Genomic DNA, 115,343 nt, shown 5'->3' on the forward strand with positions numbered 1-115,343 from the left:
GGAAGGGCTGGCTATACAGGTATGGTGGGGCACGTGGCGGGCGGCGGGCAGGGTAATAGTGCGAAGCGGGTTCTGTGGTATCTGCAAAGAGTGTTTTGGAGGTGAGGGAGGAGCTGGCATTATAGACATGGAAGGGGAGGTGACGGGGCGGCTGGGGTAATAGTGAGAAGCGGGTTCTGTGGTATCTGCAAAGAGTGTTGGAGATGAGGGAGGAGTTGGCATTATAGGCATGGAAGGGCAAGGTGGCGGGCGGTTGGGGTAACTGTAGGAAGTGAATTCTGTGGTATCTGCAAAGAGTGTTGGAGGTGAGGGAGGAGCTGGCATTATAGGCATAGAAGGGCAGGTGGCGGGCGGCGGAGTAACTGTGGGAAGTGAATTCTGTGGTATCTGCAAAGAGTGTTGGAGGTGAGGGAGGAGCTGGCATTATAGACACGGTAGGGGAGGTGACGGGGCGGCTGGGGTAATAGTGAGAAGCGGGTTCTGTGGTATCTGCAAAGAGTGGCTGGGTTCTGGAGAATTAGTGAGGGCTAGTACGAGTGGTGGGAGAACAGTAGGCGGCAGTGAGATGTTGAGCTCTGAGCACAGGGCTAATTGAGCACTTCATATCCGTCTGGCCAACAAAGGCTGAAGGGAACGCGCTCACACGCATCCTTCCAAAAAAATACAGCAAACTCCAATCCTCCGATCGAAATTTGCTGTATATAACACAGAAAGCCTACGCGATAATATCGCGGCCGTGCACCCACACGCGCTCCAGCTCCAGCGTTTCGGAGCTGACGAGCAGCAGGTCAGCGCGCTTGCCCTGCGCGATCGAGCCGTGCGTCGCATCCAGGCGCAGCAGCCGCGCCGGGTTACCGCTCGCATAGCGGCTCGCTTCTTGAACGCTGACCCCGACCTCGCGCACCATAAACCGGAGCGCCTCAATCATGGTCAGCGTGCTGCCCGCGAGGGCGCCGCCCTCCGTCAGCCGGGCAACGCCGGCCTTGACGGTAACGGCTTGCCCGCCGAGCTCGTACTGGCCGTCGCCGAGCCCTGCCGCCGACATCGCGTCCGTGATAAGCAGCAGGCCGTGCGGCTGCTTCACCATCGTCAGCAGGCGAATCGCTGCCGGGTGCACATGGTGCCCATCGGCGATCACTTCGCCGCTGATGCGCGCGTCGGTGAGCACGGCACCGACGGTTCCCGGTTCGCGATGATGGAGCCCCTTCATCGCGTTGAAGGTGTGCACCGCATGCGAGAGACCGGCACCCACCGCCGACTGAATGTCGGCGTACGTCGCGTCGGTGTGCCCGCATGCGGCGACAATGCCATGATCGCGCAGCCAGGCGATCATGGCATGCCCACCCTCGCGTTCCGGTGCGAGGGTGACTTGACGCATGAGCTGCGGATAGCGCTCATGCCACTCCTCTAGCCATGCAAGCTGCGGCGCCAGCATGAGATTAGGGTCTTGCGCGCCCGCCCACTTGGGCGAGATGAAAGGGCCTTCGAGGTGCACGCCGAGAAGCTGCGCATAGGGCATGTCCCCCGCCATGTAGCGCTGCACCTCACCTAGCACACGGTCGATGTCCTCCCGTCTGGCGGTCATCGTGGTGGCGAGCATGGCGGTTGTCCCATGCTTGGCGTGAAACCGCGTAATCGTATCCAGCGTCTGCGAATTCGACTCCATGAAATCAGCGCCGTAGCCGCCATGGACATGCACATCGATGAAGCCCGGCAGCAGCCAGTTGCCGCCGGCATCGATCACTTCCACGCCTGCTGCTTCCTTAGTGTCAGCTTCACCGACGAATTCAATGATGCCGTCGGTGATGCGAATGGCGCCTTGTTCAATGACGCTGTCTTCAGTGACGATTCTTGCGTTCTTGATCAGGAAGGAGCTCATTCAAATAACCTCCCTGCTTCTGCGTCCAGCAAGACAACGAGATGAGGATGCGTTTGCAGCAAAGTGGCCGGGATTTCTGTTGTAATCGGACCGGTTAGGGCGCGGTGTACGATCTCGGCTTTGTCGGCGCCGCGCACGATGAGCAGAATCGTTTTGGCTTTCAAAATCGTGCCAACCCCCATGGTCAAAGCATGTGTCGGCACTTCGTCGATGGAAGAGAAGAAGCGGGCGTTAGCTTCCCGGGTTTCCGGTTTCAACTCCACGGGATGCGTGCTGCTGATCAACGAATCGTCAGGTTCATTAAAGCCGATGTGCCCATTGTGGCCGAGCCCGAGAATTTGCAAATCGATCTGTTTGGCCGCTTCCAGCTCCTGGTCGTAACGCTGACATTCGGCATCCGGATCGGCGGCGTAGCCGTTCGGAATATGCGCTTGCGAGGCGGGCAAATCGATATGATCGAACAAATGCTGCTTCATATAGGTGTGATAGCTTTCGGGATGGTCTGCAGGCAAACCGACATATTCATCCAGATTGAAGGTCGTCACCGCTTTGAAGCTGACGCGCCCTTTTTCATAAGCTTTCACCAGCTCTTCATAAATACCGACCGGCGTTCCGCCTGTGGCAAGACCCAACACGGCCTTGGGCTGCATTTGCACTAAAGAGGTAATGATGCCGGCACCGGCTTCATTCAACTCTTGCTGGTTTTGAAAAATATGAATGTTCATCAGTCCATCTCCTTAAATGAAGGGATAAATTAAGAAAGGTTCCTTTTTTTGAGTTAACCACGCTTTATTTTGAACAAAAAGTTCATTTTTTCATAAAAATATTTTCATTTCAATCATAACGTAATTGGTTCTCTTCATCAACTGGCATTTTGCCAAATAAGGATATTGACTTACATGGGTATGTTTGCCATTCTAGTTTAAGATCCATACATAATGAGGGAGCTGGATATGTCGATGAAAATGCCGCAACCTGAAGCAATGCTTTTTGATTTGGACGGGACTTTGTTCAAGACCGAGACCTTGCTGCTGCCTGCTTATCATGCCACGTTTGACAAGCTGCGGGAAATGGGGCTCTATACAGGGGAAACACCGCCGGAGGAGCGTATTTTAGGCGCGCTGGGCATGCTGCTGGAGCATATTTGGGAACGGGTGATGCCGGAAGCCACGCTGGAAGCGAGACGTCAAGCGGACCTATTGCTTCTGCAATATCAGATGGTGGGGCTTCAGCAAGGACAAGGTGTCTTGTATGAAGGCGTTGCTGAAACCTTGCAGGCGCTTCATGCGAAGGGGATTCGCTTGTTTGTTGCCAGTAACGGCTTAGAAGATTATGTAAAACATGTCGTGCAGGCTAAGGGGCTTGGCGAATTATTTGAAGGATTGTACAGCGCAGGCCAGTATCGCACAAGATCGAAAGTCGATTTGGTAAGGCTGCTGCTGGATACGCATCACGTCCGTTCGGCGTGGATGGTCGGCGACCGCTCTTCGGATGTGGAGGCGGGGCTTGCGAACGGGCTGACCGTGGCCGCTTGTGATTATGCCGGATTCCGTGAGCAAGGGGAGCTGGAAGGTGCACATATACGGATCAGGCATTTTGCCGATCTGCTCGACCATTTGTAAATTCCGCACATCTGTCGCAACGTTCCGCTTCTGGGCATACACTATAGCACATTGAGCGATAAGGAAGCTGATAAAGGATGCCTTCATTTGTAGGAGTTTTCAACATTAACAGGAACGAGGGAAGCCTGATCAACGGTGACACAGCCGTCATCGCTCCGAACTCCGCAGCCAAGACATATTCGGGCGGAGGCGGCGGGATCACTGGAGATTTTGTCATATCGACAACGTTCTTCAGCGCTACGGTCACCTTTGACCCAGACGGAGTTGATGCGGGAGCGAACAAGGTGGCAACAGGAACTTAAAAATAAAGCAGCAAAAGATGAGATCGGTTCAAGCTCTCCAGAGAGCTGGGAACCGGTCTTTTTTTGGGTTGGCCACTATTGACGGAGAGTGTGTTCTTTCTTTATCATAAACATATGAGCACTTGTTCATATGTTGATTTGGATAGGGATAAACCGTTTAACAAATTTCCATGCTAAGTGTCAGGGGAAGCGTAAGGAGGAAAAAGCATGCATCAACATTCACATGATCATTCCCAATGCCATGGGGATCATCATCATCACGATCATGGCCATCATCATCATCACCATGGTCATGACGGAAGCAAGAAAGGTCTTACGATCGCGCTGCTGATCACGGCATCGATTATGGGGTTAGAATTTGTCGGCGGGCTGCTGACGAACAGTCTTGCTTTGCTATCCGACTCCGGGCACATGCTGAGTGATACCGCGTCGCTTGGTTTAAGCTTATTTGCCATGTGGTTTGCCGCCAAGCCGACTTCACCCAACAAATCTTACGGCTACCACCGCTTCGAAATTCTCGCTGCTCTATTTAATGCAGTCACGCTGTTTGTGATCTCAGGGCTGATCATTTGGGAGGCGATCGGGCGTTTTTTTGCGCCACAGCCCGTTGCCAGCGGTTCCATGATGCTGATAGCGTGCATCGGGCTGATTGCGAATTTATTAAGCGCCTGGTCGTTAATGCGCAAAGGGGATGTGCACGGCAACTTGAACTTGCGCAGCGCCTATTTGCATATTTTAGGGGACGCGCTGGGGTCAGTCGGGGCTATTGTGGCTGGGGGCGTTATGCTCTTGTTCGGCTGGTATAAGGCGGATCCAATTATTAGCGTCATTGTAGCGCTTCTGATTGTGAAAGGGGCTTGGGCGGTTCTCAAGCAAACTGTTCATATCCTTATGGAAGGCACGCCTCATTCAATCCCGCACCGCGATGTGTTAATTTCGCTGGAGCATATTGAAGGGGTTGTGAATGTGCATGATCTGCACATTTGGACGATTACTTCGGGCATCCATTCCTTAAGCTGCCATTTGCTGATCGAGGATGACCGGAACAGCCAGCACATTTTGCAGCAGGCGATTCACGAGTTGGAACAAAAATTCCAGATTACGCATGCGACCATACAAATTGAAAATTCGATGATCCGCCATCCGGAATTGAAAGTATAGGAGGGGTTGGCTTTGGATAAGACGATACTTGATACGTGCGAGGATTCGTGCGTAGGCACTGCGCTAATGGAGCCGCTGCAAAGCCGGCAGATCGATGATGAACAAGCATCGGCGATGGCCGATGTCTTCAAGGCACTCGGTGATCCGACCCGGGTGAAAATCATTCATACACTGCTGCAGCAAGAGCTCTGCGTTCACGATTTGTCTGCTGTACTGGATATGGGACAGTCAGCGGTCTCTCATCAATTGCGCTATTTGCGCAATTTACATATTGTGAAGCGGCGCAAAGCGGGGAAAACAGTCTTTTACTCGCTGGATGACAGCCACATTGAACAAATTTTCGTGCAAACGTTGCAGCATCTTCAGCATATGTAACACGGAACGGCATGCCCATGGCATGGTTCCGTTCATCTATTTGAAAGAGCTCAGCTGGTCGTATCTTCAACCCCGCTGTTGTCTTGATCTGCTTTCGGTGCGTCTTCTTTGCGCTGCTTCAGCATCCACAGCGCATATTCCAGTGGCCGTGTAACCGCCTTCCGGTAAGTCGCTTTTTGGCCGATGCGCTGGAACACTTCGCGGGATGGCTTCGGGTTGACCTCCAGCAGCCAGATCCTGCCTTTGGGGTCTACGGCAATGTCCATGCCCAGCTCAACCAGTTTGCCGAACCTCGTTTCCAAGAAATTGGCAAGCTTGAAAGCGAAGCTGTTCATTTCTTTCTTGATCGTCTCGATCTTCTCCGCCGAGGAGAAGCGGTGCGACAGCATTGTGTCCAGCGAGACAGCCGATCCGCCACCATGCAGGTTGGAGGTGATGCTGCGGTGAGGTCCGATCCGGCCTGCGCAGCCTGTCACTTCCCATTGACCGCTGCCGTTTTTCTGGATCAGCAGGCGGTAATCGTGCACGCGTCCGTCCTTGAGCGTCAAATCAATGCCTTGCTGCACCACATAGTCAGGGGAGAGTTTCATCGTATGCAGTTTCACGATCAGCTGCTTTTCCGTTGCGCGGTAAGGTGCGATAATCGTGCGCTGCAGGTTTCGGCCTTGCAACAGAAACAGTTCGCTGCCGATCTGCTCAATCCGCAGAATCCCCCGGCCTCCGGTGCCGTTCTTCGGTTTTACATAGATGAGCTTATACTTTTTGAGCACCTTCAAAAGCTCTTGCGTTGAACTATAGCGGACGGTATAGGGAATATAGGGGCGTATCGTTTCATTTTCCGATAGGATTTGATGCATATTCCATTTATTTGCAAGCGGCCTGCTTAGGAAAATCAGGTTATCGTGCTTTTTGCGAAATGCTTGCAGGATGCGGTAGTTCTCGACTGCCTTATAGCGGCAGCGATCATAAATGACCGGCGGGAGCGTGGTTTGCCTGCGGGTCCATTTTTTTATTTGCGGATCATACGTTAATGTTCGAACGGTCGTATCGCTGGTTATATCCTGCGGTGTGAAGACTTCGACCTGAACGCCAAGTTTGTTGCCTTCAAGACTCAGCTTTCGGAAAAAAGCAAGCTCCTCCAGCCGAGACTTGCTTAGATAAATCGCAAGCACGCCTAGTCGTTGTGGAGCCAAGCTTCGTCACCTTCTTCTCCCGTGATGGATTAAATATTGGCTGTATCCGATAATGCGTTCCAACGATTTCTTGCGAATCTTCGGCTCATCGAACTTCATCGGCTTGGAGTTGGCTTCGAAGAACCAAATGTTGCCTGTCGTATCGACGCCAAGGTCCATCGACATTTCTCCGAGCTGGTGACCGGATTGTTGTTCGATCTGGCTAGCCAGGGTGATGGCGGCCTTTCTCGCCTTGCTGATAATATTTTTGGCCCTCTTATTGCCAAAGGAATGAGTGAGCAGCTTACGCGGTTCCCCAATTGAGCCGCCGCGCGGCACGTGGGTCGTAATGCTGGATTTGCCGGCCAGCCTGGCTCCGATGCCCGATACGCTCCATGTGCCCTTGCTCGTCTTCTGAATCAGCGCGCGCAGATCAAAGGCCCGATGGTCGAAGCGGGCGAGCTCGATGCCTTGCTGGGCGATGTACTCGTTCTTGCCGCGATGAAGAACGAATTCATTCCAGAGCCCGTCGATGGTGGGGTGATGTGTCAAAATCATTTGTTTATTCGCTTGCCGGCTCAACTTGTAATCCGTAGATTTGACGTTCGAAGTCAAGCGCTCGATGCGCATGATCCCTTTGCCTGCTTTGCCTCTGACAGGCTTCAGATATAAAAAGGAATGCTTTTTCAGCATTTGGGTCAAATCCTGGGCAGATTTCAGCTGCCGCGTTTCCGGAATGTAAGGCTTGCTTTCTTTGGAATTGTTCAGCCATTCGAAGAGCGTCCATTTATTGAAAAACGACGGATTGAAGAGCTGGACTGCGCCGCTGCGATTGCAAGCCTGAAGTGTTTGCTGGATTTCCGGCCTCATCTCCATCTTGCGGTAGGGGATGCGGTTATAAATAACCTGAGGAGAGGGAACGAGTTCCCTGCTCCACTTTTTTTTGTCAAAATCATAGCGATATCCTTGCACATGTGCGCTGGAAAGGCTGAAATCATTGGTCGTAACGACGTAAACATCGACCCCTAAGCGGTTTCCCGTCTTAATCAAGTCGAGGAAGTTGTTTAAATTGCCGCGGAATACACGTTTACTGTCTTTGACTGTTAATATGGCAAGGGCAGGGTTATATCCTCTCTCGTGAAGGGTGAAGCCCATCAGTTATCCCTCCTAGAGCGGAAACGGCTCAAATACAGGCAATGCTCGTAGATGTTGGTGAGCGAAGCGATATCCCCGTCTTTCAGGGAAGGATGCTTGAAAATCGAGCGGCCCGGCTTCGCGTTCGCCTCGAACATCCATATTTTTTCGTTCTGGTCGATTCCGATATCGAAACCAAGTTCACCGAGCAGATGGTTGTAGTTGTTCTCGATGCCTTCCGCCAGCTTGACGGCGGTTTCTTTGGCGCTGGTGAGCACTTGATCGGCGCGGCTGCCATAAATTTGGCGCAGCACCTGCTCCGGTGTCATCAGCTGGCCGCCGGTTCGAATATGCGTGGTTACACTGCCTTTGCCGGCTTTTTTGGCGCCGATGGCAGCAACCACCCAGTTGTTATTTCCGTTCTTGGTCATATGGAAGCGGAAATCGATCGGACAGCTGTCAATCTCAATTAAGCGGATCCCCTGCTGAGCGACGTAGTTCGATAATCTGCCGCGGCCTGTGCCGAGCATGCGCATCAGCCCTTCGAACTTGGCATAGCGGATGAGCACGTTTTTGCCGGATTTGCGGTAGCGGACGAAATATCCTTTCTTCGGGTTGTACGTGACACGGTAAATGCCGATACCCAAGCTGCCGGCTGTCGGTTTTAAGTAAATGAACTTGTGCTTATCGAGCATTTCCTTGATCTGTTCAGCAGACGGGTTGATGCGCGATTCCGGAACAAAGCGGAACGCATCGTCACCGTCAAGCATTTTGTACACATCCCATTTATCAAAAAAGCTCCAGTTAAACAGCGGGACGCCGCGGCGCACAAAACGCTCTTTAAAGCCTTCAATTCCGGCTGTTTTCTCCGCTTTGCGGCTGGATAGTCGGTTGTAGACGACATCCGGCAGAGGGAACGTCTTGCGGGCCCAGCCGCCGCCGCTTTTGGGAACGATGCCGTTGACGGTTTCTTGCGCCCAGTTCACATCTCTAGGGCTAAAGGCAAATTGAAACGATTTGCCGGAGCCAGTCGTCAAAATCTGCCGGATAAATCCCGTTTTAGAGCCGAATGGTGAGGTGCTGCTGGCCGTGATATTCGTTAATACGCCGATCAACGGGCCTAGTCGGAGCTCCTTGCTGCTGTTGCTCGCTGCCAGAACATTGCCGACTCTTGGAATGCGCAGCGTGCTCAGGAGCGAAAGCGGAATGTACAGATGCTGGCCGCTCTTTTTGATCAGACGTAGCGGAAGAGTGGCTGATTTGCTGCCGACCTTTACGGTAATCGATTTGGTTCCGGTTAACCGCAAAGCTTTGACGAGTTCACTTGTTAAGTAGACCGATTTATCTGTTCTTTGTACGGCGTGGAGCATGCACGTTGTCAAACTCATTAGGTTACCCTCCTAAACTTGTTACCCTATGGGAAGCCCGCGCCAAAGCAGGCAGACTTGAATCTGCCTGGTTCGGGCAGCTATGAGCCCAGTTTTTTGTGTAATAAAAATCCGGCATAACGGATCGGATTGGCGATGGCTTGCTGACGCGCCTCTTCATTGCGCATGCGTGCAAATATCGTTCGCCCCGGTTTGGAATTTACTTCCAGAATCCATATGGAGCCTTGGATATCAATCCCGATATCGATGCCCAGCTCCGCCAACCGTCCGTGGTACTTCTCCAGCAGCGGCGGGATCCGGCTTGAGAGCTCAGTGAGAGCAGCGATCAGTTCTGCAGCTTTCGCCGCGCCAAACTGCCGCTCCAGGAAGGAGGAGACTTCTTCCGCACTGCCGCCGCCATGCAAATTGGAGGTGACACTGCCAGGCATGCCGGTGCGGACAGCCATGCCAGTCGTTGCCCATAGTCCGCGTTCGTTCTTTTGCACGAGGGAGCGAACATCGTACACCGTCCCTTCCCGGGACAGCAGAGATAGGTACTGCTGCATTAAATAAGGTCTGCTGCCGATGAAGCTGCGAAGCCATTGCCAGCAGGCTTCGAATTGCTTGAACTGGCAGTGGACCGGCAAGTTTCGGGCGCTGCGGCCGTGCACTGTGAACAGCTCCCCTTGATCCGGGGAGACCTCTCTGTGCAGATGCAGAGCGCCTTTGCCTTGACTGCCGCCTTGCGGCTTGAGAAAGACGTCCTGGTGCTGGTTCAGCCAGCTCCGTAAGTCGTGCTCGCTGTTTAGCATCCTGGTTTCCGGCAAATAGGGGCTTAAGGCGCCATCCCGCTGCAGCATCCGATGCACTTCCAGCTTGCTGCCCAGTCCGTAGCCGAGAAAACGAATGTCAGGCCGCTCCCGCAGTCTGCTGACATGCTCACGATACATGCGGTAACTCACCTTGCTGCTGAAAAAAGAGCGGTCATAAATAAGCTGCGGCAGCGGATAGATGCGTGTGACCCATTCTTGGCGCTTGGGAATATACGTATGCCCTGTTACCGTATGTTGCTGCCAATCAATTCGATTGGGCGAGAACACGAACACATCGAGATTCTCTTGCTGACCCAGAATAATTAGGCGTTCATAAAACGATGCATTCGCAAACGGAAGCTTGCCATGCAATTCTGTCACCATGATGCCAAGTAACGGCCATGCCCTGTTCCGCTGCATAAGCTCACCTCAAAACTTCGCTAAATATCTGGCATACTGGACGATTTGTTTCACGGAAGGTCTTATTTTACGCTCATTGTTCAGCGGTGTATTGTCATCTTTGGAAGGTTTGGAATTGACTTCCAGAAGCCAAACCTTCCCAGTATTGTCTACGGCCAGGTCGATTCCCAGCTCGCCGAAATGATTGTCGATTTGCGTTTCAATGCCTTTGGCGATATCCAGTGCTGACTTGCGCAGCCGTGCTAAGGTTGAGGCGCGTGACTGTGCCCCTAGCGTCGATTTGCCAAGAGCCTCTTTGACAGGAGCAAGCGTCCCGCCGCGGGCCAGATTCGAGACAAAATGCTGCGATCCCGCGATACGACCCACTATCGAAGTGATATCCCACTGGCCTTGCGCCCCTTTCTGCACAAGCGCCCGGAAATCAATCGGACGACCCCCGGTTGTGATCAGGTCGAGCCCTTGCTGGATCTGGTAGCGCTGGGACTTCAGCTTGCCGGATAACGCCTGAAAAACGGCTGTAAGTGAAGGGAAGACCTGCCTGCGGGCGCCGCTGAGATTCGCAAAATGACAAGTAAACGTGTTATCAGGTTCCTTGCGGATCCGAATGATGCCTTTGCCAAGGCTTCCGGTAATCGGTTTAAGGAAAAGTACGGAGTGGCGGCTGGACATCGATTTTAACATTTGGTAATTTTTTAACAGATAGGACTCAGGCAAGTAACTGTGTAGACTACTGTCTTTACGCAAAGCTTCGAATACTTCCGTTTTGTTCAAATATTTTTCATTGAAAACTTCAGCCCCGTATTTGCTCTTCGCATCTTTCATGAATTGTTGAACATTCGTCATGTTTTCGTATTTGCGGGAAGTCAGCCGGTTGTAGATGACGTTGGGAATCGGGAACGTTTTTTTGCTCCAAGAACCATTGGAATAGGAATAGGCGGATACAGATTGTGCAGAACCATGCATTTCACCAGGCGGGAAAAAACAGACCATTGCGCCAAACATGGCGCAGGCATCGCTCAATTCCTTGGCGAAGGCGGTAATGGCGCCAAATGGCCGATCCGAAGAGCCGGCGTATACGCGACTGATCATGACGCCAATCAGCGGGCCGATCGACAGCGTGCCTGTTCCCGACTTATAATGGATACAAAGCTGAGCTCCTTGATGGAGGCCGAGTTTGGATGCAAGTGTAGCGTTTAGGCGCAAACTGTTCTTAATGGAAGCGGGAACAACTCTGACTTCCTGTTTGGCAGAACCAAACCGCAGAGTAATAGTATGATTGACTGGGACTTTCCACTTTTTAACAATGGCTTCACTTAGAACAACGGTCCGTTCATCCAAATAGATGCTGGTGCCTTGAATGGATATCCCGATTTTCGTCCTGGTCAATAGCGAACACTCCTTCCAGCATCAAAAATGGCATTGCCGTTTAAGCAAAGTAAACTACTCCATCATATGAGGACATATATCTAGTGGTGCTTAGGAAACTGGCTGAAAGCACCATGGGAAAAGCCCAACGCGTCAACTGAAGCCAATCCAACAACTTAACGGAGGGATAAGACATGAACGTACATGATAAAGCGTATGATCTGGCTAGAGCAATTAAGGAAAGCAGCGAGTACCAAGAGATGCAGCAGCTTCGGATGCAGATCGACAAGGAGCCGGCCGCGAAAAGCATGATGGACGATTTCAACACCCACCAGGCAGCGTTCCAGCAAAAGATGGCAGCAGGTGAAATGCCGCCACAAGTAGATATGGATCGGATGCAGAGCATGTACGAGGCCATGGCGCAAAATCCGAGCATCAAGAAGCTGTTTGATGCGGAGCGCCGGCTGTCGATTGTGCTGGAAGATGTGCAGCGCATCATCGCTGAGCCGATTGAGAGCATGCTGAAATAGCGATTAGAGGACTTTCTGAGATCGTTTAAATCGATCGCGGGAAGCCCTCTTTTTTTATGGCGTGCAAGGTTTCAGCAGACTTTCAGGTTTTATTAAGGAGAAACTCATAATTTCGGGAAGTGTTCCGCGTATAATGAGAGAATCAAAGCTTGAGTGGACCGAGCGGTTATTGAAAGGGGGCCAAACGGTGAAAAGGTCGAAATGGTTGAAATGGCAAATTGGTGCGGTGGTCATCGCGATAGTGTTCTATTTATTTCAAGAAGTGAAAGCAAGCCCTGAATTTTTAGCTGCAGCAGCGGCGGCCACGAAGCAAAAAGCTCCTGTTGTTGAGCAGCAAAAGCCGGAGCCAGCTTTCGGGAACGGCTCGGCTCCCGGGAATGAGACAAGATCCAAGTCCCGCCGGGAAGGAAGGCGTGGAGGCGTAGCTCAGGGGAATGGTGGAAACCGGGCAGGGAATGGCTCCGACAACCTGAATCAGGGGCGCAGCTCGACGAACGCTCAGGTACAGCCTCATACCAGATCACAAGCATCCTAGAACAGTGTATCAGCGCAGATGGGGAGAGGATTACGATGCTGCATGAAAAAGTTTTTCGCTCGATGAACACACAAATTCATATCTTGCTGGAGGAGTCAGGTTATACCCCAGAGATTGATGCATATATCGAAACATGTTTTCAAGAGACGGAACAGCGGTTTAGCCGTTTTCGACCGGCGAGCGAGCTATCGCAATTAAACCAGTTGGCCGGCGAACGCTGCCTGATCTCTTTGCCAATGCTGCAAGTGCTGGAACAGTCACGATACTATATGGAGCAAACGGAGGGCGTATTTAATATATTTATGCTCGATGCACTGCAGAGAGCGGGCTATGCCGAGTCCTTTGAAAAGATTCGCGGCAAAGCTCAAACGCTGCCTCCTCGTGAGCTGCCTCCATGCGCGCTCCGCTCCAAGCTCGACATCGATGCGGCGATGAGGTCTGTTCAGCTCCCGTCTCAGCATCACATGGATTTGGGAGGTATTGTCAAAAGCTGGGCCGTCGAGCAGCTGGCGCTTAGTTTGCAGCGCGAGTGGGGACAGGAGCGAGGCGTGATCAGCGCTGGCGGCGATGTCAAAGTATGGGGCGGAGCCGGCGTCAACGATCCGTGGATCGTTGCGATCGATAACCCGCATGCAGCGGATGCGGATGATCTTTTGCTGGAGCTGTCCTCGGGAGCAGTAGCGACTTCCAGTACGCTTCGCAGAAGCTGGCAGACTAGCGAGGGCATCATGCATCATTTGATGGATCCGGCGACGATGCTGCCGAGCCAAAGCTCGGTCGTGCAATGTTCCGTAATCGGCAGCGATTTGACCGCTTGTGAAGTTTGGGCGAAGGTGCTGTGCATCCTGGGCTTGGAAGCAGGCATCACCCGGCTAGGGCAGCATGCGGAAGGCTTGGAGGCCGTGCTCTTCACGGCGGATGGCGGCGTTCATCATGTCAAGCCGGGTTTTCGTTATATTCAAAAACAATGGATAGGCCTGCATGCTGACGTTCAGCATTTGGTTTGAGTGTTTGGGTAGTTTTCTGTCGAAATGGAGTTGAAGCGATGGTTCATTTCCTAATTAGCCTGCCGAGCTGGACTTTAATTCGCTGGTTCGGCTTAGCGGCTTATATAAGCTTGTTTATAGGGATGGCGCTCGGCATCTTATATAGCTTTCCGCAGTTGAAAGGCACTGCGAAGTTAAGAACGATGCAAATTCACACGTTGGCCAATCATTTGGGCACAGGCTTAGCGCTTCTTCATGCGCTGCTTTTGGTCATTGATGCCTATATGCCGTTTGACTGGCATGAGCTGCTCATCCCTTTTACGGCCGGGCATTCTCCGGGATTAAATGCAATCGGTACGATCGCCATGTACGGACTGCTGCTGCTGGTGTTCACGACGGATATCAGACATAAGCTGAAAAGGAAATTGTGGCTGGCGTTTCACTTTTTAGCGTACCCGATTTTTGCCCTTGCACTGGTTCACGGCCTGCTCTTAGGGTCCGACAGCGCACAGCAGATGATTAAAATGATGTATGCCGCAACCGCCGCGGTGCTTATTCTGCTTACGGCTTTACGCGCAGGGATAAGGCCAGCACAAAAGTCGAGTGGCAAAATGGCAAAGATGAAACAGGGTTAGTATTGCGATTCCTGTCGAAACTGTCTATATTGGGAGATAGTGATAACGAAAAGAGGACATGACCCGACATGGCAAAAGCAAAAATTACAGAGCTGGATATCGTGAGGGCGCTGGCCATCATGGCCGTCGTCATGATTCATGTGACAAGCGACAGCACGGTCGACCCGGCGCTGCTCGGCAGCAGTACGCAGCTGATTAGTTTATTTTTGAACAAAATCAGTTACTTCGCAGTGCCATTATTCATTTTTATCAGCGGTATCGTCCTGTTTTATGTGTACTTTGATAAATGGAACGCCAAGCAGGCTGGAACCTTCTATTTAAAGCGCGTGCGGCAGGTGCTTGTTCCTTATATCCTCTGGTCGTTCTTCTATTATGTCTATACGCCGTGGCTCTGGACGCCCGGGCATCCGCTGAAGATCGACTTTAGTGTCTTTCTGGAGCAGCTCAAATGGGCGGATTCAGGGTATCATCTCTATTTTATGATTATTATCGTCCAGTTTTACTTGCTCTTTCCTTTGCTGGTCTGGGCTGCCCGGAAGATGCCGTGGTTTGAAAAGACGATGGTGTTCTGGGGGCTGCTGATTCAAGCTGGCGTCTATGTATATACACATTGGTACGGTACTATCGAGCATAAGCCAGAGCTGTGCATCACATACTTCGGGTATTTTCTTATCGGCGGTTGGATCGGCATCCACTATACCGGATTCCGGGCATGGCTGGCGCGTCATAAGGGCTGGGTCGTTCCTGCCGCGATTGTGTCTGGTTTCGCTTATGCGCTGTTATTTATCGGCGCGCAAAAAGGTGTCCACATCGAAAATACATGGTTTGAGGTGCTATGGCTGCTTTACAGCATTGGCATCGGCTGCAGTTTCATTTGGCTGGCACAGTTGATGCAAAAGCACGCGGCGCCACTAGGCAGATTTTTCACATCGCTGGGCTCTGTGTCCTTTGGTGTGTACCTGATGCATCCAGCGCTGCTGTCCTTGTGGAAGTACTACGTGCACATGCCGGGCTCCATATTGATGTTCAATTTATATAACTTGATTATATTTGTACTGATCATCGCGATTCCTTGGGTGCTGACGCTGCTTTATCGGCAAGCGAGGAAACTGATCTGATACGAGAGTGCTGCGGACTGGGGACAGTTGCGGCGCTTTTTTTCTATGAAAAAAGGTCTTTAGCGAAGCAAGCTGCAGCTTGGAAAACGGAAAATCTTGACTACTGCCGCTTACCACTTCATCTGTCCGCATTTATTGCCTAACCGAGCGATTAAGCTAACTTGAGCAGATGAATGACTTGATTACACACACGCGCTCCGCCCGATTTTCCGACTTATTGGCCGGCCCCCTCTTGATGCTCCAGTAGTCCGCCTTTTCCCACTTACTGACATGAAATTGCCATTCGCAGGAAAAAAGCCGCTGTAACTGGGCAAGACCTGACTACTGCAGCTATACATCGGTACTGACCGCAATTAGTTAGGCTTAATCGGATAAATCCTCGCAACCACTTAACGCAACCAGGAGACGATATGGAAGTCAGCTTCCGCCATTGCATAGCAGCGCGGAGGGGCGGGCGAATCGTGAGCATAAGCGGCACCATCGGTTACTCTAAAGTCTCTGATACGCTGACATACAAGTGGTTCTCTTATCATATGGAAATTGTTGGTCTGTTGTAGTATACTATAAATAAAATGAAACTTAGTTTCATACAACGAAACCAATCAAAAGAGGTGTTCGGGTATGGCAATGAATTTTCACGATGCTCGGAATCGCATGTCCTATACGACCAGGTGTGTAGATGAAAGCTGGTTAACTTGCATTCAGAAGCATGTACACCTGACCGGCAAGCATGCTGCAGATGTTGGCTGCGGAGGCGGGATCTATGCGAAGGGACTGATTGAGGCGGGGGCTGCGCATGTGACAGCCGTCGATTTTTCGGAAGAGATGTTGCAAGGTGCAGCACGGAATTGTCAGGGAATCAGCGCAATCAATTTTGTTCACGGAAATGCTTACGCAACAGGGCTACCGTCAGGGCAGTTCGATGTTTTGTTGGAACGGGCCTTGATTCATCATTTGGACAGGTTGGAGGAAGCCTTTCAAGAGGCTAGCCGAATCCTGACATCCAAAGGCATCTTTATTATTCAAGACCGCACGCCAGAGGACTGTTTGCTGCCAGGGGATGCATCTCACATTCGCGGTTATCTGTTTGAAAAGTATCCTGACTTGGCCAAAGTAGAAACGGGCCGCAGGCACGAAGCCGGAAAGGTGCGCGCAGCGCTAGAAGCTAATGATTTTAAGATCTTAGGCGAGGTGAAGCTCTGGGAAACGCGAGAAATATACCCGAATACCGAAGCGTTATCCCAGGATCTGCTCAAGCGCACGGGCCGCTCGATTTTGCATCAGCTGCAGGATCATGAACTTCAGGAATTAGTCGACTATATTCAGAGCAAGCTTAACCTACAAGCGCCAATTATTGAAAAAGATCGCTGGACCATTTGGTTCTGTGAAAACAATGGATGAGAGGATTTCGTACAATGAATGATATGATTGAGCTTTTACAAAGCCACCGCTCCATTCGCAAATTTAATAGCACTCCTGTAACGCCTGAGCAGCTGGATGCTATTTTGGGCTCGGCGCAAATGGCCTCGACTTCGAGCAACATGCAGGCGTACAGCGTCATCAGCGTTACGGATACGACGCTGAGGCAACAACTGGCGGTGCTTGCCGGCAACCAGGCGTATGTCAGCGAGTGTCCGCTGTTCCTCGTCTGGTGCGCCGATCTGCACCGCTTCGCGCAAGCGGTCCGCCAGCATGCGGACACGCCTGTCACGGGCAACGCGGAAAATTTCCTCGTTGCCACGGTCGACGCTGCATTAGCTGCGCAGAATGCAGCCGTTGCCGCCGAGTCGCTAGGCCTCGGCGTCGTCTATATCGGCGGGATTCGCAACAATCCCGCCGAGGTTTCCCAGCTGCTGGGCTTGCCGCAGCTGGTGTACCCGGTATTCGGCATGTGCATCGGCATGCCGGATCAGGAGCCGCTGCACCGCCCGCGGCTCCCGCGTAAAGCCGTATACCATGAGAACCGGTATACGGAAGCCCGTGACGCGATCGAAAGCTATGACGAAACCGTTCGCGATTACATGAAAGAGCGTACCGGCAGCAAAGTCGATACGACTTGGACCAAGGAGATGGCCGCGAAGGCCACGCGTCCCCGCCAGCACATGAAAGCTTTCCTGCGCGGGCAGGGCTTTGAGATTGAATAATTATTTTTTAGCCGCACCGGTAGATCAGCAGTGCACATAAATCGGGAACTTGTCTCATACAATGGAATGAGCAAGAAGCGGGTTATGAACTTGTTGAAGCGAAAGGAGTGCGGCTACGTTGAAAGGTTTTCGAAATGTAGTGTTCATGAGCATGGCGTTGGGCATGTTATTTTATTCCGTACCACAGCTGGAATTCCGTGAAGGTTGGTCACTGGAGATGATCTTCAGCATCGTCTGGATCGGGATGGCGCTGTTGGTAGTTGCTGCGCATCTGCATCATATTCTCGGCGTGGATGAAGAGAAACGCAAAGAGCTGAACAGAATCAATCGGATGAAAAAGTGGCAAATGGAGCAAACACTCCAAGGCCGTCGCAAAATGCTCTATTTCCGCAAGTAGAAATAGTAGACGAAAGCCCTGCACACGTAGTTATTACTACGGTGCGGGGCTTTATTTTGTCCTGTTTTTGGCGGGGTTGTCAGCCTTGCTACTCCCCTTCATCTGTGATAACATTTATAAAAAGAGAACAAATGTTTGCTGTCGGTGATTTGAGTAATTCCACTTCTGCCTTTTTTCTGCTAAGTGTTACAATCTAGATGTGAGGTGAAGATGATGGAGCTATTATTGAATCGAGTCCTTACCGAAGTGTTAGCCATTAAACAAGACACGTCAGAAATGAAGATTGATATTTTTGATTTGAAGCAAGATGTATCCGGGTTGAAGCAGGATGTGTCGGTGGTGAAAGAAGATGTATTCGTCTTGAAGCAGGATGTGTCGGAGCTGAAAGAGGATGTATCCGACTTGAAGCAGGACGTGTCGGAGCTGAAAGAGGATGTATCCGGCTTGAAGCAGGATGTAACGGTTCTGAAAGAGGATGTATCCGACTTGAAGCAGGACGTGTCGGAGCTGAAAGAGGATGTATCCGGCTTGAAGCAGGATGTGTCGGAGCTGAAAGAGGATGTATCCGGCTTGAAGCGGGATGTGTCGGAGCTGAAAGGGGATGTATCCAGCTTAAAGCAGGATGTGTCAGTGCTGAAAGAAGATGTATCAGGCTTGAAGCAGGATGTGTCGGTGCTGAAAGAAGATGTATCAGGCTTGAAGCAGGATGTGTCGGTGCTGAAAGAAGATGTATCAGGCTTGAAGCAGGATGTATCGGTGCTGAAAGAAGATGTATCAGGCTTGAAGCAGGATGTGTCGGTGCTGAAAGAAGATGTATCAGGCTTGAAGCAGGATGTATCGGTGCTGAGGGAAGACGTTTCTGATTTAACACAGGATGTGATCGTTTTGGCAAAGAAAGCAGACGATATTTATGCATCTGTCATCCGCCTGGAAGAAGGACAGCCTAAAGATATTCATGCAATGTTGGAAAATATACACGGCAAGCTCGTCTACAAAGATTCTGAAATAGCCGTATTAAATAAGCGGGTTTTTCATCTGGAAGTTGAACTTGAACGTTAAATAAAAGGATTCCAATCCCTTTGGATTGGATCCTTCTTTATCTATAGCTTTCACGTTGTCGTGCGTCCGAGAAATGATTATACTTATAGTACAGACTAGTACAGGATTACCAAATGGGGTGTAACAGTTGGACTCACAAGCCTTGGATGCACTGACAAAGCATGAGCAAATTTTAAGATACATTGAGAGTTTGAAGTTGGGCAGCCGTATTTCGGTACGTAAGATTGCCAAAAACATGGAAGTCAGCGAAGGGACGGCATATCGGGCAATTAAAGAAGCGGAAAATCAAGGCCTAGTCAGCACTAAGGAACGAATCGGGACGGTGCGCGTCGAGAAGAAGCTGCGGCAAAATATCGACAAGCTGACGTTTGCTGAAGTTGTCAACATGGTTGACGGCCAGGTGCTTGGCGGTTCGAAAGGGCTCCATAAGACGCTGCACAAATTCGTCATTGGGGCGATGGAGCAGGACGCGATGATGCGCTATGTTGAAGCGGGCAGCCTTCTGATTGTGGGGAACCGCAACGGTGCCCATTTCCTTGCTTTGGAACAAGGAGCAGGCGTGCTTATTACAGGGGGATTTGATACGAGCGCGGAAGTTAAGGCTTTGGCAGATCAGTTAGATCTCCCTATTATTTCCAGTAGCTATGATACTTTTACCGTTGCATCCATGATTAATAGAGCGATTTACGATCGGTTGATCAAGAAGAAAATCATGCTGGTTGAGGATATTTTGGCTTCGGGCGCCTCGCTTTTCGCACTTAAATCCAACAGTACGCTGAGAGACTGGCAGAGGCTGTCGGAGGATACCGGGCACAACCGCTTCCCTGTCGTTGACGAGTGGAACCGGATTATTGGTGTCGTCACTTCCAAAGATATGGTCGGCGCACATTCATTGCAAACCGTTGATAAGCTTATGACGCGCAACCCGCTGACCGTAACACCGCAAACCTCGGTCGCTTCAGCGGCGCATATGATGGTCTGGGAGGGCATTGAGCTGCTGCCGGTTGTTGACGCGAACCGCAAGATGCTAGGGGTGCTCAACCGCAGCGACGTCTTGAAAGCGATGCAGTATATTCAGAAGCAGCCGCAGAATGGTGAAACGTTCGAGGATCTGATCTGGTCAGTGCTTGAGGAAGCGCGGGACGAGAATGGGGCGCTTTATTTTCAAGGCGTTATTACCCCGCAGATGACTAACCATTTGGGCACGGTGTCTGAAGGTGTGCTGACCACACTGATGACTAAGGCGGCCTATCGGGTCGTACAGGAGCACAGAAAGGGTGGCGACCTTGTAATGGATAACATGTCGACATACTTTGTGAAACCGTTGCAGATTGATTCGAAAATAGAAATACGGCCCACCATCATTGAGGTGAGCCGTAAATTTGGCAAAATCGACATCGAAATTTTTCATGCCGGCGCTCTAGTTTCCAAAGCTATGCTGACCGCGCAGGTCATTTAACGCATCATACGGTCGAAGTGGCCGTGATTGCGGATGCCGGCGAACAGATTGAACAGGCCGAGCAGTACACAGACCGTGCCGAATATTCGGCGGAAGCTGGACTCGCTGAAGAAGAAAATTTGCGTAACGGCGATAAGCACAAGCATAAGGCCCATACAAATGTTCATACGAGCCGCAAAGAGGCCGCGCTTGGCCGGATCTGCTTCCCTGCGGGAGCGGAAGCTGTAGAAGAGAGAGAAGCCTAGAGCTATACAAATAAGCGTAAATAGAGTGATTTGAATGCCTAGCATACGTGAAACCGTCCTTTAACTATATTTCTCTCTACTTTAGCTATTTTAACGGTAGATTGCAATCCAGCATGTCTTGCACCTAATAAAAAAAAGCACATCTTCCTTCGTCCACGGGTTATGTGCGCTTTTCTTCAGCGGTAATCCAAATGGAGAGCTCTGTCTGAATCAAGACGATGGATTTTACTTCCACAATATATTTTTTATCGTGCAGTGTGTAGGTGCGCTGCGTAATAAGCCGTTCATAGAGAGGATGGGCATCACGGACATAAGCGGCTTTCTGGCCAATGACCAGCTTCAGCTCGCTTTTGACGTCGCCTTCGATTTCTTTTTGTATATCCTCGCTGATCACGTCTTCTTGATTCTTTGGAACCAAATAAACATTCACGACATTAATTAAGGCTTGTTTATTACGCGTTTTATTCAAATTATCAATATCTTCGCGAAGATCGCGATTTTCTTCCAAATATTTATGCATTTGCACATAGAGCTGGTTATAGGTGTGCTGGTGAATGCTCATGTACACGGCGCTGCCGATGATGGCCCCCGAGAGAAATAGACCGAAGCCCGCCAAAAAGCGTTGGTACCGGTCAAATGGAGGGACTCTCACGGTTGGTTGCCTCCCTTGCAGATCATTTGAATGAGCGAGGTGCCCATCTGCGCCCCGACGAAGGCAAATACGATCAGCACGATCTGCTTGAGCGCCGGATTCAAATGGCCTTCCGCCACATGGCTCTCAATATAGCGGATGGGATCGATTGTGCCGCCGACAGCGGCCACCATAGCCCAGATTTTAATGTTCTCTGCAATGGTCAACATTTTTTCCGTGGGGGACTGGAGGGTGAGCACAGCGGCGACACCGCTTAGCATACTCCCTCCAAAAACGACTCCAAATGCGATGCAAAAATGAATGATGATATTCGCCCAAAAGACCATTATGATTCGCTTCCCTTCCCAACTAAGTTCATAAGGACAACTCTTACTTTCAAGTGTATGGGACTGGCTGGTCTCAATATGATAAAATAGATCCAAAAAAATGTGAGACAGGAGGAAATGTTGATGAGTGCTTTCGTACATCTGCATGTGCATAGTGAATACAGCTTATTGGACGGAGCTGCGCGTATAGAGGAGCTGGTGTCGCAGGCTGCTGATCTCGGCATGACCTCCCTGGCTCTAACGGATCATGGCGTCATGTATGGCGCAATTGCTTTTTATAAAGCATGTAAACAACGGGGGATCAAGCCGATTATCGGATGTGAGGTCTATATCACGTCAGGCTCGATTCGGACCAAAGGGTCGAGACAGGAACAACCGATTTATCATCTTATTCTCCTTGCCAAAAATCATCAAGGCTATCAAAACCTGATGAAGCTTTGCTCTATCGGGCATTTGGAAGGTTTTCATTATAGACCGCGGATTGACATCGAGCATTTGGCCAAGCATTCGGAAGGCTTGATTTGTCTTAGTTCCTGTTTAGGAAGCGAGATTTCCCAGCATTTGCTGCATGATCGGAACGAAGAAGCGAAAGCGGCTGCTTTAAGGTATCGCGAAATTTTCGGCGATGATTTTTTCCTGGAAATTCAAGACCATGGCATGATCGAGCAGAAAAAAGTGATGCAAGCGATGATCGTTCTCAGCAAGGAGACCGGCATTCCGCTTATAGCGACGAATGATGTTCACTATGTGCGCGAGCCTGACCATGTTGTGCAGGATATATTGATCTGCATCGGCACTGGCAAGACGGTAGAGGACAAAGACCGTTTGCGCATGGGAACGAGTCAAATGTATCTCAAAAACGATGAAGAGATGAAACGCTTATTTGCCCATGTGCCTGAAGCTTTGGCAAATACGCTTGAAGTCGCGCAGCGCTGCGAGTTGGAGCTGGAATTCGGGAAATCGATTTTACCAAAATTTCGTCCGATTCCTGAGGGCTTGACTGCAGGGCAATATTTACAGGAGCTTTGCCACCAAGGTTTGGAGCGCAGATACGGGCATGAGTCTGATTGGTTATCGCCGGAAGCTCCACTGAAACAGCAAGCGCAGGCGCGCTTGACTTATGAACTCGGCGTCATCGAGAGCATGGGTTTCTCGGATTATTTTTTAATTGTGTGGGATTTCATCCGGTTTGCTCATGAGCAAGCGATTATGACCGGTCCGGGACGGGGGTCTTCCGCAGGCAGTCTCGTCGCTTATGCGCTGGGGATTACGAACGTGGATCCTTTGCAGTATAAGCTGTTGTTCGAACGTTTCCTTAACCCGGAACGGATCACGATGCCGGATATCGATATTGACTTTAGCGACGAACGGCGCGATGAAGTTATCGATTATGTCGTCGCCAAGTATGGCGGGGAACATGTGGCGCAAATCATTACCTTCGGGACGATGGCAGCCAAAGCGGCAGTAAGAGACGTAGGCCGAGTCCTCAATATGCCTTACGGCGAAGTCGACCGTGCAGCTAAAATGATTCCGAACCAGCTTGGTATGACCCTGTCGGAAGCGCTGAAGACGAGCTCCGAGCTCAAGTCGCTGGTTGAGAAACAGCCGAAAACGGCAGAGCTGCTGAACATGGCCATGCGCGTGGAGGGCATGCCGCGTCATGCTTCGACTCACGCAGCCGGCGTCGTCATCTCGCGGGAACCGTTAACCCGGTATGTACCCCTGCAGGAAGGGACTGCGCAAACAGCGTTAACCCAGTATACCATGGAGCATTTGGAAGCGATCGGTCTATTGAAGATGGACTTTCTCGGACTTCGAACACTTTCGATCATTGAGCGAACGCTGAATTGGATTCAGGAGATGGAAGGCTTAAGTCTCGACCTGAACAAGCTGGATATGAACGCGGACGCTGTCACGTACGACATGCTAAGCAAAGGTGATGCAGCCGGTGTATTCCAATTGGAGGGCAACGGCGTCCGCAAAGTGTTGAAAGATTTGAAGCCTTCGGTTTTTGAAGATATTATTTCCGTCTTGGCACTTTATCGTCCGGGTCCTATGGAATTTATTCCCAAATATATTGCGGGCAAGCACGGCACCATGGATGTGGTGTATCCGCATCCGTCGCTGGAGCCGATTCTACGCGACACATACGGAATCATCGTGTACCAAGAGCAAATTATGCAAATCGCCTCCTCGATGGCCGGGTTTAGTTTAGGTGAAGCAGATTTGCTGAGGCGAGCGGTCTCGAAGAAGAAGAGGGAAGTGCTGGATGAAGAGCGCGCGCATTTTGTGAAGGGCAGCTTGAAAATGGGCTATGAGGAAAGCGACGCCAACCATGTGTACGATATGATCGTGCGCTTCGCTGACTACGGATTTCCGCGTGCCCATGCGACTGCATATGGTGTGCTTGCTTTCCAAACCGCCTACTTAAAAGCACATTTCCCCGTGTATTTCATGGCTTCGATGCTGACAGCCGTCATGGGCAATCACCGTAAGGTGGCTGAATACGTTGATGAATGCCGCCGGATGCACATTGCTGTGCTGCCGCCGGACGTGAACGGTAGCGGAACGGTATTTACGCCGGATCGCGAGGGCACGATTCGCTTTGGCCTTGCTGCGATCAAAAATGTGGGTACACATGCGATTGACGCCATCCTTAGCGAACGGAAGCAAGGCCCTTTCGAAAGCTTGCTGGATTTCTGCAGACGGGTAGATCTGCGCGTCTGCAACAAGCGGGTGATCGAATCGCTCATTCAAGGCGGCGCCTTCGATCGTCTCGGGGGGCATCGTGCGCAGCTGATCAGCGTCCTTGATGAGACGATCACATCCGCTACGAAGTGGCGCAAAGAACGCGACGATCTGCAGCTTCATTTGTTCGGCTTCGTCGAGGAGCCGAACTGGGACGTGGAGATGCCGGAGATTCCGCAGCTGCCGGCAAGCAGACAGCTGGAATGCGAGAAAGAGCTGCTTGGTATGTATATCTCCGGTCATCCGCTGGACGCTTATGCGGATGTATTCGCTGAGCTGGAGGCTGACAAGCTGCATGAGCTGTACGAGCTCCCGGACAACAGCGAAGTGATCGTCGGCGGCATGGTTGTATCGAGCAAGACGATCGTCACGAAAAAAGGGCAGCCGATGGCGTTTATGGAGCTGGAGGATCGCATCGATAAAGTTGAGGTCGTCTTATTCCCCGAGACCTGGAAGCAAGCAGCTCCGCTCGTGCAAAAAGGGAGGCTCGTCCTCGTGCGGGCGAAGCTGCAGCTGCAGGACGAAGACCCGCCCAAGCTGCTCGCGGAGCAGCTTGTCGCGCTGGACGACCCAGCGGCCGTCCAGCGTCTGCGCCGGCAGCCCGCTCGCGCGGCTGCCCCAGCCCCACGCGCAGCAGCAGCTCAGCCCTCTGCTGCTGCGCATAAGCGCGCGGCCGGCTCCGCCGCCGGCCAGCCTGCGCCACGGCGCGCCGTTGTTGACTCCGTCAACAACGGGCTCGCGCCGGCAGCTGCTGCCCGGCCGCCAGCGGCAGGCAGCCCACAAACAGCCGCTGCAGAGCCGAAGGCACAGCGGGTGTTTGTGAAGATTACGGCTGACTGCGAGCAGCCGGATAAGCTCAACCAGCTTAAAGCGCTGCTTAAGCTGTACACGGGGCCGCTTGCGGTTGCGCTTTTCTACGAAAGCAGCAACAAGCTGCTGGCCCTCAGTGATCAATACAGGGTCGATCCTTCCAAGGAGCTGTTCCGCATGATCGAGACGATTATGGGCAAGGACTCCGTGCGAATGAAATAAACGGCAATGCCTCCGCATATAAATAGGAACCCGGTGATTCCGATGGTTCGGGCCTCTCCTTGAGTTGGGAACAGGCTCCGGACCATCTTTCAGCTTCGGGTACCTATGAAGAGGAGGTAGTATGATGACTGAACAACACATGGTGCAATTGCTGCAAAGGCGCGGTGTCACGATTGGAGCTATTGCGGAAATCGTCTTCAAGCTTCAGCGGCCTTATAATGATAAGCTTACGATGGAGGAATGCGAGGATAGCGTCCGGGCGGTCTTAGCCAAGCGTGAGGTTCAATATACGTTATATACGGGGATTGCCTTAGATGAACTTGCTGAGAAGAAGCTGCTGCCGCAACCGTTGCAAACGATTCTTGAAGCGGATGAACCGCTTTACGGTGTCGATGAAACGTTGGCACTCGGGATCGTTCACGTTTACGGGATGATTGGATTGACCAGTTTCGGCTTTTTGGATAAGGAAAAAACTGGAATTATCCGCACCTTGAATGACAACAAGGCAGCGGTGCATGTGTTTTTGGACGATCTGGTCTGTGGCTTGGCGGCCGCGGCTTCCGCGAGAATTGCGCATCAGAATGAGAACGCGCCGGATTACAGCGATAATTCCCCGCTGGACTAGCCGAATGTTTGTATTGGAGAGAGCTCTGTTGCGGGAAAAATACAAATTATGATATCATTATTCCATTGTGTGTGCCTATGCCTATAGAGGGATTTATGCAGTCAACGTTGCTAACTCGCACTCATTCAAGTAGTTGCACTTCTTTAGGAGGTTTTTTTACATGTGGACGGTGATCTATATTGCCCCTACCGCGAAGATTGCTGATCGTATTAAACAGAGGCTGACGGAGGAAGGATTTCTTGTGCAAGTCCGTGGAATCAGCCTGTCCAAAAACCAGTTTGAAATTCTCGTCCCTGCTGGGGAAGTTGAAGAAGTGCAGGAAGTGCTAAATACTATTTTACATAGATAGTGGATATTGAAGTAGTAACGCGGCTTGTCAGCTACACGATAAAAGCCAAGTAGAGGTGGAAATGTGTTAAAGGATCTATTTCAAAAACGAAAATATGCGACAATACCATCCGAGCGCACAAAAAGAGAAATTCCCGAAGGTTTAATGAATAAGTGTCCGAAATGCGGTACGATTCAAACAAGCAAAGAGCTTGAGAAAAACTTGAAAGTTTGTACAGCCTGCGGCTACCATTATCGATTAAACGCGATGGAACGCATCCAGATGACACTCGACGAGGGTCGCATTTTCGAATACGACACCGATATGATCTCAGAGGATCCTTTACAGTTTCCTGATTATATAGAGAAGTTGGAAAAAGCGAAGAGCTCGACATCGCTAAGGGATGCCATCGTTACCGGTGAAGGTACGATCGGTGGGTATCCTGTGGTGATTGCGGCGATGAGCTTTGATTTCATGGGTGGATCGCTCGGATCCGTTGTAGGCGAAAGAATTACAAGAGCTGTGGAAACGGCGATTCAGAAGAAGTATCCGATTATTATTTATTCCACTTCAGGTGGAGCCCGTATGCAGGAAAGCATTTTAAGTTTGATGCAAATGGCAAAAACCAGCGCCGCATTATCCAAGCTTAGCGATGCCGGCGGTTTATTTATTTCGGTTATTACGGATCCGACATTCGGCGGCGTTTCAGCCAGCTTTGCTATGCTCGGAGATATTATTATTGCAGAGCCAGCGGCGCCATTCGGCTTTACTGGACGCCGTGTTATTGAGCAGACGATCAAGCAGAAGCTCCCAGACAATTTCCAGACGTCTGAATTCAACCTGGAGCATGGTCAGCTCGATAAAGTCGTGAGCCGTAAAGATATGAGGCCTACGTTAATCAAGCTGTTAGACATGCACGGAGTGAAGGGAGATGCGACCTATGGCGGGTGAAATGCCATTTGAACAGCCATTGGCAGAGTTGAAAAGCAAGATTGTGGAGCTGCGTAAATTCAGCGCAGAGAAGCATATCGACTTTTCGGATGAAATTCGCCGGTTGGAGGAACGTTACGCTGAGCTGGAGGAAGAGCTTTACGCCAATATGTCTTCGGCAGAGAAGATGCAGCTGGCGCGCCATCCGCAAAGGCCGACGACGCTGGATTATATTCAGTCTATTTTTACTGATTTTATAGAGTTTCATGGTGACCGGCTTTACGGCGACGATCTTGCGATTGTCGGTGGTATCGCCAAATTGAATGGCGTTCCGGTTACGGTTGTCGGTCATCAAAAAGGGAAAGATACCAAGGACAACATTGCCCGCAATTTCGGATGTCCGCATCCGGAAGGGTTCCGCAAAGCGCTGCGCCTTATGCGTCAAGCTGATAAGTTCAGACGACCGATCGTTACTTTCATCGATACGAAAGGTGCTTTCCCAGGTAATGCCGCTGAAGAGCGTGGGCAAGGGGAAGCGATTGCCAGAAACTTGCTGGAAATGGCCTCTTTTCGCGTGCCGATCATCTGCGTAGTTATCGGTGAAGGCGGCAGCGGTGGCGCCCTTGCGCTAGGTGTGGGCAATAAAGTGTTAATGTTGGAAAATGCCATCTATTCGGTTATTAGTCCGGAGGGGGCTGCTTCCATCTTATATAAAGATGCTTCCAAAGCGTTACATGCGGCAGAAGCGATGAAAATTACCGCGAACCACATCATGGAGCTCGGCGTGATCGACGGTATCGTTCCTGAACCGAAAGGTGGAGCGCACCGCGACCCGCTGATGCAAGCGGATTTCATTAAAGAGGCAGTATGGGGACAACTGCAGCCATTACTGAGCATGTCCGAACAGGAGCTGCTCGAGGACCGATACCGTAGATTTAGAGACATCGGTAGGTTCACATTTATCCAGGAGGGAAACCATGCGTAAAACCAAGATTGTCTGTACCATTGGACCTGCAAGCGAATCCAAAGAAAACCTGAAAAAACTTCTGGAAGCGGGAATGAACGTTGCCCGTCTCAACTTCTCCCACGGGGATTTTGAGGAGCACGGCGCTCGTATCCGCAATCTTCGCGCAGCATGCCAAGAAACAGGCAAAACCGCAGCGATTTTGCTAGACACCAAAGGACCGGAGATTCGTACCGGCAAATTAAAAGAAGAGCCGATTGAGCTTGTTCAGGACAAGCACATCATCTTGACAACAGAGGAGATTCTCGGCGACGCAAATCGCATCTCCGTTACTTATGAGGAACTGCCGCGCGATGTGGAAATCGGATCTACGATTCTGATCGACGATGGCTTGATCGGTTTGACAGTTGTTGATATTCGCGGCACAGAAATTGAATGCCGAATCGTCAATGGCGGAACGATTAAAAGTAAAAAAGGTGTCAACGTCCCTGGTGTGAAAATCAGCCTTCCAGGTATTACAGAGAAGGATGCGAACGATATCATTTTCGGTATCGAGCAAGGCGTTGACTTTATCGCGGCTTCCTTCGTCCGTAAAGCAAGCGACGTTATGGAAATTCGCGAGCTGCTCGAAAGACATAACGCGACACACATCCAAATCATCAGTAAAATCGAGAATCAGGAAGGCGTCGAGAACTTGGACGAAATTCTTGAAGTTTCCGATGGTCTGATGGTTGCCCGTGGTGACCTCGGCGTTGAGATCCCGGCAGAAGATGTGCCAGTTGTGCAAAAGCAAATGATCAAAAAATGTAACATCGCCGGCAAACCGGTTATTACCGCAACGATGATGTTGGATTCCATGCAGCGTAACCCGCGCCCTACCCGCGCGGAAGCAAGTGACGTGGCGAATGCGGTATTCGACGGTACAGATGCTGTCATGTTGTCGGGCGAAACGGCTGCCGGTAAATATCCGGTTGAATCCGTGCAAACGATGGCACGCATCGCTGAGCGCGCAGAAGCGGCATTGGAATATAAAGAGATTTTCATTCGTCAAGCACAAGCACAGCAAGTTACTGTAACGGAAGCTATTTCCCAAGCGGTTGCTAACTCTGCCTTGGAGCTGGGTGCCAAAGCGATCCTGACGGCGACAGAGAGCGGTTATACAGCGAGAATGGTCTCCAAATACCGTCCGAAGGCGCCGATCATCGCGGTTACTCCGAACGAACAAGTGATTCGCCGTCTATCCCTGGTATGGGGCGTTATTCCAGTATTGGGAACAGAAGCGAAAACAACGGACGAGCTGTTCAATCTTTCTGTAGATGCCAGCATCAAGTCCGGTCTAGTTAGCCTTGGCGATATCGTTGTTATCACCGCTGGCGTGCCTGTCGGCCGCTCCGGAACGACGAACTTGATCAAAGTTCACCATGTTGGTGAAATGATTGCCAAAGGTACAGGAATCGGTACACAGACAGCAACGGGTAAAGTTGTAACAGCCCGCACACCGGAAGAGGCGAATGCCAAAATGGTTGAAGGTGCTGTTCTGGTTACTGTAACGACAGACAAAGAGTACATGCCTGCTGTTCAAAAAGCGTCCGCTCTTATCACGGAGGTTGGCGGGATCACGTCCCACGCGGCAGTTGTCGCGTTAAGCCTGGGAATTCCGGTTATCGTCGGTGTGGAGAACGCGGTTAACTTGATCCAAGATGGTACGGAAGTTTCGATCTATCCGGAAGTTGGCGTGATCTATTCCGGACTGGCTCAAGTTCTTTAAGACAATCAATCAGCAAGAGTGAAGCGAGAGATTCTCGGCTTCACTCTTTTTTGTACGAGGAGGAAATTGTGATGGAACAAGAGAAGATTTGGCATCATCACCCGCTGCGCGTGCGCTATGAGGAGACGGATCAGATGGGCGTTGTCTATCATGCCAACTATTTGACCTGGTTCGAGATCGGACGCACGGAGCTTATTCGTGAGCTGGGTTACCCCTATCGGAAGATTGAGGAAAAAGGGCTCCTGCTGCCTGTCATCGAGGCTGAAGCAAAATTTAAGAAACCTGCCCGTTACGATGATCTGATCGGCATTTATACACGCGTAGGCGAAGCGAGCAGTATTCGCATCGATTTTCAATACGAAATTCGCCTGCTGCCAGAAGGCCTGCAATCGCAACCACTGCCATCGCAACCACTGCCATCGCAACCACTGCCATCACAGCAACTGCAAACGCAGGCTGCAGTCAAACCGCAAGGCGAATTGCTCGTTACCGGCACGACACGCCATGTATGGGTGAATCCTTCTTGGAAGCCCGTACGTATAGAAAAGGAAGCGCCGGATTTATGGCACTTGTTAACGAAGTATATTTGAGGAGATGAAGCTATGCTGCGACTGCTTCTCGCTTTATTTATCATCGTGCCTGCGATAGAGATCACCTTCATGATCACATTAGGCCATTTAATCGGTGGGTGGACGACGTTCGCGCTCATTCTGCTGAGCGGCTTTCTCGGTGTATACTTTGCGAAGCGCGAAGGTCAGAAGGTGTGGGCATATGCCCGTTATGAATGGTCGCAGGGGCAGCTGCCGGCACAGCATTTGCTGGATGGAATTTGCATATTTCTAGGCGGAATCTTGTTGATTACCCCGGGTTTTGTCACCGACATATTCGGCTTTTTGCTGGTATTCCCGTTCACGCGCCCGATCTTCAAAGCGCTGCTATTCACCCTCATTCAAAAGCAAATCCGCAGCGGCCGTATCGGCTTTTTCCGCAAGTAATAAAAAAGCTCAGTCTCCTAATCCGAGGAGGCTGAGCCTTTTTGTATGTAAGCAGCGATGTCATGGAAGATTCGGGCGCGATAAAAGGCGGAGATGACGACCAAAGACACAGGTCCGACGATCAGTCCGAGCAGTCCAAACAGCTTGAGTCCGACGAACATGGCAATCAAGGTCGCTAGCGGGTCGAGTCCGACGGAAGAAGCCAGTACTTTCGGCTCCATAATCTGCCTGGCCACGACAATGACGCCGTAAAGGACGCTTAATCCGATGCCCAGGTAGATGTTTCCTTGAGCGAAGAACACGTAAAGGATCCATGGCACCATAACGGCTCCGGTCCCGAGATAAGGCATCAGATCAGCCAGGCCGGTCAAGAGGCCGATTGTAATCGCATAGTCTACGCGCAGCACGAGCAGCCCGATGATGACGACAAGCGCGGTCAGTGAGACAAGAATCAATTGGGCGCGCAAGTAGCCGAATAAAGCCTTTTGCAGATCATCGCGGATGATGCGGGTAGCTTTGACAATCGTCTCGGAAAAGAGGTCTTTATACTTGCGGATCAGTTGGTACCAGTCTTTGCTGATGAAAAAAGTAGCCAACAGGACGATGATCGTAAGCGTAGCGATATTCGGCAAGGAAGTGAGAAAGCGTTTCAGCGCATCGAAAACATAACTGATCACGAACTTACTGACATCAGCGATGGAACCCGCGGTCGAGGATAAGTTATTGTTGACCGTCTCCTGATATTTGGGGTTGTTTTCAAAAAAATCGTTGATCCGTTCAATCCATTCCTGAAAGGCGGTTGAGTTAATAAATACATTGAACTGATCCACCCAGCGGTTGATTTGATTCTGCAGTGTATCAGCCAGCGATCCCAGCTCAACGACGATGTTGGCGACGAGTATTGTAACAGCCGTAATCATTGCGCTCAAAAACAGCAGCATGGACACAGTGACGGCCAACCAGCGCGGTAGCTTCAATTTAAAATGTAATAAATTTACAAGTGGATTCATGATGAAAGCAATAAGCCAGCCGAAAATAAAGGGATAAACTAAAGGGGTAATATAGTAGAGGGCTAGCACTATGAGAAGGAAAATCATAGCAACCCATATGCCTCGAAAAATTTGATGCACCAGGCGAGGATTAAGGATATTCATGGTATTTTCTCTCCTTGCATTCACATATTTTTATTGTAACACGTTCTCTGAACATTGAGGGAAATTATTCCCCTTTACAAATTCTTAACATATGGAATGATGGGCTTTTTCATTGTCGGTCGGGAATAGGCATAGTACAATAAGAAATAAATGTCGAAAAAGCAGGTAAATCATGGAGGTTCTATGAGTATAGCGAATGAACCGGCAGCTAAGGATGTTAAAGAACTGAAAGAAATCAATGAAGTGTCTTTGATGTATTTGAACCGGGATTTAAGCTGGATTGAATTTAATAGACGTGTGTTGGAAGAAGCGCAAGATCCGAGCACACCGCTGCTCGAACGTGTCAAGTTTCTGGCTATCGTATCAAGCAACTTGGACGAGTTTATGAGTGTCCGCGTGGCCGGACTGCTCGACCAGATGAAGGCAGGCTACAATAAAAAGGATTTTACAGGCTATACGCCTGCCGGACTGCTGAAACGGATTATGAAACGCACGGCCAAGATGGTGTCCGAGCAGTACCGATCTTATCGGGAAATTAACCGCTTTCTGACCAAAGAGGGAATCGTATTCACCGAATACGAAGAGCTCAATGCCAGCCAGAAGAAAGCGATGGACGCGTATTACCATGACATTGTGTTTCCTGTATTGACGCCGATGGCTGTCGATCAAAGCCGCCCGTTTCCGCTTGTGCATAACCACTCTCTTTATCTCGCGGTAGTTCTAGTGCGTGACGGGGACGATCCGGATGATGAGCCGTACTTTGCCATCGTTCAAGTGCCAAGCAATTTATCGCGCTACATACCGGTTCCGACGCGGACCAACAGCAAGAAACAGGAGTTTATTTTGCTGGAAGAGTTGATTGAGCATCATATTCAATCGTTGTTCAGTGGTTATACGCCAATCTCTGTACATGGGTTTCGGATTACGCGGAATGCGGATTTGACGCTCAATGAAGAGGGCGCTGAAGATTTGCTCGAGGAAATTGAAAAAGAGCTAAGACGTCGACGTTGGGGCTCGCCTGTCCGGCTTGAAGTGCAAGAGGGGATGCATCCCTACGCGCTGGCGCAGCTTCAGGAAGAATTTGAAATTGCGGAGCATATTTTTGAAATCGACGGGCCGATCGATCTGACGTACCTCATGAAGCTTGCCGTTAATCTGAACGGCTTCGATCATCTGCGCTACCCGCGGCTGCAGGCGAAATATCCGCAGGAGTTTGAAGAGAATCACGATTTCTTTACGCTCCTGAAGCAAAAAGATGTCCTCGTCCATCATCCGTATGAATCCTTTGATGCGGTGACGGACTTTATCGTCCATGCTGCGTACGATCCGCATGTACTGGCGATCAAGATGACGCTGTACCGGGTCAGCGGCAATTCCCCGATCATTCAAGCGCTCGCCAGAGCGGCGGAGTCCGGCAAACAGGTGACCGTCGTCGTCGAGCTGAAAGCGCGGTTCGATGAGGAGCGCAACATCGCATGGGCGCGCAAGCTGGAGAAGTCCGGCTGTCACGTTGTCTATGGACTGGTCGGTTTAAAAACGCATGCCAAAATAACGCTTGTAGTCCGTCAGGAAGAGAATACACTGCGCCGTTATGTGCATGTAGGGACAGGGAATTACAACGACAGCACAGCACGATTATATACCGACGTCGGTTTGTTTACGTCGAACAGCATCATCGGCGAAGACGCTTCGGCGTTGTTCAACGAAATTACAGGCTATTCGGCGCCGCATGACTGGCAGGCTGTTGCCGTGGCGCCGACGGACTTGAAGGATAAGCTCTTCGAGCTGATTCAGCGTGAAGCAGAGCACGCCAAGGCAGGCCGCCCGGCACGTATCGTGGCGAAGATGAACTCGCTGTCCAATCAGGAAGTGGTGGACGCGTTGTACGCGGCATCGCAAGCCGGGGTGAAAATTGATTTGATCGTGCGTGGCGTATGCTGTCTGCGGCCAGGTGTTGCCGGCCTAAGTGAAAACATTACCGTGCGCAGTATCGTCGACCGCTTTCTGGAGCATTCCCGCATGTACTTTTTCGAGAACGGCGGGGAAGTGGATGTATACCTGTCTTCAGCCGACTGGATGACACGGAATTTGACGCGCCGCATCGAGTTGATGTGTCCTGTGTTCGATAGCAAGCTGAAGCAGATGATGATTCAAATTTTGAGCGTGCAGCTGAATGATAACGTCAAAGCTAGAGAACTTATGCCGAACGGCACGTATGTAAGGGTAAAAAATGAACTGACCCCTTATCGGAGCCAGTTCGAGTCGATGAAGATTATGTCCTGGAAAAAGCTACAGCTTGAACCTTAAGCTTCAGACCGGACCCTTTTTCAAAATCTTTGGCAATGGAGTCAATCGCTTTCAGCTCATGAGCCGGATTGTGGATGCAGTGCAGCTTCAGCGTGAGCGTCTTACCGCTGATGCTGACCTCGACATCCTGAACAGGCTGCGTCTCGCTGCTGTCGAGCGCTATCGCCAATTGCAGCAGCAGACCGAGCTTCATAATCATATTTTCGTCGGATTCCGCGAGGATGTCCTTGAAGACAAGGGCCTGCGCGTGGGTCCGGCTTTTTGTTTTGAAGGAAGCGATCAACGAGCAGACGATGATCTCCCTGTGGCTGAAGCCGTCGATATGGGCTTGCGTGATCATGTACTGCGTATGCTTGGCATACTGGTAGTAATGCACACTGGCTCCAATCCGGTATAGCTTAGCGGCGGCGTGCAAATACCGCTTGCTGCGCGGCTGCTGCGCCGGGTCGATGATCAGCGCGTCATAGAGCTTCATGGCGAGATTATCGACATGACGGACATGCGCCACTGCACCGTTAGGATGCAGCATCAGCAAGTTCTCGATGCTCGCTTCGAGCACATCGGCTTTCAGCGGCTGCTTCGGATTCAGCGTCTCGTGCAGCAGTCCGTCCCGCAGTCCAGCACCGCTGGTAATGAAGCTGGAGCTGTTTGCGGCCTTCATGATCGTGTCTAGAATAATCAGGCCGGGAATAATGATATCGGCGCGGTCTTTGGAGAGGCCGTCTATTTTTTTGCGTTTCTCCAGTGCCATGGCGGGCAGCAGGTTTACGAAATAATCAAGATCCCCGGCTTTCAGTACATAATTATGAGCCAGTGGGAGCGAATATTTATGCTTCTTTTGGCTCATCTTACCTAACGTCCGAATGCCGCCGCCAAGCCCGATCATCGGCAAATTCGGCGATTTGCGAATCCATGGCTGGCTGGCCACGGCCTCTTCCACCATGCGGCGGATACCTGCGACCTCCAGCTCCGCCAGCGTGCCGCTGCGCATAAATTGCCGGGTCGTATTAACAGCGCCGAAAGGGAAGGAAAAGCTCTCGGCGACGGACCGCCCGCGAAACAGCGTCACTTCCGTACTGCCGCCGCCGATATCGATGATGAATCCGTCCTGGATATCGATCGCATTCATAACGCCGAGGAAGCCGTAGCGCGCTTCTTCCTTGCCGCTAAGCACCTCGATGCGGAGACCGGTCTGCTCTTCCAAGGTGCGTACAATCTCGGCGGAATTAGCGGCGTTGCGGATGGCGGCCGTAGCAACGGCCCGCACGGTCTTCACTTCATGCGCCTTGCAAAGCATGGAATAATGAGTGAGGATCGGGACGACCAGCTGGATGTCTTTGTTATGTAAACATCCGTCCGGCCCGATACGTTCGCTCAGTCTGGCGGATTCTTTATGCTCACTGACGACGCGATAGGCGCCATGACTATTGATTTCATAAATCACAAGACGGATTGAGTTCGATCCGATATCAATGATGCCGATGCTGAATTGAGTGCTCATTGGTGCTCTCCTTTGATATTTCCTAAGAAACTGGCGTCTTTGCTACATTGTACCAATCTCCTAAGCATTCGACAAACATTTCCTTGTCGGTAAATCAGATGGTGCTCTAATGAATTTTTAAGAAACAGGAAATCCTTAATATATATGAAGTTCGAGTCATTACGACAAATTATGATTCCAAGGGGAGATAGCATATCTTTATGGTAGTGATAATGAAGTTTTATGTCTTCTTTTGTTCACTTCATAGATGAAATACTTTATTATTAAGGTTAGGGAAAAAGCAATATTTTGCAAATAAAGTAGCTAAGGAGAGATTCTCATGACTGCAACCAAAGGTTTGGAAGGTATTGTAGCCACAACCTCGTCGATCAGCTCCATTGTAGATGGCGTGCTGACATACCGCGGGATTGATATTGATGACCTCGCAGAGAATGCGACATTTGAAGAAGTAATCTACCTGCTTTGGTTCGGTAAACTGCCTACTAAAGCTCAATTGGAGAAACTGCAAAACGACCTTAATGCGAACAGCAAGGTGCCTTCTGCGGTTATCGACCAAATGAAGCTGTATCCTAAAAATGTAAATTCGATGGCTGCTCTTCGTACGGCTGTTTCTTCCTTGGCTTTGTACGATGAAGAAGCTAACGATATGAGCCCTGAAGCTAACGTTCGCAAAGCGATCAAATTGCAAGCGCAAGTGCCTGCGATCATCGCTGCTTTCTCGCGCATTCGTGAAGGTAAAGAGCCTTTGGAGTCCAAAGGTTATTCTTCCGTAGCGGCTAACTTCTTGTACCAAATGACTGGCAAAGAGCCGGACAAAGTAGCAATTGAAGCCTTGGACAAGGCACTTGTTCTGCACGCTGACCACGAGTTGAACGCTTCTACATTCGCAGCTCGCGTAACTGTTGCTACGTTGACTGACATTTACTCCGGTATCACTTCCGCGATCGGAACGCTTAAAGGGCCTCTGCACGGCGGCGCGAACGAAGCGGTTATGGCGATGCTGGAAGAAATCGGCACTGTAGAGAACGTTGTTCCTTACATCAATGGCAAATTAGAGCGCAAAGACAAAATCATGGGCTTCGGCCACCGTGTTTACAAAAACGGCGACCCACGCGCGAAGCACCTGCAAAAAATGTCCTTGGAGCTTGGTAAAATTACCGGCAACATGAAATGGTACGATATGTCCATTAAAGCTGACGAATTGGTAACAAACCTGAAAGGGTTGAAACCGAACGTAGACTTCTATTCGGCTTCCGTATACACGTCCTTGGAAATTCCTCGCGACCTGTTCACGCCAATCTTCGCAATTAGCCGTACATCCGGTTGGACAGCTCACATGCTGGAGCAATACGAGAACAACCGCCTGATTCGCCCTCGTGCTGAATACACAGGTCCAGTGAACCAGAAATATATTCCAGTTAGCGAGCGCTAATTGACAAGCAATTGCGCAATCGCCGATGCGGGCAGTTCGGTGCCTCCCCAGATAGGGGGAGTGCCGCAACTCCCGTCACTTTTTGTGTGCGTGATTGATCACAATCATTTTTACGACTAACTTTTATATAAATATTAAGGAGGACATCCACGTGCCACAATTCGAAACTTACGAACTTCCAACTGAAGGTCAAAAAATTACCATTGAAAATGGTGTTCTGCAAGTTCCTAACAACCCAATCATCCCTTACATCGAAGGTGACGGTACAGGTCCAGACATCTGGGCAGCTTCCCAACGCGTATTGGATGCGGCAGTAGAGAAAGCTTACAAAGGCGAGAAAAAAATCGCTTGGTACGAAGTATTTGCCGGTGAAAAAGCGTTCAACAAATTCAACAACTGGTTGCCTAACGATACGTTGACAGCTATGCGCGAGTACATCGTGTCCATCAAAGGACCTCTGACTACGCCTATCGGCGGCGGTATCCGTTCTTTGAACGTTGCGCTGCGTCAAGAGCTTGATCTGTATGTTTGCTCCCGTCCAGTTCGCTACTTCAACGGCGTTCCATCTCCAGTTAAGCGCCCTGAGCTTGTTGACATGGTTATTTTCCGTGAAAATACAGAAGATATCTATGCAGGTATCGAGTGGGAAGCTGGTTCCGAAGCTGTTAAAAAAGTAATCCAATTCCTTCAAGATGAAATGGGCGTTAAGAAAATCCGTTTCCCTGAAACTTCCGGTATCGGCGTGAAGCCAGTATCCTCCGAAGGTTCCGAGCGTTTGATCCGCGCAGCTATCGAGTATGCGATCAAACACGGCCGTAAGAGCGTAACACTGGTACATAAAGGCAACATCATGAAGTTCACAGAGGGCGCGTTCAAGAACTGGGGTTACGAACTGGCTGAGCGCGAATTCGGCGACAAAACATTCACATGGGCACAATATGATCGCATCAAAGCTGAGCAAGGTGTTGAAGCTGCGAACCAAGCACAAAAAGACGCTGAAGCTGCTGGCAAAATCATCGTTAAAGACGCAATCGCGGATATCGCTTTGCAACAAGTATTGACACGTCCTACTGACTTTGACGTTATCGCAACATTGAACCTGAACGGTGACTACCTGTCCGATGCTTTGGCTGCACAAGTTGGCGGTATCGGTATCGCTCCAGGCGCAAACATCAACTACTTGACAGGCCACGCGATCTTCGAAGCAACTCACGGAACAGCGCCTAAATACGCAGGTCTTGACGTTGTAAACCCAGGTTCCGTTATCCTGTCCGGCGTTATGCTTCTTGAGCACCTGGGCTGGTTGGAAGCTGCTGAACTGATCTACAAAGGTATGGAAGCATCCATCAACAACAAAACTGTGACTTACGACTTTGCTCGTTTGATGGAAGGCGCGAAAGAAATCAAGTGCTCCGAGTTTGCTAACGAAATCATCAAAAACATGGGCTAATCCTTTCAACAGAAGACGTGTTATCCGCATAAATCCAATTTAGGGAGGCACATTCACATGGCAATCCGTCGCAACAAAATTACGGTTGTAGGCGCAGGCTTCACTGGCGCAACTACGGCTTTGATGCTTGCACAGAAAGAGCTGGGCGATATTGTTTTGCTTGATATTCCGCAATTGGAGAACCCGACCAAAGGGAAGGCGCTCGACATGCTCGAAGCAGGTCCTGTACAGGGCTTTGACGCCCAGATCACAGGCACTTCCAGCTATGAAGATGCCAAAGATTCCGACATCGTCATCATCACCGCAGGGATTGCCCGCAAGCCGGGTATGAGCCGCGATGATCTCGTGAATACGAATGCAGGGATCGTGAAATCTGTTTGTGAGAATGTCAAACAAGTCGCACCCGACTCCATCGTCATCATTTTGAGCAACCCGGTGGACGCAATGACGTATGTGGCTTACCAAGCGCTCGGTTTTCCTAAAAACCGTGTAATTGGTCAATCCGGTGTACTGGATACAGCCCGCTACCTAACCTTCATCTCGCAAGAATTGAAAGTTTCCGTAGAGGATGTGCAAGGTGTAGTGATCGGCGGTCACGGCGACGACATGGTTCCGCTTGTGCGTTACACTTACGCAGGCGGCGTGCCTATCGAGAAGCTGATTTCGGCTGACCGCATCGAAGCAATTGTGCAGCGTACCCGTACCGGAGGCGGAGAGATTGTGAATTTGCTGGGTAATGGCAGTGCGTATTACGCGCCTGCTGCATCCCTTGTGCAGATGACAGAAGCGATTCTGAAAGATAAAAAGCGGATTATCCCAACTATTGCATTGCTTCAAGGCGAGTACGGTTACGATAACCTGTTCATGGGCGTTCTGACTGTCCTTGGTGGGAACGGCATTGAGAAAATTATGGATATCGAGCTGACCGCTGAAGAGAAAGCTGCTTTGGACAAAACAGCGAACTCTGTGCGCAACGTGATTAAAGTTGTCACAGGTTAAATAAAGCCAAGCGCTCCTGTTAATAAACAGGGGCGCTTTTTTTGTTAGAGGCCGCAGCGATGTGTGATTTGTTTCTTTTGTAAATTTTCTTCCAGATGCTATTCCACCTTGGGCATCGTGTACCTGCCGACAACGAGCACGAAGTGGTCCAGCGCGGTGGATCAAGGCGTCTACAATGGAGGCGGCGTTGCCGAGGGTGCATATGTGGCCGTAGCCAAAGTAAGCGCAGGTAAAGCGGCTTTTATCGGCGATTCTTCCGCCGTTGAAGATGCGACACCGAAGTATAAGAAAGAAGAGGACGGCGGCACCAAAACGACGTATGCCGGCTACCAGGAGCAGAATGATGCCAAGCTGCTGGTGAATACGGTTAACTGGTTGGCAACAAAAGAAACTACACCAGCCTTACCCAAGTCGCAGGCCTTACTTTGGATAAAGCGACAACGCTGTATTCGTGGGAGCAGCCGGCGAACTCGACAGAACCGCAAGCCGAACCATGGGCTACGCCTGCTGCAGGTTATAAGTGGTGGGATCGCTCGACGTACAAGGCGGGTTCCTTTGGATACTCATCATCCACAAGCAATACGACCGACCCTGTCGCCTTTGTACATCAAGCACAATTGCCGAATCAAACCGTGTTCCAGGTGAAAGTTGTCCTTAACGGATTGACGCCGAATTCTACAGTTAGCAATTATAACCTCGGTATTTATAACGGTTTAGGCACGCAAGTGGCCAAGGTGCAAAATAGTGATGGCACATGGCCATCCGCTTACGGCTACAGCGCCAACTTCTCCTTGACGGCAAATGCCAGCGGCCATGCAAAGAAAGTCTTGAATATGCAAATCAATTCAAGCATCTCCGGCGCCGCGAATATGCGCCTCAGACAGAGCACAACAGCTAAATTAACGGAAGTCGTCACGATTGCCGATGTGCTGGCGCAGCCGCTGCCGTAATCCGCATTTCCTAGCGCTCGCCTGTCAGGCGGGGGCTAGTTTTTGTTTTGTTCACAAATCATGTGAAGATATTGCGAACAGGTGACGTTAGTGGGATCGCTTTCTTGTCCCGCGATGGTGAATTCGGTATACTGGAGGAAGTGATTTTATTTACTATGTCGGAGGGGTTCCATGTACAGCGTAATGATTTTCTTACATGTGGTAAGTGCCTTATTGTTAGGCGCCTATGTCGTATTTCCATTTCTCGCTAGTCGTGCTTCCACGCTTTCCGGTGCTGCTCTAGAGAGCTTTGTCGGTTTGCTCCGCTCCTTTAACCGGGTTGGTCAATTCGCTTTGATCGTCGCTTTCCTGACAGGCGGCGCAATGATCAGCCAAATCGAGCCTCGTCCGTCGGTGGCTTGGATGGTGCTGGCGATTGTTCTGCTGCTGATCATCGGTGCGATGACAGGCATGATGGGCGCTAGAATGAAGAAGCTGATCGAGGCTGGTAAAGCGGGCGGCAGCACAGCGGCAGACGCAGCGAAGGTCAAAACGTTCAGCTGGATTGCAGCGATTGCGACGATCGTAGCCGTGCTGATTATGACAAATCCGCAGTTGTTGGCGTAATGAATAAGGGCTGGGCTTGAAGGACATTGGATCCTTCAGGCTCAGCCCTTTTACCATGATTGAGCATCCAGGCCGCAAACGCCGCCAACGCCAGATCAATTCAACGTGATTTCATCCAACGTTTTTTCAAAGGATGCGCTCATATGCTCAAGGAAGTAGTCGACTTCCGGCATATTCATCTTTTGCAGGCTCTCCAGAATTTGCTGCTTGGCAACGATAAATTCGCGGTTGCCGGTGGACAACTCGGTCAAGCACTTGATGTACGCTTCAAGCAAGTCGGCTGCTTTCACCCAGCGGTAAAGCTCCGGATCGTGATGTTTAATGAGATCCCGGTACACGTGGCTGATGGCTGCCGGAATCGTGTCGAGCAGCTTCTCCACGGCAACATCTTCAATTTCGCGAAAATTGCGCAAAATGGATTCGTTATTATGCTTTACCGGCTGCGGGATATCTCCCGTCAGCACTTCGGAAGCATCGTGGAACAAAGCCATCGAAACCACGCGGTCTGTCGGCACATTGCGGCCGTACACTTCATTGGCTATGGTGCACAGCATGTGGGCAATCGCAGAGACATAAAAGGAATGCTCAGCCACCGTATCCCGGCGCATGTTCCACATAAGACTCCAACGATCGATATATTTCAATCGGTATAAATAAGCAAAAAAGTGATGATTCATCGTAGCACTCAGACTCCTTTTATGATTTTACGCTCGGCGTCTCCCGCTCGGCCACCTTGCTGGTGGCGGGGCTGTAGACGAGCGGCAGCCCAATCAGCGCTTGCAGGTCGTCAAGCGCAATCGTGATCCGCCCGTGCTCGCGCAGCACGGGCTCGCGCAAAGCCACGCGCGTCCCATCTAAGCGCGTGGCACTCCCGGCATTCACCTCCAGGGTGAATGCCTGTCCCCGCAGGCGGAGCTGCAGCGCCCCGCCTGTTTGCACTGCGCTGCCGCCAAGCTGCTCGGCGGCGGCAGCGGCATCTACGCGCAGCGCGGCGTTGCCCGGCTGCGCGACGATGCGGCGCTGGATCGAGCGGTGCAGCAGCTCCGGCGTAATGCCGGGGCTGCCCGCGTTGATCCGCGGGATGAGCAGGCGATCGCGGCTGCGCGTCGCCATGTCGGGCTGGATCGTGAAGGCGTAGCGGATGCCAGCCTGCTGAACGAGCTGGACAGCCTCCGGCGAGGAGATGCCGTAAGGATACGCCATCGTATCCAGCGGCCTGTCGGTGAGGCCCTTCAGCTTGCCGACACACGCATTCGCATCGCTGGATATGCGCTGCTGATAGGCGACGTCAGTTAACGGTTGGCCGCTGTCATCGAATTTGCCGACAAGCGCAGCCTCGCCGTTCGGCAGCTTGTGGTGCAGATTATCGGTGTGACAGCCGACATCGATGAAATTGGTATCATGCGTCATCTCGCTGATCTGCTCCTTCGACATGGAAGGAATGTAAGAGGCCAGCGGATCGGCCAAGTCCGTCGTAATGACGAAGTTAACGGCGGGGATGCGCAAGCTTTTTAAGATCGGGTAGGCGGATGTAAAGAAGCTTTGATATCCGTCATCGAACGTGACGAGAACCGCATTGGAAGGAACCGTAGCTCCGTCCATGAATTGTTTGAACTCATTTAATGAAATAAAATGATAGCCTTTGTCCAGCAAAGACTGCAATTGATTCTGGAAAAGCTCGCTCGTGATCGTGCTGGAACTCGTGTCGGTGTCATGGATATGATGGTACATGAGCACGGCCACCTGATCCTGATAATAAACTTGACTGCTGGACCTTCCCGCCTGCAGCGGCGTCAGCAGCACACTCATGCCGATGATGCCGAGCAGCACGGTGATGGCGATTCTTTTATACATGTCAGGGAATCTCCTTGTTTTCCTCACAACTCTATCGAACAGACTATGTAAGGTATGATATAATAGATGACGGTTGTTTAAAATGATTATTAATAATTTTCCTACATTTTCCTTCAAATGAGAGAGGAGCCAGACATCATTATGCAACATTTTTATCAAAGCGTGTATGATTTAATCGTTGAAACGTCCACGAACCTCCCTGGCGACGTGCGCCGTGCGGTACAAGCGGCTCAAGAGCGTGAGGATGCAGGTACGCGTTCCGCGTTGTCCCTATCCCGCATTGCCGATAACATTCATATGGCGGAGTGCAATGTATCCCCGATTTGCCAGGATACCGGCATGCCAACGTTTATTATACACTGTCCGGTTGGAGCAAACCAAATCATCATGAAGAAGCAAATTCTTGAAGCGGTCGCGAATGCAACCAAAGCAAGTAAGCTTCGCACGAACTCTGTGGATTCGCTTACGGGCGCGAACAGCGGTGACAACCTTGGACCAGGGACGCCGGTCATTCACTTCGAGCAGTGGGAACGTGAAGAGATCGAAGTGAAGCTGATCCTCAAAGGCGGCGGCTGTGAGAATAAGAACATTCAATACAGCTTGCCGATGGAAATAGAAGGTTTGGGCAAAGCAGGCCGCGATCTGGACGGCATCCGCAAATGCATCATGCATGCGGTGTATCAAGCGCAAGGCCAAGGCTGCAGCGCCGGCTTCATCGGCGTGGGCATCGGCGGCGACCGGACGAGCGGTTATGAGCTGGCGAAGCATCAATTATTCCGCCACGTTGACGATGTGAACCCGCATCCTGAATTGCGCCAATTGGAAGAATATGTTATGGAATATGCGAATACACTCGGCATCGGTACCATGGGCTTCGGCGGTCAAGTTTCGCTGCTCGGCTGTAAAGTTGGCGTGATGAACCGTTTGCCGGCTAGCTTCTTTGTTTCCGTTGCTTACAACTGCTGGGCATTCCGCCGCCAAGGCGTTCTGTTGAACGCCGAAACTGGTGAAATCAACGGCTGGTCGTACCCGCGCGGTACTGAAGTTTCCTTCGAAGCCGCTTATGAAGCGGGCCAGCAAGCGGCGAAGAACGTCAGTGAAGAGCGTCGTGAGATCGTGTTGACGACACCAATCTCGGAAGAGCAAATCCGCCAGTTGAAAGTCGGTGATGTGGTCGTCATCAATGGTACGATGCATACAGGACGTGACGCGCTGCACAAATATTTGATGGATCATGACGCTCCGGTCGATTTGAACGGCGCAGCGATTTACCACTGCGGTCCGGTCATGAGCAAAGACGAAGCCGGCGAATGGCATGTGAAGGCGGCAGGGCCGACGACAAGTATTCGCGAGGAGCCTTATCAAGGCGATATCATTAAAAAGTTCGGCATCCGCGCAGTCATCGGCAAAGGCGGCATGGGTCCGAAAACGCTCGCTGCGCTGAAAGAGCACGGTGGCGTTTACCTGAACGCGATCGGTGGTGCTGCACAGTACTACGCGCAATGCTTCAAAAAAGTCGAAGGCGTGGACTACATGGAGTTCGGTATTCCGGAAGCGATGTGGCATTTGGAGACGGAAGGTTTCGCTGCAATTGTCACTATGGATTCCCACGGCAACAGCTTGCATGCCGATGTAGAGAAGAATTCGATGGAGAAATTGACAGCTTTGAAAGAGCCAGTGTTTAAATAAGCGTTCTTTACAAAAAAAATACTGGATTGTGCGTAAAAGAAAGGGTTACTATGTAATGTAGCCCTTTTTCTTTTTTCATCCTTGGCAATGATTGCCTATCATCGGAGGATAGACGCATGACGAAGTTCCGCGCGAAATTAACACTGATTTTGATTTTGTTAATCGGTTGCTCCATGCTGATTGTCGGTTTATTTATGGCAAAGGTGCTGGAGGACTCCCACATTCAAGCTTTAGAAGACAATATGGAACGTGAGCTCAAAGTGATCCTGGCGACAGGCGATTGGACGCGCAATGGCTCGGATAGCGAACTGATGTCTTATTACACCGAGCAAGCCAAACGCATCAAAGCATCGACGGATTCAAGATTGACTTATGTGCGCGCGGATGGACGCGTACTCGGGGATTCCGATCAAAGCCCGGAGCAGATGGATAATCACTTGACCCGTCCGGAGATTGTAACCGCTGCAGCCAATGGGGTTGGCTATACAACCCGTTATAGCGACACGCTGAAGGAGAACATGCTCTATGCCGCCATACCGGTGAAGAAAGGCGAGCAAATCACAGGCTATATCCGCCTGGCGATGAGTTTAGAGCAAGTGGACCGATCGATTCTCCACTTGTGGTATTTTCTGATTTCGGGGCTCGCGATTTTGTTCGTGATTGCCGGTATTGTCAGCTACAGGATCGCCAAGGGCATTACACGGCCTATTGAGAAGATGACCCGGGTTGCCAAGCAAATCACGAATATGAACTATGAATCACGCGTGCCCGCTTACTCCAATGACGAGGTTGGGCAGCTGGGCCAAGCGATCAACCGGATGTCGGAAAGCTTGCAGCAGCAGATGGCGCGCATTCAAGAGAACGAACGCCGCTTGCAAGGCGTTATGGAGAACATGATCAGCGGAATTATGATGATCGACCGCGAGGAGCGGATTGTGCTGCTGAATCCGGCAGGGGAAGATATTCTCGGCTTTTCGGCGCAGGAGCTGCTCGGGAAGAAATATAATGAAGCCAAACAGCAGTATGAATTCACAAAGCTCATTCAGGAATGTATCGAAACGCGGGAGCCGATCAGCGACGAGATGATTTTCTATTATCCGGCGGAAATGATCCTGGAGATCAACCTGATTCCGATTGCCCATGAAGATGAAGAATGGTCCGGGGTTCTCGTGGTTCTTCACGATACGACGGCAGTTCGCAGGCTCGAGCGCATGCGCAGCGAGTTTGTAGCTAATGTGTCGCATGAGCTGAAAACGCCGATTGCCGCGGTCAAGGGATTTGCCGAGACGTTGCTCGCTGGGGCTTTGAATGACAAGGATACAGCGGTATCGTTCCTGCAAATCATTTTTGATGAGAGCGAGCGTTTGAACCGGTTGATCGGCGACATTCTGGAGCTGTCCAAAATTGAGTCGAAGCGGATTCCGATGCATTTTTCACCGATCTATATGCCGGAGTTTTTGGAGAAGACCGTAAGCGTCCTCCGCAAAGAGGCGGAGAAGAAACATATCGAGCTGAGCTTGTATGTGGATGAAGATATTTATATTGAAGCGGATGAAGACAGGCTGCGCCAAATCCTGATTAACCTGCTGTCCAACGGGATCAATTACACCCAAGACGGCGGCAAGGTGAAAGTTCGCGTAGAGCCGCTGGAAATGAATGGGGACGGCGACTACGAGCGTCTGCGGATTATCGTGTCAGATACGGGCATCGGCATTCCGAAGAAAGACCTGCCGCGTATTTTCGAACGGTTCTATCGCGTGGACAAAGCGCGCTCCCGCAGTTCAGGCGGCACGGGCTTGGGCTTGTCGATCGTGAAACATTTGGTGGAGCTGCACAAAGGCACCATTCGTGTCGACAGTGAAGTCGGCGTAGGCACTAAATTTACGATTGAACTGCCGGTCATCCACTAATTGACACCACATTTTCAGAGATTTTTACATTCTCTTTACAATGCTGTGGTACAATGAAAATATGCAAAGTTAATAAACTGTAAATCGAGGGATACCATGGCACAAAAAATACTCGTCATTGAAGATGAACCGACACTAGCGCGGCTGCTTTCTTATAACCTGTCACAAGAAGGTTATGATACGAAGGTGGTTGATCATGGCGGTGATGGACTTCAAGAGGCTTTGCAGCAGACTTACGATTTAATCATCCTGGATATTATGCTGCCTGGACTGAACGGCTTTGAGGTATTAGCCAAGCTAAGGCAAAAGGGGAACAGCACGCCGGTGATCATTTTGACGGCACGCAATGCTGAGGATGAAGTGGTTCAAGGTTTGAAGCACGGTGCTGACGATTATATTACGAAGCCATTTGGCGTAGCCGAGCTGCTCGCGAGGGTGTCTGCCGTTCTGCGCAGAACGCAGTCGGAAGATACTTCAGCGGATAAACATAAATCGAATGAAAAGCTGATTCAAGCCGGAGAATTGATGATTTATCCGGAGAAATATGAAGTGGTGCTGAACGGGGAGTCGATTCCGCTCAGACCGAAGGAATTTGAAGTGCTGCTGTACTTGGTTCAGCGTCCGGGTGTTGTCGTCACGCGGGACGATCTGATGAATATCGTCTGGGGCTTTGACTATATCGGTGGACAGCGGACGGTTGACGTGCACGTCAGCTCGCTGCGCAAGAAGCTGGAGATGAACCAACAGTCCGTGAAGATCGATTCCATTCGCGGCGTCGGTTACAAGCTGGTGGCAAATATCGTGAAAAAATAATGAGCCTTGGGTTTGCTGCGCAGACAGTGACCCAGGCTCATTTTTGCGCGCAGACGACATACACCAGCTCGTGGAGCGGCTGGGAGCGGACCACGGAAGCATGCGCCGTCAGCCATGCCATCAAGTCGCTGTGCACCGGGTACAGCTCGACTTGATCGTGCATCATCGGCAGCTCTTGCGCGCCGGAGCGGGTCAGCGAAGCGATGAACGTATGCGCTTCGTCAGGGGTGCGCAGCATGTAATCGGCTAGGCACAAGGTGCCGTCCGGCTTTAGGACGCGCAGCATCTCGCTCCAGGCCAGCTCGCGCTGGGCCGCTGTCAGATGATGCAGAGCGAACGAGCTGACGACGAGGTCAAACTGGCCGTCCATGTAGGGGATAGCCAGGACGTTGCCCAGCTTCAGCTCGACTTCGGGATGCTTGCCGGCGCACGCTTTCAGCATCTGCCTGGACTGATCGATGGCCGCCATCGATGCGCCCAAGCGCTGCAGCATGCCTGCCAGATTGCCCGTGCCCGTGCCGACATCGAGGCCTCGGCAGCCGGGTGCAGGCGTGGCGAGTTCCGCTATGCGCTGCAGCGCGGCCTCGTAAGTCGCTTGCGGGGAAGCGTCCGCCGCCAGCTGCTTATCGAACTTCGATGCTCTGGCATCGAAGTTCCAATGATCGCGCCAGCTCCCGCGCAGGTCGCGCATCGCTTTGTTCTGCTGCGCCAGCTCGTACAGCTGCTCAGTAGGGACCTGCTGATTCAGCCCGGCGGCTTGAATCATGCGGTCCATCGTCCCGATCATCATCTTCATCTCGCTGAGTTGCTGGAACAGCATCGCCCGCTGCAGCTGCAGCGCGTCGATGAAGGCATCCTGGCTGTCGCCGTCCGCTTCGGCCAGGGTCCGGCCGATATCCGCTAGCGTCATGCCGACTTCGCGCAGCGATACGATCGTCTGCAGGCGCCAGGCGTCCTGCTCGGTATAGCGCCGGTAGCCGTTGTCCTTCATTTTGGCCGGGGACAACAGCCCCTTCTGTTCATAGAAGCGGATGGCCCGCTCGGTAATGCCAAGCTTGCGTGAAATCTCATGGATGAGCAAAGTAATTCCTCCAGAATGGCAAAATCGCATACATTTTTCGCCATATCAGAAATGTTCTTTTTGCTGTATTTTGCTATACTTTAATTGTAATAGTAGTATGGACAGGTGAAAAGGATAAGTTATCGACAAGCCCTAAATCTTAGGAGGAATGATGATGTCCAAAACGTATCGCATTGCGATCATCGGTTGCGGTGGAATCGCGAACGGCAAACACATGCCGAGCTTGAAGAAATTAAAGAATGTTGAAATGGTCGCTTTCTGTGATATCATTTCCGAAAAAGCGCATGAAGCGGCGGCTAAATATGGAACAAGCGAAGCTAAAGTATACGAAGACTATCGCGAGGTTTTGAAAGATAGCACGATTGATATCGTACATGTATGTACGCCGAATGATTCCCACGCCGAGATTGCAATTGCTGCGCTGGAAGCGGACAAGCACGTAATGTGTGAGAAGCCGATGGCGAAGACAGCTGCTGACGCTCGCCGCATGGTGGAAGCTGCGAAGCGTACAGGCAAGAAATTGACGATCGGCTACAACAACCGTTTCCGTCCAGACAGCCAACATCTGCATAACCTGTGCGAAGACGGCGAACTGGGTGAAGTTTACTTTGCTAAAGCGCATGCGATTCGTCGCCGTGCGGTTCCGACTTGGGGCGTATTCCTCGATGAAGAGAAGCAAGGCGGTGGCCCGCTGATCGATATCGGTACGCATGCGCTTGACTTGACGCTGTGGATGATGAACAACTACGAGCCAAAAGTCGTTCTGGGTACATCCTACCACAAGCTGTCCCAACGCGAAAACGCAGCAAATGCTTGGGGCCCTTGGGATCCGTCCAAGTTCACAGTGGAAGATTCCGCATTTGGTATGATTACGATGAAGAATGGCGCAACTATTATTCTCGAATCCAGCTGGGCGCTGAACTCCCTTGAAGTGGACGAAGCGAAATGTACGCTTTGCGGTACAGAAGGCGGAGCTGACATGAAAGGCGGACTGCGCATTAACGGTGAGAAACATAGCCGTTTGTTCCAAACGGATGTGGATCTGAAAGCCGGCGGCGTAGCGTTCTATTCCGGCGATACGGAAAGCGCGCCTGATCTGGAAATGCGCATGTGGATCCAAGCGATCGAGAATGACACGGATCCAGTAGTTACACCTGAGCAAGCTTGCGTCGTTTCCGAGATTCTTGAAGCGATTTATGAATCGGCGAAAACAGGCAAAGCGGTTTATTTCGACTAATAATCGACGAATACAAAATCCTCTTCTTCCGATGATGGGCATCGGTGGGAGAGGATTTTTTTATAATTGCGGCATTGACGAGAAACGCTATTTTAAGTAAGATTAGCTCGATTCCTATATGACATCATGTCAATTACAAGGAGGCACCTATGTTCACTGAACCGTATCACTATACCCGGGCGTTTGCGGAACAATTGGATGGGCAGGACGAATTAGCCCGTTTTCGGGATGAATTTTATTTGAATCCAGACTCGATTTATATGGATGGCAACTCGCTGGGGCTGTTGTCCAAACGTGCGGAGCAATCGCTGCTGCGCGTCGTTGATGCTTGGAAAACGAGAGGCATTGACGGGTGGACGCAAGGCGAGCATCCTTGGTTCTATATGGCCGAACAATTGGCAGCCCTAAGCGCGCCGCTCGTTGGAGCTGCCGCTGACGAAGTGATTGTGACGGGTTCCACGACGACGAACCTGCATCAGCTGGTCGCTACGTTTTATAAGCCGGAAGGGTCGCGCACCAAAATTGTTGCGGATGCTTTGAACTTCCCTTCCGATATCTATGCGCTGCAAAGCCAGCTGCGTCTGCATGGACTCGATCCGGCGGAGCATCTAATCCAGGTGCAGAGCCGTGACGGGCGCCTGATTGAGGAAGCGGATATCATTGCGGCCATGACGGAGGAAGTGGCGTTAGTGATCTTGCCGACCGTGCTGTACCGCAGCGGGCAGCTGCTCGATATGGAACGGTTAACGGCTGAGGCTCACGCCAGAGGTATTCTCATAGGCTTCGACGGCTGCCACTCGGTTGGCGCGGTTCAGCACCATTTTAGTCAGTGGGGCGTAGACTTCGCGTATTGGTGCAATTATAAATATTTGAACAGCGGTCCGGGCGGCGTTGGCGGGCTTTATGTCAATCGTAAGCATTTTGGCCGTATGCCTGGCCTCGCGGGATGGTTTGGCTCGAGCAAAGATAAGCAATTCGATATGGAGCATCGATTTGTTCCGGCGGCGGACGCGGGTGCTTATCAGATCGGCACGCCGCATATCATCAGCATGGCGCCGCTCATTGGCTCGCTGGAAATGTTCGCCGAGGCGGATCTTACAAGGCTGCGCCAAAAGTCGCTGAAGATTACCTCTTATATGATGGGCCTCATCGAGCAAGAATTAAGCGGTATGGGCTTCACGATCGGAAATCCGCGAGACGATCAGCGCCGAGGCGGACATGTCAGCTTAGAGCATGCTGAAGCAGCCCGCATCTGCAAAGCGCTCAAAGAGAACGGCGTCGTTCCGGATTTTCGCGCGCCGAACATTATTCGCCTTGCGCCGATTGCACTTTACTCCACCTACGGGGATGTATGGGATACGGTGCAGCGCTTGAAGACGATTATGACCGATAAGCTTTACGAGAAGTTTGAAAATACGCGCGATGTTGTCGCTTAAGTGAGGGTGTTAAAGCATGACGTTGATCGATATTTCCCGCCCGCTGCGCAGTGGGGTTCCTACATGGCCTGGGGATACGCCTTTTCACTACGAGGTCGTCTGGAGCAAGGAGCAGAGCGGGTCTGTCAATGTAGGCAAGCTGACGATGAGCATTCATACGGGGACCCATGTGGATGCTCCGTTTCATTTTGACAATGAGGGCCGTAAAATGATCGATTTAAGCCCTGAGCTGTACGTGGGACTGGCGCGCGTCATCGATGTATCGGGGAAGGCCAGCATCGGAGCCAAAGACTTGGCGGCGCTTCCGCTTGCAGGTGTCACTCGTCTGCTGCTGCGCACGGCTTCGTGGACGAATCCGGATGAATTTCCGGCGGAAATTACATATCTGGAGGAGGATCTGGGCCCTTTTTTGGCAGAAAAAGGGATTCGCTTGATCGGCGTCGACGTGCCTTCGGTCGATCCACTGGACAGCAAAGTGCTGTCAGCCCATCACAGTCTGCATGCGCATGACATTCATATACTGGAAGGGATTGACCTCGAGCGCGTCGCACCTGGCGATTATGAATTAATGGCGCTGCCGCTACCGCTCGTCGACAGCGACGGGAGCCCTGTCCGCGCCGTACTCCGGCCTTTGTCCGCAACGGACTGATTATGTAAACAAGGAGATAACCTCATGACCCATTCAGAGAAGCACGAATCATCCCGGCCGCAAGCAGGGGATTCTTCGATCCATCAAGATTTTTCCAAAGAGATGTCCTATGGTGATTACTTGCAATTGGATAAAATTTTGAACAGCCAGACCCGGCTATCCGGTCATCACGATGAAATGCTGTTTATCATTATCCATCAAGCGAGCGAGCTGTGGATGAAGCTGATTCTGCATGAGCTGGAGGCGGCGCGCAGCGTTATTCTGCAGAATCAGCTCGATGCGGCGTTCAAGATGCTGGCCCGCGTCTCCAAAATCCAACAGCAGCTGATCCAGTCCTGGGATGTGCTGTCGACGCTGACACCCGCGGAATACATGGAGTTCCGCAGCAGTTTGGGGCGCTCCTCGGGCTTCCAGTCGTATCAGAACCGGCTGATCGAGTTCATGCTTGGCAATAAGCAGACTAAAGTGCTGGCCGTCTATGAGCACGAGCCAGAGCTGTTTGCGCAGCTGAACGAGGCGCTGCATGCGCCAAGTCTTTATGATGCTTCGATCCAGGCCTTGTCCATGCGCGGCATCGAAGTTGATCCGGCGTGCCTGCAGCGCGACTGGTCGCAGGAGTATCAGGAAAACGACAGCGTGAGAGCGGCGTGGCTGACGGTGTATCAAGATGTGGAGCGCTATTGGGATCTGTACGAGCTGGCGGAAAAGCTGGTGGACATCGACAGCCGTCAACAACAGTGGCGATTCAACCATATGACGACCGTAGAGCGGGTGATCGGTTTCAAAACCGGAACCGGCGGCTCTTCCGGCGTGGACTATTTGAAACGCGTCGTGGCGCAGCGTTATTTCCCGGAGTTGTGGAGCTTGCGCACTGTATTGTAATAAAACAAAGCCCTGTGCGAATAATGAGCGCAGGGCTTTGTTTGTATGCGATTTAAGTTCTGGGCTTCTTGAAATAGATTTTGAGATACTGGAAAAATGCCAGTGTCAAGGTAATGACTGTGATATAGACAGGAAAGGAGTAGAAAAATCTCCATCCTTTGTAGGTGTATACATGGCATAGTACGGCGAGCCCTTCAAATGCCGTGGAAAATATCGCAGATGCTACAACATACAGAACGATGCTCAACCCCCTCAGCTGCTGCCTGTCATAGACGTAGACGCAAAAATACGCAAACGGGGGATACAAGAACCAGGTAAAGAAGTCAAACAGCTCATAGTAAGGGGTATCGTTTACATCGTATAGATCATAAGGCGGCTGCATCCAAACGACATCGACGATTTTCACGATGCTGATGCTGAGCAGGAGAACGAGGATGACGACCGATTTCGGAAATCTTGGCGGCAGCCTGAACATGATGCCATAGCCGAGAGCAAGCGTGATGAGGATGAACCACTCATTGAGATCAAATTTGACAGGAAGCAAAATCAATACTTTCTCACATCCTTCAGGCTCAGACTGCGGAAGAAGCAGTTTAAGATATAGAGAACAAGGAGGATTGCACACCATTCTACATATAAAAAGAGGATATGCCACGATCCCCGTGGAAGGTCGATTAAACGATCAAACAGATAGTCCGTTATCACCAGGCAAGTAATCCCTAGGACGCATGTTGCCAGCCTGTAGCCCCAAGTGCGGGGAATGGAAAGGCGGTCCATAATCCATATGGAAAATATAGGAAAAATAATAAAGCGGATGCAAAAATAGGACCAAATATGAACCGTATTGGGATCATTGGTCAGCCGTTCGGCTCGCGCTGAGATAACTCCGAGGAAATCTCCGTAGATGAGGATAAATACCATCCAATTGAACAGGATTTCGAACAGATGCATGTTTTTTGGTTGCAGGACAAAAAACAGAAGAAGGATCAAGCTAACAGATAGTACGATTGCGATAGCCAACGCGGATCCTCCCTAAATAGGTCTGAAAGTTACTAACTTTTTCTCTGAATGTTAGTGTCACCCTATTTAGAGTCGTATATGTGCGCTAATGTTGAAAAAAGCCCTCTTGGCAGAGGGCCGACGCTTCTATTCAGTTGGCGCGAAATAGCTGGCAAAGCGGCTGGAGAAGCGTTTTGCCATCCAGCTGCAAACCTCCCATAGATCGCTGACAGGCTGCTTGGTAAATGGCAGGGTGTGCAAATATCCGGGTGGTCCGTATTCCGGGGTCATCGTTACAAATGGCCGATGCTCCGCCTGACTTTGCACGAGCACCGCCTCCCAGAACGCTTCGTGCACATAAAGCTCCCGCTCAAATTCCGGCGCGGCTGGATGCGGCACTTGCGGGCCTTGCGGATATCCGACGCGCGCGTGAATATGCAGCGTACGCTGAGCGGCCAGCTGCAGCGCTTCGGCGTGGTCATCCAGGTACGATTCGCAGACGCACAGCCAGTGGCTAATATCCGCCGTCAGCTTCAGCTCGGGGAATTCCCGCAGCAGCGCGGCCGTTGTCCACGGCGTAAAAAGCGGACGGCCGCGATGGGTCTCGTGCCCGATCGGGACGCCAAGCGAGGCTTCAACATTCAGGGCGGCATCGTAAAACTGCCTGAGCTGGTCGCGGTCGAAGCTGTCTTTGCCCCCGTGCGCATCTACCAGAATGGCGCCATAATGGGTGGCGTACGCCACTTGCTCCTTAAAGCTATGGATATGATCTTCTGCGCTGTTTCCCTTTGTGATGACTTGCGCAATCAACTCCAGTTTATATTGCGCTAACAGGCGGGACAGCTCCTCCCGATTATCCATATAGCCGATGGCGGCTTCAACACCGGTGTAGCCGGCTTCCGCGATTTGCTGGATTTGCGATTCGAGCGAACCGTTCATCCCCCATAAAGATTTGATTAGCTTAAGCTGCATGGCGCCTCCTTATTTGTGCGTTGCTGAATAAGCAACGGGATTTAAATGGCTGGCAGCGGGCTGGCCTGGCAGGCAGCCGGGCAGCCAAGCGTCCAGATCGCTTTTGCGCGCATTGCTGTCGGGTTCCGCTACTTGGGTACCGTCTGCATAATAAATGATTGTTATCACTTTGCGCATCGTTTCCGTCGGATTGCCTGGCGCGCTGTGCAGTGTCCAACCGGCATGGAATGTGGCGTCACCGGCTGCCATGGCGCCGTGGTTCACTTTCTCGTAGCCTTTGGCATCGATGAATTGCTGCAGCGTGCGGTGCGACTCATCGGAGATCACCGTCTTGCTGATGTAGCCGGCCTCTTGCGATTTGGAGGCGAAGGTCATCGAGCCGACTTCCACAGAAATAGGCACGAGCGGCATCCACATCGTGATCGTATTGGCGGTATCGAGCGGCCAGTAGATTTGATCCTGGTGCCATGGAGTGTGGCCGCCGCCCGGTTCTTTATAAAGCGCTTGGTCATGATAAATGCGCACAGCTTCCACGCCCATCAACTCGGCGGCGATTTTGGCAAAGCGGCGGGCAAGCACGAAGCGGGCGACTTCCTCGCTTTTTTTCCACAGATTCGTAATCTGGATAAAAGCTTTCCCATACGTATCCCTTTCATGGAGCGGCTTGTCTTGTTTATTGAGCTTTTGGACCCATTGGCTCATGATCGGTTCGTAAATGCCAATTTCTTCGGCGGAGGCTACGCCGCGCAGCACAATGTGGCCATTCTCTTGATAGGATTGGATTTCCTGCCCGGTTAAGGCATAATCTTCATGCATAGCTGGCAGTTGGCTTAATTTTATTGGATCGTTCATGACAAGCTCTCCTCTCGGTTCTCTTCTTTCATTATAAAAAAAGGAGGCGCCGCGGCGCTTTGTCACGCTCACTTCGTTGTTTGTCAAAAACGACTGTACTTTGGCTTCACGTTCATGATATGTTCGAGGAAAATGATGTGCAGGAGCCGATGATGATGCAGCAGCGTTTAACGGAAAAAGAGGTTCATCCCCCGATCGTGCCCTTCGTCCGGGATTGTGATTATGCGGTTCGGCACCCGTGGCGATCTCCGGAGCGGAGGCTGCTCGACTATCTCCTCGTTTACGTGCAGGAAGGGGAGTGCCGTTTTATAGTCGATGGTGCTGTCTATCGTTTGCAGCGCGGCGAATTTTGTCTAATTCAACCGGGCAGCTTGGTTGATTTGGAAGGGGTGACCGACACGATAACCCCCTATGCACACTTTGATGTGTTCTATAACGAGGAGCGGGAGCTGAGCTTTCCGACAAGGCCCGGGCAAATTGATCTGGCCGCCTACCGTTCTCTGCTACAGCCGCGGCTGGACGATACTTACGCGATTCAAGTCCCTGTGCGCTTGAAGCTGCGCAATCCGGAAAAGGCGAGAGACCATCTGATCCAGCTGATCGAGCGCTGGCAGGAAGGCACGACAATAGCCAAGTTAAAAGTCCAGCATTTGGCGACGGAGATCATTCTGGCTCTCCTGGAGGAGCATCTGCCCCACGAGCGTGCCGCCAACAGCGCGTCTCCGGCGCTGAATTGGATCACTTCGTATTTTTCGCTTCACTTGAGCGAGCCTCTTTCGGTCCAGGATATGGCGGAGCGCGCCAGCTTGTCCCCTTCCCGGTTCAGCGCTTTGTTTAAGCGCCAATACGGGGTGAGCCCGCACCAGTATCTGCTCGCGATGCGAATACGCCATGCCAAGGAGCTGCTGGAGACGACGGACTACGCGCAGGAGGTCGTGGCGGAGTATTGCGGGTTTGCCGACATCCACCACTTCTCCAAGGCGTTCAAGAAGAACACCGGCACAACGCCGGGATTATGGCGGAAACAGAAAGGCTGATGCCGATGTAGCGGAAGAGCACGGTAAAACAGAAAGGCTGATGCCGATGTAGCGGAAGAGCACGGTAAAACAGAAAGGCTGATGCCGATGTAGCGGAAGAGCACGGTAAAGCAGAAAGGCTGATGTTGATGTAGCGGAAGAGCACGATAAAAGCAGAAATTCTGATGCCGATGTAACCAAGAGCACGGTAAAGCAGAAAAGCTGATGTTGATGTAGCGTATGCTTGCTGCTCGGTGACAGCCTTGTTTGTACTGTGGTGCATGCATGGTATACGTGTTGAGCTGGGGGGACGCTGAATGGCGTCAAGTTTGAGCGCTGCCTGGTTGGAGGTCAAGAATGGCGACGGTGCAGCGGGATATGCAGATTAGCTTTTGCGCCTCGTCGGAAATTTTTATTTCCCAGACCATCGTTTTCCGCCCTTTGTGCAGCGGTGTGGCGACAGCGGTCACGATGCCGTCTATTTTGCTTTTGATGTGGTTGGCGTTGATCTCCAGCCCCACGGCAGCATAGTTGCGGTAATCGATATTGATTTCCGAAGCGATGGAGGCAGCGGTTTCAGCCAACAGGACGGAGGCGCCCCCGTGCAAAATACCTGCAGGCTGATGCGTCTTTGGTCCAACTGGCATTGTCATGACCACGCGGTCCAGCTCCAGCTCCGCGATCTCGATGCCCAGCGCGGCGATGGCGGTGTTCTGCACGCGTTCTTTCATAAAGGTAATGAACGACTCAAGGTTCATACCGTACTTTTGATAAATTTGCTCGGACACAATCATGATGGAAGCCTCCTTCAATATGAGTAAGTTGCAATTTGCGGCTTGTGGCTGCTTGGCGCACAGTGCATCTGGCACGGGGAGCGGAGCCGCGTTGTGGAAGAGCAAAGAGGGCGCATCTGGGGTGTTCTGAAGCGGAATCCTCGCTTTAGAGGAGCGCATTAGAGCCGGTGAAGTTCCGCCGCTGCGGGGCTCTCTAGCTAACTAGAATTATAACATGGATAAGATTACCAGATATCTTTAATTACGACGAACCCCTTTTCAAGCACCACTTTACTAATTTCCGCCTCTCCGAGAAGACAAGCTGACTCTGTTTCCAATCCAATTAAGGCTAGCTCGCCACAAACCCTCTGTTTTCAACCCAATTAAGCTAACTCCAAATCCCCCTCAGGTTTTCATCCAACCAAGCTAGCTCCTTGCATACCCTCGCTATCCCATCCAACCAAGCTAACTCCCTACAAACCCTCAATGACCAATCAAATGTTCACACGTGAAGGACCATGGATGTCTTTGCGTCTCCTATCAGTATACGTACGCTGAATACTGAAAAATGACTTGGCAGCACGGCCTATGGAGCATCGAGCTCATTTACGCTTCATGCACAATTATCAGTCTAGCCAGGCTTTGGTACACATAAATTTTAAAGAAGGCTGGTCTGTAAACGAACCGTGTCATATCACAAAGGAATGAGGGATATACATGAGCAAGCTGCAATCACCAGGGTTGCGTCTGAAGGAGGCGCTGCAAGCGGAGAAACCGCTGCAAATCGTCGGCGCGATCAACGCCTATACGGCCGTGATGGCCGAGCGCACAGGGTATCGGGCGCTTTATATATCGGGAGCGGGCGTAGCCAATGCGTCATTTGGCTTGCCCGATCTCGGCATCACGACGCTGAACGACGTGCTGGAGGATGTGCGCCGGATCACTTCGGCGACGGAGCTGCCAGTACTTGTCGATGCGGACACCGGCTTCGGCAGCGCGTTCAATATCGCCCGCACGATTCGCAGCATGACGGCCGCCGGCGCAGCCGGAGTACACATCGAGGATCAGGTGACGGCCAAGCGCTGCGGACATCGCCCGAATAAGGCGATCGTGAGCCAGGCGGAGATGGTCTTTCGGATCAAGGCGGCCGTCGACGCCAAGACGGACCCGAACTTCATCGTGATGGCGCGCACCGACGCTTTGGCTGTTGAAGGAGAGGCATCGGCAATTGAACGGGCATGTGCTTGCGTGGAAGCGGGGGCGGATATGATTTTTGCGGAGGCAGTCCTTGAGTTGGAGCAGTACCGCAAGTTTGCGGATGCGGTCAAGGTGCCGGTATTGGCGAATATAACGGAATTCGGCAAAACACCGCTGTTCACGAAGGAAGAGCTCGGCGAAGCCGGGGTCAGCATGGTGCTTTACCCGCTTTCAGCGTTCCGAGCCATGAATGCGGCAGCTTTGCAGGTGTACCGGACGATCAGAAACGAAGGGACACAGGCGAATGCGGTCGCTGCCATGCAAACCCGAATGGAGCTTTACGACTTCTTACAGTACTTCGATTACGAGAAGAAACTGGACGAACTTTTCGACATGGAGAAGGAGGAAGGCAAATGACAACGGTGAAGAAGACAGGTGGCTTAGCAGGAGTAAGCGCAGGGCAGACCGCCATCGCCACAGTAGGCAAAGAGGGCAAAGGGCTCAATTACCGAGGGTACGCCATCAGTGATTTAGCCGAGTATGCGACCTTTGAAGAGACGGCGTACTTGCTGCTTTACGGGAAGCTTCCGAATCCGACCGAACTGAGCGCTTACCGGTCCAAGCTCGCCAAACTCCGCGGATTACCGCAAGCCGTACAGCAAGTGCTGGAGCTGGTGCCGGGCAGCGCCCATCCGATGGATGTGCTGCGCACCGGCTGCTCGATGCTCGGCACGCTGGAGCCGGAAGAAGCGACAAAGCAGTCGGATATCGCCGACCGCCTGATGGCATCTTTCGGGTCGATGCTGCTGTACTGGTATCACTACCACCAGGACGGCTCCCGCATCGAGACAGAAACCGATGATGCCAGCATCGCTGGTCATTTCTTGCATTTGCTGCACGGCAAGAAGCCGAGTGAATTGCATGAACGCTGCATGGACGTATCGCTCATTTTGTACGCCGAGCATGAGTTCAATGCTTCGACCTTCGCGTCCCGAGTCACGGCAGCGACGCTGTCGGACTTTTATTCCGCCATCACTTCCGGGATCGGCACGCTGCGCGGACCGCTGCATGGCGGAGCGAACGAAGCGGCGATGGAGCTGATCGAGCAGTTCGACTCGCCGGAGGAAGCCGAGACCGGACTGCGGGCCATGCTCGCGCAAAAGAAGCTGATCATGGGCTTCGGCCATCGGGTCTACTCCACTTCCGATCCGCGCTCCGATGTGATCAAAGTCTGGTCCAAGCGGCTTTCCGAAGAAGCCGGCACCTTGAAGCTGTTTAACGTTTCGGAGCGCATCGAGCACCTCATGTGGAGTGAGAAGAAGCTGTTCCCGAACCTCGACTTTTATTCGGCATCCGCATATCATCTGCTTGGCATTCCAACAGCAATGTTTACGCCAATCTTCGTCATCTCCCGCACGGCCGGTTGGGCAGCCCATATTATGGAACAGCGCGCGAATAACAAGCTGATCCGTCCTAGCGCAGACTACATCGGACCTGAGCCGACGGAATGGCTGCCGCTAGAGAAGCGGGCTTAATTCATCATTCCTATACGCATTGGGGGAAAAATCACATGTCGTCGCCTATCAATAACGTCAGACCGGCACCGGATCAAGTGCTCGTAGACATCGCCGATTACGTCTCCTCCTATTCCATTGACAGCCAAGAGGCTTGGCAAGCCGCACGGCTATGCCTCATCGATACGTTGGGCTGCGGCTTACTGGCGCTGCGCTATCCGGAGTGCACCAAGCATTTGGGGCCGATCGTTCCAGGTACCGTCGTCCCGCACGGCGCCAAGGTGCCCGGTACCTCCTATCAGCTGGACCCGGTGACGGCTGCCTTCAATATCGGCTGCATGATCCGCTGGTTGGACTATAATGACACCTGGCTGGCCGCAGAATGGGGACACCCATCGGATAATCTGGGCGGCATTCTAGCGATCGCCGATTACCTTAGCCGCAGCCGGGCTGCCGAAGGCAAAGCACCGCTGACGATGCGCAGCGTCCTGGAAGGCATGATCAAGGCGCATGAAATTCAAGGCGTGATCGCCCTGCAAAACAGTTTTAACCGCGTTGGGCTCGATCACGTCATTTTGGTCAAAGTCGCTTCGACTGCCGTCGTGTCCGCGCTGCTGGGGCTTTCCCAGGATGAAATCGTGAACGCCGTGTCGAACGCCTGGATTGACGGGCAGGCGCTGCGAACTTATCGTCACGCGCCGAATACCGGCTCACGCAAATCGTGGGCGGCAGGCGACGCCACAAGCCGGGCGGTCCGCTTGGCGCTCATGGCGCAAAAAGGGGAAATGGGTTACCCGTCCGCATTGACGGCGAAGACATGGGGGTTCTACGACGTGCTATTCAAAGGCTATGAGCTCAAATTCCAGCAACCGTACGGGTCCTACGTAATGGAAAATGTGCTGTTCAAAATCTCCTTCCCGGCGGAGTTCCATGCCCAAACCGCAGTCGAATGTGCGCTGCTGCTCCACTCTCAAGTGAAGGACCGGCTCGATGACATCGATCGGATCGTCCTGACGACCCATGAATCGGCGTTGCGGATTATTGATAAAAAAGGGCCGCTGCATAATCCTGCAGACCGCGATCACTGCTTGCAGTATATGACGGCGGTCGGGCTGATTTATGGCGATTTGACGGCTGACCACTATGAAGACGCAGTGGCCTCTAATCCAAGTATCGATGCGCTGCGCGACAAAATGGTGACCATTGAAGAGGAAAGATACTCCCGGGAGTATCTTGATGCTGACAAACGCTCGATTGCGAACAGCGTCCAGGTGTTTTTTAAGGACGGCACCGCGACGGAAAAAGCCGAAGTTGAATATCCCATCGGGCACCGCCGCAGACGGGCGGAAGGTATCCCTGTCCTGGAGCGGAAATTCGCCGCCAATCTGGCAACCCGTTTTCCGGCCAAACAGGCGCAAACAATCTATGAGCTGTGCCAAGACCAAGCCCGCTTAGAAGCGGCACCTGTTCATGAGTTCCTAGATTTGTTTGTGATTTGACCTCTGTAGGCGAAACTCGCAGGGCAGGCTTCTTCTTCTAATAGGAGGAGCCTGCTTTCATATTGCCTGGCACAGCGCGAGGGCGGCTTTAGGATGAAGTTTGTTTTATCCCTAACGAGGTTAGTTTTTTACCTGTCTTGTCCTGCCGTTCGTCTTTAAACTTAAGGGGAGGGCACTATTCGTTTGTTTATTGCAGTTTTTACGATGGGGGAGTCATTAAGTGGATAACGTTACGAGGCAGGAGCAGTGTGATCTGAAACTTTGGTACAAGCAACCGGCAGGCAAATGGGTGGAAGCGCTGCCTGTGGGCAATGGCAGTCTGGGTGCCATGGTTTTCGGCAAGGTGCAGCAGGAGCGCATCCAGCTCAATGAAGACAGCGTATGGTATGGCGGTCCTGCGGACAGGGAGAACCCGGATGCGAGCCGCTATATGGGCGAAATTCGCCGCCTTATGTTTGAGGGACGACCGGCGGAGGCCGAATATTTGGCGCGGATGGCAATGACGGCCACTCCGAAACATATCGCTCCCTACCAGACGCTGGGAGATTTGAATCTGTACAATGCTGTGGCTAGCGGCGAGGTTAGCGGTTACGTTCGCGAGCTGGATCTGGCGACAGGCATTGCATCGGTATCCTACCGCATGAACGGGGCCAAGTTCCGCCGTGAAGTGTTCGCCAGCACCGTGCACCAAGTACTCGTTGTCCGGCTCGAAGCGGAAGGCTCGGAGCGCTTGACGCTCAGCGCCAACGTGACCCGCCGTCCGTTCGAAGGGAACACGGCGGCTTGGGGAGAGGCTGGCGTCGTCATGAACGGGCAGTGCGGGCCGGACGGGGTGACGTTCGGCACGGTGTTGAAAGCGGTCACCGAAGGCGGCAGCGTGCGGGTGATCGGCGATTTCCTTGCGGTCGAAGGCGCCGAAAGCGTCACGTTCTACGTGGCGGCGGCGACTTCGTTCCGCCACGCCGATCCCGTGGCCGTGGGCCGCGCTCGCGTCGAAGCGGCTGCGGCTCACGGCTTTGCCGCAGTGCGGGCCGCGCACACGGCCGCGCACAGGGCGATATTCGAGCGTGTCTCGCTCGAATTGGGCGATCCGTCGGCTGAGCAGGCGCTGCTTCCGACGGACGAACGCCTGCGCCGACTGCAGGCCGGGCAGGAGGATCAGGGCTTGATCGCGCTGTTTTTCCAGTATGGGCGCTATTTGTTGATGGCCAGCTCGCGCCCCGGGACGCTGCCGGCGAACTTGCAGGGCATCTGGAACGAGAGTCACACGCCGCCGTGGGAAAGTGATTATCATCTGAATATCAATCTGCAGATGAACTATTGGCCGGCGGAAGTATGCAATCTCGCTGAATGCCACGAGCCGGTGTTCGATCTGCTGGATCGACTGCGCGAGAACGGCAGCAGGACGGCCCGCAGCGTTTATGGCGCATCCGGTTTCGTCGCGCATCATGCCACGAACTTGTGGGCCGAAACCGATATCGTGGGTCTATACGTTCCGGCGGTGTTTTGGCCGATGGGCGGCGCGTGGCTGTCGCTGCATCTCTGGGAACATTACCGTTATGGACTCAATTACAGCTTTCTCGCTGAGCGCGCGTACCCGACCTTGAAGGAGGCGGCGCACTTTTTCCTCGACTTCCTCGTGGAAGACGCGGCGGGCCGCTTGGTCACGGTCCCTTCGCTGTCGCCTGAGAACAGCTACCGGCTGGAGAATGGCAATGTAGGCTGTTTGGCGATCGGTCCGTCGATGGATTCGCAAATCATCCATGCGTTGTTTACGGCTTGTATGGAGGCGAGCCGGATTCTCGGCATCGATGAGGACTTCTCCGCCCGCCTAGCGCAAACACTGGAGAGATTGCCTGCCCCGAAGATCGGGAAGCATGGACAGTTGATGGAATGGGCGGACGATTATGAAGAAGTGGAGCCGGGGCATCGGCATATCTCGCACCTGTTTGCCTTGCATCCGGGCGAACAGATCACGCCGCAGCATACGCCGCAGCTGGCACAGGCGGCCAGGACGACACTGGAGCGGCGTCTGGCGAACGGCGGCGGCCATACCGGCTGGAGTCGGGCGTGGATCATTAACTTCTGGGCGCGGCTGCAGGCAGGGGACTTCGCTTATGACAATTTGCTCGCGATGATCAGTCACGCGGTCCATCCCAACCTGTTCGGCGACCACCCGCCGTTCCAGATTGACGCGAATTTCGGCGGCACGGCAGCCGTAGCGGAAATGCTGCTGCAATCGCACATGGGTGAAATTCAGCTGCTGCCGGCGCTACCCCAGGCATGGGGCAGCGGACGAGTGACCGGACTGCGCGCCCGCGGCGGCTGCGAAGTCGATATCGCTTGGCGCGACGGACGCCTCGCCCTGGCTTTGCTGCATGCGAAGCACGATGGTATGTGTGCGATTCGTAGCGAGCAGCCGCTGAGCGTCCGGGACGCGGGCGGTGAAGCGATCGAGGTGGAAGCCGAAGGGGACGGCCTATACCTGTTCACGGTTGCAGCAGGCAGCCGCTATTACGTTAGGCTGAATGGTTAATCTACGTCTTGGCCTCGCATGTGTCAGTTCGCTGGAACTGGCAGATGCGCTGGCCAAGACTTTTTCATTTTGTGCCGCGGCTAACATAACCGTTTCGATGGATGCGTATTCTCTTTGTAATAAAAGGAGGTGCTGGCATGCAGCAATCACAAGACCGATGGTCCCTTTCTGCTGATGGAGGTATCGTATGGGAGCTTCAGACCGACAGTCGGTTACCGCACACGGACCATCTGGAGATGAGCGGCAAGAAGGTTTCCGTCATCGTCCGTTACGGGGTGGACGCCAAAGGGGAGTTGATTTTATCCCGCAAACTCGTGTGGCCCGGCCTGCGGACGATCCCTAATGATACGCACGCAAGTCTGATCCGCGATTTTGGGCTGCAGCAGATGCCGCAGCTTTACGTAAGCGGCAAGGCGGTGACCAGTGAGAGGCCGGTGCAGATATCGTTTGACGGCTTCCTCCATATTTGCAGTACAACGGATCGCGCGCTTCAAGTTAGTCGGACGCTTTTTCCTTCCACGGATGCCCCGTCTTGTATCGAAAAAATAACGGTCATCAACCCATCCTCACAGCCTGTCCTCGTGCGAATCGTCGTGCCAGAGGCTCCGCCGACCGTGAAGGGAACCGCAGGGATTTATGTATTTGCCTTTGCGCACAGCTTCCAGGAGCCACTCGTTCTGCAGCCGCACAGCTCGTACACGTATTACGTAAGCATTAGTGCTTATCCGCTGCGCAAGCAGGAGCAGTTGAAGGATTACCGGCAGGAGGAGGAAAAGCGGCGGGCTCTTGTGGTTCAGCTGATGCATCAAGATCTGCAGCTGGAGACGCCGGAACCTGTGCTGAACCGGATGTTTGCCTTCGCCAAGCTGCGGGCTGCAGAGAGCATTTTCCAGACAAAAGGCGGCCTCATGCATGGCCCAGGCGGGGGGAGCTACTATGCCGCCGTGTGGACGAACGATCAGATCGAGTATGCGGCGCCATTTTTCGCTTATTTGGGATACCCTGTCGCGCACGAAGCGACGATGAACGCCATGCGGTTATATATGCCTTTCATGGGGCCGGACTTCCAGCCGATTCCATCCTCGATCATTGCCGAAGGTGTCGATATCTGGGAAGGGGCGGGGGATCGCGGGGATGCGGCGATGTATGCGTACGGCGCTTCCCTCTACGCCTTGACGCTTGGAGACCGCGACGCCGCGGAAGAGCTGTGGCCGGCGATTGTCTGGTGCTTGGCCTACTGCGACAGGAAGCGGACCAGCGATGGGGTCATCGCCTCGGATTCCGATGAACTGGAAGGTCGGTTCCCTAGCGGAGACGCCAATTTGGCGACGTCTTGCCTGGCTTATAGCGGCTATGCGTTGGCGGCAAAACTGGCCGCTTCGCTGGCAAAGCCGGCGGATAGCCAGCTGTATTCGCTAAAGGCTGAGGAGCTGAAAGCGGCCATCGATTCTTATTTTGGCGCGAAGGTGGAAGGGTATGAAACGTATCGCTATTATGAGGGTAATACGATTCTGCGCTCCTGGATTTGCCTGCCGTTAACCGTAGGCATGATGGAGCGCCGGGAGGGAACTATCCAAGCGCTGTTGTCGCCCCGGCTCTGGTCGGAGGAGGGCGTGCTGACCCAAGCTGGCGATACGACGTATTGGGACCGTTCTACACTTTACAGTTTTCGCGGGATGCTAGCGGCTGGCGAAGTGAATCAAGTGCTGCCTTACTTGCAAACGTATGCCCGCAGGCGGCTTCTGGGCGATCATGTTCCATATGCCGTGGAGGCCTATCCGGAAGGCAACCAGCGCCATCTGTCTGCCGAGAGCGCCCTCTGGTGCCGGGTTGTCATTGAAGGCTTATTCGGCATCATGCCGACGGGTCTGCGGCAGTTCACTTGCTCCCCGAGGCTGCCGGCCGATTGGGAGCGGATGGAGCTGCGGTCGATCCGGGCGTTTGGCCGGATCTTCGATATCGTTGTCGAACGGCATGTCAGTGGGCTTCGTCTTACCGCTCTCAACGGGGCTCAAGTGATTGAAATGACGGGGACATCCTCCGGTACATTCCATATCCAGTTGGTCTAGCATGCATATTTTTCCAAGGGCTGTGCAATCTAACGGAAAGGTATCGTAGGGGCAGGTGGAACCATGGGATTTCTACGTCAAATACTTCGAGGCAGGCAGCACCAGCAACTGGCAGAGCAAGTGGCGGAAGGATATATGCCCATGCCGATCAGTCCTCATTTACAGCAAAACATAACCGACCTGCAACATATATTCTCCATGGCGCCGGGTTTCGTGGTCCGCTTCTTTCAAATTAAGGCAACAGGACAAGAAGCGGCTCTAGTCTATATGAACGAGCTTTCGGACCACAAATCCATTAATGATAATGTGCTGTATCCGCTGATGCATGAATCCAACCCTGCCAACATGAGCGTGGAGCACATGATCACGGTTGGCTATCTATGGTCGTGCAGCGATTTACTGCAGGTAGAAGCTGCCATTCTGCAAGGGAGAAGCGCGATATTCGTAGAAGGGGTGCGGTCTGCAGAAATTTTAAACACGCAGGGCTGGCCGCAGCGGGCGATTGAAGACCCTGCGCTTGAAGCGTCGCTCAAGGGCTCGCATCAGGGCTTCGTCGAAACAGGCAGCCAGAATGTCGCGCTGATCCGCAGATTTATTCCAAATCGGGAGTTAAAAATCAAAACGTTCATCGTCGGGCGAAGAGGGCAAACGAAGCTCAGTCTGATGTATTTGGCAGACGTGATGAATCCGCAAATTTTGCAGGAGATGGAGGACAGGATCCAGCAGATTGACGTTGACGCCATCATCAATTCGGGAGAATTGGAAGAACTGTTGGAGGACAACCCTTACTCCCCGTTCCCGCAATTCGCGATGACGGAGCGGCCGGATTCCGTTGCTTCGCAGATTCTTCAGGGCCGAATGGCCATCGTGGTGGACAGATCCCCAGGGGTATTGATCGCGCCAACGACATTTTCCACGTTCTTCCAAAGCGTCGACGATTACAGCATCCGCTGGCAGGTTTCAAGCTTCTTAAGGCTTATGCGATTCGGAGCCTTCATCGTCACCATTTTTTTACCGTCTATTTACATTGCCGTCATCTCTTTCAACTTTGAAGTGATCCCTTTGCGGCTGCTGCTTTCCGTAGGCGAATCGCGGGGAAACGTTCCGCTGCCGCCTATTCTGGAAGCCTTGATTATGGAAGTTACGCTTGAGATGCTCAAAGAAGCGGGGGTTAGGCTACCGGCGCCGATCGGCCAAACCGTCGGGATTGTCGGCGCGATCGTCATTGGACAGGCTACGGTGCAAGCCGGCGTCGTCAGTAATATTATGGTGATTGTCGTCGCGCTGACAGGTCTCGCTTCATTCATCATTCCGAATCACGACATGTCGGCTACGATTCGTCTGATCCGCTTCCCAATGATGATTATCGCTTCCATTTACGGACTTCTCGGCGTTGGCGTCGGTTTCATCGTTATGGTCGGGCATTTGATCTCACTCGAATCTCTCGGCACGCCTTATTTAAGCCCGATAAGCCCGTTAAGGCTAGCGGATTGGAAGGATACTTTCGTCCGGCTCCCCTTATGGAAAATGAAAAAAAGGCCTTTAAGCGTCAAGCCGGTGCAAGAGAACCGATACGGTCAAAATCATCATTCGAAGGATGAGCACTAATTGAAAAAGTATGCTTTAAATGACATCACATTTATGCAATACGTTTTCCTGCTGCATGGGGCACAAATTGGAGTCGGCCTTATATCGCTGCCTAGTATGCTCGGTGAAATTGCCGGGATGGACGGTTGGATCACCCTGATCATCAGCTGGGCGATTTCCTTGGGCGTCAGTTTGCTCATCATTTCGACTATGAAAAAACACCCGGAGGACACGATCTACGATTTACTGCCGCGCTATTTTGGAAAAGTGGCGGGGACCGGCCTGAACGTTATTTTTATCCTTTATTTCCTGTATGCCTTTTACATCACCTTTACGACATCGGTTTTTATCATTAACTTGCAGCAGCTGCCCAAGACGCCCAATTATCTGATTGTGCTCTTGTTCGCCTTGCCCCTGTATACGGTGGCGCGAAGCCATATTCGGGTTATTGGCAGGTATGCCGAGCTGACATACTGGCTATTTATTTGGCTGCTCCTTTTGTACATGTATCCGATCCGGGATGCCGTCTGGGTGAATCTGCTGCCCGTACTGAGAGAGGGATGGGTGCCGGTTCTTCAAGGTCTGAAGATGACTGTGTTTTCGTTTCTCGGCTTTGAAACGGCTTTTATTTTATACCCGTTCCTCAAACATAAAGAGATGGCCGTGAAAGGGATTGTAATCGCCAACAGCATGACCTTAATCATTTATTTGATTATTGTCCTCGTTTGCTTCCTGTTTTTCTCGCCTGATGATATCGCCAATATTAAATATCCGACGATCAAAGTGTTAAAAGTTATTGAATTCCGCTTTTTCGAGCGATTCGACGTGATTATTTTATTAGGCTATATCATCATGCTATCCAGAATTTGGATTATTTACGTGTATTACAGCGTTTTCGGCTCTTCCCAGCTGCTCGGCAAACAAGACCATCGTTCCCATCTGAGAATCGTCGTGCTTGTATTAGTTGTGTTATCCTTCTTCTATTCGCCAACCAGTCGTCAAATCACCCTGTTAGATAAAGGTTTATCGCGGTTCGGGTTTTTCACAGCGTACTTATTTCCTGTTTTATTGTGGATTGTCGTCAGCCTACGCCGTCGATTCTCCAAAGGGGCGGTCCAATGAAAATGAAACGCATCAACAAAGGAATGTTAATAGGCTTAAGCCTGCTGCTGACTTCTGGATGTTACGATCAAATGTATTTGGAGGATGCTTCCATTACCTTGATGCTGGGCATCGATCTGGATCCGGATAAGCACATGGTTTTTTATTCGCAAAGCCCGGTGTTCTACAAAGAAGCGAAAAAAAATACGGAAAATTCAAAAGTGACCGCATCTTCCCTGCGGGAGTCCAGAATCAAATTCGATGCCGAACTCACGGGATTAACCATCGGAAGTAAAGTACAGACCGTTCTGGTCAGCAAGCGGCTGCTTGAACAGGATGCAGGGTGGATCAAATCTTTGGATTTGCTCTATCGGGACCCCAAACAACAGGGGACGAGCCGTCTGGTCATGGTGGACGGAAAGATGGAAGATTTATTTTCGATGCAGCCGCCAGATAAGCCGAGGCTTGCTTTGCATGTGAGGAAACTGGTGGATACTGTGCGGGAAAGAAACCATGGCGTTAATACGAATGTATCGGAATTCCGCAGGCAGATGGCGGATAAAGGTATTACCCCTTCGATCATCGAACTCCGAAAAACCGATAATCGTGTCAAGGTCACCGGAACGAGTCTGCTCAGCGAGAAGGGCAAGTATGTGACTTCACTGTCGCTCCGAGAAACTGCGCTGCTACTGCTGCTGCAAGATAAATTTAAGGGCGATATGTCGCTAACGGTCCCTGTTCATCGTGCAGAGCAGGAGAGCAAGCCGGATCATTCCGCGGTCAATATTGCGCTCAGCGCTTACAAGCGAAAAGTGAAAGTCGGCTATGCCGAAAATAAATTTCAGTTTCAGATTCATTTACGGATGAAAGTGAACGTTGTCTCCGTCGACTTCCCGTTTAACAGTAAGTCGGAGGCGAAATGGCTGCAGGACGAGCTGACCAAGGAGCTGCAGTTATCCTTGGCTGCTCTCATTAAAAATTGCCAGGAGCATGAATTGGATCCTTTCGGCTATGGGCTGCTGGCCAGAGCCTATCAGTACCAGGCATGGAAGCCCGTACAGGACGAATGGGGAAAAGCGTTTGCGGATGCACAAGTTACCGTGACGCCGCAAATTACGATTCAAGGCCTCGGGGGTATTGAATAAGCATATAAAAAACGGCTGCCTTAGGGGCAGCCGTACTCATTGTAGGCGATTACAAATCATTTTTTAAAGCCTGCCATATACTTGAGAGCGACGCCAATCGCTCCGACGTAGTAGGCGATCTTGATAATCCAGCCTGTCGGATCCAGGGACATCATGTTGGCAAGCATGAATAATGGGAGGACATAGAAGAGCAGGTCTTGGAGGAAGCCAACAATCGTCGAGCCGGAGAAATCACTAGCTTTGAAAGAGTTGTACAAGCCCATGAGGAAGTTAAGGCCCATCAAGGCAAGTACCACCCACATAGCATAAAGCATCATACCAGTAAGCGCGAATGTCATATTATATCACCTCCTTAGGAGGATCTGCTGCGTACTATATCATATGGTAGAGGTGTTCAAGCTGTTCCAGGACAGCATGCTCAATTTTTTAGAGTGTTCTGATTATTTATTGTATAGGACAGATGCCATCTTCCAAAGCTGGAATCCGGCTTGACTATGCTGCGCCATTGCTGCACTATGATAAGTAAAGATAAACGTTGAAAGGAAACGAATCATGTCGGAAACAAATAGCGTCGAACAAATGATTGCCGTGATGTCGAGACACGGGTGGCGGATTACGGATCAGCGACGGCTGCTTGCTGAGATTTTCGCCAAAACGGAAGGGTATTTATCGCCCAAATTTGTATATGATCAAATGGCTGTCCACTATCCGAGCGTAAGCTTCGACACGGTATACCGGAATCTGCGGTTGCTAAGTGAAATGGGCGCGCTGGAGCAGTTTTATTTTATGGAAGGCGGATTGAAGTTCCGGATGAGCTGCGTTGATCATCATCATCACCATCTCATTTGCATGAACTGTGAGAAAACGCTGACCTTCGAATATTGTCCGATGGATCATGCGCTGCAATTGCCGGGCAATTTCAAAATCGTCAATCACCGTTTTGAAGTGTACGGGGTGTGCGATGAATGCCAGGAGACGGCTGCGGCCAACTCCTAGTGGGGAAGTGCGGACGCGGGGCGCTCGTTTGGAGGCGCGTTCGGAGCGGGTGTGCACGCCAAGGGTAGGATGGATAGGCATTTACGGAACGGAGAGTTTCGTGGATGCCTTTTTGGCATGCGGAAATGGGCAAATAGCGGAAGTACACTTCCGCTGCATGTTTAGGACGCTAGTTTTGGGACATTTTATGGACTCAAATAAACCGATTGACGCAATCGCCTATCCCTGCTACACTTTTAAATGTAATATTTACGAATAATATCGCGATGCCAGCGGTAATGAGTAGTTTCAGCGAGCAGTACTTCTCATCTTTGCTAATCGTAATTTTTACATACAAAGGAGGCTTACATACATGCTTTTATTAGCCATGCAAGACGTCTCGTTCGGGTACACCCATGTCCCCTGCCTGGAGCAGGTGAGCATGGAGGTGCACACCGGCGAATTCATCGGCGTTACAGGGCCGAACGGCGCAGCCAAAACAACGCTGCTGAAGCTGGCCATCGGCTTGCTGAAGCCATGGGCAGGCAAGAGGTACATCGCGGCCAGCAATGAAGCGGGCCAAAAGCTGCGCATCGGCTACGTCCCGCAGCAGATCTCCGCCTTCAACAGCGGCTTCCCAAGCACGATTCTCGAATTCGTGCGCTCGGGCAGGCTCGTCCACGGCTCCTGGCTGCGCAGGCTGACGGGGGAGGATCATGCCAAGACAGAGCAGGCGCTCCGCGAGGTGGGCATGTGGGAGATGCGCAGCCGCAGGATCGGCGATTTGTCAGGCGGCCAGAAGCAGCGAATCTGTCTGGCGAGGGCGCTAGCTCAGGAGCCGGATCTGCTCGTACTGGATGAGCCGACGACAGGGATGGACCGGGAGAGCCGGGAAGCTTTTTACGCTTGGACGAAAGCGCAAGTACAAGAGTACGGGCGAACCATTGTGATGGTGACGCACGAGCTCGCGGAAGCGGGTCCATATCTGGACCGCAAGATTGAACTGGAACGCAAAGAGGGGGAGGGCTGGAAATGCTGCACTACGACTTCATGCAGCGGGCATTTTGTGCCGGCGCTCTGATCGCTCTGATCGCCTCCGTGCTAGGCGTATTCCTGATGCTGCGGCGGCAGGCGCTGATGGCCGACATGCTCTCGCACGTCTCGCTGGCCGGGGTCGCCGGCGGCGCATATCTGAAGTGGAATCCGACGCTCAGCGGATTCCTGATCGCTGCCGCCGGGGCAGCAGCGCTGGAGATGATCCGGCGCTCCTATCGGACATACAGCGAAATGTCGGTCGCCATCCTGATGACAGGCGGGCTGGCGAGCAGCGTTGTGCTGATGAGTCTGAACAGGGGCGTGAGCCAGAGCTTCTCGTCGTACCTGTTCGGCTCTGTGGTCGCCGTGAACGGGACGGAGCTCACCCTGATGGCGGCTGTAGCGCTGCTTGGCGGACTGTTCTTCATCCTGCTGCGCAGGCCGCTCTATCAGATGACGTTCGACGAGGAGACCGCGCGGGTGAGCGGCTTGCCGGTGAAATGGATCTCGCTGGGCTTCAGCATCCTCACCGGCATGATCGTCGCAGCGGCGATGCCCATCGTCGGCGTGCTGCTGGTTAGCAGCCTGATTGTTTTGCCGGCGGCGCTGGCGACACGGGTTGCGCATAGCTTTTACGGGGCGATCATCATCGCCATGGTGACAGGGTTGACCGGCGTAGGGACCGGCCTGACGGTTTCTTATCATCTTAGCGTACCGCCTGGCGGGACGATTGCCCTGGTGCTTCTAGCCATTTTGATGGCAAGCATGGGGATCAAGAAGCTCTATTATTTTTATACCAAGCAATGGAGGTTATAAAAAATGAAAAAAACATGGCTGCAGACATCACTGCTTCTCTCTGCGACAACGGGGCTTTTGCTTGCGGGCTGCACATCTAAGGAAGCATCATTGAACCCTGACACGGGCAGCAGCAAGCTCAAAGTGGTGACGACGTTTTATCCGATGTATGAATTCAGCAAGCAAGTGGCGGGGGACCTCGCCGAAGTGACGGCGTTGATCCCGCCTGGCGTCGAGCCGCACGATTGGGAACCGACTGCGAAAGATATTGCGTCAGTGAAGGACGCGGACTTGTTTGTTTACAATGGCATCGTCGAAGGCTGGGCGCCGAAGGTGCTGGAGAGTGCGGCGAACAGCAAGCGCATCGTCGTGGAAGCAAGCCAGGCGGTTTCCTTAATGGAAGGCGCGCCTGAAGACGAAGGCGGAAGCGAAGCCGGGCACGATCATGAATCGTCAATGCTCGATCCGCATGTATGGCTGGCTCCCGCGTTGGCGCAAAAAGAAGTTGCCGCGATCCAAAAGGCGTTCGAACAAGCCGATCCCGCTCACAAAGAAGCGTATCAACGCAATGCCGACGCTTATATTAAGAAGCTGCAGCAATTGGATGAAAACTTTCAGACGAGGCTGAAAGCTGTCAAAAGGAAAGATTTTATTACGCAGCACGCGGCCTTTGCGTATATGGCTCAGGCGTATGGGCTGACGCAAGTGCCGATCGCCGGACTGTCGCCGGAAGAAGAGCCGTCTCCGGAGAAGATGGCCGATGTCGTCAAGTTTGCCCAGGCGCATAACGTCCGTACAATCTTCTTCGAAACGCTGGCCGATCCTAAGATCGCAGCAACGATAGCCAAAGAGATCGGGGCCAAGACGGCTGTGCTGAACCCGCTGGAGGGCTTGACGGAGGAGGAGAAGGCCCAGGGGCTGGACTATATCGCAATCATGACAAAGAACCTCGAGGGGGTGGAGCAAGCTTTGAACGATTAACTTCCTTGGAGTGTAATCGTAAAAATTACGGAGAAATAAAAAGCCCATGCTGCGATCGATAACAGGCTTCCCCGAGCAAACCGGCATTATTTTTGCCCTCTAATAAACGATAAAAAGACAGTTTTGGCTGTCTTTTATCGTTTGCGCAGGGTGTAACTGCAATTACTGTTTAAAAGTTTGTTTTACAGAGCCTTTGCCATCTTTTACTTCAATTTCAGCATAGGCCCCGTTAATGAAGGTCATTTGCGGTGGAACATGACCACAATCGATATCGTAAATGATGGGTACTTGTAACTCCTCATAGAGCTCTTTATAAATATCTTCCGCTGTATAATTATCAATAGGTCGATTGGCATCGCTTCTTCCAAAAAGAAGACCCGAACAATGATCAAACCAACCTGCTAGTTTCATCTGAACCAAAGATCTGCGTAAATCAGCAGTCGATAGTTCGCAATTCTCTAAATACCATAGGATGGGTTCATTATTGCAATGATTCTTTTGAAAATGTAAGACATCACCGAAGGGTGTGCCAATTAAATGTCTGATCACATCGATACATCCACCAAGTAAGCGACCTTGCATGTTAACATGATGATTTGCAATAGACTTCCAATATGTTTGCTCGGTTAAATGAAAGACACATGGCGAAGGGTTAGCGTGATTCCATTCCTTTTGATATTTTTCCGATGAAAATTGTAGGATTGATTCGCCCGTTTTAGTGGATAAAACAGATGGCCACATGGCCGTTGTGTGATCTGAATAATCTCCTCGTAAATCAACAAGATTTGTTCCATGAGCAGTTGCAGTGCCTGTTTTTAAGGTTACGGCTAACAATAAAACACTTGTGTCCGAATAACCTAAAATCCATTTATTTTTAAAATGATCAAATTCAAGGTATTCAAGGATTTCGATTAAAAGTTCGCCACCCCAAGGCGGGATGATGAGACCGATCTGATCATCGCTCATCATTGCATTCAATTCAATCGCACGGACTTTGGCTGGAGAAGATTTAGCCTTATTTTGCGTCCAAATCGTTTCCCCACAAACCACTTTAAATCCTTGCACCTCCATACGTTTGAAAGCAAGTCTAAGCAAATCATGTAATTCGACGCTTACTCCTGACGAGGGTGCTGTGACACCAATTGTTGTTCCTTCGTTTAAAGCCGGATATCTAATCACATGTATCAGCCTCCTTAATTTGCGTCATTCTACTGTAAAAATTTATTTAGTGCAATATCTTCCAATAAAAAAATGGCGCTCAAACCGTTGTCAGTTTGAACGCCAATTTTATCGTCAATGAAGTGTATTGTATTTCACTTCAAAAGAGAACCCGTTACTGCGAACAGGTGGGCTTTGTCGTTTTATTTAATTTCAAGCAGCTCGTATGTAATTACGCCGATCGGCGCATTGACGCTGATGGTTTCACCTACGGATTTGCCCATCAAGGCGCTGCCCAGCGGGCTTTCGTAGGAAATTTTATTATTATTGGCATCAGCCTCGGAAGGGCCGACAATCCTGTACTCGATTTTTTCCGCGAACTCGACGTCATTCAGGACGACAACCGCACCGACAGACACTTTGGAATGGTCGGCATTTTCCACGACCCTAACTTTTTTCAACATGCGATCAATCTGCAAAATGCGAGATTCCATGAATGCCTGCTCTTCTTTGGCCGAATGGTACTCGCTGTTCTCTTTCAAATCGCCGTAGCTGATCGCTACCTTGATGCGCTCTGCAAGTTCTCTGCGCCTTGGGCCCTTTAGCTCTTCCAGTTCCTGCTCCAGGCTCGCCAGTCCTTCGGGAGTCAAAATAATTTCGTCGTTTGACATATATACATCTCCTTTTACGTATCCTCGGGGGTGCTGCTTACATGTTCTTCTTTGCATTGTACACTATATCTGACTCCGATGCGAAATCATGCATGAAAAGGGACAAGCGGTAGAAAATATCAACGGGCCCATTAATGTAAATGAAAAAGGAGAAGAAGCATGCTGAAAAAGGTTGTAAGTTCTGTGCTTGTTATGATGTCACTATTACTGGCGCTTCCTGCGGTGCAAGCTGGCGCGGAGGTAACAAGCAGCGAACAAGCTGCTCAAGCCGAGCAGGCTGCTAATCCGTGCATCAGCGCCGGCGCTATGAAGCTGAAAGAGGATATGCGGAAGCTATGGATGGAGCACACGATTTGGACCAGCAAATATATCGTGAGCGCGGCAGCTGGACTGAAAGATAAAGATAAGGTGCTGGCACGCCTGTTGAGAAATCAGGAGGATCTCGGGAACGCGATCAAACCGTTCTATGGGGATGCGGCGGGCAATAAATTGACGGAATTATTGAAAGAGCACATTGTGCTGGCTGGAAAAATCGTGGATGCCGCCAAAAGAAACAAGAAGGCGGAGCTGAAGAAGCTGAATGATGAATGGCATCGCAATGCCGATGACATTGCGAAGTTTCTGAGCAGCGCCAATCCGAACTTGCCGGAAGCTACTGTAAAGGAACTGATGTATACCCATTTGCAAATGATGACCGATGAAGCGACGACCCGTATTAAAAAGGATTGGGACGGGAATATCACCGCTTTTGATCATGGCCTGGATCATATTATTAAGCTGGCTGACGCCCTCTCGGCGGGCATTATCAAGCAATTTCCGAGCCGGTTTTAGTTCTTGGCGGCCTCCGATTGTATTTATAGAGCAGCTTTTGTTAATATAGAGTTGCTAAATTAATTTGGAGGTTATGTCATGTTAACGCCTGGAACGATTTTGACCGAAGATATCGACTTTGAAAAAGCCCGCAATCAAGGATGCAATATCGAAGCAAGACAAATGAATCAACGCGTGTTCGGACCTGGAAAAATCGTCGCTTACAGCACCAACTCGATTACGATTAACGAGAAGCCGCTGCTGCGCTCGGTGAATCAATTTATCGTTGTTGAATAGGCTGTACAAGCGCAAGGCTGCCGTGATCGGCAGCCTTGTTTTATTTTATGCGGCTATCGGCGAATAGGACTTACCTGGATTACTAAAAATAGTTAGGTAAGTAATGAGACCAACCTTTGATGGGGGCTAACCGCATGAAGAAACTGCTCACCGCATCCCTGATCACTTGTGCGCTTGTGGCTGCTGCCGGCTGCGGCACGAACAAGGCGCAGCAGCCTGCCGCCACTGGCAGCGCCGCACCAGCCAAAGCTGCGGAGATCACGATCGGCACAGAAGGGACCTATTCGCCATTTACGTTTCATGATAAAGGGGGAGCCTTGACCGGCTTCGATGTCGAAATGGCCGAGGAAGTTTGCAAACGCATCAATCGAACGCCGCGATTTATTGAAACGAAGTGGGACGGCATGATCGCCGGCCTCGATGCCAAACGGTACGATATGGTGGCCAACGAAGTCGCGGTACGTCCAGACCGGCTGGAGAAATACGATATGTCCGACCCGTACATCGTTTCGCGGGCAGTGCTCATCGTTGCGGGGAACAATACGAACATCAAGTCGCTGGACGACTTGAAAGGCAAAAAGGTTGGGCAGTCTTTGGACAGCAATTACCGTAAAATCGCCGAAGATCACGGCGCCACGAACACGGTCGTCGAAGGCTTCAACCAAGCTATCGACCTGCTCACCTCAGGCCGCATCGATGCTACGCTCAACGACAGCTTATCTTATCTGGATCTGAAAAAGCAGCGTCCGGAATTGCAGATCAAGACGGTGTATGAAGAGCCGAATGCGACGAGCAACGCGTTTTTGCTGCGCAAAGGCAGCACGGACCTGGTGCAGCAGATTAATAAGGCTTTAGCGGATATGAAGAGCGACGGCACTTCGCTGAAAATATCGCAAAAATGGTTTAACGCCGACGTTTCCAAGTAAAGGACGCGAGACTTGATGACAACCGATCGCACAGCGCGCATTATAGGAATCCTTAGCGATTCCTTTTTTCCTATATTGAAGGCCGGCTTGCTGTTCTCGGTGCCGCTCACCCTTATCACTTTCGTGCTGGGGCTGCTGCTGGCTTTTCTGACTGCGCTTGCCCGGCTCTCGGATTTTCGGCTGCTGAACGCCATCGCGAGGTTTTATGTGTGGATATTCCGTGGGACCCCGCTGTTGGTGCAGCTGTTCATTTTGTTTTATGGATTCCCGAGCATCGGGATTACATTGGAGCCTTTTCCCACTGCCATAATCGGATTTACCTTAAATAAAGGCGCCTACAGCTCAGAGATTATCCGTGCCGCGATTTTATCGATCCCGAAAGGGCAGCGGGAAGCCGCATATGCCATCGGCATGACGCCCTGGCAGACGATGCGGCGCATCATCCTTCCGCAGGCTGTGCGGGTGTCGATTCCCCCGCTCGGCAATTCTTTTATCAGCCTGATCAAAGATACTTCGTTGGCTGCGACCATCACGGTCACCGAAATGTTTCAGAAAGGCCAGCAAATTGCCGCCGTAACGTATGAGCCGCTTTGGCTTTATATGGAAGTGGCGTTTATTTATTTGATGTTCAGCACCGTACTGTCTTATTTCCAAAATAGGCTGGAAGGACGCTATGACCGTTTTGTAGCCAAGTAAGCGAGGGGGACATTGTAGATGATACGGCTTACGGGACTGCGCAAAAGTTTTGGCGGACTGCAAGTCCTTAACGGCATCGATCTGTTTGTTGAAAAAGGGAGCTGCGCAGTCGTCATCGGTCCCTCGGGCTCCGGCAAAACGACCTTGCTGCGCTGCCTGAACGTGCTGGAAGTTCCCGATGCGGGCACTTTGTCGATTGCCGATACGTCGATTGATTTCCATAGCGACCGTAAAACAGACCCAGCGGTCGTCCGCGCCATCCGCCGGCAAACCGGCATGGTGTTCCAGAACTACAACCTGTTCCCGCACCTGACCGCACTGGAGAACCTGCTTGAAGGTCAGATTGTCGTGTTGAAGCGCTCCAAGGAGGAAGCGAGGCGGAAGTCGCTATCGCTATTGGAGAGGGTCGGTTTGCGGGAGCGCGCCGATATGTACCCGCATCAGCTCTCCGGCGGCCAGCAGCAGCGCGTCGGCATCGCTCGTGCGATGGCAATGGACCCGGAGGTGCTGCTTTTCGACGAACCGACCTCTGCGCTGGACCCGGAATTGGTCGGCGATGTGCTGCGGGTGATGAAAGACTTGGCACACGAGGGCATGACGATGGTCGTGGTGACGCATGAGATGGCGTTTGCCCGCGAGGTGGCGGATCAAGTGATTTTTATGGATCAAGGGGTCATTGTGGAGAAGGGTACGCCTGGGGAAGTATTCGAGGCTTCACAAAATGAGCGGACGCTGCAATTTTTGAAAAAAATACGGTAAATAAAAAGCGACAAGCTAACTTGGATTGGAATTGCTGACATCTGACATGTGTCACACATGCAGAAGCTGCAGCATGCTGGCAGCTGACACGGTCTCAAACCGCCGGGCCGTTGCAGCGAACATCCGAGTTAGCTCGTCGTTTCATTGATTGATGATCTCTTTTAATTCTTTGCTGTCATGCGGCTCCTTCGCTTCCTTGATCTCCTTCATTTCCTTCATTTCAAGCACTTGCGATTCTTCGGAAAAATAATTGCTTAAGTACATTTTGCGCAAGTTGAAGTAGACATTCGTACTGCGAATATGGCTCATGATTCTGCAAATGACTTTCATATGTTTCGCATCTTCAATTCCAGACGCGATGCTATAGACTGTGTTATAGCTGCCGATGGCTTGATCTCGTGTGATAAGTCCGCTTTCCAAATCCCTCAAAATTCTTTCAGTTTCCTGGCTGATGAACCAGATCGCATGAGCTTTAATATTTTTTTCAATCAATACACTCTCTCCTCCCAATGTATGTAATCTTAGTGTAAAACTTCTGGGCTATAAAATCTGTCGAAGTGGCGTAGAAAATATTTATGCTTTATTGATGATACAAGTGGAACCTTGTCTATTTGTATATAAAAAAGCTAATCCGCTTGGATTAGCTGTTGGGGGGCGGCGCAGAGCGAATGGCGGGAACAACAGTTCCGCTATCATCCGCCACCATTGCACCGCGGGACAAAAGCCGCGCCTTTGCCCCCTCACTTATAAAACTGCAGCACACTGCTCCAGTTCCACTGTTCGTAGTAGCTGTCGCCCAGATCGAGCCGCTCGATCCAAACAGCAGGCTCAAGCCCCTGCGCGTTCGCGACGACTACGCTCGCCGTGCGGCGATCCGACTGCACCCAAGCGAGCTGCTGGAAGGGCAGCGAAACCGGTGCGAACTGGCCGTAGCCCGCAGGCGGCGGTATGATCCGCCGCAGCGGCAGCCATGCGCTCAGCTTCACATTGACCAGGCTCGGCAGCGGTCGCGCTGTGATATCGCTGGTCCACTCGGCTTCCTGCGCCCGGCTCGCGACGATGTTCCGCATCCGGTGCCAAGTGAAGCCCAGCTCCACATAGCCTGACGGCGTATACGTTTTGGCCGCTGCTTGCGGATTGTCCAGCACCTTCAAATGCTTATTCGTCGTTCCCTCCCGACCAACCCCTTCGATATAGGCCAGGCTGTCGCCTTCAGGTGCCCACTCCAAATATCGATCATTGTTAACCATCTGATCAATCGGTTTGAACACAAGCCCGTCGCTGGACAGAAGGCAGAGCGTATTGCCATCGGCCGATAAGGAGGCTGTGGGGGTCGCCAGGAAGGCAATCCACCGCCCGGTGGCCGACCATTTGAACGTGCTCGTGCCCACGGCAAAAAAGCTGTCCGAAGGCTTGGGCAGCACGTATAGCAGCTGCGGCTCAGCATTCGCTTCTGGCGAAATATACAACAGCCGCACCGGCGTCCAGCCGTCTGCAGTTGACTGTGCCGCTTCCGAGGCCAGGAATCCTCGGCCATCCGGCTGCCAGGCATAATTGCTGATGTTCTCCGCGATGCGGCGCACCGACGCCGGCTGATCGGGCTGGACGACGAAGAGCTGCTGCGACTTGACAAAAGCAAGGCAATTACGGTTCGGAGCCCAATAAAAGTTAGGATCCGCCTCCGAGCTCATGAGGTGAGCCTGTCCGCTCTGTGTGTCCCACGCCCACAGCTCTGGCTTGCTCTCACCCTTCCAATAGGCGATCCATCTGCCGTCGTACGACCACTTCGGATACCGGACTGAGCCCACTCGGGTGAGCTGCTTCTCGTTGCTTTCGGATTTGCTCCATAAATCTCCATTCCGCACAAAAGCTGCTTTCAGCAGGCTCTCCGGCTTAGCCGCCTGAAGCGGTTCGGCGTCAGCACCTAGCAGCAAACTTATGATAAGCAAACAAAAGAAACGTTTGTGAAATATATGTGCACGCATTCAGCCGCTCCTTTCATCATCACTTCATGCAAGCACTGCAAGTGCTTACATACTCATCATTTATACTATTTCCCATTTGAAGAGAAACATGCTGCCGAGGCAGATTCAGTGCTATACTGGACATAGGTAGGGAAAAAATGTAAAAGGGGTGAATAGGATGAGCGAACCGAAAAACGAGCATCGGCAACTGGCTGCGGACCCCTTATCAAGAAATTGAAAGCATTAGCAGGAATTAATATACATATTGATGAATAAAAATATAGCGGTGCAAGCGATTCCTTCACATCCCCCTTTTAGCAAGACAAGCCGTTTAAATTTTTTCGCTCACAAGTACGAATAGTTTTTTGAAAATACAGATAAAAATTTATTGACGAGTTTATTTGGTCATAATAGAATATTTCAAACCGTCTAAAAGGAAGTGTAGCCATGAGAAGATATCGGTGGATTAAGTGGCGTAAGTTTCTTCTGTGGCTCGTAGCCCTCGTCATCATCGGCGTGCTGTTATGGGTTGGAGGGCCGTCATCATGGAATGTTGCGTTAAGTATTCTCAGCCTTTTGTTCCAGTTGCTCTTTGCGGTCTTATTTATGATTATTCAATTCGTTGCCTTGTTCTGGTTTCTTGCCCGAGGCCGAACGTACTGGATTTTACCCGGCGAGACCGGCGCCACATGGGATGATTACAGAGGTAATCCGGAAATCGTGGAAAATGCGAAACGGATCGTAACCCTGCTCAAAGGCGTCAAGGAGTTTAAAGAAATGGGGGGCGAAGCCATTCGGGGCTTCCTGCTCTGCGGACCTCCAGGTACGGGGAAATCGTATTTGGCTCAAGTCATTGCCAATGAAGCGCAGGTCCCATTTGCTTACGCTTCGGCGCCGAGTTTCCAAAATATGTTTTTTGGCGTTGGCAACCTCAAGGTCATGAATTTATATAAGAAAGCGCGCAAGCTTGCCAAAATTTACGGCGCCTGCATCATCTTCATTGATGAGATCGATGCGATCGGCATGAAGCGGCAAGGCGGCGGTGGCGGCATGATGTTCGGCATGGGCGGCGGCTCCGGCCTGCTCAACGAGCTGCTGCTGCAGATGGACCCGCCGAACCTCGACGCCAACTGGTTCGCCCGCATGCTGCGCGGTCTGGGCTTGCGCCGCAAAAAGGCCGAGCGCCCTGCGGTGCTGACCGTAGCGGCGACCAACCTGCCGGATGTGCTCGATCCTGCGCTGCTTCGTCCAGGACGCTTCGACCGCCAGCTATGGGTGGACGCGCCGGATTATGACGGCCGGATCGATATATTCCAATATTATTTGCGCAAAGTGAAGCACGACGAGACGCTGACCCCGGAACGGGCGGCCCTCGATACGATCGGCTACAGCCCGGCGCAGATCAAGCACATCGTCAACGAAGCGGTCGTCATGGCTCATCAGCGTGGCGCGCAGCTTGCCGGGTACGAAGATTTCCGGGCAGCGATGGAAACCTACGAATGGGGACTCAAGCAGCCGCTGCGTTCGATGCGGGACGACGAGAAGCGCAATGTCGCTTATCACGAAGCAGGTCATGCTGTCGCGCAGTTTCTGCTCAAGCCGCTTGATCGCGTGTGGAAAGTAACGATTATCCGCCGTGGAGGCGCGTTGGGTCTCGCAGCGACCAAGCCGATGCAAGAGCGTTACAACCACAGCGACAGCGAGATGCTGGCGGAAATTCAGGTTTGTTTGGCTGCGCGCGCGGTGGAGGAAGAGTTTTTGGGTAAAAAGCTTAATGGCGTTACCTCCGACTTGCAGCAGGCGACCGAGATTGCCGGCGCGTACCTGGGTATGGTCGGAATGGGTGATGAGCTGTTTAGCTGGCTGTCCTTCGGCACGCGCGCCGAAGCGCTCAAAGCGCTCCGGCCCAAGATTAACGAGCTGCTGAAAGAGCAGATGGCCCGGGTCAAAGTGCTCGTGTGCGAGCATGCGGACTTCGTGCATGCCATTGCCGCAGAGCTGCTGCTCCAAGGCGACTTGACGGGTGAAGAGATCGAGCAGATTTACGTGCGTCTATACGGTCAGAACCGACCCGTCGAGCTGGTGAACATGGTTGGCGCCGCACCTGCGCCAGCCGCCGACAAATCATCCGCACAGACGCCGGATGACGATGACGACGATGATCTGTTGCCGACGCCAACAGAAGAATAAGCGAAGAGCAGGCCGCAGCGGCCTGCTCTTGTTGCATATCCGTATAACGCGAATGCGATACTAGGTGAAAAAGCGAAGGGAGGCATGTGCTTTGTCCAATGCTCCGAACGATCACGAGCCGCAGATCAGCGATCTGCCGGCTGGTTTGGCGAAACCGGCGCTGCGGGCGCTGGCCGGGGCCGGTTATTTGCGGCTGGAGCAGTTCAGCCGGCTCACCGAAGCCGAGGTGCTGAAGCTGCACGGCATGGGGCCCAAAGCGCTGGAGCTCATTCGGCGCTCGCTTGCGGAGAGGGGCTTATCTTTCGCTGCATCCGAGCGCACTTAAGTCTATAGAATAGTTACATACCCTGTAATAGTCGCTCTCCCCCGCACATACAATCATGATGAGGAGGGAGCGCCTATGGAATGGTATGTGAAAGCATGGAAGAATTACGCGGTGTTTCAAGGTAGAGCAAGACGGAAGGAATACTGGATGTTCTTTTTGTTCAACCTCATTATCTCCATCGTGCTGTCGATTGTGGAATCCCTGATTGGTCTGAATTCTGTGCTGACCGGGCTGTATTCGCTGGCAGTACTGCTGCCGTCTCTCGGTATAGGCGTCCGCAGGCTGCATGATTCGGGAAGGAGCGGATGGTGGCTGCTGATCAGCCTCATACCGTTGATTGGAACAATCATTCTGATCGTCTTCCTGTGCCAAGATAGCGAGCCGAACGACAATCAATACGGCGCCAACCCGAAAGCATTTGCTTGATTTGCCCAAGTGCGAGATTTGTTTCACTTCGCCCTGTAGAGCCCGCAATGGGTTTTACAGGGTTTTTCTTTGGCTGTACGGCTGCGTGCAGGTATCCTCCCCCTCCGTCGCAAACAAAAAAGAGCGCAAGCCGCCTCAGTCGGCCTGCACTCTTTCCTTCGTCTCTCCAATTCCTACGAGCGATGTTCGACGAGATCGATGGCGCCAAGAATAACGTGGGCCAACCCGAAACCGAGAACACCCGTAGCAGCAAGCTTGTACTTGCTTTTAAGCAGTGAAGCAGCTGAAGCCGTAACTACAGTTCCAAGAACAGCAGGTATCAAACCTTCGCGCATATGGATTCACTCCTTTTCGTTAATTGGAAAGACAAGGTATATTGTGAGGTTAAGCAGCAGTAAATATGCATGGCAATCTACGTCTAGAGACGGAGCAGTTTTCGAACCCACGGCTGATGATCGGAAGGTCTTGACGTCTTATACTGGTAACAAGAGGAAACAGATATTGAGAAATTGAGGTGTATTTGTGGAAAAGTATCAAAACAAAAAATCGCTGATCCTGATCGGTCTGCTGCTCGGACTCATCTTCTCGGAGCTGGATCAAACCGTCGTATCAACGGCTTTGCCGACCATCATTCGCGATCTTCACGGTTTATCGCTCTATGGCTGGGTCGCGGGTATTTACATGCTGTCCATTACGATGTTCATGCCGATTTTCGGCAAACTTGCCGATATTTTCGGGCGGAAAAAAGTGTATCTCAGCTGTGTCGCGTTCTTCATGCTAGGCTCCATCATCTGCGGGCTTGCTGAATCTATGACGGTGCTGCTCATCGGTCGCGGCATTCAAGGGATTGGCGCCGGGGGATTAATGCCGCTGGGCATGATTATTATCGGCGACACGTTTCCCCTGGAGCAGCGGGCTAAAGTGCAGAGCATGATCGGTCCTTTATTAATTTTGCCGCAGCTGGTCGGTCCGACGGTTGGCGGATATTTCGTCAGTCATGTGAGTTGGCACTGGATTTTCCTGATTAATATTCCGATCGGTTTGATTTCGGCTTTCATCGTTGCCAAAGGTTTGCGTGAATCCTCTAGTACGGAGAAGAAGCCGATTGACTGGTTAGGGGCGATCATGCTGGTTCTTGCGATGACGTCGCTGCTGATGGCTCCCGTATTGATCGATGTTCGAGGCTATGCGTGGTCGTCACCGGCGGTGATCGGGCTGCTGGCTGCGGCCCTGCTCTTTATTGTGCTGTTCGTGCGTGTCGAGTCCAAAGCGCTCGAGCCGATTATTCCGCTGGTGCTCTTCAAGAACCGCTCGGTCGTTGTCTTATCCTGCATTGTGTTCCTGACGATGCTTGGCATTATGGGCGGCATGTCCGGCTTGCCGTTCTTTGCGCAGAACGTGATGGGCATGACGCCAACAGCTTCCGGCTATATGACACTAGCCTTCATGGCGGGGGCGATACCGGCCAGCATGGTTTGCGGTAATTTGATTACGAAGATCCCTTACAAGTATTTGTTTATCGTATCATTTATTTTCCCGATCATTAGCTATGTGCTGCTTTCCCGCGTACAGGTAGAGACGACGGTGCTCTATATGGTTGTGGCCTTTGTCATCATGGGGCTCGGGATCGGTGTGCTGTTCGGAGGCGATAACTTAATCGTGCAGGAATCCGTTGATCAGGAGCATATGGGGGTCGGCGTGGCGACCGTTCAATTGTTCCAGTCCATCGGTGCTACGCTCGGATTCAGCATTTTCGGCAGTTTGCTGGCCAAAAATATTACGACCGGAATCGGGCAATTGTCCGCCGAGTTCCCGCCAGGCACCGAGCAGGCGATTATGAATGGAGGCATCCCCGCGGGGCTGTCGGCTGATCTGCTGCTGCAGATCAAGAGCGTATTTGCTGTAGCGTTCCAGCATATGTTTGCAATCGGGATCGGCTTCGCTGTCGTCGCGTTTATCTTCTGCTGGTTCATGAGGCGTGAGGTGCTGGCGCAGAAGGAAGCAGCGGAGGCAGCCAAGGCTGCGGTGCAATCGCATTAAGACGTGATAAAAAAGAGAAGCCCCTGTGCGGAAGCGCGAGGTTATGTAATTTCGCCCCAGCCGCCTGCAGGGGCTTTTTGCTGAAATTGAAAATAACTGAATGATCGTTTATTATAAACTGAATTATTAAATGAACGTTTAGTTAAGAAGGGAGCAAGCAGCTTTATGACGGCAAATCACAATCAGGATGCGAAGCCCACCATTCAAGCGATTATTACCGGTGCTACCGGTATGGTCGGAGAGGGCGTTTTGCACGAATGCCTGAATCATCCAGATGTCACACAGGTATTGGTCGTTGGCCGCAAGCCCTGCGGTGTGTCGCATCCGAAATTAGAAGAAATCATCCATGCCGATTTTATGGATCTGACGGCCATTGAGCACCGGCTTAGCGGGTATAACGCCTGTTATTTTTGCCTGGGCGTATCGTCAGTAGGCATGAACGAAGCGGCGTACAGCAAGCTCACGTACGATCTGACTTTGCATATGGCTCAGACGCTCGCCAGATTGAACCCGGAGCTGGTATTCTGCTACGTCTCTGGCAGCGGCACGGACAGCACCGAGAAAGGGAAGAGCATGTGGGCCAGGGTCAAGGGCCGAACGGAAAACCGCCTGCTGCAGCTGCCTTTTCGAAAAGCCTACATGTTCCGCCCCGGTTACATGCATCCGACCAAAGGTCTCAAGAATACGCATCGCTATTATCGTGCCCTGACATGGATGTATCCAGGCTTGCGCGCCCTGTTTCCCAATCATCTCATTAAGCTTCAAGAGCTGGGGCTTGCGATGATTCATTCGGTTCATAAGGGGTACGACAAAAGGATACTAGAAAGCAGGGATATTTTGGAATTGGCGAGAAAGTAAGTAGTAAAAAGGGAAGGAAGGCGATGAAGTTGAGTACGATCACGATTCGCTTCATGCAGGAGAATGATCCTGCGAAAGTCTCCGAAGCTTTTCTCGCGCAAGGTTGGAACAAGCCCGCCGAGCAATATGTCAGGTATGTCGAGGAGCAAAAGCTGGGGCGGCACGTAACGCTGGTTGCCGAGGCAGAGGGTGACTTTGCCGGTTATGTCAACATTATTTGGGAACCGGATTATCCGTTGTTCAAGGAGCAGGGGATTCCCGAAATCCAAGATTTCAACGTGCTGATCCGCTATCGCAGGCAAGGCATCGGCACGCTGCTTATGGACCGGGCGGAGGAACTCATCCGCCAGCGATCGGCACAAGCCGGGATTCGGGTCGGACTATTCAGCGACTATGGTCCCGCCCAGGCGATGTATGTCAAGCGCGGGTACATCCCGGATGGACGGGGGATTTATCAGAACGGCGAGTATATGAAGTATGGTCAGCAGGTCGTCGTCGACGATGATCTCATTTTAGCGTTGGTGAAAACTTGGGCGTAGCTGCGAGCGAGTCAATCATATTTATCTTCGTCTGCTCTGCTAATGCGCTCAACAATAAGCTCCGCTTCGGTTTCAAAGTTCAAATAAAGCGGCGCCGGAAGCTGATCGGCCATCTCTTTCACAGCGTCTAATTCCATGAACGCATCCAAAGTTTGCGGCGGATTATCCATGCTGTACACCCATTCGCGAAGCGCATCAATGAACGTATAAAAAGAGGCTTCAAAGCGGTTGGCCGTTTCCTCCGCCTGATCGCTGTCCATACTGCCAGAGCTGAACATTGCATTCCAATTATTCAAAGCGGTTTCCAAGGCATTCATAACCTTATCAAGCATCATAATTCCTCCCGGCAGCGGATCAAGTGATTCGTGTAATTTTACTTTTTTAATTATAACAGCTTGCAATGGTGATAAAAAGGAAGCAGAGCAGACGGAAGGCGGGCTTACGCCCAGCTACAGCTTGATCGAGGCCGCAGTGCGCGCGGTAAAGCTGCCTGTCCAGGTCATGATCCGGCCGCATAGCAGCGGTTTTTGCTATAGCCATGCGGATCGCGAAGCAGCTGGGGGCGCTTACGCCGGACAAGCAGATCGACACCGAAGCGCTGAGCATGCTGCTCGAGGAGGCGCAAGGGCTGTCGGTCACGTTTCACCGGGCGATTGACGAAGCCGCCGATGTCGAGGAAGCGCTCCGTCAGCTTGCCCGGTTCCCGCCAATAGACCGGACCCTCACTTCAGGCGGCAAACCTAACGTGCTGCACGCGGTTCCGGAAGTGCAACGCGCCGTTGCCTGAAGCAAAGCGTCTTCCATTGCCATTATAGCGGGAAGCGGGTTGACGCCCGAATCTTTGAAGCGGGAATCCAGCTTAGGCAAATAAGTACCAGACCCGCACGGTTGCGCTGATCGTCAATTGCCCGGGCTGGATTGGCGTGGGCGACGCTGCGGCGCTAACGGCAAACTTGACGCTGTAAGGTACCGGCTCTGCTGCATGAGCGGGCTCTTGAACGCGGATAGGGACGGCGCTCAGCTGGGCGCCAATCGTGTCGGCGATCGTGACGGCTTTTTGCTGCGCATCGCGCAAAGCCTTCGTCAGCGCCTTCTGCTCATAGACTTCCGGATGCGCCATCGTGAACCGGATGCTGCTCACCTCATTAGCTCCGCTGGCGACAGCGGCATCGACAATGGCTCCGGTCTGCTCGACGCGGTCTGTCGTCACTTGCAGCAGATGCGTGACTTTATAACCGCGAAATGTCTGTTTCCCGTCCGGATAATCATACTGCGTGTCGATCCGGTATTCCTGCGTTTGGATGTGTTCCCGGGGAATCCCAAGCGCAAGCAATGACTGAATCACAGCGGTAGTGATCTTCGCATTCTCGGCTTGAATCTGGGTCAGGTTCGTGCCTTCCGTGACAGCGCCAAGCACGATGACAGCCCGGTCGGGAGCGGCTTGGACCGTACCTTCGCCAAGCACTTCAATTGTTGCCTGCTGGTTCATAGAGGCGGCCGAAGCAGGATGAACATATGGATTGCCGTACATAGGGCTCATAGAACTCTTTTCAGCTCCTTTTCACACGTTTTCAAATTTTATGCTGGCAGGATTTGATGTTATGACGGTTACGATATTTGTTTTTTGTGATGGGATGGTAGAGGGGTTGGAAAAAATTGAAAGCTGCAAGAGAAGCTTTTATAATAAGTGAAAGGTTGGTAATTTATTTCCAGGAGGGATTCTTATGTCCGCATGTAAACTATCAGTCGATTATGATCAGTACGAGAATGGCGTCAAAATCGTAGATTTACTAGAGGAGCTTGCCAACAAAGCTGAGAGCCTGCAGCTTGAAAGTCTGATCATCGGTGATTGGGGCGGAGCTTACGAGAATGATTCCAGTGCAATTGTTGAAACGCTCGTTCGCTTGAAAGACCGTTTTCCGCAGCTGCGCAGCTTGTTTATTGGTGATATGTCCTATGAAGAATGCGAGGTCTCTTGGATTAATCAATCCAATCTGGGGCCGATTCTGTCCGCTTATCCCGAGTTGCGCTCGTTGACGATCAAAGGAAGCACGGGTCTCAGTCTTGATCCTGCTCACCATGACAACCTGGAGGAGCTTACGGTGATTTGCGGTGGGCTTGGAAGAGACGTTATTGCTAGCATTAGCGAAGGCAGTTTCAAAAACTTGCGGAAGCTGGAGCTTTATCTGGGCGTAGAAGATTATGGCTTCAACGGAAGCCTCGACGATATTCTCCCGCTGATTGAGCCAGGCAAATTCCCTCATCTTACTTATTTGGGGCTCAAAGACAGTGAAATCCAAGATGCAATTGCGATAGCGGTAGCGAATGCTCCGATTGTTGATCAGCTTCATACGCTGGATCTTTCCATGGGAACATTGACGGATCAGGGGGCTGAGGCACTTCTTTATAGTGACAAAATCAAGAAGCTAGAGCTGCTTAATTTAAGCTATCATTATATGTCGGATGAAATGATGGAGCGTTGGGAGCAGTCGGGCCTTAACGTAGATATAAGCGATCAGCAGGATGCTGATGATAATGGCGATTATCGCTATCCTTCCTTGACGGAGTAACGATGAAAGCGATGATTGTCATTGGCAATGCCGGGAATAGAAGAACGACTGGACTGCAAGCGGCAAGAGCTCGGCTGGGGTTGCCCCCAGCCCTTGTTTTACAATATATCGATGTGCTGCAGGGCCAAGCATCATTGAGCTCGATTGCCCACAGCCTGCAGCGAACGATGGATGAGCCGCCCTTGCTGCGGCTTGACGCACCAGGGGAGCATTTTGAAGTGGAACGCGAACTTATTGCGATAGGCGCCCCTGATGCGGCAAGCAGCCAGATCGACGAGCGATGGCTTCGGTATTCCAAAAGCGCCCATCAGCCTATTCCGCTTAGGATGGCGCAAGGCATGAAGGAATGCAAGGGCAAGCTCTATCATCCTTCGCAGTGGTTCCGCGGGTATTGCCGCCTGCTGTCAAGGCTGGACAGAGAGGCCAGACAGCTGTGGCATACACCACGCTGGATGAATGCTCCTGAGGATATAGCCGCCATGTTCGATAAGCGGTATACGCACGAAATCTTATCATCGGCCGGTTTGCCGGTGCCTAGAAGATTAGCGTCACCGGAAGCGATTCCGGATTACGATGCGTTACGGGATACGATGGTTCGTGAGCGGGTACACCGACTGTTTATTAAGCTGGCAACGGGCTCCGGCGCATGCGGCGTCATTGCGTACCAAGTGAACCCCGTTACAGGGGCAGAATCGGCTGTGACTACAATAGCTGTGGATAACTTTCAAACCAGACCTCCGATCTTTTATAACGTGAAAAAACTGGTGAATTATCAAGAACGCCATGTTATTCGCCAAATCATCAACTGGTTATTGGGACATGGCGCTCATATCGAGCAATGGATTCCCAAAGCTTCTTATCGCGATCGCACGTTCGACATCCGACAGCTTGTTGTCGCAGGTAAGTCATGTCACAGCATCGCCAGAGTAAGCAGAACACCTATCACGAATCTGCATCTCGATAGCGAGCGCATGGGCTTAATGGAGATTGGCCTGGCTGACGATCTTCAACATACGGTGCGGCAATGTGCCGAGCACACGTTAGCGGCCTTTCCACATTCCACCATTGCAGGCATCGATGTATTATTGAGCAGCGGATCATTGCGGCCTTACGTACTGGATGTCAATCCATTCGGAGATTTACTCTATCATAGTCAATATGAAGGACATGACCCCTATGAATGGGAAATGAGAATGGCTTCGCTCCCTTCGACGATCTAAATGGAAGGGGATCATACGATGTTTAACATGAATGAAATGGTTGGGACGCATGATATTCTCATGATTACACTGGATACGCTGCGCTATGACGCCGCTGTCCTGGAGGAAGACAACTGCCCGAATTTGTGCGGCGATGGGCATTGGGAAATGCGGCACACGCCGGGAAGCTTCACTTATGCGGCGCATCATGCTTTTTTTGGCGGCTTTCTGCCGACTCCGGCTACGACAAATAAGTCAGAACATGTTCGGTTGTTTCATTCGAAAAATACGGGACTACATACACATCCGTATACATGGCAATTTGATTCAACGGATATTGTATCCGGTTTGCAGGCAGAGGGCTATCGGACGATCTGTATTGGCGGCGTCATCTTTTTCACGAAAAAAGTTCCGCTGGCCAAAGTGCTGCCCAGTTATTTCCAGGAAAGCTATTGGAGAATGACCTTTGGGGTTACGAATCAACGCTCAACAGAGCATCAGGTGAATCATGCCATCAAGCTTCTGCAAAATTCATCTCTGCCAGAGCGGCTGTTTTTGTTTATGAATATTTCAGCCATTCATGGGCCTAATCATTATTTTGTGCCAGGAGCGAAAAAAGACTCCATAGCGACGCAGCGCGCGGCACTCCGTTATGTTGACGGAGAACTGGGGCGATTGTTTCAGGCATTCAGGGAACGGGAACGGCCTGTATTTTGCATGGCGTTCTCAGATCATGGCACTGCCTTCGGGGAGGATGGCTATCACGGCCACAGGCTTGCACATGAGGTCGTGTGGAACGTGCCTTATCGCGAGTTTATTTTGTAAGGTGAGAGGAGAAGATGACGATGAGCCATACAGTCGATTCGAATGACTTGAACATCCTCCACAACCCGCAGGCTCTACGCAGCTGGAAAGACGGCCTGACAGCAGAGCCTTATCGGTCTTATTTGTATGCTTATCCGCACAAAACTGCCTATCGAGCATTGGCGTCGAAGCTGCTTTCTGAACTGTGGAGCCAGGAAATGGCAGATACGTACTTTTTATATATGCATATCCCGTTCTGCGGGGCTCGGTGCGGCTTCTGCAATTTATTCACCTTACCTGACAAGAGAGCCGATGTTCATGCCGAATATGTGGATGCTCTGGAAAGACAAGCTGCACAATGGGCTCCGTTCATTCAGAAAAAGCCGGTTGCCCGATTTGCTATCGGAGGCGGCACGCCGACGTTACTCGAGCCTGTCCAGCTTGCGCGGTTGTTTCATATTGCCCAAGATGTGATTGGCTTGGATCCAGCTCAAGTCTCAATCTCGGTAGAGACATCTCCCGAGACGGTAACCGCCGAACGCCTGGCTATTTTACAAAGCCGGCAGGTGGATCGCGTCAGCATGGGCATTCAAAGCTTCATCTCGTCTGAAGCGGAAGCGATCTATCGTCCGCAGAAGCCGCAGGAGGTTGAAAGAGCGCTGGAACAACTCAAGCAGTACCGGTTTCCGATTCTTAACTTGGACTTGATATATGGCCTTCCTGGGCAAACGATGGCGTCATGGTTGTATTCGCTGGATAAGGCGCTATCCTATGAGCCGGAGGAGATATTTATTTATCCGCTGTACACGCGTGAGCACACCATTGTAAAGCCGGAGCAGATCAGGCAAAGCGGCGAAGATCACAGAGTTAGCTTCTATCGCGCAGCGCGGGAACGTCTGCTTGCGCAAGGGTATACACAGTATTCGATGCGCAGATTTGCCAAAGCGGCAGCGGGTTCGGGTAAGAAATTGCTTCCGTACAGCTGTCAGGAAGAAGGCATGATCGGCCTTGGCTGTGGCGCACGGTCTTACACCAGGAATGTCCATTATTCCTCGCGATACAGTGTAGGGCGTGCTGCTACAGCAAGTATTATTGCCGACTATGTGGCTGCAGCCGATTACTCTCATGCCGATTACGGCCTTGTGCTTAGCAAGGATGATCAACAGCGCCGTTTTATACTCAAAGCGCTGCTTCACATGGAAGGCTTGGCACTGAGCAGCTATCTGGAGCGATTTGCAGCATCAGCGCTTGTCGATTATCCCGAATTGAATCTGCTTCTCCATACCGATCTTGCTGTGATAGAGCACGATGTATTGCGATTGACGGATGAAGGGCTTATGTACTCCGATGCGATTGGAGATTGGTTTATTTCCCCGGACATTCGTGCGCTCATGGAAAGCTGTGATCTTGCATGAAAGCGACACTTTATTTTCGCGGGAGCTTAAGCTCATGCAATTACGACTGTCCGTACTGCCCTTTTAGCAAGAACACGGATAGTCAGGAGTCTTTGCTGAAGGACCGGCTGCAGGTACAGACATTTGTCGATTGGGTAGAGGAGCAAGAGGGGAGCGGGCATCGGTTATCTGTGTTTTTTAACCCTTATGGTGAAGGACTTACGCATCGTTGGTACAGGGAAGCTTTGGTTAAATTGTCCCACATGCAGCATGTCGACAAAGTTGCGATACAAACCAACTTATCCGCTAAGCTTGATTGGATCGGTGATTTGAATCCGGCAACGGCCGCATTCTGGGTCACCTACCACCCCGGGCAGACGGAGGAAGAGCGATTTTTACAGCAATGCCTCAAGCTCTATGGGCAACAAATCCTGTTCAGTGTAGGCTGTGTCGGGGTTAAGAGCGCGTTCAATTCCATGGCTTCCATACGGAAGGCATTGCCCGATGATGTTTATATGTGGGTCAATGCATACAAAGATAGACCGGATTATTACTCTGCAGAGGATACGGCGTTTTTGAGCCGTGTGGATCCCTATTTTGGCCTTAACGCTAAAGATTACGACAGTATGGGCAAGCCGTGCAGTACCGGGCAATCTGTGTTTTATGTTCAAGGAGATGGGCGCGTAAAGCGATGTTATAAGGATCGTCAAGTAATCGGAAATTTGTATAAAGACGGACTGGAAGAAATATGCAGGGAACGGCCGTGCCGTATGAGACAATGTGATTGTTATATCGGCTACATTCATATGGAGGAGCAGCAGTTCGCTTCTATTTATGGAGAGCGCGTACTCGAACGGATCGCAAAAATCCCTTGACCTCCTTGATACAATGAAGCCGGTCTGTTGACCGCAACAAGCATGCAAGAAGGACAAGGGATTGAGGAAGGGCAGATTAGCATCCGCCGCTATCGGGTTGAGGGTAGCCACCGGCTAAACCATCGGTGGTGTTTATTTTTCATTGGAAAGTTTTAGTACGTCCAGCAGTTTGAAAAATAAGCTCAGCACGATGGTCACGACTGTCGCGAGCGCCATGCCTTTCATCTCAAAATGACCCCACTTGAAGGTAACTCCGCTGAGGCCGATAACGAGCACAACTGTCGTTAAAATCAGGTTCACCGGCTTGCTGTAATCCACTTTGGTCTCAACCAGCATGCGGATCCCCGAAGCGGCGATCACGCCGAACAGCAGCAAGGATACGCCGCCCATCACCGGGGTCGGGATGGTTTGAATGAGCACGGATATTTTACCGATAAAGGAGAGGACGATAGCCAAAATCGCTGCTCCGCCGATTACCCACACGGAGTAGATACGGCTAATCGCCATAACGCCGATATTTTCACCATAGGTAGTGTTCGGCGTCGAGCCGACAAGCGATGAAATCATCGTCGAGATCCCGTTACCGAGCAAGGAGCGGCTGAGCCCGGGGTCTTTGGACAAATCTTTGCCGACCATATTGCCGGTTACGATCAAGTGGCCGATATGTTCGGCGATCACGACCAGCGCCGCTGGCGCGATGACCAAAATGCTCGCCCAATCAAAGGTTGGCGTCGTGAACGTCGGGAGCTGGAACCATGAAGCTGCGTTCCACGCGTCAGCCAAGTGCACGAGCCCCATCAGTGCAGCGAGGACGTATCCCGCGACGATGGCGATCAGGATCGGAATGACTTTCATAAAACCACGGAACATAACCGTACCGATGATACCGACAAGCAAGGTGAAAATGGACACTGTCGCCGTGGGCGAATCGATCGACCAGTTTGCCGGCGCTCCGCTTGGCGCGATCAATCCGGCCATGCCTGCTGCAGTCGGCACCAGCTCGAGGCCAATGACGGCGACGATGGCGCCCATGGCCGCCGGCGGGAAGACGACATCGATCCATCCGGTCCCGACAGCCCGGATCAGCAAGGCGACGATGGTGAAAATGAGGCCGACGATGAGGAAGCCGCCAAGTGCTGCGCTGTAGCCTTTGCTCGATAAAACTACAAAAACCGGAGATAGAAAGGCGAAGCTCGAACCGAGAAAGGCTGGGATCTTCCCTTTCGTGATCCAGATATAAAGCAGGGTGCCGATACCGTTCATGAGCAGAATAGTGGCCGGATCGACTTTAAACAGGATCGGGACTAAAACAGTGGAACCAAACATGGCAAATAAATGCTGCAAACTTAGCGGAATGCTCTCCCCCCATGAAGGGCGTTCATCAACTTGAATGATGCGTGACAATTTGAAATGACCTCCTCTTTATTAACTCTGTACGCTATCTTACCACAATAGGGCAATTTCTGTACTACACTTTTGCATAAGGATTTGCCGGTTAGTTAATAATGGCAGTAAAATGAAGAATATGGAGAAAACTTACATGAATAAAGCGATTGAACTCAAGCAGCCGGCGCAGCGCAAGCTGCTTTTCAGCACGGGGCTCAGCTGGCTGTTCGATGCGATGGATGTCGGCATCATTTCATTCATAGCGGCGGCGCTCGCCCTGGAATGGAAGCTCAGCGCCCAGCAGATCGGCCTGCTGACCGCCGTCAATTCCATCGGCATGGCCATTGGAGCGGCTGTCGCCGGGGCGCTGGCAGATAAATACGGGAGACGGGCGGTGCTGCTCGCGACGCTCTTGATCTTCTCCGCAGCCAGCGGGCTGTCGGCGCTCGCGACAAGCTTCGCCGTCCTCTGCGTGCTGCGTTTTATTACGGGCTTCGGCCTGGGCGGAGAGCTGCCGGTTGCGTCGACCCTCGTGTCGGAGTCCGTCCCTGCCAGTGAGCGCGGCCGCGTAGTCGTCCTGCTCGAGAGCTTCTGGGCTTGCGGTTGGATCATCGCCGCGCTGATTGCCTATTTTGTCATTCCGCATTATAGCTGGCGGCTGGCCTTTGTCATCGGCGCTGTCCCTGCGGTGTACGCCTTATATTTGCGCAGAGCCGTCCGGGACTCACCGCGCTTCATGCAGCAGAGCGGCGAGCGGCTCACTTTTGGCGAGCGGTTTGCGTCCGTATGGTCGGCGCGGCATCGCCGGTCTACAGTTATGCTGTGGATCTTGTGGTTTACTGTTGTGTTTTCCTATTACGGTATGTTTCTTTGGCTGCCGACTGTTATGGTGTTGAAAGGTTTTGGTCTTGTAAAAAGTTTCCAGTATGTACTGATCATGACGCTGGCTCAGCTTCCCGGCTATTTTACAGCAGCTTATTTCATAGAGAAGTTTGGAAGGAAGTTTGTGCTTGTGCTGTACCTGCTGCTCACCGCGCTTAGTGCTCTGTGGTTCGGCCACGCGGAGACGGTAAGCAGCTTGATTACCGCCGGCATTTGCTTGTCGTTTTTTAATCTTGGTGCCTGGGGCGGGATGTACGCCTACACGCCGGAGCTGTACCCGACTGGCGTCCGCTCCACGGGCGTAGGTCTTGCAGCAGCTTTCGGGCGCATCGGCGGCGTGCTCGGGCCGTATTTTGTCGGGCTGATGGTGGCACAAGGAAAACAGATCTTCAGCATCTTCATGTTTTTTTTCATCGCCGTTGTGCTCGGCGCACTGGCGGTGCTTTTTCTCGGTAAGGAGACGAAGGGCAGCGATCCGGATTTAGTGTGAATAACGCGGGTGAGCGGTGGCGCGGCGGCGAGAAGGCGCTGCAAGGCACTAAAGTTGCGTTGCAGACTGCATGGAAGCGCGAAGAGCGCTGCAGGGCGATAAACTCGCTGCGTCGCCCCGCAGGCACGCGCATAACAGCAAAGGGTGTCCCGCTGGGACACCCTTTTTACGGCTGTATTCGTTTGAACTTCGCATCCAGATGAGGAAGCAGCATCACACTTTCCTGTTCGTTCGGATCGGTGCGGGCGATAATGGCGGTGCAGCTGTCGGCATCGCTGGGGTTGTAAGGCAAATGCGGCATACCGGCAGGAATGTACAGAAAGTCGCCTTCTTCGATCTGCATGTGCTGTTCCAACTGCTCGCCGAACCACATGGCGGATTGCCCGCGCAGCATGTAGATGGCCGTTTCATGGCTTTCGTGCAGATGAGCCTTCGCTTTGCCTCCCGGAGGGATGGTGAGGATATGCATGCAGATGCTCTCCGCGCCTGCGCTTTCAGCAGAGATCGCTTCGCCATAATCGAAGCCCTGCTTGCCGTGATATTGCCTGGAGGGGCGAATTAATCGGCAGCTCTTGGGCGAGTTCGTGCTCATAAGTTCCCGACACCTCCGTGTCTATGATTCATCTTGTACATGATATGGAGGGTCTCCGCGGAAAAGAACAGCAAGCCACAGCCGATTCTCACCTCTTCGCAGCTTCCCACTATTCACAAACTCAGTGATCACCTTGATTTGGATTACGAAAAATCTTACGAGATTATGAAGAAAAAGGCGTTGACCTTCACGCTGCGTCAAGGTGTACGCTTAGTTTGTCAGGAGGAGAAGCCATGGAATACACCGTTCAAAAGCTCGGCCAACTCGCAGGCATCAGCACCAGAACGCTTCGTTATTATGATGAGATCGGCCTATTGAAGCCAGCGAGAATCAGTTCCTCGGGTTACCGGATTTACGGCCAATCGGAAGTTAACCAGCTGCAGCAAATTTTGTTTTATAGAGAACTTGGTGTTCCGCTCGATCAGATTAAAGACATCCTTACAGATCCGGCATTTGATGGCGCCAAAGCTTTGATAGAGCACCGTGAGCAGCTCCTGGAAAGACGCAAGCAACTGGATCAGCTGATAGCGAATGTCGAGAAAACAATAGCCTTGGCGGAAGGGAGAACAGTCATGAGCGATCAAGAGAAATTCGAAGGTTTCAAGCAGCAAAAGATCGAGGAGAACGAACAGAAATATGGCAAAGAAATTCGTGATAAATATGGCGACGAGCAAGTCGAAGCGTCCAACCAGAAAGTAAAAAATATGACGCAAGCCCAGTATGACGAAGTCACTCGTTTAGCGGAGCAGGTGCAAGAGGCGCTGGCTGTCGCATTCACAACCGGTGACCCCGCAGGGCCGCAGGCACAAAAAGCGGCCGACTTGCATAAGCAATGGCTCACCTATTATTGGAGCGAATACAGTAAGGAGGCACACGCCGGTCTTGCCCAGATGTACGTGGACGATGAACGATTCCGGGCTTACTATGACGCCAAGCAGCCAGGGACGGCGGAATTTCTGCGCGACGCCATCCGCATATATACCGGAGCCACTTCATAATAATAGCGGGCTTGGAAATACTACGGTCAGAAAGGAAGGCGGTAGAGGATGGAAAACGTTGAAAATCAACCGGCCGATGATCAAGCGCCAGCTGAGGAATCAAACATGACATCGGGGCCGTTCCGTCATTCTGATTTCGAACTGATCGCAAGCTATGCCAGACAGCTCAACGGTGAGCTGGAGGATGAAGCTGAGCATTAACTGAAGCGACAAGCATGCTGCATAGCGGTGTGCTTGTCGTTTTGTATATGAAGAAACACCCTCCGTGCGCATGAGCTTTGGAGGGTGTTCGGCTTGGCGGAAGCGTAAACGCCTCAAGGCTGCTTGGCCGGCACAGCTTTACCGTAGCTGAGCAGCTCGGACACCGTGACGAAGCGGTAGCCCCGCTTTTCGAGTTCGGGCAAAATTTGCTTCAACGCTGCAATGGTTTGCGTACGTCCTTCAATATAATCATGGAACAACACGATGTTACCGCTGCTTGCATTTTTGAGAACCCGGTCTACAATGCGCTGTACACCTGGGGAATTCCAGTCACGGGTATCCAGATGCCAGGACCACATGATCATTTTGTAGCCTTCCTGCTTGGCCAGATTGACGAGTCCTTCGTTATAAATGCCGCCGGGCGGACGGAACAGATGGCTCCGGGTGTGGGTCACGGATTCGATCAATTCTTCCGTTTTGTTGATTTCCTTTTTCATATTCGTCCGTTTGGAGAGAAAAGCGTGACTGTACGTATGATTGGCCAGTTCGTGGCCCTCGTTGACTTCCCGCTGCAAAATCTCCGGAAACCGCTCCACTTTGTTGCCGACGACAAAGAAGGTTGCTTTGGCATTGTATTGCTTCAGCAAATCGAGAATTTGCGGCGTGTGTTCCGGGTGCGGCCCATCGTCGAACGTGAGTGCGATCACCTTCTCCGTCGTCGCAATTTCCCAAACGACATCCCCCCTGTTCTCATAATAAAACCGGTCCTTCTTAGGTGCCGCATGGCCGGAAGACGCAAACAGAAAGAAACAAAGGCAGAGAGTAACAACGACTTTCATAGCCGCCTCCTTTGCAAAATTGGATAAACATTAGGATGCGCAGGTGCATCCCGGATTATTTGCCAATCGATGGCGGATTTGCGATAATGCGCATAGGAAATCAATGGGATTGAGGTGCTATTTATGAAGGATAAGCAGCAATACGCATTCATCGGCTCATACGCGGAGTCGGACCAAACGGGATTGTATGCATGCAGCTACGATCAGGAAACGGGCAGCTTAACGCTGCTTGATCAAGTGTCAGGGTTGCCGAATCCAACGTTCTTGGATATCGACGAAAGCAGAAACATCATCTATGCCCTCACGGAAGGCGTCGATGCGAATCAACAGCGCTGCGGTGCGGCAGCTGCGTATGCTTTTGATCCATTCGCAGGCAAGCTGCTGCTGTTGAATAAAGAAGTGACACTGCCGGCTACGACCTGCCACATTACGCTGGACCGCGCGCGCCAGTGCCTGATGGTCGCCAGCTACCATGGCGGCATGGTCGGCTTGTCGCCGCTGCTGCCGGACGGGCGCATTGGCGCAACGTCCGATATTCAGCGGCATCAGGGCGCAAGCGTCCTTCCGGTGCAGGACCGCCCGCGGGCGCATTCCGTCACGCTGGACCGGGCCAACCGCTTCGCGATTGTATGCGATCTCGGCTTGGATCAACTTGTCGTGTACAAGCTGGATGCTGTGAATCACCGCCTAATCCCGCACAGCCAGACGGCGATTACGCCAGGGTCAGGTCCGCGTCACTTTGCTTTTCATCCAAATTTGCCGTACGGATATGTCATCAATGAGCTGAACGCGACCATCACTGTGCTTGCCTACGAGGAAGAAGCGGGACAATTGAACGTGATTCAAACCGTATCAACGCTGCCTGCGGATTATCAAGGCGATAACGCTTGCGCAGATATCCACATCTCGCCGGACGGGCGCTTTATATATGGCTCCAACCGCGGGCATGACAGCCTTGCGGTGTACGCCATTGATGCGCAAAGCGGCCGACTGACGCTCGTGGAGCATGCGTCAACATTAGGCGGACATCCGCGCAATTTCGCCATCTCACCGGATGGACGATTCGTACTGGTTGCGAACCGCGACGGCAACAACATCGTGTCCTTCAGCCGCGATGCGCAAACTGGCAAGGTGACGCCAACGGGAAGCGAGCTTAAGCTTTCCAAGCCTGTATGTATGAAGCTGCGTACACTGCCTGCAGGAGACATGTGATGAAAGCATTAATTTTTGAGACTTTCGGCGGACCGGAAGTGCTGCGCTATGCCGAAATCCCCGATCCGCTGCTTACGCCAGGCACAGTGCTTGTGCGGACACAAGCGATCGGCTTGAACTTTGCCGATATTTACCGCAGGCGCGGTAATTACCATCTGTCCGGTCAGCCGCCGTACATTCTCGGCTATGAGGGCGCCGGCATTGTGGAGCGAGTGGCCGAAGACGTGCGCGACATCCAGGTCGGAGACCGGATCGCCTTCGCCGACGTGCCTTATGCCAATGCAGAGCTGGTTGCCGTGCCGCGTGAGCGCGCCGTCCCGCTGCCTGCTGACATTGCGTACGAGCAGGCGGCAGGCGTGCTGCTGCAGGGTATGACCGCGCATTATTTGGTCAATGACAGCTACCGTGTGCAGCCGGGAGACGACATTCTCGTGCATGCGGCAGCAGGAGGCGTCGGCCAGCTCTTGACCCAGCTGTGCAAGATCAAAGGCGCGCGGGTCATCGGCCTGACATCGACGGATGCGAAGCGGGCCATTGCGCAGGCGGCAGGCGCCGATGAAGTGCTGCTGTACGGCAGCGATTGGACGGCCGGGGTGCTGCAGTGGTCGGCGGACCAGCAGGGCGTTCAGGCGGCATATGACTCCGTTGGCTCGACACTGATGAGCAGTTTTGCAGCGGTACGGACGAAAGGGACGGTTGTGTTCTACGGCATGGCCGGCGGAGATCCGGCTCCTGTCGATCCGCGGATGCTGATGGATACGTCGAAGACGTTAACCGGCGGCGATCTGTGGAACCATGTTACGAGCCGGGAGAACCGGATTGAACGCGCCCGCGCCTTGTTCGATTTGCTGCGCAGCGGCCAGCTGAAGACTGAAAGATTCAAGCGCTTCGCCCTTCAAGACGGTGCGGAGGCGCACAAGCTGCTGGAGAGCCGGAACAGTACCGGGAAAATATTGCTGATTCCCTAACAGAGGGATTCATTTAACGTTAATGAAGAGCCTTTCATGGAACCCAATGGGGTCGTGAAGGGCTTTTGCTATGATTTTTAGGAAAAGTGTTAAGAAATCTAATAGAAATTGTGGAAGTCTGCTAACAAATTTCGCTTAAGATGTTACGAGTGATTTGGAACGAACCTGTGTGGAAGGTGGAATGATCGTGCGTTCCCTTAGTGTACGCAATAAATTAATTGTTTCTGTCTCGTTCATTCTTTGTATTCCATGCATCTTGATCGGATGGATTTCTTACCAGACTTCCTACAAACAGCTCAACGAACATACGATGGAAAGTATCCAAAGAGATGTGCAGCTGTTGAATGCCAACGTCGAGCGGAACGTAGAGCTGTGGGAAAGAGACGTTGCTTTTTTGGCCCAGACGATTCATCTGGAGAAGGTTGGAAAAACCATGACAGCGGAAGATCCGATTATCCGGGAGTTGATCGATCGGCATCAAGCGCTGCACCCTGAGCTCAATACGACGACGGTAGCGACGGAAGACGGGATGCTCATGACGGCGCCGAAAGATATGAGCTTGGAGCCCGGATACGATCCGCGGCAGCAGCTTTGGTACCAAGCCGCGATGGCGAATCCCGGGAGGACGACGATTACCCCGCCTAGGGTGTCTAAGGCGCTGAACCGCCTCGTCGTGCAGATTGCCGCAGCAACTAGCGACCGCCAAGGTGTGGTCGGGGTCGGACTGCTGCTGGACGAGCTGACGCGGAGCGTGAACCAGATTAATATCGCGCGCGGCGGATTTGTGTACATCGTGGATCGTGACGGCATCGTCGTGGCGTCGACCATTGAGCCGATCGCCGAGCGTGCCAAGGGCGAGCACATTCAGCGTATTTTACAACAAAATGAGGGAACGATCAGCTTTCAGCGAGACGGTACGAATAAGGAAGCCGTATTTCAGACGAATGAGCTGACCGGCTGGAAAATCGTCGGCGAAGTCGACCGCCAGGAACTGATAGCCAGTGTTAGACCGATTTTTAATACGACTTTGGTCGTGCTGCTGATCGCGATTTTTTTGACCGCCTGCCTGATCTCCCTGATCATTCGTACGATTACGCTCCCGCTTAAGGAGCTGGCTGTGGCTTCAGAGCGTGTAAGCGGCGGCAATTTCAACGAGCATGTCACCATAACAAGCAATGATGAATTTCAAAAATTGGGTGAAGCTTACAATCACATGATGGACTCGTTGAGCCAATTTGCTTTTTATGATCCATTGACGATGCTGCCCAACCGGAGACAGTTTACCGCATCTCTGGAACAGGCAGTCGGAAAGGCTGCTGCCCATAAGGGCAAAATGGCGATTATCTTCATTGATGTGGATAACTTTAAACGCATCAATGATACGCTCGGCCACTCCGTCGGCGATATGCTGCTGCAAAAATTTGCGTATCGGCTCCAATATGTCATCGGCTCCCATGGCGTTGCGGCCAGACTTGGAGGCGACGAGTTCGTCGTGCTGCTGCAGCAGCAGCAGGCGCAAACGGAATATGTGGAGCTGATCGCCAGCCTGCTCCGTGACAGCTGCGTCAGGCCGCTTGAGCTGCAGCACCAATCGATCCATGTGAACATGAGCATGGGGATTGCCGTCTATCCGGACCATGGCAAGAATGGGGAGGAACTTCTCAAGCACGCGGACATGGCGATGTACAAGGCGAAGGAGCTGGGGAAAAATAACTACCAGTTTTTTGACTGCGATATGATTGAGGTCGTAACTAGAAAATCGCTCATCGAGCAGCTGCTGCGTACGGCTTTGGATAAAAATGAATTCGCCGTCCATTACCAGCCGCAGATGGCTGCAGCCACTGGCGACATTCGGGGATTTGAAGCCCTGGTGCGCTGGGACAGTCCGGAGCGGGGCCCGATTTCACCTGTTGAGTTTATTCCGATTGCGGAGGAAATGGGATTGATCGCCTACATCGACCAATGGGTGATGCTGCAAGCATGTAGGAAAAACGTGGAATTCCAGAAGCGGTTTGGGCGCCCGTATTTGATGTCGGTCAATATTTCAGCTCTGCAGCTGAAGCAGCGGTATTTTGCGGAAAATGTGGAAGCGATTTTGAAAGAAACGCAAATGAAGCCGGAGCATTTGGAGATTGAGATTACGGAGAGTGTCCTCATTGAATCGCTGGAAAGCTCGGTGGCGGCTCTATGGAAATTGGAAAGCCTCGGCGTGAAAATCGCGTTGGACGATTTTGGGACTGGCTACTCTTCGCTGAGCTATTTGAAGGTGCTGCCGATCCATACGCTCAAAATTGACAAATCGTTCGTGCAAGGTATGACATCGGCTTCCGCCGAAAAAGCGATCACGGAGTCGATTATTGATCTCGTGCACAAATTGGGGCATGGGGTCGTGGCCGAAGGCGTAGAAACCGAGGAGCAGCTGGCGCTGCTCAAAACATGGAATTGCGATTTTGTGCAAGGCTATTTCTTCAGCAAGCCAGTTGCTGAAGATCAGCTGATCAATTTAATATCTGATACGAATAATGGTCTTGTGGCGCCTAATTAATCAGCGAAAGCGCGGAAAGTGAAAGGCTCCCCTCGAGGTAAACCGGTTCGATAAGAAACCGCTGCTTGGAGGGGAGTTTTTTGATGTGCTCTAATCCTATTTTGCTGACTTATTGCAGCCGGACCCCCTTTCAATTTCCCTGTAGACGACTTTGCCCAATTAGAGCCTGTCATCCGGTCGAGGGTCGTGAAAGTTTTTGTTGGCGGCGAAGGCGGGCGCGCGAGCGAGGGGATAGCGGAAGGAAGACTCTGCTATGGGAGCCTGCGATCCACGTCCTCCCCCCGCAAAGCGCGCTTGTTACACAGCCAAGCTGGACGTCTTGGCCTGCTTCTCCTGCAAGCTCGGCAGGATGGAAGCGAGCAGGGCAATCCCGGCCAGGCCGGTCAGCAATATCAGCAGCGCCATCCCCCCCGGGGAAACGAAGCCGCCGATGATGACGTTGAGGCCGCTGATGATTTGCGCAGCCCGGTTCGTCATGCTGTTGACGGCCATGTACGTGCTTCGCGCGTGGTCCGGCACAAGCTGAACGAGCAGCGCCTGCTTGATTGGCACATAGGTCAGCTCGCCGGCAGTCGCAAGCAGCATCAGCAGCACGAGGAGCGACGGTTGATTGCCGAACACGAGATATGTGTACCCGAGGATGTTGCACAGCAGCGCTGCCAGCATCACCCGATGATCGGAGCGGCCTTTCAACATGCGGCCGACGAATAGAGACAGCAGCACGACAGCGATCGTATTCTCTGTGCGCAGGTAGCCGACCAGAGGCAGGCCGTCCACGGCCGCGGACCAGCCAGGCAGCCAGGCGGTTTGATGCACTTCATTTGCTAAGCGGATCCCGATGTATCCCGTCAAATTCATTTCGACGGACACGGATAGAACTCCGGCAAGTATATAAATCATAAATCTGCGGTCGCGCAGAACTTCAATATAACGTTTGACGATGGACATCTCCGCAGCGGCAGGAGCGTCGGCAGGATGCTGTGTATGCGGCGCTATCTGCCGTTCAGGCATCGTTTCTTGAATATAAATAGCCGTTACCGCCAAAGCGACGACCGACATCACGCCCACGACAATCAGCAGCTCCAGCAAGTAATCGCTGAAAAAATAGCCGCCGATCATCCCCGCCACAGAAATGGCCAAATTGTTGCACCAATAATTGATTCGGTAGATCGCCTTGCGCGTGTCTGGCGCAGATACATCGATGAGCATGGCCTCAACGGCCGGCTTACTGAGTCCCCAGGCGGCACTGATCAGCATTGTCATCAACAGCGTCAAAGTTGGGCTATGCAGCCAAGGCGAGTTGGCGAGCGCCATGACCCCGTATGCGAGTGTGCTGAGGGCTTCGGCGAGCACCATCATTTTCTTGCGGCCGATGCGGTCGGCGTAATGCCCTCCAATCGTGGCGCATACGAGCCCGACGGCGATGCTGATTGCTGCAGCGGCTCCGGCGACGGTTGTCCCCATCGTCCTTGCAAAGTAAACGGCCATAAACGGTGTGACCATGTTGCCGAGCGTATTCGTAATAAAGCTGATAAGAATACGCAGCCGAACGTTAGGATGAAACTGAAAAAAAGTCATACAATCCACCTGCTTTTGTGTAATTAAGATCGAATGTGTTGGTAGACTTAGCATATCAGATAGCCATTTGTTAAAAAGTGTAATATGGCTGCAGATCGCTTTCCCCTTTTTCATTGACGAAAATGAAGAGGACACCTATACTTTGTCATACAGATTAGGTAAAAATGGGGAGGTCACGATATGCAGCTTGCCTTGCAATATGCACAATTGAAAGCTTCCATCCTGCGGCAGGGGCATCAGGCGAATGAAGATGTGCCCGTCACCGTTGAAGAAATTGCCGGTTATTTGTTTTGTACGGAACGCAATGTGAAAATTTTGATACACAAGATGAGCGACAACGGCTGGATTGTATGGACACCAGGCCGTGGACGCGGAAACCGCTCATCCATTCGCTTCTTGGCGTCGGTGGAAGAGCTGCTTCTCGCCGAGGCCAAGGTTTATGTGGAGCAAGGAAATTTGAACAGTGCGATGAGCTTGTTTCAAATGGAGGGTCTGGATCCCGGGCTGACGGACCGCTTCCTTGCCTGGCTTGGCGATTATTTCGGATATCGGCCGAACCAGGAGGCAGGAGAGCAGGATACGCTGCGGCTGCCGATGCATAACAAGCTGCTTACACTGGATCCGACGGAAATTTTATTTTCCAGGGATTTGCATTTTGTCAAACAAGTGTTCGATACGCTGCTGCGCTTTGATCCTGTGCGCGGAGTGTTAGAGCCGGGGCTGGCGCATGAATGGTCATGCAAGGAGAACGGGCGGGTATGGATATTTTACTTGCGCAAGCGGGTGAAGTTTCACCATGGACGGGAGATGACGGCTGCCGATGTCATCTATTCGCTCAACCGGTTGAGAACGCTCGGCAACACGGATTCACCCAACCGTTGGCTCGGCGAAGGCATTCGTGCAATACGTACGATGAACCGTATGACCGTGCAAATTGAGCTGGAGGCGCCTAACTACATGTTCGGTCATTATGTGAGCTCGTACCCGACGGCGATTGTTCCTGAAGATGTGTACGCAGCGGGTGGCAGCCAGTTGCGGATGCATCCGGTAGGCACAGGGCCGTTCCGAATTGTGCGCCATGACGAGGACGGGATTACGCTGGAGTTGTTCGAGGATTATTATCGTGAGCGCGCCCTGTTGGACCGGATCGAGCTGCTCTATGTGCCAGCATCGATCAGCGAACGGAGATGGCAGAAGTGGAATTTTCATGTCGGCAGGTTGAACCGCGATCACCATTCTGCGCCCGCCCATTGGCGGGAAAAAGGCGTGCTGACACTCGGCTCGAACTTGCTCGTGTTCAATATGCGCCGGTCGGGACCGCAGCAGGAGGCGAGTGTTCGCGAGGCCATTCACCTTGTGCTGCATCGCAGCGGCTTGATCGAGGCGCTGGGACTCGTCGGTGCCTATCCGGCCGAGGGCTTCCTGCCTTCGGCGGAGCGGCGCGAAGGCCCGCAGGACAACGAGCCGCAGAGGGCGCGTGAGCTGCTTGCACAGTGTGGCTACCGGGGCGAACCGCTGCGGCTCGTGTTCCCCCCCTCGTATGGATGTGAGGTGGAATGGATCCGGGATCGCTGCGCCGGTATCGGGGTGCAGGTGCTGATCCAGGAATACTCCTATCCGGAGATGGCTTGTACGCAGCTGCTGCAGGAAGCCGATGTGATCCTGGGCGGCGTCGTAGCCGACGATGATGAGGCGCGCTGCCTCATCGAAATGTACAAAATGGGCAACATGCTCACTCGTGCCGCCGCAACGGACGCGCAGCGTCAAGTGTTCGACGAAACGATCGCGCGGATCGTAGCGGAACCGGACGCGCAAGTGCGGATAGCAAGAATCCGCGCCATGGAGCGTCTGCTCACGGAGGAGCACTACGCGCTGTTTCTCGTGCATACGAGACAGCGGACTGTATACAGCCCGCATCTGAAAGGCATTGCCGTCAACACGCTGGGCTGGTTCGACTTCAAAAATATATGGTTCCGGCCGGAGCTGGAACCGGCTCCCCCAGCGGCCGGTCCGGCTGCGGAGCCGCATGCATAAAACTAAAAGCCGTACGCCCTAGCCGGGAGCGTACGGCTTTTGTTATCCTTTGACGGCGCCGATCATGACGCCTTTGACGAAATACTTTTGCACGAACGGATACAGCACCAGAATCGGCACCGAGGCCACCATAATTGTGGCATATTTGATTGTTTCCCCGATCTGGAACTGATCGGCGGCATTCGCGCCGGAGGACATCGCATCCGTATTGTTGGCGATCAGAATTTCCCGTAGTGTCAGCTGCAAGGGATAGAGCTCGCGGTCCTTGATGAAGATCGAGGCATAGAACCAGCCATTCCACTTCTCCACTGCATAATACAGAATCATCACGGCGATAACCGGCATCGACAGCGGGATAATAATGCGGAACAAGATGGTGAAATGGTTGGCGCCGTCGATCTTGGCCGATTCCTCGAGACTTTCGGGGACGGTCATAAAGGCGGTGCGCATAATTATCAAATTGAAAGTATTCACAGTAAACGGGAGAATCGTTGCCCAGAGCGAATCGATCAGCCCGACCTGCTTGACAACCAGGTAGAGGGGAACGAGACCGCCGCTAAAGAACATCGTCAGCACGACCATGAAAATGAACACTTTGTTCCACATCACATTTCTCCGGGATAACACGTAGGCGCCCAAGGCGGTCACAATCAGGTTGGTCGCCACGCCGAACACGAGAATGAACAGCGTATTGCGGTATCCTTTGAGAATGGCAGGATTGTGGAAAACGCTTTTATACGCTTCGACGCTGAAGCCAAGCGGCTTATACAAGAAGCCTTTGTACGTAATTAGCTGTGCGGCATCGCTGATGGAGGCGAAGGTCACATAAATCATCGGGTACAGCGTAATAATGACGAGCGCGAGCAAAACGGCATGGATGATGCCGACAAACACTTTATCGGAGTAGCTGGTTTTCATGACAATGACCTCCTTCTTACCATAGGCTGTTTTCGCTCATTTTGCGGCTTAACCGGTTGGCGGCGATTAGCAGCAGGAGATTGATGACCGAATTGAACAAGCCGACTGCGGAGCTGTAGCTCCAGCCGAATTCCAGCAAGCCTTTGCGGTACACGAAGGAAGAGATGACATCCGCCGTGTCGTACGTGCTGGGGTTGTACAGCAGGATGATTTTTTCCCATCCGACGTTCAAGAGGTTGCCGACACGCAAAATGAACATGATGGAGATCGTAGGCAGAATACCCGGGAGGGTAATATGCCAGATCTGCTTCCAGCGGCTGGCGCCGTCGATGCGGGCCGCTTCATACTGCTCTTGATCGATGCTCATCAGGGCCGCCAAATAGATGATCGATTCCCAACCGATTTTTTGCCAAATTTCCGATAAAATATAAATCGATCTGAACAGCTCGGGCTTCTGCAGCATCGCCGTGTCGTTGGCCCCGAAATACGTGAATAGCGTGTTGATGACGCCGCCGCTGTTCGTGAAGTCTTTAATCATGCCGCAGATGACGACCAGGGAAATAAAATAAGGCATGTACGTAACGGTCTGCACAAATCGCTGAAACCGCTTATTCGTCAGCTCATTAATGAGAATCGCCAAAATAATCGGTGCCGGGAATTCAAAGCACAGGGAATATAAGGAAATGAGAACGGTGTTTTTCAAAATGCGCCAAAAATAATAGCTGCCGAAAAAAGCTTTGAAATTGTCCAGGCCGACCCAATCGCTGCCGAGAATGCCTTTCATCGGGGCATATTCTTTGAATGCGATAATCGCCCCATACATAGGCGCGTAATGAAAGGTCACGTAATAAGCCAGAACGGGCACCATCATGAGATACAAATATTTGTTCAGCACGAAATCTCGCTTGAAGCGGGCAGTAAAGGTCGCATCCGTTCCTTTGCGCATCACAATCTCTCCTTCCGAAGGCCTGAATAGTCAAGTAGGGAGGGCAGCCGTTGCCCTCCCTGATTCATACTGCTTAGCGTTTGTTGTAACGGTCCAGCGAAGCTTTCTTGATTTCGATCGCACGGTCCAGTTTCACCGATTTAAACTTCTCGACATATTTGTCAAAGCTGTCAACCGGCTCGGTACCGAGGATGATTTTCAAAGTCATTTCATCGACCAGAGTGTTCAGGTCGGTCATGATTTTGGCCAGCTCTGTACTCTCTTCTGGCGTTGCAGTGATCGGCGGCAGCTTGTGTTTGTCGACGTCTGTCTTCGACCAGGTGGATACCGCGTCGCGCTGTGTTTGCATTGCCAGGTATTGCTCGACATAACGCTTATCCTGAACGAAAGGTCCGTTGTAGTTACCGCGGATGTAGAGCGATAACGCTTGCGCTGGAGCCAGCTTATCCGGGTTTTTCATGACCAGATCGGTATACTTCGGATAGCCGTTTTCGTTTTTGTACGAAACGCCTTCTGTACCGAAGTTGAAGAACATGTGGCCATCATCGGAATAGCCGTAATCGAGCATCTTCGCAGCGACTTCTATGTTTTTGGTCTTTCCTGTGATGGCGACAGATCCGCCTGGCGCATTGGCCGGGTCTTTTTGGCTGTACATGGCGATGTCGCCTTTCTTCAATACCGGATACGGAGCGCCGATAAGGGTCGCTTTCGGGTCTTTGGCCGAGATCAGCGGCTGCCATTTGCCTATACCGCCGCCAGCATTTTGCACCGTGACGCCGGTTGCGCCGGACGCGATGTTGGCATCCAAGGCTTTGCCGTCAGCCGTGGCAAAGTTCTTATCAATCAAGCCTTCCTCGTACCACTTATGGAACGTAGCGAGGAAATCCTTGTAGCCTTTCTCCGCCGGTCCGAACTTGATCGTGCCGTTGTCGATATAGAAGTCGCGGGTGACACCGAATGCGCTGGCGAAAGCGCCGTTGGCCAGTTCGTTAAACGGACGCGGAACACTGACAACGGAGAGGGCGGCGGTGGCGCCTTTTTTCTCCTTGAACGCCTTCAGCGTTGTATACCAGTCGTCGATCGTTTCCGGTACAGGCAGGCCGAGATCGTCCAGCCAGTCTTTACGGATAATCGGGCCTTGGAACACACGCAGGTAGTCATCGCCGCGGATGAATGGGAATGCATAGTAGCTGCCGTTGTCCGTTTTGACCTGCTTATCAATTTCCGGATGTTCTTTCAAATATTTCTTCAAGTTCGGCGCGTACTTATCGATGGCATCATTGAGTTTTAAAATATAGCCGTCTTTAATCGCTTTCTCCGGACCGCCTGGGAAGTCCCCCAGCCAGTTATATTCAATCATATCCGGCAGTTCGCCGGATGCGAGCATGACGTTCAACGTTTGTGTCGTTTGATTCGTCGGCGGCGCTGTGAATTTCAGCGGTACGCCTGTTTTCTTCTGCCAATCCTGGAAGAAAGGAATGTCAGCATGAGCGGCTTTGACACCGGTCAGGTTGCCTGGCAGCTCTCCCCAGTACGTGAGCGTTTTGTCAGTTTTCATTGGATAGGTCGTGGCCGCGTTGGTGGCATTGGCACTTGGCGCTGTAGAACCGCCTGCAGCCGGGCTGGCGCTGCCGCTTGAGGCTGTGTTCGTCGTGTTCGACGAGCAGGCAACTGTCATGATTCCCATCAGCGAAGTAAACACCAGCATTGAGAAAAGTTTTTTTCTGTTTTTCTTCATACATGGACCTCCTCAGAAATTGTGCTCTAGCAATCTTACAGGTGTAAGAGTTCGCTCGAAATGCCGCAGATGATAAGATGAATCGTGCGGGAGAGGGGCGCTGGCAATGTCCAGCTGCCATGACTCCACTATATGATAGCGCTTACAAAAAAGCGATCTTGAATTTGTACAATAGCCTCTCCAAAAAGTGTATCATGCTCTTCAATATGTCCAATTGCATCTTCAATATCGCCAATTTCCATATAAAAAGCTGCATTCGGCAGCTTCATTGAAGCGAGAATGCAGCTTGATTTAACGAAACATATAGCCCGCCGGTGCGCATTAGCCGCTTTCTCCGATCACGGTCTCTTTATATTTGCCCGGGGTGATGCCCTCGACTTTTTTGAATATGCGGATGAACGCGTTGATATCATTGTAGCCCACGCAACAAGCAGCCTCGCGCACGGATTGATTCTGCTCGCGCATCAGCTGCTTGGATTTCTCGATGCGCACTTTATTGATCGTGTCGAGCAGGCCCTCGCCAGCGTAATCTTTGAACAGCTTGGACAGATAAGTTGCTTTGCGGTCAAAATGGTTGCCGATCATCGTGACGTTCAGATTGGCGTCGGCGTAGTTGGCTTCGATGAAAGCCGTCACTTCATCGACCAGCTTCTGAAGCGCGCGCTGGCGGCTCTGCGCCATGTTGTGCTGGCGCTTGGCAGCGGTGAAGCCGCACACTTGCTGCAAGATCTCAAACACGTGCTGGCGCATCTCCGGAATGGATTTGCAGGCGAACAGCCGGTCCAACTGCTTCGGGTTGCGGATGAAGAAGCTCTCCTGCATGTCCCCGCTCTCGCTCAGCGTCTTCATCAGCGTAGAGACGAGGTTGAGCATCAAATATTTGGCCATCGACAGAGAAATGCCCGGACGAGATAGGTTCCTGTCCAGAATGTCAGAGACGATGCCCTGCGCCTTCTCTAACTCGCCCAGCTTCACAGCGCCGATGAGCTGCTGCTCGGCCTGATCCGGGTAGTAGTAATCGTTCTCGGCATCCTGCCCCTGCTCCTGCTGCAGGTCGTCATAGGATAGAACATCGTGGCGGCCCATAACGAGCTTGTACTCCATCGCATCCAGCGCCTCGATAAAAGCACGGGAAGCATGAGAGATGTGCTCATGAATGCGGCTGATGGAGATGGTGAGCCGGATCGCGTAGGTTTCAAGCAGAAACGATTGCGCTTGCTGGGCGATGCGGATCAGCTCTTGCTTGGCACCGCCTTCGGCGCTCGCTCGCACATTGATCAAGCAGGCGATGGAATCATCAATTTCGGCGGCATACCCGCGATGATCCCGGGCCAGCAATTCCTCGATCACATTCATCATAATAAAATGCAGCAGCTTCCATTTATCTCCATCTTGCATGCCTGTGATGCGGTCGAAAAAAGTTTGGCTCTCTTCCACGACAAGCAGCATAACGGCAAAATCGTTCGTAACTAGCTGCATATTGAACGTAGTCAGCGCTTCATCAATCGGCACCTGGCTGTCGAGCTTGCCCCGCAGCAGCTTCACAATGAAGTTCGAGCGGACAATGTGGCGCTGCTGCTCCATCATCAGTTTCAGCTTGTCCATCTCCAGGAAGGTGCTGTCCAGCGCTTCCTGAATAAAGCGGAATTCATTGAATCGCTTGCGGCTCGTATCGGCCTGCTTGTTTGAAAAGGCTTCCACAAGTTGCCGTACAGGGTGGTAATTGCGGCGCAAGAAGAAAACGGTCAGCAAGCTGCCACCGAGAAGGCTGATCAGCATGGACATATAGGTCAAGTTGCGCAGATGCTCGGCTTTGCTCCAATATAAGCTGCTGGGAATCATAGAAACATATCTCAGCTTGGAACCGGGAGATTGAATGTTGAACACTTCGTATTGTTCACCATGCTGCCCGGAATAATAGAAATTGGACGACGTGTTCAATTGCTCGAAAGGAAAGTCGCTTGGGATGGACAGGTCCGAGCTCGAAACAAGCAGTTGATTTTCCTCATTTAAAATAAACACATGACCCTTGTTGAAAATTTCCACATTCTGAATGGCGCCGAGGAGGCGGGCTTGATCGATCATGATCACATTGGTTGCGACCGGCTTGTCTGCTTCTTGCGGGTAGGTGCTGATGTAGGCGATTGTCTTCTCCACTTTGTTGTCTTCATTAATGCGAACCATCGGGATGTAGCCTTTAAAATTGGTGCTGGTGATGATAGAATTCCAATCGGAGAATGAAAAGGTATCGCTTTTATGCAAAGTTTGATAAGCAAATGCCGTCGTTCTGACCGTACCTGGCAGAATGACCGAGCTGTCCGCATTCAAATATACATAAAAGAGGTCGACAAGCGGATAGGAGGCTTTGTAGAGTTTAAAATCCTGGGCAAGCTGGTAAACATCATAAGTATATTCCTTGGAAAAAGTTTGGTATTTATTGGAATACAGCAGTTCCTGCACGCCGACATTCCAAGTCATTTCGACATTGAGCTGTTCCATGGCATGCAGCTGATTATCCATCACTTCACGGATTTGCCGCAATAAGGAATCGTTGGCCTGATGAATCTCTTCCCTTAACGATTTGCTGGACTCAAAGTATAAGAGAAGACCGATGACGATTGGCAGCAAAAGAACAAAAATGTAAGAGAGCAGCCATGTTAAAATAATACTTTGTCTATTAAACACCACAATTTTTCGCAATAGAAAACTCCTTCTCCATAAAGATAGAGTCTATGAACAGCTACGGTGTCTGTGTTATCCATTCGTTACCTATTATTTTATGTGGTTCATGGCGGCTCCGTCAACGGCAAAAAGCAGCATTTTGGATGCTGCTAGCATGCTGCCAGGATTAGGCTATGACGAGGCTAAGACTCTGCTTCTTCGATGGGCTTAAAGCGGTTTTTTCCGAAAAATACAAGGAATAGGCACGAGATCAGCGTGTAGACAACGGCTGTGATGCAAAAGGCGTAAGCATAGCCGTAATAAGGGCCATAGTGATAGACAAGACCCGTGCTGACAGGGGAGGCGAGAAACCACCCCAAATTAAAAACGGCTTCCCCGGAGCTGGAGGCGAGTCCGCGCATAGAGCGGTGCACATAGCTCATTTTGATCGAGTTATAGAAGGGATTGGCTGCATTCATTAGCGCCTGCCGGAACAAATAGCCGACGGACGACAGGTGAAAATTGGCAGAGAAGGCCGTGATCAGCAGAAACGGAATCGAGCTCAGCTGCAGATAGACGACGGATTTCACTTCGCCGAAGCGCTTGACGATCATGGGCCCGATCAAGAAAGCAACAGCCGTTGCCCCCTGGCCAAGCGCGACGATGATGCCGATCGCTGTTTTGGAGGCTTCGAATCGGTCTTCGAAGTAAACATTCAAGTAAGGCACGATCATCCCACCGGCTGTTGAGGACAGCAAGCCGAGCAGAACGAA

Annotated in this window: 108 protein-coding genes and 1 pseudogene (1 of these 109 running past the window's edge); 72 read left to right on the forward strand and 37 right to left on the reverse strand. The window is 52.0% G+C overall.

Annotated elements, in window-relative coordinates; translation table 11 throughout:
* Positions 1-715: 715 nt before the first annotated feature.
* Both nagA and nagB read right to left on the reverse strand, forming a co-directional pair.
* A complete protein-coding gene (nagA, locus tag O9139_RS12525) occupies positions 716-1,879 on the reverse strand; it encodes an N-acetylglucosamine-6-phosphate deacetylase (RefSeq protein ID WP_270879820.1) in 1,164 nt (387 codons plus the stop codon).
* Positions 1,876-2,604, reverse strand: coding sequence for a glucosamine-6-phosphate deaminase (gene nagB, locus O9139_RS12530; protein ID WP_270879821.1), 729 nt, complete (start codon positions 2,602-2,604; stop codon positions 1,876-1,878). Before nagB ends, nagA begins: the two co-directional genes overlap by 4 nt.
* Positions 2,605-2,844: 240 nt before the next feature.
* Here nagB and O9139_RS12535 point away from each other — a divergent pair, with 240 nt between their 5' ends.
* The 4 genes from O9139_RS12535 to O9139_RS12550 all read left to right on the forward strand — a co-directional run bounded on the left by O9139_RS12535 (position 2,845) and on the right by O9139_RS12550 (position 5,339).
* Complete coding sequence (locus tag O9139_RS12535; protein WP_270880127.1) at positions 2,845-3,501, forward strand: HAD family hydrolase; 657 nt, start codon at positions 2,845-2,847, stop codon at positions 3,499-3,501.
* Between the two features lie 77 nt (positions 3,502-3,578).
* Positions 3,579-3,803, forward strand: a complete 225-nt coding sequence (locus O9139_RS12540; protein WP_270879822.1) for a spore germination protein — start codon at positions 3,579-3,581, stop codon at positions 3,801-3,803.
* Positions 3,804-4,010: 207 nt separating this feature from the next.
* A complete protein-coding gene (locus O9139_RS12545; protein ID WP_270879823.1) occupies positions 4,011-4,964 on the forward strand; it encodes a cation diffusion facilitator family transporter in 954 nt (317 codons plus the stop codon).
* A gap of 12 nt (positions 4,965-4,976) precedes the next feature.
* Positions 4,977-5,339 (forward strand): ArsR/SmtB family transcription factor, encoded by a 363-nt coding sequence (locus O9139_RS12550; protein WP_270879824.1) that lies wholly within the window; start codon positions 4,977-4,979, stop codon positions 5,337-5,339.
* Between the two features lie 50 nt (positions 5,340-5,389).
* Here the strand turns inward: O9139_RS12550 and O9139_RS12555 are convergent, their stop codons facing one another.
* The 5 genes from O9139_RS12555 to O9139_RS12575 form a co-directional block, all read right to left on the reverse strand.
* Positions 5,390-6,532: a YheC/YheD family endospore coat-associated protein gene (locus O9139_RS12555; RefSeq protein ID WP_270879825.1), complete on the reverse strand. Its 1,143-nt coding sequence runs from the start codon at positions 6,530-6,532 to the stop codon at positions 5,390-5,392.
* A gap of 6 nt (positions 6,533-6,538) precedes the next feature.
* Complete coding sequence (locus O9139_RS12560) at positions 6,539-7,666, reverse strand: YheC/YheD family endospore coat-associated protein (RefSeq protein ID WP_270879826.1); 1,128 nt, start codon at positions 7,664-7,666, stop codon at positions 6,539-6,541.
* Entirely contained in the window at positions 7,666-9,033 is a 1,368-nt protein-coding gene (locus tag O9139_RS12565; protein WP_270879827.1) for a YheC/YheD family endospore coat-associated protein, read from the reverse strand. Before O9139_RS12565 ends, O9139_RS12560 begins: the two co-directional genes overlap by 1 nt.
* An 80-nt stretch (positions 9,034-9,113) precedes the next feature.
* A complete protein-coding gene (locus tag O9139_RS12570) occupies positions 9,114-10,244 on the reverse strand; it encodes a YheC/YheD family endospore coat-associated protein (protein ID WP_270879828.1) in 1,131 nt (376 codons plus the stop codon).
* A gap of 9 nt (positions 10,245-10,253) precedes the next feature.
* A complete protein-coding gene (locus O9139_RS12575) occupies positions 10,254-11,630 on the reverse strand; it encodes a YheC/YheD family endospore coat-associated protein (RefSeq protein WP_270879829.1) in 1,377 nt (458 codons plus the stop codon).
* Positions 11,631-11,803: 173 nt separating this feature from the next.
* Here O9139_RS12575 and O9139_RS12580 point away from each other — a divergent pair, with 173 nt between their 5' ends.
* From O9139_RS12580 to O9139_RS12625, 10 genes are all read left to right on the forward strand, one after another.
* On the forward strand, positions 11,804-12,139 hold the full coding sequence (locus tag O9139_RS12580) for a YlbF family regulator (RefSeq protein WP_270879830.1): 336 nt from the start codon (positions 11,804-11,806) through the stop codon (positions 12,137-12,139).
* Positions 12,140-12,326: 187 nt separating this feature from the next.
* Positions 12,327-12,674 (forward strand): hypothetical protein, encoded by a 348-nt coding sequence (locus O9139_RS12585; RefSeq protein WP_270879831.1) that lies wholly within the window; start codon positions 12,327-12,329, stop codon positions 12,672-12,674.
* 35 nt (positions 12,675-12,709) lie between these two features.
* A complete protein-coding gene (locus O9139_RS12590) occupies positions 12,710-13,681 on the forward strand; it encodes an FAD:protein FMN transferase (RefSeq protein ID WP_270879832.1) in 972 nt (323 codons plus the stop codon).
* A 38-nt stretch (positions 13,682-13,719) separates the two neighbouring features.
* A complete protein-coding gene (locus tag O9139_RS12595; RefSeq protein ID WP_270879833.1) occupies positions 13,720-14,295 on the forward strand; it encodes a ferric reductase-like transmembrane domain-containing protein in 576 nt (191 codons plus the stop codon).
* A 68-nt stretch (positions 14,296-14,363) separates the two neighbouring features.
* Complete coding sequence (locus O9139_RS12600) at positions 14,364-15,413, forward strand: acyltransferase (RefSeq protein ID WP_270879834.1); 1,050 nt, start codon at positions 14,364-14,366, stop codon at positions 15,411-15,413.
* Positions 15,414-16,034: 621 nt separating this feature from the next.
* Positions 16,035-16,814, forward strand: coding sequence for a class I SAM-dependent methyltransferase (locus tag O9139_RS12605; protein ID WP_270879835.1), 780 nt, complete (start codon positions 16,035-16,037; stop codon positions 16,812-16,814).
* A gap of 14 nt (positions 16,815-16,828) precedes the next feature.
* Entirely contained in the window at positions 16,829-17,557 is a 729-nt protein-coding gene (gene nfsA / locus O9139_RS12610) for an oxygen-insensitive NADPH nitroreductase (protein ID WP_270879836.1), read from the forward strand.
* Between the two features lie 118 nt (positions 17,558-17,675).
* Complete coding sequence (locus O9139_RS12615) at positions 17,676-17,954, forward strand: hypothetical protein (RefSeq protein WP_270879837.1); 279 nt, start codon at positions 17,676-17,678, stop codon at positions 17,952-17,954.
* Between the two features lie 210 nt (positions 17,955-18,164).
* On the forward strand, positions 18,165-19,013 hold the full coding sequence (locus tag O9139_RS12620) for a hypothetical protein (RefSeq protein ID WP_270879838.1): 849 nt from the start codon (positions 18,165-18,167) through the stop codon (positions 19,011-19,013).
* A gap of 127 nt (positions 19,014-19,140) precedes the next feature.
* The gene (locus tag O9139_RS12625) at positions 19,141-20,472 is read left to right on the forward strand and encodes a DRTGG domain-containing protein (protein WP_270879839.1); all 1,332 of its coding nucleotides are present in this window, start codon (positions 19,141-19,143) and stop codon (positions 20,470-20,472) included.
* Here the strand turns inward: O9139_RS12625 and O9139_RS12630 are convergent.
* The 3 genes from O9139_RS12630 to O9139_RS12640 form a co-directional block, all read right to left on the reverse strand.
* Positions 20,469-20,762: a YtpI family protein gene (locus O9139_RS12630; RefSeq protein WP_270879840.1), complete on the reverse strand. Its 294-nt coding sequence runs from the start codon at positions 20,760-20,762 to the stop codon at positions 20,469-20,471. The two genes, O9139_RS12625 and O9139_RS12630, sit on opposite strands and share 4 nt — an antisense overlap.
* A gap of 115 nt (positions 20,763-20,877) precedes the next feature.
* Entirely contained in the window at positions 20,878-21,369 is a 492-nt protein-coding gene (locus O9139_RS12635) for a hypothetical protein (RefSeq protein ID WP_270879841.1), read from the reverse strand.
* Positions 21,366-21,695, reverse strand: coding sequence for a YtrH family sporulation protein (locus O9139_RS12640; RefSeq protein WP_270879842.1), 330 nt, complete (start codon positions 21,693-21,695; stop codon positions 21,366-21,368). The genes O9139_RS12635 and O9139_RS12640 overlap by 4 nt, the downstream gene beginning before the upstream one ends.
* Positions 21,696-21,818: 123 nt before the next feature.
* Here O9139_RS12640 and O9139_RS12645 point away from each other — a divergent pair, with 123 nt between their 5' ends.
* The 8 genes from O9139_RS12645 to O9139_RS12680 all read left to right on the forward strand — a co-directional run bounded on the left by O9139_RS12645 (position 21,819) and on the right by O9139_RS12680 (position 31,085).
* Positions 21,819-25,475, forward strand: coding sequence for a DNA polymerase III subunit alpha (locus tag O9139_RS12645; protein WP_270879843.1), 3,657 nt, complete (start codon positions 21,819-21,821; stop codon positions 25,473-25,475).
* A gap of 124 nt (positions 25,476-25,599) precedes the next feature.
* A complete protein-coding gene (locus O9139_RS12650; protein WP_270880128.1) occupies positions 25,600-26,100 on the forward strand; it encodes a phosphatidylglycerophosphatase A family protein in 501 nt (166 codons plus the stop codon).
* Between the two features lie 160 nt (positions 26,101-26,260).
* A complete protein-coding gene (locus tag O9139_RS12655) occupies positions 26,261-26,449 on the forward strand; it encodes a glutamate decarboxylase (RefSeq protein ID WP_270879844.1) in 189 nt (62 codons plus the stop codon).
* A gap of 63 nt (positions 26,450-26,512) precedes the next feature.
* On the forward strand, positions 26,513-27,379 hold the full coding sequence (gene accD, locus O9139_RS12660; protein WP_270879845.1) for an acetyl-CoA carboxylase, carboxyltransferase subunit beta: 867 nt from the start codon (positions 26,513-26,515) through the stop codon (positions 27,377-27,379).
* Entirely contained in the window at positions 27,369-28,343 is a 975-nt protein-coding gene (gene accA / locus O9139_RS12665) for an acetyl-CoA carboxylase carboxyl transferase subunit alpha (RefSeq protein ID WP_270879846.1), read from the forward strand. The genes accD and accA overlap by 11 nt, the downstream gene beginning before the upstream one ends.
* Entirely contained in the window at positions 28,336-30,090 is a 1,755-nt protein-coding gene (gene pyk / locus O9139_RS12670; RefSeq protein ID WP_270879847.1) for a pyruvate kinase, read from the forward strand. Before accA ends, pyk begins: the two co-directional genes overlap by 8 nt.
* A gap of 71 nt (positions 30,091-30,161) precedes the next feature.
* Positions 30,162-30,680 (forward strand): acyl-CoA thioesterase, encoded by a 519-nt coding sequence (locus O9139_RS12675; RefSeq protein WP_270879848.1) that lies wholly within the window; start codon positions 30,162-30,164, stop codon positions 30,678-30,680.
* A 12-nt stretch (positions 30,681-30,692) separates the two neighbouring features.
* Complete coding sequence (locus O9139_RS12680) at positions 30,693-31,085, forward strand: FxsA family protein (RefSeq protein ID WP_270879849.1); 393 nt, start codon at positions 30,693-30,695, stop codon at positions 31,083-31,085.
* 17 nt (positions 31,086-31,102) lie between these two features.
* On the opposite strand, the gene ytvI is transcribed toward O9139_RS12680, so the two are convergent.
* Positions 31,103-32,239, reverse strand: coding sequence for a sporulation integral membrane protein YtvI (ytvI, locus tag O9139_RS12685; protein ID WP_270879850.1), 1,137 nt, complete (start codon positions 32,237-32,239; stop codon positions 31,103-31,105).
* Positions 32,240-32,422: 183 nt separating this feature from the next.
* Here ytvI and O9139_RS12690 point away from each other — a divergent pair, with 183 nt between their 5' ends.
* Positions 32,423-34,546: an RNA degradosome polyphosphate kinase gene (locus O9139_RS12690; protein ID WP_270879851.1), complete on the forward strand. Its 2,124-nt coding sequence runs from the start codon at positions 32,423-32,425 to the stop codon at positions 34,544-34,546.
* On the opposite strand, the gene O9139_RS12695 is transcribed toward O9139_RS12690, so the two are convergent.
* Positions 34,512-36,047 carry a Ppx/GppA phosphatase family protein gene (locus tag O9139_RS12695; RefSeq protein WP_270879852.1) on the reverse strand — a complete coding sequence of 512 codons (1,536 nt, stop codon included), beginning with the start codon at positions 36,045-36,047 and terminating at the stop codon, positions 34,512-34,514. The two genes, O9139_RS12690 and O9139_RS12695, sit on opposite strands and share 35 nt — an antisense overlap.
* Positions 36,048-36,366: 319 nt before the next feature.
* On the opposite strand from O9139_RS12695, the gene citZ reads away from it, so the two are divergent.
* The 5 genes and pseudogenes from citZ (at position 36,367) to O9139_RS12720 (ending at position 41,484) form a co-directional block, all read left to right on the forward strand.
* Entirely contained in the window at positions 36,367-37,479 is a 1,113-nt protein-coding gene (citZ, locus tag O9139_RS12700) for a citrate synthase (RefSeq protein WP_270879853.1), read from the forward strand.
* A gap of 151 nt (positions 37,480-37,630) precedes the next feature.
* Entirely contained in the window at positions 37,631-38,929 is a 1,299-nt protein-coding gene (gene icd / locus O9139_RS12705; protein ID WP_270879854.1) for an NADP-dependent isocitrate dehydrogenase, read from the forward strand.
* A 57-nt stretch (positions 38,930-38,986) separates the two neighbouring features.
* Complete coding sequence (gene mdh / locus O9139_RS12710; protein ID WP_270879855.1) at positions 38,987-39,928, forward strand: malate dehydrogenase; 942 nt, start codon at positions 38,987-38,989, stop codon at positions 39,926-39,928.
* A gap of 111 nt (positions 39,929-40,039) precedes the next feature.
* Positions 40,040-40,878 (forward strand): annotated as a pseudogene (locus O9139_RS12715) (DNA-binding protein); the annotation flags it as partial.
* Positions 40,879-41,049: 171 nt separating this feature from the next.
* Positions 41,050-41,484: a hypothetical protein gene (locus tag O9139_RS12720; protein WP_270879856.1), complete on the forward strand. Its 435-nt coding sequence runs from the start codon at positions 41,050-41,052 to the stop codon at positions 41,482-41,484.
* Positions 41,485-41,579: 95 nt separating this feature from the next.
* On the opposite strand, the gene yfbR is transcribed toward O9139_RS12720, so the two are convergent.
* Together yfbR and O9139_RS12730 are read right to left on the reverse strand one after the other, a co-directional pair.
* A complete protein-coding gene (yfbR, locus tag O9139_RS12725; RefSeq protein ID WP_270879857.1) occupies positions 41,580-42,161 on the reverse strand; it encodes a 5'-deoxynucleotidase in 582 nt (193 codons plus the stop codon).
* 19 nt (positions 42,162-42,180) lie between these two features.
* Positions 42,181-43,338, reverse strand: coding sequence for a polysaccharide deacetylase family protein (locus O9139_RS12730; RefSeq protein ID WP_270879858.1), 1,158 nt, complete (start codon positions 43,336-43,338; stop codon positions 42,181-42,183).
* Positions 43,339-43,479: 141 nt separating this feature from the next.
* Between O9139_RS12730 and O9139_RS12735 the strand changes: the two genes are divergently transcribed.
* The 3 genes from O9139_RS12735 to O9139_RS12745 all read left to right on the forward strand — a co-directional run bounded on the left by O9139_RS12735 (position 43,480) and on the right by O9139_RS12745 (position 47,750).
* Entirely contained in the window at positions 43,480-45,027 is a 1,548-nt protein-coding gene (locus O9139_RS12735) for a fumarate hydratase (RefSeq protein ID WP_270879859.1), read from the forward strand.
* A 116-nt stretch (positions 45,028-45,143) separates the two neighbouring features.
* Entirely contained in the window at positions 45,144-46,937 is a 1,794-nt protein-coding gene (pnpS, locus tag O9139_RS12740) for a two-component system histidine kinase PnpS (RefSeq protein WP_270879860.1), read from the forward strand.
* A 96-nt stretch (positions 46,938-47,033) separates the two neighbouring features.
* Positions 47,034-47,750, forward strand: a complete 717-nt coding sequence (locus O9139_RS12745) for a response regulator transcription factor (protein ID WP_270879861.1) — start codon at positions 47,034-47,036, stop codon at positions 47,748-47,750.
* Positions 47,751-47,787: 37 nt separating this feature from the next.
* Here O9139_RS12745 and O9139_RS12750 read toward each other — a convergent pair whose 3' ends face one another.
* The gene (locus O9139_RS12750; RefSeq protein WP_270879862.1) at positions 47,788-48,831 is read right to left on the reverse strand and encodes a MerR family transcriptional regulator; all 1,044 of its coding nucleotides are present in this window, start codon (positions 48,829-48,831) and stop codon (positions 47,788-47,790) included.
* Positions 48,832-48,985: 154 nt separating this feature from the next.
* On the opposite strand from O9139_RS12750, the gene O9139_RS12755 reads away from it, so the two are divergent.
* The 4 genes from O9139_RS12755 to kynA all read left to right on the forward strand — a co-directional run bounded on the left by O9139_RS12755 (position 48,986) and on the right by kynA (position 53,035).
* Positions 48,986-50,068, forward strand: a complete 1,083-nt coding sequence (locus tag O9139_RS12755) for a Gfo/Idh/MocA family protein (protein WP_270879863.1) — start codon at positions 48,986-48,988, stop codon at positions 50,066-50,068.
* Between the two features lie 149 nt (positions 50,069-50,217).
* The gene (gene kynU, locus O9139_RS12760; protein WP_270879864.1) at positions 50,218-51,504 is read left to right on the forward strand and encodes a kynureninase; all 1,287 of its coding nucleotides are present in this window, start codon (positions 50,218-50,220) and stop codon (positions 51,502-51,504) included.
* A 16-nt stretch (positions 51,505-51,520) separates the two neighbouring features.
* On the forward strand, positions 51,521-52,153 hold the full coding sequence (kynB, locus tag O9139_RS12765; RefSeq protein WP_270879865.1) for an arylformamidase: 633 nt from the start codon (positions 51,521-51,523) through the stop codon (positions 52,151-52,153).
* A 24-nt stretch (positions 52,154-52,177) separates the two neighbouring features.
* Positions 52,178-53,035, forward strand: coding sequence for a tryptophan 2,3-dioxygenase (kynA, locus tag O9139_RS12770; protein WP_270879866.1), 858 nt, complete (start codon positions 52,178-52,180; stop codon positions 53,033-53,035).
* A 52-nt stretch (positions 53,036-53,087) separates the two neighbouring features.
* Here the strand turns inward: kynA and O9139_RS12775 are convergent, their stop codons facing one another.
* From O9139_RS12775 to O9139_RS12785, 3 genes are all read right to left on the reverse strand, one after another.
* Positions 53,088-53,585 (reverse strand): hypothetical protein, encoded by a 498-nt coding sequence (locus O9139_RS12775; RefSeq protein ID WP_270879867.1) that lies wholly within the window; start codon positions 53,583-53,585, stop codon positions 53,088-53,090.
* 596 nt (positions 53,586-54,181) lie between these two features.
* Positions 54,182-55,006: a sugar phosphate isomerase/epimerase family protein gene (locus tag O9139_RS12780; protein ID WP_270879868.1), complete on the reverse strand. Its 825-nt coding sequence runs from the start codon at positions 55,004-55,006 to the stop codon at positions 54,182-54,184.
* Between the two features lie 9 nt (positions 55,007-55,015).
* Complete coding sequence (locus O9139_RS12785; RefSeq protein ID WP_270879869.1) at positions 55,016-55,858, reverse strand: phytanoyl-CoA dioxygenase family protein; 843 nt, start codon at positions 55,856-55,858, stop codon at positions 55,016-55,018.
* A 59-nt stretch (positions 55,859-55,917) separates the two neighbouring features.
* On the opposite strand from O9139_RS12785, the gene O9139_RS12790 reads away from it, so the two are divergent.
* On the forward strand, positions 55,918-56,895 hold the full coding sequence (locus O9139_RS12790) for a helix-turn-helix domain-containing protein (protein WP_270879870.1): 978 nt from the start codon (positions 55,918-55,920) through the stop codon (positions 56,893-56,895).
* 302 nt (positions 56,896-57,197) lie between these two features.
* Here the strand turns inward: O9139_RS12790 and O9139_RS12795 are convergent, their stop codons facing one another.
* Positions 57,198-57,632 carry a hotdog fold thioesterase gene (locus O9139_RS12795; protein ID WP_377526511.1) on the reverse strand — a complete coding sequence of 145 codons (435 nt, stop codon included), beginning with the start codon at positions 57,630-57,632 and terminating at the stop codon, positions 57,198-57,200.
* A 732-nt stretch (positions 57,633-58,364) separates the two neighbouring features.
* Between O9139_RS12795 and prpB the strand changes: the two genes are divergently transcribed.
* The 8 genes from prpB to O9139_RS12835 all read left to right on the forward strand — a co-directional run bounded on the left by prpB (position 58,365) and on the right by O9139_RS12835 (position 70,295).
* Positions 58,365-59,261 carry a methylisocitrate lyase gene (prpB, locus tag O9139_RS12800; RefSeq protein ID WP_270879871.1) on the forward strand — a complete coding sequence of 299 codons (897 nt, stop codon included), beginning with the start codon at positions 58,365-58,367 and terminating at the stop codon, positions 59,259-59,261.
* Complete coding sequence (gene prpC, locus O9139_RS12805) at positions 59,258-60,379, forward strand: bifunctional 2-methylcitrate synthase/citrate synthase (RefSeq protein WP_270879872.1); 1,122 nt, start codon at positions 59,258-59,260, stop codon at positions 60,377-60,379. The genes prpB and prpC overlap by 4 nt, the downstream gene beginning before the upstream one ends.
* A 35-nt stretch (positions 60,380-60,414) precedes the next feature.
* On the forward strand, positions 60,415-61,857 hold the full coding sequence (locus tag O9139_RS12810) for a bifunctional 2-methylcitrate dehydratase/aconitate hydratase (RefSeq protein WP_270879873.1): 1,443 nt from the start codon (positions 60,415-60,417) through the stop codon (positions 61,855-61,857).
* Positions 61,858-62,077: 220 nt separating this feature from the next.
* Positions 62,078-64,393 (forward strand): glycoside hydrolase family 95 protein, encoded by a 2,316-nt coding sequence (locus O9139_RS12815; protein ID WP_270879874.1) that lies wholly within the window; start codon positions 62,078-62,080, stop codon positions 64,391-64,393.
* A gap of 137 nt (positions 64,394-64,530) precedes the next feature.
* Entirely contained in the window at positions 64,531-66,462 is a 1,932-nt protein-coding gene (locus O9139_RS12820) for a hypothetical protein (protein ID WP_270879875.1), read from the forward strand.
* Between the two features lie 63 nt (positions 66,463-66,525).
* Positions 66,526-68,070, forward strand: coding sequence for a spore germination protein (locus tag O9139_RS12825; RefSeq protein WP_270879876.1), 1,545 nt, complete (start codon positions 66,526-66,528; stop codon positions 68,068-68,070).
* Positions 68,071-69,171 (forward strand): GerAB/ArcD/ProY family transporter, encoded by a 1,101-nt coding sequence (locus O9139_RS12830; protein WP_270879877.1) that lies wholly within the window; start codon positions 68,071-68,073, stop codon positions 69,169-69,171. It begins immediately after the preceding gene.
* On the forward strand, positions 69,168-70,295 hold the full coding sequence (locus O9139_RS12835) for a Ger(x)C family spore germination protein (RefSeq protein WP_270879878.1): 1,128 nt from the start codon (positions 69,168-69,170) through the stop codon (positions 70,293-70,295). The genes O9139_RS12830 and O9139_RS12835 overlap by 4 nt, the downstream gene beginning before the upstream one ends.
* 56 nt (positions 70,296-70,351) lie before the next feature.
* Here O9139_RS12835 and O9139_RS12840 read toward each other — a convergent pair whose 3' ends face one another.
* A complete protein-coding gene (locus tag O9139_RS12840; RefSeq protein ID WP_270879879.1) occupies positions 70,352-70,633 on the reverse strand; it encodes a hypothetical protein in 282 nt (93 codons plus the stop codon).
* A 214-nt stretch (positions 70,634-70,847) separates the two neighbouring features.
* On the opposite strand from O9139_RS12840, the gene O9139_RS12845 reads away from it, so the two are divergent.
* The 4 genes from O9139_RS12845 to O9139_RS12860 all read left to right on the forward strand — a co-directional run bounded on the left by O9139_RS12845 (position 70,848) and on the right by O9139_RS12860 (position 74,081).
* Entirely contained in the window at positions 70,848-71,291 is a 444-nt protein-coding gene (locus tag O9139_RS12845) for a Fur family transcriptional regulator (RefSeq protein ID WP_270879880.1), read from the forward strand.
* A 352-nt stretch (positions 71,292-71,643) separates the two neighbouring features.
* Positions 71,644-72,351: a metal ABC transporter ATP-binding protein gene (locus O9139_RS12850; protein WP_270879881.1), complete on the forward strand. Its 708-nt coding sequence runs from the start codon at positions 71,644-71,646 to the stop codon at positions 72,349-72,351.
* Positions 72,297-73,121, forward strand: coding sequence for a metal ABC transporter permease (locus O9139_RS12855; RefSeq protein ID WP_270880130.1), 825 nt, complete (start codon positions 72,297-72,299; stop codon positions 73,119-73,121). The genes O9139_RS12850 and O9139_RS12855 overlap by 55 nt, the downstream gene beginning before the upstream one ends.
* 3 nt (positions 73,122-73,124) lie before the next feature.
* Positions 73,125-74,081, forward strand: a complete 957-nt coding sequence (locus tag O9139_RS12860) for a metal ABC transporter substrate-binding protein (protein WP_270879882.1) — start codon at positions 73,125-73,127, stop codon at positions 74,079-74,081.
* A 162-nt stretch (positions 74,082-74,243) separates the two neighbouring features.
* On the opposite strand, the gene O9139_RS12865 is transcribed toward O9139_RS12860, so the two are convergent.
* Entirely contained in the window at positions 74,244-75,260 is a 1,017-nt protein-coding gene (locus O9139_RS12865) for a S66 family peptidase (protein WP_270879883.1), read from the reverse strand.
* Positions 75,261-75,442: 182 nt separating this feature from the next.
* Positions 75,443-75,910 carry a transcription elongation factor GreA gene (greA, locus tag O9139_RS12870; protein WP_270879884.1) on the reverse strand — a complete coding sequence of 156 codons (468 nt, stop codon included), beginning with the start codon at positions 75,908-75,910 and terminating at the stop codon, positions 75,443-75,445.
* Between the two features lie 159 nt (positions 75,911-76,069).
* On the opposite strand from greA, the gene O9139_RS12875 reads away from it, so the two are divergent.
* The 5 genes from O9139_RS12875 to O9139_RS12895 all read left to right on the forward strand — a co-directional run bounded on the left by O9139_RS12875 (position 76,070) and on the right by O9139_RS12895 (position 79,398).
* Positions 76,070-76,741, forward strand: a complete 672-nt coding sequence (locus O9139_RS12875; RefSeq protein ID WP_270879885.1) for a glycosyltransferase — start codon at positions 76,070-76,072, stop codon at positions 76,739-76,741.
* Between the two features lie 78 nt (positions 76,742-76,819).
* The gene (locus tag O9139_RS12880) at positions 76,820-77,017 is read left to right on the forward strand and encodes a hypothetical protein (protein ID WP_270879886.1); all 198 of its coding nucleotides are present in this window, start codon (positions 76,820-76,822) and stop codon (positions 77,015-77,017) included.
* Between the two features lie 134 nt (positions 77,018-77,151).
* Positions 77,152-77,943 (forward strand): amino acid ABC transporter substrate-binding protein, encoded by a 792-nt coding sequence (locus tag O9139_RS12885; RefSeq protein ID WP_270879887.1) that lies wholly within the window; start codon positions 77,152-77,154, stop codon positions 77,941-77,943.
* 15 nt (positions 77,944-77,958) lie between these two features.
* Positions 77,959-78,639, forward strand: a complete 681-nt coding sequence (locus O9139_RS12890; protein WP_270879888.1) for an amino acid ABC transporter permease — start codon at positions 77,959-77,961, stop codon at positions 78,637-78,639.
* 18 nt (positions 78,640-78,657) lie between these two features.
* Complete coding sequence (locus O9139_RS12895; RefSeq protein ID WP_270879889.1) at positions 78,658-79,398, forward strand: amino acid ABC transporter ATP-binding protein; 741 nt, start codon at positions 78,658-78,660, stop codon at positions 79,396-79,398.
* A gap of 141 nt (positions 79,399-79,539) precedes the next feature.
* Here the strand turns inward: O9139_RS12895 and O9139_RS12900 are convergent, their stop codons facing one another.
* Together O9139_RS12900 and O9139_RS12905 are read right to left on the reverse strand one after the other, a co-directional pair.
* Positions 79,540-79,890 (reverse strand): hypothetical protein, encoded by a 351-nt coding sequence (locus tag O9139_RS12900; protein ID WP_270879890.1) that lies wholly within the window; start codon positions 79,888-79,890, stop codon positions 79,540-79,542.
* Between the two features lie 248 nt (positions 79,891-80,138).
* Positions 80,139-81,383 carry a TolB family protein gene (locus O9139_RS12905; RefSeq protein WP_270879891.1) on the reverse strand — a complete coding sequence of 415 codons (1,245 nt, stop codon included), beginning with the start codon at positions 81,381-81,383 and terminating at the stop codon, positions 80,139-80,141.
* A gap of 426 nt (positions 81,384-81,809) precedes the next feature.
* Between O9139_RS12905 and O9139_RS12910 the strand changes: the two genes are divergently transcribed.
* From O9139_RS12910 to O9139_RS12920, 3 genes are all read left to right on the forward strand, one after another.
* Positions 81,810-83,552 (forward strand): AAA family ATPase, encoded by a 1,743-nt coding sequence (locus O9139_RS12910; RefSeq protein WP_270879892.1) that lies wholly within the window; start codon positions 81,810-81,812, stop codon positions 83,550-83,552.
* A 91-nt stretch (positions 83,553-83,643) separates the two neighbouring features.
* The gene (locus O9139_RS12915) at positions 83,644-83,877 is read left to right on the forward strand and encodes a helix-hairpin-helix domain-containing protein (protein WP_270879893.1); all 234 of its coding nucleotides are present in this window, start codon (positions 83,644-83,646) and stop codon (positions 83,875-83,877) included.
* A gap of 75 nt (positions 83,878-83,952) precedes the next feature.
* Positions 83,953-84,303, forward strand: a complete 351-nt coding sequence (locus O9139_RS12920; protein WP_270879894.1) for a DUF805 domain-containing protein — start codon at positions 83,953-83,955, stop codon at positions 84,301-84,303.
* 173 nt (positions 84,304-84,476) lie between these two features.
* On the opposite strand, the gene O9139_RS12925 is transcribed toward O9139_RS12920, so the two are convergent.
* Entirely contained in the window at positions 84,477-84,638 is a 162-nt protein-coding gene (locus O9139_RS12925) for an asparagine synthase (RefSeq protein ID WP_270879895.1), read from the reverse strand.
* Positions 84,639-84,825: 187 nt separating this feature from the next.
* On the opposite strand from O9139_RS12925, the gene O9139_RS12930 reads away from it, so the two are divergent.
* The 3 genes from O9139_RS12930 (at position 84,826) to O9139_RS12940 (ending at position 87,740) form a co-directional block, all read left to right on the forward strand.
* Positions 84,826-86,343: an MDR family MFS transporter gene (locus tag O9139_RS12930; RefSeq protein ID WP_270879896.1), complete on the forward strand. Its 1,518-nt coding sequence runs from the start codon at positions 84,826-84,828 to the stop codon at positions 86,341-86,343.
* A 165-nt stretch (positions 86,344-86,508) separates the two neighbouring features.
* Positions 86,509-87,201 carry an NAD-dependent epimerase/dehydratase family protein gene (locus O9139_RS12935; protein WP_270879897.1) on the forward strand — a complete coding sequence of 231 codons (693 nt, stop codon included), beginning with the start codon at positions 86,509-86,511 and terminating at the stop codon, positions 87,199-87,201.
* Between the two features lie 23 nt (positions 87,202-87,224).
* Positions 87,225-87,740, forward strand: a complete 516-nt coding sequence (locus O9139_RS12940) for a GNAT family N-acetyltransferase (protein WP_270879898.1) — start codon at positions 87,225-87,227, stop codon at positions 87,738-87,740.
* 11 nt (positions 87,741-87,751) lie between these two features.
* Here O9139_RS12940 and O9139_RS12945 read toward each other — a convergent pair whose 3' ends face one another.
* On the reverse strand, positions 87,752-88,075 hold the full coding sequence (locus O9139_RS12945) for a hypothetical protein (protein WP_270879899.1): 324 nt from the start codon (positions 88,073-88,075) through the stop codon (positions 87,752-87,754).
* A gap of 203 nt (positions 88,076-88,278) precedes the next feature.
* Here O9139_RS12945 and O9139_RS12950 point away from each other — a divergent pair, with 203 nt between their 5' ends.
* Complete coding sequence (locus O9139_RS12950) at positions 88,279-88,527, forward strand: copper homeostasis protein CutC (RefSeq protein WP_270879900.1); 249 nt, start codon at positions 88,279-88,281, stop codon at positions 88,525-88,527.
* A 72-nt stretch (positions 88,528-88,599) separates the two neighbouring features.
* Here the strand turns inward: O9139_RS12950 and O9139_RS12955 are convergent, their stop codons facing one another.
* Positions 88,600-89,280: an SIMPL domain-containing protein gene (locus O9139_RS12955; RefSeq protein WP_270879901.1), complete on the reverse strand. Its 681-nt coding sequence runs from the start codon at positions 89,278-89,280 to the stop codon at positions 88,600-88,602.
* 184 nt (positions 89,281-89,464) lie between these two features.
* Here O9139_RS12955 and O9139_RS12960 point away from each other — a divergent pair, with 184 nt between their 5' ends.
* The 5 genes from O9139_RS12960 to O9139_RS12980 are packed head-to-tail and all read left to right on the forward strand — an operon-like array spanning position 89,465 to position 94,582.
* Positions 89,465-90,310 carry an STM4015 family protein gene (locus O9139_RS12960; RefSeq protein ID WP_270879902.1) on the forward strand — a complete coding sequence of 282 codons (846 nt, stop codon included), beginning with the start codon at positions 89,465-89,467 and terminating at the stop codon, positions 90,308-90,310.
* A 2-nt stretch (positions 90,311-90,312) separates the two neighbouring features.
* A complete protein-coding gene (locus O9139_RS12965; protein ID WP_270879903.1) occupies positions 90,313-91,530 on the forward strand; it encodes an STM4014 family protein in 1,218 nt (405 codons plus the stop codon).
* A gap of 18 nt (positions 91,531-91,548) precedes the next feature.
* On the forward strand, positions 91,549-92,334 hold the full coding sequence (locus tag O9139_RS12970) for an STM4013/SEN3800 family hydrolase (protein ID WP_270879904.1): 786 nt from the start codon (positions 91,549-91,551) through the stop codon (positions 92,332-92,334).
* 20 nt (positions 92,335-92,354) lie between these two features.
* Positions 92,355-93,728 carry an STM4012 family radical SAM protein gene (locus tag O9139_RS12975; RefSeq protein WP_270879905.1) on the forward strand — a complete coding sequence of 458 codons (1,374 nt, stop codon included), beginning with the start codon at positions 92,355-92,357 and terminating at the stop codon, positions 93,726-93,728.
* Positions 93,725-94,582, forward strand: a complete 858-nt coding sequence (locus O9139_RS12980) for an STM4011 family radical SAM protein (protein ID WP_270879906.1) — start codon at positions 93,725-93,727, stop codon at positions 94,580-94,582. Before O9139_RS12975 ends, O9139_RS12980 begins: the two co-directional genes overlap by 4 nt.
* Before the next feature lie 132 nt (positions 94,583-94,714).
* On the opposite strand, the gene uraA is transcribed toward O9139_RS12980, so the two are convergent.
* Entirely contained in the window at positions 94,715-95,986 is a 1,272-nt protein-coding gene (gene uraA / locus O9139_RS12985; protein WP_270879907.1) for a uracil permease, read from the reverse strand.
* A 136-nt stretch (positions 95,987-96,122) separates the two neighbouring features.
* Between uraA and O9139_RS12990 the strand changes: the two genes are divergently transcribed.
* The gene (locus O9139_RS12990) at positions 96,123-97,340 is read left to right on the forward strand and encodes an MFS transporter (RefSeq protein WP_270879908.1); all 1,218 of its coding nucleotides are present in this window, start codon (positions 96,123-96,125) and stop codon (positions 97,338-97,340) included.
* A gap of 166 nt (positions 97,341-97,506) precedes the next feature.
* Here the strand turns inward: O9139_RS12990 and O9139_RS12995 are convergent, their stop codons facing one another.
* The gene (locus O9139_RS12995) at positions 97,507-97,932 is read right to left on the reverse strand and encodes a cupin domain-containing protein (RefSeq protein ID WP_270879909.1); all 426 of its coding nucleotides are present in this window, start codon (positions 97,930-97,932) and stop codon (positions 97,507-97,509) included.
* Positions 97,933-98,165: 233 nt separating this feature from the next.
* On the opposite strand from O9139_RS12995, the gene O9139_RS13000 reads away from it, so the two are divergent.
* Positions 98,166-98,930 carry a MerR family transcriptional regulator gene (locus O9139_RS13000; RefSeq protein ID WP_270879910.1) on the forward strand — a complete coding sequence of 255 codons (765 nt, stop codon included), beginning with the start codon at positions 98,166-98,168 and terminating at the stop codon, positions 98,928-98,930.
* Positions 98,931-98,978: 48 nt separating this feature from the next.
* Positions 98,979-99,131, forward strand: a complete 153-nt coding sequence (locus O9139_RS13005; protein ID WP_270879911.1) for a hypothetical protein — start codon at positions 98,979-98,981, stop codon at positions 99,129-99,131.
* A gap of 113 nt (positions 99,132-99,244) precedes the next feature.
* Here the strand turns inward: O9139_RS13005 and O9139_RS13010 are convergent, their stop codons facing one another.
* Positions 99,245-99,970, reverse strand: coding sequence for a polysaccharide deacetylase family protein (locus tag O9139_RS13010; RefSeq protein WP_270879912.1), 726 nt, complete (start codon positions 99,968-99,970; stop codon positions 99,245-99,247).
* Positions 99,971-100,093: 123 nt separating this feature from the next.
* Between O9139_RS13010 and O9139_RS13015 the strand changes: the two genes are divergently transcribed.
* From O9139_RS13015 to O9139_RS13025, 3 genes are all read left to right on the forward strand, one after another.
* Positions 100,094-101,182, forward strand: a complete 1,089-nt coding sequence (locus tag O9139_RS13015; RefSeq protein ID WP_270879913.1) for a lactonase family protein — start codon at positions 100,094-100,096, stop codon at positions 101,180-101,182.
* Entirely contained in the window at positions 101,182-102,150 is a 969-nt protein-coding gene (locus tag O9139_RS13020; protein ID WP_270879914.1) for a quinone oxidoreductase family protein, read from the forward strand. Before O9139_RS13015 ends, O9139_RS13020 begins: the two co-directional genes overlap by 1 nt.
* A gap of 187 nt (positions 102,151-102,337) precedes the next feature.
* The gene (locus tag O9139_RS13025; RefSeq protein WP_270879915.1) at positions 102,338-104,695 is read left to right on the forward strand and encodes a bifunctional diguanylate cyclase/phosphodiesterase; all 2,358 of its coding nucleotides are present in this window, start codon (positions 102,338-102,340) and stop codon (positions 104,693-104,695) included.
* Positions 104,696-104,992: 297 nt separating this feature from the next.
* Here O9139_RS13025 and O9139_RS13030 read toward each other — a convergent pair whose 3' ends face one another.
* The gene (locus O9139_RS13030; RefSeq protein WP_270879916.1) at positions 104,993-106,273 is read right to left on the reverse strand and encodes an MFS transporter; all 1,281 of its coding nucleotides are present in this window, start codon (positions 106,271-106,273) and stop codon (positions 104,993-104,995) included.
* Positions 106,274-106,453: 180 nt separating this feature from the next.
* On the opposite strand from O9139_RS13030, the gene O9139_RS13035 reads away from it, so the two are divergent.
* Complete coding sequence (locus O9139_RS13035; RefSeq protein ID WP_270879917.1) at positions 106,454-108,307, forward strand: ABC transporter substrate-binding protein; 1,854 nt, start codon at positions 106,454-106,456, stop codon at positions 108,305-108,307.
* A 42-nt stretch (positions 108,308-108,349) separates the two neighbouring features.
* On the opposite strand, the gene O9139_RS13040 is transcribed toward O9139_RS13035, so the two are convergent.
* The 6 genes from O9139_RS13040 to O9139_RS13065 form a co-directional block, all read right to left on the reverse strand.
* On the reverse strand, positions 108,350-109,225 hold the full coding sequence (locus O9139_RS13040; RefSeq protein WP_270879918.1) for a carbohydrate ABC transporter permease: 876 nt from the start codon (positions 109,223-109,225) through the stop codon (positions 108,350-108,352).
* Between the two features lie 16 nt (positions 109,226-109,241).
* On the reverse strand, positions 109,242-110,171 hold the full coding sequence (locus O9139_RS13045; protein WP_270879919.1) for an ABC transporter permease: 930 nt from the start codon (positions 110,169-110,171) through the stop codon (positions 109,242-109,244).
* 73 nt (positions 110,172-110,244) lie between these two features.
* Complete coding sequence (locus O9139_RS13050; protein ID WP_270879920.1) at positions 110,245-111,909, reverse strand: type 2 periplasmic-binding domain-containing protein; 1,665 nt, start codon at positions 111,907-111,909, stop codon at positions 110,245-110,247.
* Positions 111,910-112,037: 128 nt separating this feature from the next.
* Positions 112,038-112,178, reverse strand: a complete 141-nt coding sequence (locus O9139_RS13055) for a hypothetical protein (RefSeq protein ID WP_270879921.1) — start codon at positions 112,176-112,178, stop codon at positions 112,038-112,040.
* 52 nt (positions 112,179-112,230) lie between these two features.
* A complete protein-coding gene (locus O9139_RS13060) occupies positions 112,231-114,609 on the reverse strand; it encodes a helix-turn-helix domain-containing protein (RefSeq protein ID WP_270879922.1) in 2,379 nt (792 codons plus the stop codon).
* Between the two features lie 164 nt (positions 114,610-114,773).
* Positions 114,774-115,343, reverse strand: the end of a protein-coding gene (locus tag O9139_RS13065) for an MFS transporter (protein WP_270879923.1). It continues 699 nt past the right edge of the window; only the last 570 of its 1,269 coding nucleotides appear in the window; its start codon lies beyond the right edge, outside the window; its stop codon occupies positions 114,774-114,776.

This window comes from Paenibacillus aestuarii (genome assembly GCF_027789125.1).
GTDB lineage: Bacteria > Bacillota > Bacilli > Paenibacillales > NBRC-103111 > Paenibacillus_E > Paenibacillus_E aestuarii.

What these genes read in the sequence shown, in the direction of transcription:
- nagA (WP_270879820.1), bottom strand. Translation starts at nt 1,879, where the DNA reads ATGAGCTCCTTCCTGATCAAGAACGCAAGAATCGTCACTGAAGACAGC.
- nagB (WP_270879821.1), bottom strand. Translation starts at nt 2,604, where the DNA reads ATGAACATTCATATTTTTCAAAACCAGCAAGAGTTGAATGAAGCCGGT.
- O9139_RS12535 (WP_270880127.1), top strand. Translation starts at nt 2,845, where the DNA reads ATGCCGCAACCTGAAGCAATGCTTTTTGATTTGGACGGGACTTTGTTC.
- O9139_RS12540 (WP_270879822.1), top strand. Translation starts at nt 3,579, where the DNA reads ATGCCTTCATTTGTAGGAGTTTTCAACATTAACAGGAACGAGGGAAGC.
- O9139_RS12545 (WP_270879823.1), top strand. Translation starts at nt 4,011, where the DNA reads ATGCATCAACATTCACATGATCATTCCCAATGCCATGGGGATCATCAT.
- O9139_RS12560 (WP_270879826.1), bottom strand. Translation starts at nt 7,666, where the DNA reads ATGGGCTTCACCCTTCACGAGAGAGGATATAACCCTGCCCTTGCCATA.
- O9139_RS12565 (WP_270879827.1), bottom strand. Translation starts at nt 9,033, where the DNA reads ATGAGTTTGACAACGTGCATGCTCCACGCCGTACAAAGAACAGATAAA.
- O9139_RS12570 (WP_270879828.1), bottom strand. Translation starts at nt 10,244, where the DNA reads ATGCAGCGGAACAGGGCATGGCCGTTACTTGGCATCATGGTGACAGAA.
- O9139_RS12580 (WP_270879830.1), top strand. Translation starts at nt 11,804, where the DNA reads ATGAACGTACATGATAAAGCGTATGATCTGGCTAGAGCAATTAAGGAA.
- O9139_RS12590 (WP_270879832.1), top strand. Translation starts at nt 12,710, where the DNA reads ATGCTGCATGAAAAAGTTTTTCGCTCGATGAACACACAAATTCATATC.
- O9139_RS12595 (WP_270879833.1), top strand. Translation starts at nt 13,720, where the DNA reads ATGGTTCATTTCCTAATTAGCCTGCCGAGCTGGACTTTAATTCGCTGG.
- O9139_RS12600 (WP_270879834.1), top strand. Translation starts at nt 14,364, where the DNA reads ATGGCAAAAGCAAAAATTACAGAGCTGGATATCGTGAGGGCGCTGGCC.
- O9139_RS12605 (WP_270879835.1), top strand. Translation starts at nt 16,035, where the DNA reads ATGGCAATGAATTTTCACGATGCTCGGAATCGCATGTCCTATACGACC.
- nfsA (WP_270879836.1), top strand. Translation starts at nt 16,829, where the DNA reads ATGAATGATATGATTGAGCTTTTACAAAGCCACCGCTCCATTCGCAAA.
- O9139_RS12620 (WP_270879838.1), top strand. Translation starts at nt 18,165, where the DNA reads ATGATGGAGCTATTATTGAATCGAGTCCTTACCGAAGTGTTAGCCATT.
- O9139_RS12630 (WP_270879840.1), bottom strand. Translation starts at nt 20,762, where the DNA reads ATGCTAGGCATTCAAATCACTCTATTTACGCTTATTTGTATAGCTCTA.
- O9139_RS12640 (WP_270879842.1), bottom strand. Translation starts at nt 21,695, where the DNA reads ATGGTCTTTTGGGCGAATATCATCATTCATTTTTGCATCGCATTTGGA.
- O9139_RS12645 (WP_270879843.1), top strand. Translation starts at nt 21,819, where the DNA reads ATGAGTGCTTTCGTACATCTGCATGTGCATAGTGAATACAGCTTATTG.
- O9139_RS12650 (WP_270880128.1), top strand. Translation starts at nt 25,600, where the DNA reads ATGACTGAACAACACATGGTGCAATTGCTGCAAAGGCGCGGTGTCACG.
- O9139_RS12655 (WP_270879844.1), top strand. Translation starts at nt 26,261, where the DNA reads ATGTGGACGGTGATCTATATTGCCCCTACCGCGAAGATTGCTGATCGT.
- accA (WP_270879846.1), top strand. Translation starts at nt 27,369, where the DNA reads ATGGCGGGTGAAATGCCATTTGAACAGCCATTGGCAGAGTTGAAAAGC.
- pyk (WP_270879847.1), top strand. Translation starts at nt 28,336, where the DNA reads ATGCGTAAAACCAAGATTGTCTGTACCATTGGACCTGCAAGCGAATCC.
- O9139_RS12675 (WP_270879848.1), top strand. Translation starts at nt 30,162, where the DNA reads ATGGAACAAGAGAAGATTTGGCATCATCACCCGCTGCGCGTGCGCTAT.
- O9139_RS12680 (WP_270879849.1), top strand. Translation starts at nt 30,693, where the DNA reads ATGCTGCGACTGCTTCTCGCTTTATTTATCATCGTGCCTGCGATAGAG.
- ytvI (WP_270879850.1), bottom strand. Translation starts at nt 32,239, where the DNA reads ATGAATATCCTTAATCCTCGCCTGGTGCATCAAATTTTTCGAGGCATA.
- O9139_RS12690 (WP_270879851.1), top strand. Translation starts at nt 32,423, where the DNA reads ATGAGTATAGCGAATGAACCGGCAGCTAAGGATGTTAAAGAACTGAAA.
- O9139_RS12695 (WP_270879852.1), bottom strand. Translation starts at nt 36,047, where the DNA reads ATGAGCACTCAATTCAGCATCGGCATCATTGATATCGGATCGAACTCA.
- citZ (WP_270879853.1), top strand. Translation starts at nt 36,367, where the DNA reads ATGACTGCAACCAAAGGTTTGGAAGGTATTGTAGCCACAACCTCGTCG.
- mdh (WP_270879855.1), top strand. Translation starts at nt 38,987, where the DNA reads ATGGCAATCCGTCGCAACAAAATTACGGTTGTAGGCGCAGGCTTCACT.
- O9139_RS12720 (WP_270879856.1), top strand. Translation starts at nt 41,050, where the DNA reads ATGTACAGCGTAATGATTTTCTTACATGTGGTAAGTGCCTTATTGTTA.
- yfbR (WP_270879857.1), bottom strand. Translation starts at nt 42,161, where the DNA reads ATGAATCATCACTTTTTTGCTTATTTATACCGATTGAAATATATCGAT.
- O9139_RS12730 (WP_270879858.1), bottom strand. Translation starts at nt 43,338, where the DNA reads ATGTATAAAAGAATCGCCATCACCGTGCTGCTCGGCATCATCGGCATG.
- O9139_RS12735 (WP_270879859.1), top strand. Translation starts at nt 43,480, where the DNA reads ATGCAACATTTTTATCAAAGCGTGTATGATTTAATCGTTGAAACGTCC.
- pnpS (WP_270879860.1), top strand. Translation starts at nt 45,144, where the DNA reads ATGACGAAGTTCCGCGCGAAATTAACACTGATTTTGATTTTGTTAATC.
- O9139_RS12745 (WP_270879861.1), top strand. Translation starts at nt 47,034, where the DNA reads ATGGCACAAAAAATACTCGTCATTGAAGATGAACCGACACTAGCGCGG.
- O9139_RS12755 (WP_270879863.1), top strand. Translation starts at nt 48,986, where the DNA reads ATGTCCAAAACGTATCGCATTGCGATCATCGGTTGCGGTGGAATCGCG.
- kynU (WP_270879864.1), top strand. Translation starts at nt 50,218, where the DNA reads ATGTTCACTGAACCGTATCACTATACCCGGGCGTTTGCGGAACAATTG.
- kynB (WP_270879865.1), top strand. Translation starts at nt 51,521, where the DNA reads ATGACGTTGATCGATATTTCCCGCCCGCTGCGCAGTGGGGTTCCTACA.
- kynA (WP_270879866.1), top strand. Translation starts at nt 52,178, where the DNA reads ATGACCCATTCAGAGAAGCACGAATCATCCCGGCCGCAAGCAGGGGAT.
- O9139_RS12780 (WP_270879868.1), bottom strand. Translation starts at nt 55,006, where the DNA reads ATGCAGCTTAAGCTAATCAAATCTTTATGGGGGATGAACGGTTCGCTC.
- O9139_RS12785 (WP_270879869.1), bottom strand. Translation starts at nt 55,858, where the DNA reads ATGAACGATCCAATAAAATTAAGCCAACTGCCAGCTATGCATGAAGAT.
- O9139_RS12795 (WP_377526511.1), bottom strand. Translation starts at nt 57,632, where the DNA reads ATGAACCTTGAGTCGTTCATTACCTTTATGAAAGAACGCGTGCAGAAC.
- prpB (WP_270879871.1), top strand. Translation starts at nt 58,365, where the DNA reads ATGAGCAAGCTGCAATCACCAGGGTTGCGTCTGAAGGAGGCGCTGCAA.
- prpC (WP_270879872.1), top strand. Translation starts at nt 59,258, where the DNA reads ATGACAACGGTGAAGAAGACAGGTGGCTTAGCAGGAGTAAGCGCAGGG.
- O9139_RS12810 (WP_270879873.1), top strand. Translation starts at nt 60,415, where the DNA reads ATGTCGTCGCCTATCAATAACGTCAGACCGGCACCGGATCAAGTGCTC.
- O9139_RS12820 (WP_270879875.1), top strand. Translation starts at nt 64,531, where the DNA reads ATGCAGCAATCACAAGACCGATGGTCCCTTTCTGCTGATGGAGGTATC.
- O9139_RS12825 (WP_270879876.1), top strand. Translation starts at nt 66,526, where the DNA reads ATGGGATTTCTACGTCAAATACTTCGAGGCAGGCAGCACCAGCAACTG.
- O9139_RS12835 (WP_270879878.1), top strand. Translation starts at nt 69,168, where the DNA reads ATGAAAATGAAACGCATCAACAAAGGAATGTTAATAGGCTTAAGCCTG.
- O9139_RS12840 (WP_270879879.1), bottom strand. Translation starts at nt 70,633, where the DNA reads ATGACATTCGCGCTTACTGGTATGATGCTTTATGCTATGTGGGTGGTA.
- O9139_RS12845 (WP_270879880.1), top strand. Translation starts at nt 70,848, where the DNA reads ATGTCGGAAACAAATAGCGTCGAACAAATGATTGCCGTGATGTCGAGA.
- O9139_RS12850 (WP_270879881.1), top strand. Translation starts at nt 71,644, where the DNA reads ATGCTTTTATTAGCCATGCAAGACGTCTCGTTCGGGTACACCCATGTC.
- O9139_RS12860 (WP_270879882.1), top strand. Translation starts at nt 73,125, where the DNA reads ATGAAAAAAACATGGCTGCAGACATCACTGCTTCTCTCTGCGACAACG.
- greA (WP_270879884.1), bottom strand. Translation starts at nt 75,910, where the DNA reads ATGTCAAACGACGAAATTATTTTGACTCCCGAAGGACTGGCGAGCCTG.
- O9139_RS12875 (WP_270879885.1), top strand. Translation starts at nt 76,070, where the DNA reads ATGCTGAAAAAGGTTGTAAGTTCTGTGCTTGTTATGATGTCACTATTA.
- O9139_RS12880 (WP_270879886.1), top strand. Translation starts at nt 76,820, where the DNA reads ATGTTAACGCCTGGAACGATTTTGACCGAAGATATCGACTTTGAAAAA.
- O9139_RS12885 (WP_270879887.1), top strand. Translation starts at nt 77,152, where the DNA reads ATGAAGAAACTGCTCACCGCATCCCTGATCACTTGTGCGCTTGTGGCT.
- O9139_RS12890 (WP_270879888.1), top strand. Translation starts at nt 77,959, where the DNA reads ATGACAACCGATCGCACAGCGCGCATTATAGGAATCCTTAGCGATTCC.
- O9139_RS12895 (WP_270879889.1), top strand. Translation starts at nt 78,658, where the DNA reads ATGATACGGCTTACGGGACTGCGCAAAAGTTTTGGCGGACTGCAAGTC.
- O9139_RS12905 (WP_270879891.1), bottom strand. Translation starts at nt 81,383, where the DNA reads ATGCGTGCACATATATTTCACAAACGTTTCTTTTGTTTGCTTATCATA.
- O9139_RS12910 (WP_270879892.1), top strand. Translation starts at nt 81,810, where the DNA reads ATGAGAAGATATCGGTGGATTAAGTGGCGTAAGTTTCTTCTGTGGCTC.
- O9139_RS12920 (WP_270879894.1), top strand. Translation starts at nt 83,953, where the DNA reads ATGGAATGGTATGTGAAAGCATGGAAGAATTACGCGGTGTTTCAAGGT.
- O9139_RS12925 (WP_270879895.1), bottom strand. Translation starts at nt 84,638, where the DNA reads ATGCGCGAAGGTTTGATACCTGCTGTTCTTGGAACTGTAGTTACGGCT.
- O9139_RS12935 (WP_270879897.1), top strand. Translation starts at nt 86,509, where the DNA reads ATGACGGCAAATCACAATCAGGATGCGAAGCCCACCATTCAAGCGATT.
- O9139_RS12940 (WP_270879898.1), top strand. Translation starts at nt 87,225, where the DNA reads ATGAAGTTGAGTACGATCACGATTCGCTTCATGCAGGAGAATGATCCT.
- O9139_RS12945 (WP_270879899.1), bottom strand. Translation starts at nt 88,075, where the DNA reads ATGATGCTTGATAAGGTTATGAATGCCTTGGAAACCGCTTTGAATAAT.
- O9139_RS12950 (WP_270879900.1), top strand. Translation starts at nt 88,279, where the DNA reads ATGCGGATCGCGAAGCAGCTGGGGGCGCTTACGCCGGACAAGCAGATC.
- O9139_RS12955 (WP_270879901.1), bottom strand. Translation starts at nt 89,280, where the DNA reads ATGAGCCCTATGTACGGCAATCCATATGTTCATCCTGCTTCGGCCGCC.
- O9139_RS12960 (WP_270879902.1), top strand. Translation starts at nt 89,465, where the DNA reads ATGTCCGCATGTAAACTATCAGTCGATTATGATCAGTACGAGAATGGC.
- O9139_RS12965 (WP_270879903.1), top strand. Translation starts at nt 90,313, where the DNA reads ATGAAAGCGATGATTGTCATTGGCAATGCCGGGAATAGAAGAACGACT.
- O9139_RS12970 (WP_270879904.1), top strand. Translation starts at nt 91,549, where the DNA reads ATGTTTAACATGAATGAAATGGTTGGGACGCATGATATTCTCATGATT.
- O9139_RS12975 (WP_270879905.1), top strand. Translation starts at nt 92,355, where the DNA reads ATGAGCCATACAGTCGATTCGAATGACTTGAACATCCTCCACAACCCG.
- O9139_RS12980 (WP_270879906.1), top strand. Translation starts at nt 93,725, where the DNA reads ATGAAAGCGACACTTTATTTTCGCGGGAGCTTAAGCTCATGCAATTAC.
- O9139_RS12990 (WP_270879908.1), top strand. Translation starts at nt 96,123, where the DNA reads ATGAATAAAGCGATTGAACTCAAGCAGCCGGCGCAGCGCAAGCTGCTT.
- O9139_RS12995 (WP_270879909.1), bottom strand. Translation starts at nt 97,932, where the DNA reads ATGAGCACGAACTCGCCCAAGAGCTGCCGATTAATTCGCCCCTCCAGG.
- O9139_RS13000 (WP_270879910.1), top strand. Translation starts at nt 98,166, where the DNA reads ATGGAATACACCGTTCAAAAGCTCGGCCAACTCGCAGGCATCAGCACC.
- O9139_RS13005 (WP_270879911.1), top strand. Translation starts at nt 98,979, where the DNA reads ATGGAAAACGTTGAAAATCAACCGGCCGATGATCAAGCGCCAGCTGAG.
- O9139_RS13010 (WP_270879912.1), bottom strand. Translation starts at nt 99,970, where the DNA reads ATGAAAGTCGTTGTTACTCTCTGCCTTTGTTTCTTTCTGTTTGCGTCT.
- O9139_RS13015 (WP_270879913.1), top strand. Translation starts at nt 100,094, where the DNA reads ATGAAGGATAAGCAGCAATACGCATTCATCGGCTCATACGCGGAGTCG.
- O9139_RS13020 (WP_270879914.1), top strand. Translation starts at nt 101,182, where the DNA reads ATGAAAGCATTAATTTTTGAGACTTTCGGCGGACCGGAAGTGCTGCGC.
- O9139_RS13030 (WP_270879916.1), bottom strand. Translation starts at nt 106,273, where the DNA reads ATGACTTTTTTTCAGTTTCATCCTAACGTTCGGCTGCGTATTCTTATC.
- O9139_RS13035 (WP_270879917.1), top strand. Translation starts at nt 106,454, where the DNA reads ATGCAGCTTGCCTTGCAATATGCACAATTGAAAGCTTCCATCCTGCGG.
- O9139_RS13040 (WP_270879918.1), bottom strand. Translation starts at nt 109,225, where the DNA reads ATGAAAACCAGCTACTCCGATAAAGTGTTTGTCGGCATCATCCATGCC.
- O9139_RS13045 (WP_270879919.1), bottom strand. Translation starts at nt 110,171, where the DNA reads ATGCGCAAAGGAACGGATGCGACCTTTACTGCCCGCTTCAAGCGAGAT.
- O9139_RS13050 (WP_270879920.1), bottom strand. Translation starts at nt 111,909, where the DNA reads ATGAAGAAAAACAGAAAAAAACTTTTCTCAATGCTGGTGTTTACTTCG.
- O9139_RS13055 (WP_270879921.1), bottom strand. Translation starts at nt 112,178, where the DNA reads ATGAAGCTGCCGAATGCAGCTTTTTATATGGAAATTGGCGATATTGAA.